At 42.7% G+C, this 115,343-nt stretch carries 107 protein-coding genes, 2 tRNA genes, 3 rRNA genes, 6 pseudogenes and 1 riboswitch (1 of these 119 running past the window's edge); of the genes and pseudogenes, 55 read left to right on the top strand and 63 right to left on the bottom strand.

What is annotated here, in order from left to right; translation table 11 throughout:
• Positions 1 to 398: 398 nt before the first annotated feature.
• Positions 399 to 1,466: a zinc-binding metallopeptidase family protein gene (locus I6L24_RS11855; RefSeq protein WP_216986060.1), complete on the top strand. Its 1,068-nt coding sequence runs from the start codon at positions 399 to 401 to the stop codon at positions 1,464 to 1,466.
• A 190-nt stretch (positions 1,467 to 1,656) separates the two neighbouring features.
• Here I6L24_RS11855 and I6L24_RS11860 read toward each other — a convergent pair whose 3' ends face one another.
• The gene (locus I6L24_RS11860; RefSeq protein WP_216986627.1) at positions 1,657 to 2,832 is read right to left on the bottom strand and encodes a thiolase family protein; all 1,176 of its coding nucleotides are present in this window, start codon (positions 2,830 to 2,832) and stop codon (positions 1,657 to 1,659) included.
• A gap of 77 nt (positions 2,833 to 2,909) precedes the next feature.
• Positions 2,910 to 4,691, bottom strand: a complete 1,782-nt coding sequence (locus I6L24_RS11865) for an acyl-CoA dehydrogenase C-terminal domain-containing protein (RefSeq protein ID WP_216986061.1) — start codon at positions 4,689 to 4,691, stop codon at positions 2,910 to 2,912.
• A 499-nt stretch (positions 4,692 to 5,190) separates the two neighbouring features.
• On the opposite strand from I6L24_RS11865, the pseudogene I6L24_RS11870 reads away from it, so the two are divergent.
• From I6L24_RS11870 to I6L24_RS11885, 4 genes and pseudogenes are all read left to right on the top strand, one after another.
• Positions 5,191 to 5,448, top strand: a pseudogene (locus I6L24_RS11870) (TetR/AcrR family transcriptional regulator); the annotation flags it as partial.
• A gap of 60 nt (positions 5,449 to 5,508) precedes the next feature.
• Positions 5,509 to 5,964, top strand: a complete 456-nt coding sequence (locus I6L24_RS11875) for a helix-turn-helix domain-containing protein (protein WP_004647755.1) — start codon at positions 5,509 to 5,511, stop codon at positions 5,962 to 5,964.
• 16 nt (positions 5,965 to 5,980) lie between these two features.
• Positions 5,981 to 6,520 (top strand): IS630 family transposase, encoded by a 540-nt coding sequence (locus I6L24_RS11880; RefSeq protein WP_236769088.1) that lies wholly within the window; start codon positions 5,981 to 5,983, stop codon positions 6,518 to 6,520.
• A pseudogene (locus tag I6L24_RS11885) lies at positions 6,520 to 6,876 on the top strand (TetR/AcrR family transcriptional regulator); the annotation flags it as partial. The gene I6L24_RS11880 and the pseudogene I6L24_RS11885, both read left to right, overlap by 1 nt.
• Before the next feature lie 93 nt (positions 6,877 to 6,969).
• Here I6L24_RS11885 and I6L24_RS11890 read toward each other — a convergent pair.
• The 4 genes from I6L24_RS11890 to cysK form a co-directional block, all read right to left on the bottom strand.
• Complete coding sequence (locus I6L24_RS11890; protein ID WP_004647056.1) at positions 6,970 to 7,164, bottom strand: heavy-metal-associated domain-containing protein; 195 nt, start codon at positions 7,162 to 7,164, stop codon at positions 6,970 to 6,972.
• A 49-nt stretch (positions 7,165 to 7,213) separates the two neighbouring features.
• Positions 7,214 to 7,621: a Cu(I)-responsive transcriptional regulator gene (gene cueR, locus I6L24_RS11895; protein ID WP_026055776.1), complete on the bottom strand. Its 408-nt coding sequence runs from the start codon at positions 7,619 to 7,621 to the stop codon at positions 7,214 to 7,216.
• Positions 7,621 to 10,320, bottom strand: coding sequence for a heavy metal translocating P-type ATPase (locus tag I6L24_RS11900; protein ID WP_216986628.1), 2,700 nt, complete (start codon positions 10,318 to 10,320; stop codon positions 7,621 to 7,623). Before I6L24_RS11900 ends, cueR begins: the two co-directional genes overlap by 1 nt.
• Positions 10,321 to 10,505: 185 nt before the next feature.
• A complete protein-coding gene (gene cysK, locus I6L24_RS11905; RefSeq protein WP_005262834.1) occupies positions 10,506 to 11,504 on the bottom strand; it encodes a cysteine synthase A in 999 nt (332 codons plus the stop codon).
• Positions 11,505 to 11,785: 281 nt separating this feature from the next.
• Here cysK and I6L24_RS11910 point away from each other — a divergent pair, with 281 nt between their 5' ends.
• The 10 genes from I6L24_RS11910 to I6L24_RS11955 all read left to right on the top strand — a co-directional run bounded on the left by I6L24_RS11910 (position 11,786) and on the right by I6L24_RS11955 (position 23,732).
• Entirely contained in the window at positions 11,786 to 12,103 is a 318-nt protein-coding gene (locus I6L24_RS11910) for an ArsR/SmtB family transcription factor (RefSeq protein ID WP_004280410.1), read from the top strand.
• Positions 12,104 to 12,319: 216 nt separating this feature from the next.
• Complete coding sequence (locus tag I6L24_RS11915) at positions 12,320 to 14,068, top strand: SulP family inorganic anion transporter (protein ID WP_216986062.1); 1,749 nt, start codon at positions 12,320 to 12,322, stop codon at positions 14,066 to 14,068.
• Positions 14,069 to 14,395: 327 nt separating this feature from the next.
• Positions 14,396 to 15,592, top strand: coding sequence for a serine/threonine transporter SstT (gene sstT / locus I6L24_RS11920; RefSeq protein ID WP_216986063.1), 1,197 nt, complete (start codon positions 14,396 to 14,398; stop codon positions 15,590 to 15,592).
• 42 nt (positions 15,593 to 15,634) lie between these two features.
• On the top strand, positions 15,635 to 16,300 hold the full coding sequence (locus I6L24_RS11925) for a YoaK family protein (protein ID WP_216986064.1): 666 nt from the start codon (positions 15,635 to 15,637) through the stop codon (positions 16,298 to 16,300).
• A gap of 24 nt (positions 16,301 to 16,324) precedes the next feature.
• Positions 16,325 to 16,861 (top strand): DUF2058 domain-containing protein, encoded by a 537-nt coding sequence (locus I6L24_RS11930; protein ID WP_216986065.1) that lies wholly within the window; start codon positions 16,325 to 16,327, stop codon positions 16,859 to 16,861.
• A 165-nt stretch (positions 16,862 to 17,026) separates the two neighbouring features.
• A complete protein-coding gene (locus tag I6L24_RS11935; protein WP_005266301.1) occupies positions 17,027 to 18,301 on the top strand; it encodes a mechanosensitive ion channel family protein in 1,275 nt (424 codons plus the stop codon).
• Between the two features lie 226 nt (positions 18,302 to 18,527).
• A complete protein-coding gene (locus tag I6L24_RS11940; RefSeq protein ID WP_216986066.1) occupies positions 18,528 to 20,381 on the top strand; it encodes an ABC transporter ATP-binding protein in 1,854 nt (617 codons plus the stop codon).
• Positions 20,382 to 20,830: 449 nt separating this feature from the next.
• On the top strand, positions 20,831 to 21,859 hold the full coding sequence (locus I6L24_RS11945) for an AraC family transcriptional regulator (protein ID WP_004280421.1): 1,029 nt from the start codon (positions 20,831 to 20,833) through the stop codon (positions 21,857 to 21,859).
• Positions 21,860 to 21,941: 82 nt separating this feature from the next.
• Entirely contained in the window at positions 21,942 to 22,316 is a 375-nt protein-coding gene (gene gcvH / locus I6L24_RS11950; RefSeq protein WP_004280423.1) for a glycine cleavage system protein GcvH, read from the top strand.
• 240 nt (positions 22,317 to 22,556) lie between these two features.
• Positions 22,557 to 23,732 carry an MFS transporter gene (locus tag I6L24_RS11955; RefSeq protein ID WP_216986067.1) on the top strand — a complete coding sequence of 392 codons (1,176 nt, stop codon included), beginning with the start codon at positions 22,557 to 22,559 and terminating at the stop codon, positions 23,730 to 23,732.
• 81 nt (positions 23,733 to 23,813) lie between these two features.
• On the opposite strand, the gene I6L24_RS11960 is transcribed toward I6L24_RS11955, so the two are convergent.
• Positions 23,814 to 25,010 (bottom strand): PilT/PilU family type 4a pilus ATPase, encoded by a 1,197-nt coding sequence (locus I6L24_RS11960; protein WP_216986068.1) that lies wholly within the window; start codon positions 25,008 to 25,010, stop codon positions 23,814 to 23,816.
• A 530-nt stretch (positions 25,011 to 25,540) separates the two neighbouring features.
• On the opposite strand from I6L24_RS11960, the gene I6L24_RS11965 reads away from it, so the two are divergent.
• From I6L24_RS11965 to I6L24_RS16605, 3 genes are all read left to right on the top strand, one after another.
• A protein-coding gene (locus tag I6L24_RS11965; protein WP_228733318.1) for an IS5 family transposase occupies positions 25,541 to 26,292 on the top strand; the annotation gives its coding sequence in 2 pieces (ribosomal slippage) (positions 25,541 to 25,775 and positions 25,775 to 26,292; 753 coding nt in all).
• 162 nt (positions 26,293 to 26,454) lie between these two features.
• Positions 26,455 to 27,603 (top strand): acyltransferase family protein, encoded by a 1,149-nt coding sequence (locus I6L24_RS16600; RefSeq protein ID WP_228733319.1) that lies wholly within the window; start codon positions 26,455 to 26,457, stop codon positions 27,601 to 27,603.
• Positions 27,564 to 28,394, top strand: a complete 831-nt coding sequence (locus tag I6L24_RS16605; protein WP_228733320.1) for an SGNH hydrolase domain-containing protein — start codon at positions 27,564 to 27,566, stop codon at positions 28,392 to 28,394. Before I6L24_RS16600 ends, I6L24_RS16605 begins: the two co-directional genes overlap by 40 nt.
• A 79-nt stretch (positions 28,395 to 28,473) precedes the next feature.
• On the opposite strand, the pseudogene I6L24_RS11975 reads toward I6L24_RS16605, so the two are convergent.
• From I6L24_RS11975 to I6L24_RS11990, 4 genes and pseudogenes are all read right to left on the bottom strand, one after another.
• Positions 28,474 to 29,136: pseudogene (locus I6L24_RS11975) on the bottom strand (ATPase, T2SS/T4P/T4SS family); the annotation flags it as partial.
• Positions 29,137 to 29,382: 246 nt separating this feature from the next.
• A complete protein-coding gene (locus I6L24_RS11980; RefSeq protein WP_216986069.1) occupies positions 29,383 to 30,432 on the bottom strand; it encodes a 3-deoxy-7-phosphoheptulonate synthase in 1,050 nt (349 codons plus the stop codon).
• A 521-nt stretch (positions 30,433 to 30,953) separates the two neighbouring features.
• Positions 30,954 to 31,484, bottom strand: a complete 531-nt coding sequence (locus I6L24_RS11985; RefSeq protein WP_005246167.1) for a hypothetical protein — start codon at positions 31,482 to 31,484, stop codon at positions 30,954 to 30,956.
• 208 nt (positions 31,485 to 31,692) lie between these two features.
• A complete protein-coding gene (locus I6L24_RS11990) occupies positions 31,693 to 32,805 on the bottom strand; it encodes an S-(hydroxymethyl)glutathione dehydrogenase/class III alcohol dehydrogenase (RefSeq protein WP_216986070.1) in 1,113 nt (370 codons plus the stop codon).
• A 121-nt stretch (positions 32,806 to 32,926) separates the two neighbouring features.
• On the opposite strand from I6L24_RS11990, the gene I6L24_RS11995 reads away from it, so the two are divergent.
• The 3 genes and pseudogenes from I6L24_RS11995 to I6L24_RS12005 all read left to right on the top strand — a co-directional run bounded on the left by I6L24_RS11995 (position 32,927) and on the right by I6L24_RS12005 (position 35,727).
• A complete protein-coding gene (locus I6L24_RS11995; protein WP_216986071.1) occupies positions 32,927 to 34,483 on the top strand; it encodes a phospholipase D family protein in 1,557 nt (518 codons plus the stop codon).
• A gap of 168 nt (positions 34,484 to 34,651) precedes the next feature.
• The gene (locus I6L24_RS12000; RefSeq protein WP_216986072.1) at positions 34,652 to 35,089 is read left to right on the top strand and encodes a hypothetical protein; all 438 of its coding nucleotides are present in this window, start codon (positions 34,652 to 34,654) and stop codon (positions 35,087 to 35,089) included.
• Between the two features lie 161 nt (positions 35,090 to 35,250).
• A pseudogene (locus I6L24_RS12005) lies at positions 35,251 to 35,727 on the top strand (pyridoxamine 5'-phosphate oxidase family protein).
• A 95-nt stretch (positions 35,728 to 35,822) separates the two neighbouring features.
• Here I6L24_RS12005 and I6L24_RS12010 read toward each other — a convergent pair.
• The 7 genes from I6L24_RS12010 to I6L24_RS12040 all read right to left on the bottom strand — a co-directional run bounded on the left by I6L24_RS12010 (position 35,823) and on the right by I6L24_RS12040 (position 42,730).
• Positions 35,823 to 36,407, bottom strand: coding sequence for a uracil-DNA glycosylase family protein (locus I6L24_RS12010; RefSeq protein WP_216986073.1), 585 nt, complete (start codon positions 36,405 to 36,407; stop codon positions 35,823 to 35,825).
• A 32-nt stretch (positions 36,408 to 36,439) separates the two neighbouring features.
• Positions 36,440 to 37,150: an SGNH/GDSL hydrolase family protein gene (locus I6L24_RS12015; RefSeq protein ID WP_004280437.1), complete on the bottom strand. Its 711-nt coding sequence runs from the start codon at positions 37,148 to 37,150 to the stop codon at positions 36,440 to 36,442.
• A 217-nt stretch (positions 37,151 to 37,367) separates the two neighbouring features.
• Entirely contained in the window at positions 37,368 to 38,426 is a 1,059-nt protein-coding gene (locus I6L24_RS12020) for a fatty acid desaturase (RefSeq protein ID WP_004280438.1), read from the bottom strand.
• A 409-nt stretch (positions 38,427 to 38,835) separates the two neighbouring features.
• A complete protein-coding gene (locus tag I6L24_RS12025; RefSeq protein WP_004280440.1) occupies positions 38,836 to 39,579 on the bottom strand; it encodes an SDR family oxidoreductase in 744 nt (247 codons plus the stop codon).
• Between the two features lie 40 nt (positions 39,580 to 39,619).
• Positions 39,620 to 40,318, bottom strand: a complete 699-nt coding sequence (locus tag I6L24_RS12030) for a histidine phosphatase family protein (protein ID WP_216986074.1) — start codon at positions 40,316 to 40,318, stop codon at positions 39,620 to 39,622.
• A complete protein-coding gene (locus I6L24_RS12035) occupies positions 40,315 to 41,436 on the bottom strand; it encodes a phosphotransferase family protein (protein WP_216986075.1) in 1,122 nt (373 codons plus the stop codon). The genes I6L24_RS12030 and I6L24_RS12035 overlap by 4 nt, the downstream gene beginning before the upstream one ends.
• Positions 41,437 to 41,488: 52 nt before the next feature.
• Positions 41,489 to 42,730: an acyl-CoA dehydrogenase family protein gene (locus I6L24_RS12040; protein WP_216986076.1), complete on the bottom strand. Its 1,242-nt coding sequence runs from the start codon at positions 42,728 to 42,730 to the stop codon at positions 41,489 to 41,491.
• Positions 42,731 to 42,824: 94 nt separating this feature from the next.
• On the opposite strand from I6L24_RS12040, the gene I6L24_RS12045 reads away from it, so the two are divergent.
• Both I6L24_RS12045 and I6L24_RS12050 read left to right on the top strand, forming a co-directional pair.
• A complete protein-coding gene (locus tag I6L24_RS12045; RefSeq protein WP_216986077.1) occupies positions 42,825 to 43,742 on the top strand; it encodes a LysR family transcriptional regulator in 918 nt (305 codons plus the stop codon).
• 168 nt (positions 43,743 to 43,910) lie between these two features.
• Positions 43,911 to 44,522, top strand: coding sequence for a thermonuclease family protein (locus I6L24_RS12050; protein WP_180181314.1), 612 nt, complete (start codon positions 43,911 to 43,913; stop codon positions 44,520 to 44,522).
• A gap of 87 nt (positions 44,523 to 44,609) precedes the next feature.
• Here the strand turns inward: I6L24_RS12050 and I6L24_RS12055 are convergent, their stop codons facing one another.
• Genes I6L24_RS12055 through I6L24_RS12065 form a run of 3 tightly spaced genes read right to left on the bottom strand, consistent with a single transcriptional unit; the run spans position 44,610 to position 47,173 of the window.
• The gene (locus I6L24_RS12055) at positions 44,610 to 44,717 is read right to left on the bottom strand and encodes a hypothetical protein (protein ID WP_004647088.1); all 108 of its coding nucleotides are present in this window, start codon (positions 44,715 to 44,717) and stop codon (positions 44,610 to 44,612) included.
• Positions 44,718 to 44,726: 9 nt separating this feature from the next.
• Positions 44,727 to 45,731, bottom strand: a complete 1,005-nt coding sequence (gene cydB / locus I6L24_RS12060) for a cytochrome d ubiquinol oxidase subunit II (RefSeq protein ID WP_004647089.1) — start codon at positions 45,729 to 45,731, stop codon at positions 44,727 to 44,729.
• Positions 45,728 to 47,173, bottom strand: coding sequence for a cytochrome ubiquinol oxidase subunit I (locus tag I6L24_RS12065; protein WP_004280451.1), 1,446 nt, complete (start codon positions 47,171 to 47,173; stop codon positions 45,728 to 45,730). Before I6L24_RS12065 ends, cydB (I6L24_RS12060) begins: the two co-directional genes overlap by 4 nt.
• Before the next feature lie 265 nt (positions 47,174 to 47,438).
• Between I6L24_RS12065 and I6L24_RS12070 the strand changes: the two genes are divergently transcribed.
• Positions 47,439 to 47,882, top strand: a complete 444-nt coding sequence (locus I6L24_RS12070; RefSeq protein WP_216986078.1) for a MarR family winged helix-turn-helix transcriptional regulator — start codon at positions 47,439 to 47,441, stop codon at positions 47,880 to 47,882.
• Positions 47,879 to 49,081: an MFS transporter gene (locus tag I6L24_RS12075; RefSeq protein WP_216986079.1), complete on the top strand. Its 1,203-nt coding sequence runs from the start codon at positions 47,879 to 47,881 to the stop codon at positions 49,079 to 49,081. Before I6L24_RS12070 ends, I6L24_RS12075 begins: the two co-directional genes overlap by 4 nt.
• A gap of 6 nt (positions 49,082 to 49,087) precedes the next feature.
• Here the strand turns inward: I6L24_RS12075 and I6L24_RS12080 are convergent, their stop codons facing one another.
• Positions 49,088 to 50,068 carry a GlxA family transcriptional regulator gene (locus I6L24_RS12080; protein WP_216986080.1) on the bottom strand — a complete coding sequence of 327 codons (981 nt, stop codon included), beginning with the start codon at positions 50,066 to 50,068 and terminating at the stop codon, positions 49,088 to 49,090.
• Positions 50,069 to 50,182: 114 nt separating this feature from the next.
• On the opposite strand from I6L24_RS12080, the gene I6L24_RS12085 reads away from it, so the two are divergent.
• A complete protein-coding gene (locus I6L24_RS12085) occupies positions 50,183 to 51,970 on the top strand; it encodes an acyl-CoA dehydrogenase (protein ID WP_216986081.1) in 1,788 nt (595 codons plus the stop codon).
• A 361-nt stretch (positions 51,971 to 52,331) separates the two neighbouring features.
• On the opposite strand, the gene I6L24_RS12090 is transcribed toward I6L24_RS12085, so the two are convergent.
• Positions 52,332 to 53,546 carry an alkane 1-monooxygenase gene (locus I6L24_RS12090; protein ID WP_216986082.1) on the bottom strand — a complete coding sequence of 405 codons (1,215 nt, stop codon included), beginning with the start codon at positions 53,544 to 53,546 and terminating at the stop codon, positions 52,332 to 52,334.
• Between the two features lie 187 nt (positions 53,547 to 53,733).
• Between I6L24_RS12090 and I6L24_RS12095 the strand changes: the two genes are divergently transcribed.
• Positions 53,734 to 54,684, top strand: a complete 951-nt coding sequence (locus tag I6L24_RS12095) for an AraC family transcriptional regulator (RefSeq protein ID WP_216986083.1) — start codon at positions 53,734 to 53,736, stop codon at positions 54,682 to 54,684.
• 2 nt (positions 54,685 to 54,686) lie between these two features.
• Here the strand turns inward: I6L24_RS12095 and lpxB are convergent, their stop codons facing one another.
• Positions 54,687 to 55,859, bottom strand: coding sequence for a lipid-A-disaccharide synthase (gene lpxB / locus I6L24_RS12100; protein ID WP_216986084.1), 1,173 nt, complete (start codon positions 55,857 to 55,859; stop codon positions 54,687 to 54,689).
• A 387-nt stretch (positions 55,860 to 56,246) separates the two neighbouring features.
• Between lpxB and I6L24_RS12105 the strand changes: the two genes are divergently transcribed.
• The 3 genes from I6L24_RS12105 to I6L24_RS12115 all read left to right on the top strand — a co-directional run bounded on the left by I6L24_RS12105 (position 56,247) and on the right by I6L24_RS12115 (position 58,945).
• Positions 56,247 to 57,137 (top strand): sulfite exporter TauE/SafE family protein, encoded by an 891-nt coding sequence (locus tag I6L24_RS12105; protein WP_004280461.1) that lies wholly within the window; start codon positions 56,247 to 56,249, stop codon positions 57,135 to 57,137.
• 127 nt (positions 57,138 to 57,264) lie between these two features.
• Positions 57,265 to 58,356 carry a 3-deoxy-7-phosphoheptulonate synthase gene (locus I6L24_RS12110; RefSeq protein ID WP_216986085.1) on the top strand — a complete coding sequence of 364 codons (1,092 nt, stop codon included), beginning with the start codon at positions 57,265 to 57,267 and terminating at the stop codon, positions 58,354 to 58,356.
• 64 nt (positions 58,357 to 58,420) lie between these two features.
• The gene (locus I6L24_RS12115; protein WP_216986086.1) at positions 58,421 to 58,945 is read left to right on the top strand and encodes a phosphatase domain-containing putative toxin; all 525 of its coding nucleotides are present in this window, start codon (positions 58,421 to 58,423) and stop codon (positions 58,943 to 58,945) included.
• 2 nt (positions 58,946 to 58,947) lie between these two features.
• Here the strand turns inward: I6L24_RS12115 and ispF are convergent, their stop codons facing one another.
• The gene (gene ispF, locus I6L24_RS12120) at positions 58,948 to 59,436 is read right to left on the bottom strand and encodes a 2-C-methyl-D-erythritol 2,4-cyclodiphosphate synthase (protein ID WP_216986087.1); all 489 of its coding nucleotides are present in this window, start codon (positions 59,434 to 59,436) and stop codon (positions 58,948 to 58,950) included.
• A 100-nt stretch (positions 59,437 to 59,536) separates the two neighbouring features.
• Between ispF and I6L24_RS12125 the strand changes: the two genes are divergently transcribed.
• Positions 59,537 to 60,190 (top strand): A1S_1983 family putative colistin resistance protein, encoded by a 654-nt coding sequence (locus tag I6L24_RS12125; protein ID WP_216986088.1) that lies wholly within the window; start codon positions 59,537 to 59,539, stop codon positions 60,188 to 60,190.
• An 82-nt stretch (positions 60,191 to 60,272) separates the two neighbouring features.
• Here I6L24_RS12125 and I6L24_RS12130 read toward each other — a convergent pair whose 3' ends face one another.
• The 6 genes from I6L24_RS12130 to I6L24_RS12155 form a co-directional block, all read right to left on the bottom strand.
• On the bottom strand, positions 60,273 to 61,517 hold the full coding sequence (locus I6L24_RS12130; protein WP_216986089.1) for a D-amino acid dehydrogenase: 1,245 nt from the start codon (positions 61,515 to 61,517) through the stop codon (positions 60,273 to 60,275).
• A 135-nt stretch (positions 61,518 to 61,652) separates the two neighbouring features.
• A riboswitch (glycine riboswitch) is annotated at positions 61,653 to 61,740 on the bottom strand.
• A gap of 300 nt (positions 61,741 to 62,040) precedes the next feature.
• The gene (locus I6L24_RS12135; RefSeq protein ID WP_216986090.1) at positions 62,041 to 62,949 is read right to left on the bottom strand and encodes an AEC family transporter; all 909 of its coding nucleotides are present in this window, start codon (positions 62,947 to 62,949) and stop codon (positions 62,041 to 62,043) included.
• Positions 62,950 to 63,074: 125 nt separating this feature from the next.
• Positions 63,075 to 63,596, bottom strand: a complete 522-nt coding sequence (locus I6L24_RS12140) for a GNAT family N-acetyltransferase (RefSeq protein ID WP_216986091.1) — start codon at positions 63,594 to 63,596, stop codon at positions 63,075 to 63,077.
• 67 nt (positions 63,597 to 63,663) lie between these two features.
• Positions 63,664 to 64,758 (bottom strand): chorismate synthase, encoded by a 1,095-nt coding sequence (gene aroC, locus I6L24_RS12145; protein ID WP_004280471.1) that lies wholly within the window; start codon positions 64,756 to 64,758, stop codon positions 63,664 to 63,666.
• 13 nt (positions 64,759 to 64,771) lie between these two features.
• A complete protein-coding gene (gene prmB, locus I6L24_RS12150; protein ID WP_044108320.1) occupies positions 64,772 to 65,782 on the bottom strand; it encodes a 50S ribosomal protein L3 N(5)-glutamine methyltransferase in 1,011 nt (336 codons plus the stop codon).
• A 204-nt stretch (positions 65,783 to 65,986) separates the two neighbouring features.
• Positions 65,987 to 66,373 carry a lysozyme inhibitor LprI family protein gene (locus I6L24_RS12155; RefSeq protein ID WP_216986092.1) on the bottom strand — a complete coding sequence of 129 codons (387 nt, stop codon included), beginning with the start codon at positions 66,371 to 66,373 and terminating at the stop codon, positions 65,987 to 65,989.
• A gap of 200 nt (positions 66,374 to 66,573) precedes the next feature.
• Here I6L24_RS12155 and I6L24_RS12160 point away from each other — a divergent pair, with 200 nt between their 5' ends.
• The 8 genes and pseudogenes from I6L24_RS12160 to I6L24_RS12195 all read left to right on the top strand — a co-directional run bounded on the left by I6L24_RS12160 (position 66,574) and on the right by I6L24_RS12195 (position 73,575).
• Positions 66,574 to 66,882 carry a hypothetical protein gene (locus tag I6L24_RS12160; RefSeq protein ID WP_085064442.1) on the top strand — a complete coding sequence of 103 codons (309 nt, stop codon included), beginning with the start codon at positions 66,574 to 66,576 and terminating at the stop codon, positions 66,880 to 66,882.
• A gap of 160 nt (positions 66,883 to 67,042) precedes the next feature.
• On the top strand, positions 67,043 to 68,419 hold the full coding sequence (locus I6L24_RS12165) for an ABC1 kinase family protein (protein ID WP_216986093.1): 1,377 nt from the start codon (positions 67,043 to 67,045) through the stop codon (positions 68,417 to 68,419).
• Positions 68,420 to 68,655: 236 nt separating this feature from the next.
• Positions 68,656 to 69,549: pseudogene (locus tag I6L24_RS12170) on the top strand (acyl-CoA dehydrogenase family protein); the annotation flags it as partial.
• Between the two features lie 58 nt (positions 69,550 to 69,607).
• On the top strand, positions 69,608 to 70,633 hold the full coding sequence (locus I6L24_RS12175; RefSeq protein WP_010326927.1) for an IS30-like element ISAba125 family transposase: 1,026 nt from the start codon (positions 69,608 to 69,610) through the stop codon (positions 70,631 to 70,633).
• Positions 70,634 to 70,642: 9 nt separating this feature from the next.
• Positions 70,643 to 71,041 (top strand): annotated as a pseudogene (locus I6L24_RS12180) (acyl-CoA dehydrogenase family protein); the annotation flags it as partial.
• A 23-nt stretch (positions 71,042 to 71,064) separates the two neighbouring features.
• Positions 71,065 to 72,264 (top strand): acyl-CoA dehydrogenase family protein, encoded by a 1,200-nt coding sequence (locus I6L24_RS12185; RefSeq protein WP_216986629.1) that lies wholly within the window; start codon positions 71,065 to 71,067, stop codon positions 72,262 to 72,264.
• Between the two features lie 113 nt (positions 72,265 to 72,377).
• Positions 72,378 to 72,869: a GNAT family N-acetyltransferase gene (locus I6L24_RS12190; RefSeq protein WP_216986094.1), complete on the top strand. Its 492-nt coding sequence runs from the start codon at positions 72,378 to 72,380 to the stop codon at positions 72,867 to 72,869.
• 124 nt (positions 72,870 to 72,993) lie between these two features.
• Positions 72,994 to 73,575, top strand: a complete 582-nt coding sequence (locus tag I6L24_RS12195; protein WP_004731225.1) for a lytic transglycosylase domain-containing protein — start codon at positions 72,994 to 72,996, stop codon at positions 73,573 to 73,575.
• 399 nt (positions 73,576 to 73,974) lie between these two features.
• Here I6L24_RS12195 and rrf read toward each other — a convergent pair.
• The 9 genes from rrf to ftsY form a co-directional block, all read right to left on the bottom strand.
• Positions 73,975 to 74,089 (bottom strand): 5S ribosomal RNA (rrf, locus tag I6L24_RS12200).
• A 255-nt stretch (positions 74,090 to 74,344) separates the two neighbouring features.
• A 23S ribosomal RNA gene (locus I6L24_RS12205) occupies positions 74,345 to 77,239 on the bottom strand.
• A 445-nt stretch (positions 77,240 to 77,684) separates the two neighbouring features.
• Positions 77,685 to 77,760, bottom strand: a tRNA-Ala gene (locus I6L24_RS12210).
• A 48-nt stretch (positions 77,761 to 77,808) separates the two neighbouring features.
• Positions 77,809 to 77,885: transfer RNA gene (locus I6L24_RS12215), tRNA-Ile, on the bottom strand.
• Positions 77,886 to 77,945: 60 nt separating this feature from the next.
• Positions 77,946 to 79,483: ribosomal RNA gene (locus I6L24_RS12220) — 16S ribosomal RNA — on the bottom strand.
• The 16S, 23S and 5S rRNA genes sit together here with 2 tRNA genes alongside, the layout of an rRNA operon.
• 470 nt (positions 79,484 to 79,953) lie before the next feature.
• On the bottom strand, positions 79,954 to 80,568 hold the full coding sequence (locus tag I6L24_RS12225; RefSeq protein WP_004731226.1) for a DUF2057 family protein: 615 nt from the start codon (positions 80,566 to 80,568) through the stop codon (positions 79,954 to 79,956).
• Between the two features lie 203 nt (positions 80,569 to 80,771).
• Positions 80,772 to 81,365, bottom strand: coding sequence for a nitroreductase family protein (locus I6L24_RS12230; protein ID WP_004731228.1), 594 nt, complete (start codon positions 81,363 to 81,365; stop codon positions 80,772 to 80,774).
• Positions 81,366 to 81,561: 196 nt separating this feature from the next.
• Entirely contained in the window at positions 81,562 to 82,251 is a 690-nt protein-coding gene (locus I6L24_RS12235; protein ID WP_216986095.1) for a nitroreductase family protein, read from the bottom strand.
• A gap of 177 nt (positions 82,252 to 82,428) precedes the next feature.
• On the bottom strand, positions 82,429 to 83,532 hold the full coding sequence (gene ftsY / locus I6L24_RS12240; protein WP_085064684.1) for a signal recognition particle-docking protein FtsY: 1,104 nt from the start codon (positions 83,530 to 83,532) through the stop codon (positions 82,429 to 82,431).
• A gap of 177 nt (positions 83,533 to 83,709) precedes the next feature.
• Here ftsY and I6L24_RS12245 point away from each other — a divergent pair, with 177 nt between their 5' ends.
• Both I6L24_RS12245 and I6L24_RS12250 read left to right on the top strand, forming a co-directional pair.
• Entirely contained in the window at positions 83,710 to 85,116 is a 1,407-nt protein-coding gene (locus I6L24_RS12245; protein ID WP_216986096.1) for a M16 family metallopeptidase, read from the top strand.
• Positions 85,116 to 86,690, top strand: coding sequence for a M16 family metallopeptidase (locus I6L24_RS12250; RefSeq protein ID WP_216986097.1), 1,575 nt, complete (start codon positions 85,116 to 85,118; stop codon positions 86,688 to 86,690). The genes I6L24_RS12245 and I6L24_RS12250 overlap by 1 nt, the downstream gene beginning before the upstream one ends.
• On the opposite strand, the gene I6L24_RS12255 is transcribed toward I6L24_RS12250, so the two are convergent.
• Entirely contained in the window at positions 86,614 to 86,937 is a 324-nt protein-coding gene (locus tag I6L24_RS12255) for a hypothetical protein (protein WP_004731236.1), read from the bottom strand. The two genes, I6L24_RS12250 and I6L24_RS12255, sit on opposite strands and share 77 nt — an antisense overlap.
• A gap of 98 nt (positions 86,938 to 87,035) precedes the next feature.
• Positions 87,036 to 87,395, bottom strand: coding sequence for a hypothetical protein (locus tag I6L24_RS12260; protein WP_004278683.1), 360 nt, complete (start codon positions 87,393 to 87,395; stop codon positions 87,036 to 87,038).
• A 224-nt stretch (positions 87,396 to 87,619) separates the two neighbouring features.
• On the opposite strand from I6L24_RS12260, the gene I6L24_RS12265 reads away from it, so the two are divergent.
• From I6L24_RS12265 to I6L24_RS12275, 3 genes are all read left to right on the top strand, one after another.
• The gene (locus tag I6L24_RS12265; protein WP_004278686.1) at positions 87,620 to 87,853 is read left to right on the top strand and encodes an SEL1-like repeat protein; all 234 of its coding nucleotides are present in this window, start codon (positions 87,620 to 87,622) and stop codon (positions 87,851 to 87,853) included.
• Between the two features lie 152 nt (positions 87,854 to 88,005).
• Positions 88,006 to 88,386: a DUF2750 domain-containing protein gene (locus I6L24_RS12270; protein WP_004278687.1), complete on the top strand. Its 381-nt coding sequence runs from the start codon at positions 88,006 to 88,008 to the stop codon at positions 88,384 to 88,386.
• A gap of 104 nt (positions 88,387 to 88,490) precedes the next feature.
• Positions 88,491 to 88,922, top strand: coding sequence for a CBS domain-containing protein (locus tag I6L24_RS12275; protein ID WP_004278688.1), 432 nt, complete (start codon positions 88,491 to 88,493; stop codon positions 88,920 to 88,922).
• A gap of 130 nt (positions 88,923 to 89,052) precedes the next feature.
• Here the strand turns inward: I6L24_RS12275 and trpB are convergent, their stop codons facing one another.
• The 9 genes from trpB to I6L24_RS12320 form a co-directional block, all read right to left on the bottom strand.
• Positions 89,053 to 90,261: a tryptophan synthase subunit beta gene (trpB, locus tag I6L24_RS12280; protein WP_216986098.1), complete on the bottom strand. Its 1,209-nt coding sequence runs from the start codon at positions 90,259 to 90,261 to the stop codon at positions 89,053 to 89,055.
• Between the two features lie 107 nt (positions 90,262 to 90,368).
• A complete protein-coding gene (locus I6L24_RS12285; RefSeq protein ID WP_216986099.1) occupies positions 90,369 to 91,556 on the bottom strand; it encodes a vWA domain-containing protein in 1,188 nt (395 codons plus the stop codon).
• 13 nt (positions 91,557 to 91,569) lie between these two features.
• Positions 91,570 to 92,421: an AAA family ATPase gene (locus tag I6L24_RS12290; protein WP_004278691.1), complete on the bottom strand. Its 852-nt coding sequence runs from the start codon at positions 92,419 to 92,421 to the stop codon at positions 91,570 to 91,572.
• A 20-nt stretch (positions 92,422 to 92,441) separates the two neighbouring features.
• Positions 92,442 to 92,825 (bottom strand): hypothetical protein, encoded by a 384-nt coding sequence (locus I6L24_RS12295; protein WP_005106668.1) that lies wholly within the window; start codon positions 92,823 to 92,825, stop codon positions 92,442 to 92,444.
• 21 nt (positions 92,826 to 92,846) lie between these two features.
• Entirely contained in the window at positions 92,847 to 93,152 is a 306-nt protein-coding gene (locus tag I6L24_RS12300; protein ID WP_004278695.1) for a YcgL domain-containing protein, read from the bottom strand.
• Between the two features lie 130 nt (positions 93,153 to 93,282).
• Positions 93,283 to 94,425, bottom strand: coding sequence for a ribonuclease D (locus tag I6L24_RS12305; RefSeq protein ID WP_005247206.1), 1,143 nt, complete (start codon positions 94,423 to 94,425; stop codon positions 93,283 to 93,285).
• Positions 94,426 to 94,603: 178 nt separating this feature from the next.
• Positions 94,604 to 95,200 carry a recombination mediator RecR gene (gene recR / locus I6L24_RS12310; protein WP_005100074.1) on the bottom strand — a complete coding sequence of 199 codons (597 nt, stop codon included), beginning with the start codon at positions 95,198 to 95,200 and terminating at the stop codon, positions 94,604 to 94,606.
• Positions 95,201 to 95,213: 13 nt separating this feature from the next.
• The gene (locus I6L24_RS12315; RefSeq protein WP_004278699.1) at positions 95,214 to 95,543 is read right to left on the bottom strand and encodes a YbaB/EbfC family nucleoid-associated protein; all 330 of its coding nucleotides are present in this window, start codon (positions 95,541 to 95,543) and stop codon (positions 95,214 to 95,216) included.
• A gap of 28 nt (positions 95,544 to 95,571) precedes the next feature.
• Positions 95,572 to 96,759, bottom strand: coding sequence for an O-succinylhomoserine sulfhydrylase (locus tag I6L24_RS12320; protein ID WP_191112109.1), 1,188 nt, complete (start codon positions 96,757 to 96,759; stop codon positions 95,572 to 95,574).
• Between the two features lie 142 nt (positions 96,760 to 96,901).
• Here I6L24_RS12320 and I6L24_RS12325 point away from each other — a divergent pair, with 142 nt between their 5' ends.
• From I6L24_RS12325 to I6L24_RS12345, 5 genes are all read left to right on the top strand, one after another.
• Positions 96,902 to 97,999 (top strand): alpha/beta fold hydrolase, encoded by a 1,098-nt coding sequence (locus I6L24_RS12325; RefSeq protein ID WP_216986100.1) that lies wholly within the window; start codon positions 96,902 to 96,904, stop codon positions 97,997 to 97,999.
• Between the two features lie 61 nt (positions 98,000 to 98,060).
• Complete coding sequence (locus tag I6L24_RS12330) at positions 98,061 to 98,933, top strand: NAD(P)-dependent oxidoreductase (RefSeq protein ID WP_216986101.1); 873 nt, start codon at positions 98,061 to 98,063, stop codon at positions 98,931 to 98,933.
• Positions 98,934 to 99,019: 86 nt separating this feature from the next.
• Positions 99,020 to 99,289 (top strand): YARHG domain-containing protein, encoded by a 270-nt coding sequence (locus tag I6L24_RS12335; protein WP_004278704.1) that lies wholly within the window; start codon positions 99,020 to 99,022, stop codon positions 99,287 to 99,289.
• Positions 99,290 to 99,320: 31 nt separating this feature from the next.
• Positions 99,321 to 99,734 carry an HIT family protein gene (locus I6L24_RS12340; RefSeq protein ID WP_004278705.1) on the top strand — a complete coding sequence of 138 codons (414 nt, stop codon included), beginning with the start codon at positions 99,321 to 99,323 and terminating at the stop codon, positions 99,732 to 99,734.
• Between the two features lie 344 nt (positions 99,735 to 100,078).
• On the top strand, positions 100,079 to 101,131 hold the full coding sequence (locus I6L24_RS12345) for a porin (protein ID WP_216986102.1): 1,053 nt from the start codon (positions 100,079 to 100,081) through the stop codon (positions 101,129 to 101,131).
• A gap of 147 nt (positions 101,132 to 101,278) precedes the next feature.
• Here the strand turns inward: I6L24_RS12345 and I6L24_RS12350 are convergent, their stop codons facing one another.
• On the bottom strand, positions 101,279 to 101,749 hold the full coding sequence (locus I6L24_RS12350; RefSeq protein WP_004809604.1) for an IS5/IS1182 family transposase: 471 nt from the start codon (positions 101,747 to 101,749) through the stop codon (positions 101,279 to 101,281).
• Entirely contained in the window at positions 101,697 to 102,092 is a 396-nt protein-coding gene (locus I6L24_RS12355) for a transposase family protein (protein ID WP_008306679.1), read from the bottom strand. Before I6L24_RS12355 ends, I6L24_RS12350 begins: the two co-directional genes overlap by 53 nt.
• A 393-nt stretch (positions 102,093 to 102,485) precedes the next feature.
• On the opposite strand from I6L24_RS12355, the gene cydP reads away from it, so the two are divergent.
• From cydP to I6L24_RS12380, 5 genes are read left to right on the top strand one after another with little or no spacing between them, the layout of a single operon-like run.
• Entirely contained in the window at positions 102,486 to 102,677 is a 192-nt protein-coding gene (gene cydP / locus I6L24_RS12360) for a cytochrome oxidase putative small subunit CydP (protein WP_004645265.1), read from the top strand.
• Entirely contained in the window at positions 102,677 to 104,263 is a 1,587-nt protein-coding gene (locus tag I6L24_RS12365; protein WP_005252053.1) for a cytochrome ubiquinol oxidase subunit I, read from the top strand. Before cydP ends, I6L24_RS12365 begins: the two co-directional genes overlap by 1 nt.
• Positions 104,260 to 105,405, top strand: a complete 1,146-nt coding sequence (gene cydB, locus I6L24_RS12370) for a cytochrome d ubiquinol oxidase subunit II (protein ID WP_216986103.1) — start codon at positions 104,260 to 104,262, stop codon at positions 105,403 to 105,405. The genes I6L24_RS12365 and cydB (I6L24_RS12370) overlap by 4 nt, the downstream gene beginning before the upstream one ends.
• A 25-nt stretch (positions 105,406 to 105,430) precedes the next feature.
• The gene (gene cydX, locus I6L24_RS12375; RefSeq protein WP_216986104.1) at positions 105,431 to 105,532 is read left to right on the top strand and encodes a cytochrome bd-I oxidase subunit CydX; all 102 of its coding nucleotides are present in this window, start codon (positions 105,431 to 105,433) and stop codon (positions 105,530 to 105,532) included.
• A 3-nt stretch (positions 105,533 to 105,535) separates the two neighbouring features.
• Entirely contained in the window at positions 105,536 to 105,838 is a 303-nt protein-coding gene (locus I6L24_RS12380) for a cyd operon YbgE family protein (RefSeq protein WP_071852073.1), read from the top strand.
• Between the two features lie 21 nt (positions 105,839 to 105,859).
• On the opposite strand, the gene I6L24_RS12385 is transcribed toward I6L24_RS12380, so the two are convergent.
• The 7 genes from I6L24_RS12385 to I6L24_RS12415 form a co-directional block, all read right to left on the bottom strand.
• The gene (locus I6L24_RS12385) at positions 105,860 to 106,528 is read right to left on the bottom strand and encodes a DUF6988 family protein (protein ID WP_216986105.1); all 669 of its coding nucleotides are present in this window, start codon (positions 106,526 to 106,528) and stop codon (positions 105,860 to 105,862) included.
• A 90-nt stretch (positions 106,529 to 106,618) separates the two neighbouring features.
• A complete protein-coding gene (rodA, locus tag I6L24_RS12390; RefSeq protein ID WP_216986106.1) occupies positions 106,619 to 107,758 on the bottom strand; it encodes a rod shape-determining protein RodA in 1,140 nt (379 codons plus the stop codon).
• A 112-nt stretch (positions 107,759 to 107,870) separates the two neighbouring features.
• On the bottom strand, positions 107,871 to 108,584 hold the full coding sequence (gene ispD, locus I6L24_RS12395; protein WP_216986107.1) for a 2-C-methyl-D-erythritol 4-phosphate cytidylyltransferase: 714 nt from the start codon (positions 108,582 to 108,584) through the stop codon (positions 107,871 to 107,873).
• Positions 108,553 to 108,945, bottom strand: coding sequence for a septum formation initiator family protein (locus tag I6L24_RS12400; RefSeq protein WP_004645271.1), 393 nt, complete (start codon positions 108,943 to 108,945; stop codon positions 108,553 to 108,555). The genes ispD and I6L24_RS12400 overlap by 32 nt, the downstream gene beginning before the upstream one ends.
• A gap of 7 nt (positions 108,946 to 108,952) precedes the next feature.
• A complete protein-coding gene (gene eno / locus I6L24_RS12405) occupies positions 108,953 to 110,242 on the bottom strand; it encodes a phosphopyruvate hydratase (protein ID WP_004278719.1) in 1,290 nt (429 codons plus the stop codon).
• A gap of 59 nt (positions 110,243 to 110,301) precedes the next feature.
• Complete coding sequence (kdsA, locus tag I6L24_RS12410; RefSeq protein WP_216986108.1) at positions 110,302 to 111,159, bottom strand: 3-deoxy-8-phosphooctulonate synthase; 858 nt, start codon at positions 111,157 to 111,159, stop codon at positions 110,302 to 110,304.
• Positions 111,160 to 111,191: 32 nt separating this feature from the next.
• Positions 111,192 to 112,832, bottom strand: a complete 1,641-nt coding sequence (locus I6L24_RS12415; protein WP_004645272.1) for a CTP synthase — start codon at positions 112,830 to 112,832, stop codon at positions 111,192 to 111,194.
• Between the two features lie 225 nt (positions 112,833 to 113,057).
• On the opposite strand from I6L24_RS12415, the gene I6L24_RS12420 reads away from it, so the two are divergent.
• A complete protein-coding gene (locus I6L24_RS12420) occupies positions 113,058 to 113,480 on the top strand; it encodes a hypothetical protein (RefSeq protein ID WP_373683213.1) in 423 nt (140 codons plus the stop codon).
• Between the two features lie 56 nt (positions 113,481 to 113,536).
• Here I6L24_RS12420 and I6L24_RS12425 read toward each other — a convergent pair whose 3' ends face one another.
• The 3 genes from I6L24_RS12425 to I6L24_RS12435 form a co-directional block, all read right to left on the bottom strand.
• Positions 113,537 to 114,649: a YheT family hydrolase gene (locus I6L24_RS12425; RefSeq protein ID WP_216986109.1), complete on the bottom strand. Its 1,113-nt coding sequence runs from the start codon at positions 114,647 to 114,649 to the stop codon at positions 113,537 to 113,539.
• Positions 114,650 to 114,719: 70 nt separating this feature from the next.
• Positions 114,720 to 115,130: a nuclear transport factor 2 family protein gene (locus tag I6L24_RS12430; protein ID WP_216986110.1), complete on the bottom strand. Its 411-nt coding sequence runs from the start codon at positions 115,128 to 115,130 to the stop codon at positions 114,720 to 114,722.
• Between the two features lie 187 nt (positions 115,131 to 115,317).
• Positions 115,318 to 115,343 carry the 3' portion of an NADPH-dependent 2,4-dienoyl-CoA reductase gene (locus tag I6L24_RS12435; RefSeq protein WP_216986111.1) on the bottom strand. 1,999 nt of this gene lie beyond the right edge of the window, so only the last 26 of its 2,025 coding nucleotides appear in the window; its start codon lies off the right edge, out of view; the stop codon is at positions 115,318 to 115,320.

Genomic DNA, 115,343 nt, shown 5'->3' on the forward strand with positions numbered 1-115,343 from the left:
CATAAAGATCTATAGGATCTAAATTTTTTAGTAACTCCTTTTCCCACTCATCAATATCTGTCCTTTCTTTAATTTCAGAAATATATTTTTTTTAATTGAATGATAACATTGCTAAATGAATTACTAAGAAATGAAAAAGCCATACTAAACCAATTTTTATAATTAAATAATGGTAATTTTCTTATAAATCAAAAACTAAAGCAATATCAATAATCATTAAACTATCTTTGATGGGATATTCATTCACACCTTTTTTACAATTCATCCATATAGAATTTTCAATGAAATTTTTATGATGTTTCTTTATCAGGAAGAAATTTAGGTAGGCATTCTGAACCTTTTTTCGTGTTCATCATCGATAAACATTTTAGGTCGTTCGCTTCCCTACAGGGAGTTTAATGAAACATTTTGAATGTGCCGTCTGCAAGCAACAGCTGTTTTTTTACAAATCAGTTTGTGATCACTGTCTGTCACCGATCGGTTATATCGCTTCGGAAAAAGAGCTATGCGCATTCGAAAAACAGAGTGCTGAGCGATGGGTGCCAATCGCCAAAAACTACCAACATGCCAGTTATAAACCCTGTCAAAATTATGTAAATTATCAGGTATGCAACTGGATGATCCCCAGCGATGAAGACGAGGAATTTTGTGAATCCTGTCAGCTTACCCATGTCATTCCTGATCTGGAAAATCCCGAGAACCTGATTTACTGGTTTCGACTGGAAGAAGCCAAACGCCGTTTCCTGTATTTGGCCCAGCGCATGAACATGATGCCACGCCCTAAAAAGTCTGAAGATGATCCATTTGGTCTGCGATTTGATTTTCTCCTGCCCCAAGAAGATAAGCCTGTTTTAATTGGTCATGCTAATGGTGTCATTACCCTAAATGCAATTGAAGCTGATGTTGTTTATCGTGAAACTACACGTGTAAATATGGGTGAAAACTACCGGACTTTATTGGGTCATTTTCGTCATGAAAGTGGCCATTATTATTTTGCGCTCATGCAACATATGCATCCGGAATTGCTAGATGAATTCCGTCAGTATTTTGGCGATGAGCGGCAGGATTATGGCAAGGCACTTGAACGCCATTATAATGAAGGCGCGCCAATCAACTGGCAGGAAAAGTACATCAGTGCTTATGCTACCGCCCATCCCTGGGAAGACTGGGCAGAAACCTGGGCGCACTATCTGCATATGATGGAAACACTGGAAACTGCCTACTATGGTGGTATGCGTGTTGAAGGAAATGGCAGCTATCTGGCCAGCATGGATTTTAAAGAATGCCCGATTGGTGGACAGGATTTTGAACATATTCTGGAAAACTGGGTTACCTTGACCTTTAATCTGAATGCCTTAAACCGTTGTATGGGCCTGGAAGATGCCTACCCGTTCAAGCTGAGCGAAGCGGTTAAAGACAAGTTACGATTTATTCACCGGCATGTGCTGGAAAAAGTTTTTAAATAATTTAAAAAGTAATTTTTATAGTAAAACCAGTGATGGAATGGGATCAGCAAAGTCTGAAAATATGGATTTTATTGTGTATTTTAAAAATTAATATGATTTAAAGAATCCCTGCTCCTGGCGAACCAAGAGCAGCAACTTTTGAATGAATCAGTATTTAGTTCGCTAACTGAATATACGATTTAGGATGGGCTTAAACCAGTTCCACAGCAATCGCAGTCGCTTCCCCACCACCGATACATAAGGATGCAATACCTTTCTTACCGCCAGTACGTTTTAAGGCATGAATCAAGGTCACAATAATACGGGAACCAGAAGAACCCAATGGATGACCAAGTGCACAAGCACCGCCATTAATGTTTACTTTTGCTGGATCAAGTTTAAAACCATCAATGGCTAACATAGTCACCATGGCGAACGCTTCGTTGATTTCCCAAAGATCGACATCCTGAGCATCCCAACCCGTTTTTTTCAGGACTTTTTCAATCGCACCAACTGGTGCAATGGTAAATTCTGAAGGATGCTGTGAATGGCTGGCATAGGCCAGAATATTAGCTAGCGGTTTTAAATTACGCTGTGCAGCAATTTCGCTCGAGGTGATCACCAGTGCTGAAGCACCATCCGAAATTGAACTGGCATTTGCCGCAGTAATGGTTCCGTCTTTTTTGAACGCTGGACGCAGAGTTGGAATTTTGTCTGCTTTGGCATTTAAAGGCTGTTCATCCTGCTCTACTATCACATCACCTTTACGGCTGCTGACAGTGACCGGCACGATTTCATCTTTAAAGAAGCCTTGCTGGACGGCGGTCACGGCTTTATTTAATGAGCCAATCGCATAGTCATCCTGCTGCTCACGCGTATAGCCTTTTTTATCCGCCATTTCCTGAGCCAAAATTCCCATCGACAGACCTGTTTCAGCATCTTCCAGACCTTCCTGGAACATGTGATCAATGACTTTGCCATGTCCCATGCGGAAACCGGCACGTGCCTTGTCCATTAAATAGGGTGCGTTTGACATCGACTCCATCCCGCCTGCAACCACAATCTCTGCTGAACCGGCCTTGATCGCATCTGCTGCCTGCATCACGGCTTTCATGCCTGAACCACAAATTTTATTGATGGTGGTCGCACCAGTTGAATCCGGTAGACCTGCCTGACGCATGGCCTGACGTGCCGGACCCTGTTTTAAACCGGCTGGCAGTACGCAGCCCATGATCACTTCATCAATATCATTGGCCGCCAATCCTGCACGTGCCACCACTTCTTTAATTGCCACAGCACCCAAATCTGGCGCGGTACAGCTTGACAATGAACCTTGAAAACCGCCCATCGCGGTACGTACTGCATCTACAATTACGATCATTTTAATTTCATCCTTTTTCATCATTGTTATCAACTCTACATAGCCAAAGCGCTGTAGGGCTGGTCCTTCGCAATCATTGCGGGTTAAGCCTGTGCGGTAAAATAGTCTTCAGGCAACTGCATGACCAGTTCCGCACCGGCCTGAATACGCTGGATTCGTGCACTCAAATCCGGAAGTACTTTGGCAACATAGTAGTTGGCCAGTACCAGTTTGTTCTGGAAGTAACTATCGTCTTTGGCTGCGGCGGCTTTGCTAATCCGCGCATACATATAGACAAAGCTGAACAGCCCAACCGCATGTAAATAATCGACAGCAATCGAATTAGCAAAATCAGGGTTCAGCTTAGACTGCTCGACGATGAATCTGGTGATGTCTTCGAGTTGCTGACAGGTCTCTAATGTCACCGTTTTAATCGTCAATGAATCATCTAGACTTTGTGCAAATTCACGGATTTCAGCAATATATTCCGCGATATAAGAACCATTACATTTGGTGGTTTTACGCCCAATCAGGTCAATCGCCTGCACGCCATTGGTGCCTTCATAAATCTGTGAAATACGCAGGTCACGAATACACTGTTCCATGCCCCATTCACGGATATAGCCATGACCACCGAAGCACATTTGTGCTTCCAGTGCAGAATCCAGTGCCTTGTCGGTTAAGTAAGCTTTGGCGATTGGCGTCAACAAGGCCACACGGTCAGTCGCTTTACGCACGGCTTCAGGGTTGGTTGAGTATTTGGTAATATCCAGTTGTTGACCCACATACACTGCAAACGCACGCGAAGCTTCATTGTTGGCTCGTACATTGAGCAGCATACGGCGTACATCGCCATGCACCAGAATCGAATCGGCTGATTTTTCTGGAGATTTTGCACCAGTTGATGCACGGCCCTGTAAACGATCCGTCGCATATTGTGCTGCATTCTGGTAGGAAAATTCTGTTGCACCGATGCCCTGAATCCCCATAGATAAACGTTCGTAGTTCATCATCACGAACATGCCGGCCAGACCTTCATTTTCATTACCAACCATATAGCCCTTGGCGCCGTCAAAGTTCATGACACAGGTCGCCGAGCCTTTAATTCCCATTTTATGTTCGATCGAACCGGCAGCTACTGTATTACGCTCACCCAGTGAACCATCGGCATTGATCAGGAATTTCGGCACAATAAATAATGAAATACCACGTGAACCTGCTGGTGCATTCGGAGTTTTTGCCAGCACCAGATGAATGATATTTTCACTCAGATCATGCTCACCGCTGGTAATAAAAATTTTGGTACCGGTAATATTGTACGAACCATCTTCATTCGGTTCAGCTTTGGTCTTGATAATGCCAAGATCTGTGCCGGAATGTGGTTCAGTCAGACACATGGTGCCCGACCATTCACCCGTATAGAATTTTGGTAAATAAGTTTCTTTCTGTTCCTGTGAGGCGCGGTCATTGATGGCCATACCTGCACCCACAGTGAGTAGTGGATAAAGCATAAAAGATGGATTGGTGCTCCAGATCATTTCATCCGCCAGAACCGTGAGCATCTTCGGCATGTTTTGTCCGCCCCATTCTTCAGGAGCACCCAAGCCTACCCAGCCACCTTCGGCAAACTGTTTAAAGGCTTCCTTGAAACCAGCCGGCGTAGTCACCTCACCGTTTTTAAACTGAGCACCACCTTCTTCATCAGCAGGACGATTCAGGTCAAGAATAACATTCTTGGAAAATTTGGCCATCTCTTCCAGAATTGCATTTGCCGTCGCCATATCTAAATGTGCAAGATTTTCATTACCTTGCCAAAATTGTTCCGCTTGGAATACATCATTTAAAATAAATTCCATGTCTTTTAGCGGCGCATTATAAATCGGCATTTTTAAATTCCTTAAAGGGTGATACTCAATCCTGTTGCTAAATATTTTCTAATTTTCATTAGAATACAAACAAGCCATTTTAAAATTGTGATATCCAATTCTTGCAGTATTAAATCTATATCTAGATTCATAAAGTTGCCTTAAAAATCACGTCTTCATGTTCAGTATGAGTGACTGAATATGCCAGCTTAATATTGATCTACTTTCCGTACTAAACCCTGATAAATATGAGCTTAAAACAGTCGAAGGATTTAGCTTCGTGCGCTGAAACAATAAAATAATTATACTGAAAATGGAATTTTATTTAGCAAAGTTGATCTCTAGGGTTCAGTTTTCTTGACAATATTTCTGGCTGCTCAGCATCGCTATTTTTATTTGTCAGCAGTTGCTGCATAAATATACAAAATGAGATAAATATCACGACCTTAGTTTTATAGCCATCGCGTGCAAAATTGCATATTCTTGAAAGGTTCTTTTTCGAAAAGTATGGACCAAGAAGATGACGACTGTAAGACAGCAGAACTTCCTTCTTCGTAAAGAGAAGATCCTCAGCATGGCGGAAAGCCTGCTACTGGATAATAATCAGGACATTACCCTGAGTGAGCTGGCCAGTGAACTGGACATCGCAAAAGGAACCATCTACAAACATTTTAAAAGCAAGAACCAGTTATATTTAGAACTGATTATTCTGAATGAAAAAAGAATTCTAGAAATATCAAAAAAGCATAATAACGATATTAAAAGTTATGTTTCACAATAAGTTGACAAAAATAACTAATGATGCGAAAAGGTTTTTTTAGTTAACAGATGTTCACACATGCCTAGAATTGTTTCTGTACCACTTAGTTTAGAACAGCGAGAACGACTCATTTTTCTGGTCAAGCATGCAAAACATTGGCGTGAAAGGCAACGTGCCCAAACTATTCTCTGGCTTTCCGAAGGTAAAAGTGTTGCGGAAGTTGCCACTCTACAAGAACGTATCCCAGAAACCATAAGGCTACAACGCCGACGTTGGGAATTGTATGAGTTTGAATCGATTAAAGAAGGTCATCGCTCAGGTCGACCCAATACATTGATCTCAGACTATCAGGCGAAAATCCTAGATTGGGTCAATACAAGTCCACTCAATGCAGAACAAATCCGAGTCAAACTACATGAAGAATACGAAGTGTCCGTGTCTGTTGAAACCATTCGTAAGTTTTTACGTGATTCAGGTATGGTCTTCAAGCGTACCCGTCATAGCTTGAAAAAAAAGAGATCCGATTGCATTTGAACAAGCAACACAGCAGATTGAAGAATTACGAGAGCAAGCGGCACGTGGTGAAATTATATTAGGTTATGTTGATGAAACAGGATTTTCATCTACACCTGATAACCGCTATGCGTGGACAAAGATAGGTGATGTTCATGCGGTTGATGCAATAAGATTAAAACGAGTTAATGTCATGGGGTGTTTGCTTTCAACGGGGAAACTGGTGACAAGCTGTTTACAAGAGTCAGTGAAAAGCACTTGGTTTTATGCCTATTTAACTGGAATAGCTCAACAAGTAAAACAGATGTATAACCTTCCATTGGTTCTTATTGTTGATAATGCCTCGATTCATAGAAGTAAAAAGATGGCTGATTACAGAGAGCTACTTAAAACTAACTTTTCGACGAATCTGTATTTTATTCCAGCTTATAGCCCTGAGTTAAATCGAATCGAGATGGTATGGAAGCAGATGAAATATTATTGGCGAGATTTTCAAGTCATGACAGCTGACAAAATAGAGCAATGGGTGGAGAAAGTATCAAACCAATTCGGAAAAGAATACATGTTTACTTTTTAATGACAACTTATATGCTCTATCACATGCTCAATTCAAACCGAACCATCCTGTTTCATGTCATTGAAGAGCGTTTAACCAATAACGAAAAAAATCTGAAAGAGTTATTTCAGGAGCTTTATCGGATTCGTGAAGAACGGATTATCCGGATTAAAGACATCACCCATGATTATCTGGTGGCTTTAGAAAGTGCCATGTCGATTCGCGATTATTTGTCTTATATCTGGACAGTCACCTATGGCGCTTCGCTGTTATTAAATTCGACCAATTACCAAAAAGCGATTGGATCACGCGAACGTTTGATTAAGCTGTATATTAATCAGGCGCTGATGACGCCAGATAAAATCTCATCGGTATGATCACTAGAATAAAAAATGCCTGATTCAATCAGGCATTTTTTATTTGGCTGTATGAGTGCATAAGATCACTTTCGCAATCTAACTCGACAATGATCAGGCTGCCACAGGCGGGAAACCATCTTCGGTTAAAGCTGCCACAATCTCAGACTCATTGACTGTCGATTCAACTTCAACTAGCTTAGTCGCCACATCAATATTCACAGTGGCATTTTCATCCAGATCTTTAATCGTAGCCGTGACACTGCGCGCGCAGCCACCACAAGTCATATTTTCAATACGGAATTTCATGTTTAGCTCCATAGGATCGGTTTAAAAATTGATGTGAATACAGCGCATGTCAGTGCTGTTCAGTTCCGACACCCTGTTCAATCTGTTTTAAAATCTGGCAATCAGACTGTTCATTGCCGGCACACTGCTCAACCGATTGCTGTAAAATTAATAGCATATGCTGCATATCGGCAATTTTCTGTTGTAAAAACTGGATATGTTTTTGTGCCAGCTGTTTGACCTCACTACTCTGGCGTGAGCTGTTCAGCCACAGGCCGAGTAACTCTTTCATCTGCTCTGAAGAAAATCCAAGTTCACGTGCATGCTGAATAAAACTTAATGTTTTAATGTCCGCATCACTATAAATCCGATAACCTGTATCACTGCGTTTCGGAGCCGGCAACAAGCCGATTTCTTCATAATATCGGATCATTTTTGCAGAGATGCCGGACCGTTTTGCGGCCTGACCAATATTCATCATACTAACTCCTTAAACTGCACCGGTTGATAAGCTTTTAATCTCAAGGCATTACTAACCACAAACACAGAGGATAGTGCCATCGCGCCTGCGGCAAACATTGGTGATAACAGAATGCCCCAAAACGGATACAGTACACCTGCGGCAATCGGAATTAAGGCAATATTATAGACAAAGGCCCAGAACAGGTTCTGCCGGATATTGCGCATAGTGGCCTGACTCAAGCCGATGCCTGTAGCCACATGCTGTAAATTGCCTGACATCAATACGACATCGGCTGCTTCAATCGCGACATCAGTGCCGGTACCAATCGCCATGCCAACATCGGCCTGTGCCAATGCCGGAGCATCATTGATTCCGTCCCCGACAAAAGTGAGCACACCGTATTGCTGCTGGAGTTGACGTACTGCATCGACTTTTTCATGTGGCAAAACTTGCGCAATCACCTGATCAATTTTCAGCTGTCTGGCAATGGCCTGCGCGGTATGCTGGTGATCCCCGGTAATCATTGCCACTTTGAGGCCTTGGTCATGTAAGGCCTGAATCGCGCTATAAGTAGTCGGTTTAATCGGGTCAGCGACAGCAATAATCGCAGCCAGCTTTTGATTAATCGCCACATATAAAGGACTGCGGCCTTGATCACCGAGCTTTTGTGCAGTGGCTCTAAACAGATTGACATTTAGACCCAAGTCTTGCATCAGACGTTCTGCACCGATATGCAATTGCTGCCCAGCAACCTTTGCTTTGACCCCTGCACCCGTAATTGAATCAAAATCCGTCACTTCACTCAGTTCCAGTTCTTGCTCACGGGCAGCCTGAACAATGGCGTGGGCAATCGGATGTTCAGATTTAGCCTCCACCGAAGCCACTAGCTGCAATACAGTCTGCTGATTAAAATCTGCCGTAACTTCAAAGTCGGTCAGCAGCGGTTTTCCTTCAGTTAAGGTTCCAGTTTTATCCAAAGCGACAACTTTAGTTTGTTGCAGTAACTGTAAAGCTTCACCCTTACGAAATAGCACGCCCAGTTCTGCTGCACGGCCAGTTCCGACCATAATCGAGGTAGGGGTCGCCAGTCCCATTGCACATGGACAGGCAATAATCAGTACGGCGACTGCATTTACCAAGGCGTAGGTCAGATTCGGCTCAGGCCCAAACAGGAACCAGACCATAAAGGTCAAGGCCGCCAATGCCATAACAGCCGGCACAAACCATAAAGTCACTTTATCGACCACGGCCTGAATTGGCAGTTTTGAGCCTTGTGCCTGTTCCACCATCTGAATAATCTGCGCCAGTACCGAATCCTGACCGACCGCAGTAGCCTTGATTTGCAAGGTTCCGTTCTGGTTTACCGTACCGCCGACCACCTGATCGCCAGCCTGTTTGGCCACAGGTAAAGGCTCACCGCTAATCATCGCTTCATCAATATAACTTTGCCCGGCAACCACTTCACCATCGACGGCGACTTTTTCACCCGGACGGATTTCAATCAGCATGCCTTGTTGTACATCGGCAATTGCCAGATCAATCCAGTGATCATTCTGTTGTACTCGAGCTGTTTTCGGTTGCAAGCCGACCAGATACTGAATCGCTTCCGAGGTTTTACCTTTGGCTTTGGCTTCCAGATAACGCCCCAGTAAAATCAGCGCGACAATAACGGCGGCCGCTTCAAAGTACACATGTACGGTGGACTGGGGTAACAACTGCGGAAAAAAGGTCGCAATACAGGAAAAGCCATAGGCGGCAATGGTCCCAACGGCCACCAGCGAGTTCATATCTGGTGCCAGACGCAATAAAGCTGGAATACCATGCTGATAAAAACGCCGCCCCGGAATAATCAGCACCAAAGTGGTCAGCACAAACTGCAGATACCAGCTGTTCTGGGTTCCCAGCGTATGGGAAATAAAATGATGAAACGCCGGAATCAGGTGCGAGCCCATTTCCAGAATAAATACAGGCGCTGTCAGAATGACTGCAAGCCATAAATCGCGTTTCAGCTGTGCCGTTTCATTGGCTTTCTTTTCCTGAAAAGCAACATGATTCTCTGCTGAGAGATCGGTACCGGATTTTAGGGTGGCTTTATAACCGGCTTTCTCCACAGCAGCAATCAAGGCCGGAAGCTGGGCATGCGAAGCTTTCAACCAGGCAGTTTCGGTGGCTAGATTGACCTGTGCTTCGCTGACACCTTCTACTTTCAATAAAGCTTTTTCAACCCGTGCCACACATGAAGCGCAAGTCATACCTTCAATTGCCAACTCAATCCGATTGCTCTGAATATCAAAACCGGCTTTTTGCACTGCCTGAGTTAGTTTGGACAATGGTACAGAGTTGATCGCACTCACATGCGCCTTTTCAGTGGCCAGATTCACTTGTGCATCCAGCACGCCTTCCACTTTTTTTAGGGCTTTTTCTACGCGAGCCACACAGGATGCACAGGTCATGCCTTCAATATTTAAATCAAACTGTTGCGTCGGTACATCAAAACCGGATTTTTCAATTGCTTGAACCAGCGCAGCGGCAGCAATTGGCTGCTGGCTTTTAATAAAAGCTTTTTCAGTCGATAGATTGACAGATGCCTCGACCACGCCTTCAATTTTTTTCAAGGCTTTTTCTACCCGAGCTACACAGGAGGCGCAGGTCATACCGCCAATCTGCACCTGCTGTTCATATAAGCGGTTGCTATCTTGTTCTGCCATGCCCATCTCCATGCTTCAACTCACTGTTGAGCTTATAGCTTAAACATTCCCATCATGGTAAGGTCAAGTCTTTCATCTGACTATTTTAAAAATAATGCAGCGTCCTGCTGCGATTTAAAACCACCCAATAAAAAGCCCGAAGATGACTTCGGGCTTGTATGGCAGTATTTAAAATATAAAATGCATCAATGTTATTCGGCAGAAATATCTTCAAATAAGATCGAAGACAGGTAACGTTCACCACCGTCTGGCAAAATCACCACAATATTTTTACCGGCATTTTCAGGGCGAGCCGCCAATTGTGCCGCTGCTGCCATAGCCGCGCCACTTGAAATGCCGACCAGGATACCTTCCTGAGCTGCCGTTTTACGTGCCCACTCGACTGCATCTGTGCTATTAATGGCAATCACTTCATCAACGAGGTCTAGGTCCAGATTGCCCGGAATGAAGTTGGCACCAATCCCCTGAATTTTGTGTGGTCCAGGTGTAATGTCTTCACCGCGTTTGGCCTGACCAATAATCGCAGACTCAGCGGGTTCCACCGCCACTGAATATAAAGGCTTATTTTTTACTTTTTCAAAGTAACGTGAAATACCGGTAATAGTTCCACCCGTTCCGACACCTGCGACCAGAATATCGACATTGCCCGCAGTCGCTTCCCAGATTTCTGGGCCTGTAGTTTCTTCATGAATTTTAGGATTGGCCGGATTTTCAAACTGTTGTGGCAGGTAGTATAGTTCAGGATTTTCATTGACTAGACGTTGTGCTTCTTCAATCGCGCCCTTCATGCCTTTGGCCGGATCAGTCAAAACCAGATTGGCACCCAATGCTTTCACCACCTTACGGCGTTCGATACTCATACTTGAAGGCATGGTCAAAGTAATGTCATAACCTTTGGCTGCCGCAACAAAAGCCAATGCAATACCGGTATTGCCGCTGGTTGGCTCGACAATATGCATGCCGGGTTTGAGCTTGCCAGATTTTTCTGCATCGTTAATTAATGCTGCACCAATACGACATTTGACTGAAAAGGCCGGATTACGGCTTTCAATTTTCGCAAGTACAGTGGCTGGACCGGAAATCACACGATTAATACGAACAAGCGGTGTATTTCCAATCGCGTCTGCATTATTACTATAAACCGCTATACCTAAATTATTCGGTGTTGGAAAAGCTGAATCTGTACTCATGATGATATCCCTAATGTTATTGGTTCAAGTCGCTTAAACATCATACAAGCATTTTTTTGCTTTGTAGATGTTTGATGAAACTTGCACTTCATTGCACGAATGTGAACTAAAATACTTTCTACACTATGCAATAAATTTATCTTATCTATCAATATTTAAAATATAATTTTAATTGATAATTCAATTCATTAAAAACCATAAAACTTAACTGTTTTTAGCAAGGTATTACGGGCTAAGACCCGTATAATTAGCGGGCTGTAACTTTATAATGGACATATTGAATGAAAACCGATTTTGAAATCACGACTATGCGCGATTCAGCAGAACAGGTCGTCGGCATTTTAAAATCTCTGGCCAATACCGACCGTCTTCTTATTTTATGTCATCTGTCTCAAGCGGAACTGAATGTTTCAGAAATTGAGGAAATAACTGAGATTAAACAGCCGACACTTTCCCAACAGCTCATGATGTTGCGCAAAAGCGATGTGGTAGATACCCGGCGCGACGGCAAACAGATTTATTATTCAATTAAAGATCAAAATTTGATTGTGGTCTTAAATACCCTTTATCAATTGTATTGTGGCAATCCAGCTAAATAAAGAATCTTTCTTTTTTCAGTGATCAAGATAAGTTTCTTTAAACTCTTATTGAGGTCGTTCTACACCACTAAGATCACGATCATAGAGTTTTTTAAATGATCTGCGACTGACCCAGATGTTTCATTTTAAACATGATTCATCAAGAATCTAGATCAGCTAAGACTTCTTAGCAGAATTTGTGCATAATATATCTATATTTGTGATTTAGACCTTTTTATGCAAAATTCCAAGTCTAAACTTCTGCATAGACTGCCTGCCTGGGCATGGTTAAGCCACTACACGCCGGTCAAATTTAAGTCTGATGTGCTGGCTGCCCTGATTGTGGTGGCGATGCTGGTGCCTCAAGGGATGGCCTATGCCATGCTGGCAGGATTGCCGCCGATCATGGGCTTATATGCCAGCATCCTGCCGATGATCATTTATGCCCTGCTCGGTGGGAGTTCGACTTTATCGATTGGCCCCGTGGCCATCATTTCCATGATGACTTTTGCTACGCTCAATCCACTTTTTGAAGTCGGCTCACCGGTCTATATCGAAGCTGCGACCCTATTGGCACTGATGGTCGGCATTATTTCCCTGCTTTTGGGATTATTTCGTTTTGGTTTTATGATCCAGTTGATTAGTCATCCGGTGATCCAAAGCTTTATTATTGCCTCTGCCTTATTGATTGCTTTTGGACAGTTAAAGTTTTTGGTCGATCTTCCCTTAAAAGCCAATAACATTCCGGAGTTCGCCAGCAGTCTGCTGCAATATTTCCCGCTACTGCACGTGCCGAGCCTGATTTTCGGCCTGCTCTCTATCGGTCTACTGATCTATCTGCCCCAGTTATTAAAATCTCAGGCTGTACAAAGCCGGATCGGCTCTACAGATTTTTTAGTCCGTGCGGTGCCCCTGATTCTGGTGTGTCTCGGCATTGCAGCAATTGTATTTCTGGATTTAAAGCTTCAGGGCATTAAAACGGTCGGTGCAATCCCATCCGGTTTCCCGCCCTTGTCCTTTCCTCACTGGAACTGGGAACTGGTCATGACCTTGTTACCGGGTGCCAGCATGATCGCCATGATCAGCTTTGTGGAATCCTTGTCGATTGCTCAAGCGACAGCCTTACAGCAACGCAGTCATTTAAACAGTAATCAGGAGCTGATCGCACTCGGTCTGGCCAATATCAGTGCAGGCGTGAGTTCAGCTTTTCCTGTCACGGGCAGCCTGTCACGGACTGTAGTAAACGCCGATGCCGGTGCCAAATCACCTATGGCCGGTGTTTTATCCTCGATTCTGATTATTTTCGTGAGTCTGTTCTTTACCGGATTTTTTGAAGATCTGCCGCTGACCATTCTGGCCGCGACGATTATTGTTTCCATCTGGAAGCTGGTTAATCTCCAGCCATTTTTTGATGCCTGGCGCTATTCCAAGGCAGATGGCCTTGCCATGTGGATTACTTTTCTGGGCGTGGTCCTGATTGATATTTCCACCGGTTTGATTATTGGAATCGTCTCGACCTTTGTGCTGATGTTATGGCGAATCAGCCGTCCGCATATTGCAGTTGTCGGTCTGGTCGAAGGAACCCAGCATTTTCGTAATATTCAGCGGCATCAGGTCAGTACCTCCGACCGGGTGCTGTCACTACGGATTGATGAGAATCTGACGTTTCTGAATGCCAATAGCTTCAAAGGTTATCTGATCAATGAGATCAGCCTGAATGACCAGCTACAACATGTGATTATCAACTGTTCCAGCATCAGTGCGATTGATCTGAGTGCCCTGGAAATGCTGGAAGATTTAAATGCGGAACTGGCCAAACTGGATATTCGTCTGCATTTTGCCGAAGTCAAAGGTCCGGTCATAGACAAGCTGCAAGCTTCTAAATTGATGACGCATTTGAGCGGGCGCATTTATCTGACCCATTTTCAGGCGATTCAGGACCTGGCGCCAGAGATCTTTGAGCAGCATAAAGATTATACAATTTAAGACAGCAGATACTTGAACTTATGGCCGGAAATTCCAACCTGTCATAAGTTCTAACTTCTTAAATTTTCAAATATAATTTGAATTTATCTATTTAACTTTGATATTTATTTCATGAATACAATTTTAAAAGTGGTGATTTATTCATCATTTTAAGAAGTTTTTCTTCAATATAAGCAATGTTTTAAAGCAATTAATTTTAGAATAAATCAATAATATCAATATCTTGGTTTTTATATAAAAATATATTTTAAGCCTTGTTTAAATTAAGTATAAAATAGCGCAACTTTTTCCCAAATTTAGCCCTCGTAATTTTCACAAGGCAACCTTATGTTTTCTGCCCTTATGCGCATGAGCTTAGTCTCTCGAATCATCATCGCCATTATTTTAGGTGTGGGTGTGGCTGTGGTATTTCCCGAAGCTACTCCCTCATTAAGCCTATTGGGCGACCTGTTTATTAAAGCCTTGAAGTCTGTTGCACCGATTCTGGTTTTCATTTTAGTGTTAGCTTCTATCGCGAATTTTAAGGTGGGTCAATCCAACACCCCCATCAAACCGATTATGATCATGTATGCAGTGGGTATGTTCCTTGCTGCACTGAGCGCCGTGGTTGCGAGTATCTTATTTCCAAGTACGCTGTTTCTGGATATCGCTGCACAAGCTGACTTACAGCCACCTGGCAGTCTGGTAGAAATCCTGAAGAATTTACTGCTCAGTTTTGTTACCAATCCGGTCGTTGCGATTGCTGAAGCAAACTTTATTGGTATTCTGGCTTGGGCAGTGGCCTTGGGTATTGCCTTCCGTCATGCATCTGATAGTACCAAAACGCTTTTAAATGATGCGGCCTTTGCAGTGAACTATGTGATTCGTTTAGTGATCAGCTTTGCACCTGTGGGTATTTTTGGTCTGGTTGCGGTGACTTTTGCTGAATCTGGTCTGGACACGCTGACCAGTTACGTACATTTACTTGCTGTGTTGCTCGGAACGATGGTTTTCGTTGCACTGGTAATTAATCCGCTTCTGGTTGCCTTAATGACACGCAACAACCCGTATCCACTGGTATTCACTTGCTTGCGCGAAAGTGGCATTACCGCTTTCTTTACCCGTAGTTCGGCAGCCAATATTCCAGTCAATCTGGACTTGGCAAAACGTCTGGGCGTCAAGGAATCAACTTCAAGTATCGCAATTCCTTTGGGTGCTACGATCAACATGGCAGGTGCTTCTGTGACCATTACTGTATTGTCATTGGCGGCTGTAAATACTTTGGGGATTAGCGTCGATTTCAGCACTATGCTCATTCTTTCTGTGGTGGCAACCGTTTCGGCATGTGGCGCTTCAGGTGTTGCAGGCGGTTCATTACTATTGATTCCAGTTGCATGTGGCCTGTTTGGTATTTCTTCGGATATCGCCATGCAAGTGGTCGCCATTGGTATGGTCATCAGCGTATTGCAGGATTCTACTGAAACCGCGCTAAACTCATCGACTGATGTTTTATTTACTGCAGCAGTAGACCGCGCATCAAATTGATTTTATATTGATTAATCAATATGTTTAGCCAATGATGTTGTTATGCCATTACAGCGTTTACCTACCTGGGTACAATTAGGGGCGTTTTTTCTTGCGGTCAATGCCGGCATGATTAACGTCTTGGGTCTGGTGACGGTACTGCACCAGTCTGTTTCACATATGACCGGCAATGTCAGCATGCTGGCTATGGCCCTGCTGAACTGGCAACCAGAACAGATGTTGTATCTCTTTTTGGTCACACTCTGCTATGTCATTGGTTCATCCTATAGCGGGCTCATTCTTGGAAATAGTCACTTTCGCCTGGGGCAGCTTTATGGTTACCCTTTAAGCCTGGTGGCTATTTTTATTTTGATCTGCTGGTTATTATTGCCCTATTTCCCGCGCTACGCCTTGTTATGGGCCTGTGTTGCCATGGGTGTGCAAAATGCCATGGTTAGCCACTATAAAGGTGCCATCATTCGCACCACGCATTTATCTGGCGTACTGACCGACCTCGGCTTGGCAATGGGTTACCGTTTGCGCGGTTTAGAGGTAGAATCACGGCGCGTGGTTCTGCATCTGCTTATTTTGCTCGGTTTTTTAAGCGGTGGCATTCTTGCCAGCTGGCTATATCCTTATTTAAAATTAAATGCATTCCTGATCCCGGCAGTACTGAGTCTGGTTCTCAGTCTCATCTATTGGGTGATTTATTTACGTTATCGACATTAACACGACTAATATCTGGACATTCTCATGGTTAAAAATGCATTGCAGGCACAATTGTTAAAGGCAGGATTGGTCGATAATAAAAAAGCCAAAAAACTGTCTAAACAGGCTGTGCATGAAAAACGCACCGGTGACAGCACTGAGGCTCAAATCAAGGCCAAGATTGAACAAGACAAACAGCAAAAAATGGCCAAAGACCAGGCCATTGAGCAAGAGAAAAAAGCCCAGTTGCAGGAAAAAGAGCTGAAAGCTGCAATTATGCAAATGATCAATCAGCACAAAATCCGTGATACTGATGGCGATGCGGTGTATCAGTTTATTGATGACAGTAAAATCAAGAAAGTCTATTTAAATCAGCAAATCTATAATGCGCTGGTGGCAGGCAGTCTGGTGATTGCCCGTGAAAATGACAGCTATGCTTTCTTGCCTAAAGCTCTGGCAGATCGTATCAATGCGAAAATGCAGGGCTTTATTATTGTGAATAATTCAGAGAAAAATGAAGAAACCACCGATGAAGAAGATCCATATGCTGCTTATGTTATTCCTGATGATTTGATGTGGTAAGCATCGCGATATCATTACTGAAATCTTGAAGATCAGAAACCGGCGAATTCGCCGGTTTTTTAGTTGTAGGCACTTTTATTGAACGATTTGCACCAATAGATATGTTTTAAAAAGTTATCCAATATTAAAAAATCTGATCCAAACCTATAAACTTGATCTAAATTTTTGATTGAAGAGAAAGATCGTTTGGAACAGTTTAATTTTATTCGGAATATTCAAGAATGGGCAAATCAGTACCCATGGCTGGAAATGCTATCTTCACTGAGTATTGTGATTTTACTGGCGATTCTTGCCAATCTATTTGCCAAACAGATTGTGGTACGCGGAATACGTCAACTGATTTCCAGAATGCCTTTTGCCAATAATCAGATTTTTGCTGAGCATAGCGTGATTCGCCGGATTGCCAATATTGTTCCGGCAGTAGTGATCATGAACGGGATTACCACAGTACCGCATTTATCTGACAAGGTTGAGTCCTTTGTGCAAATGGGGGCACAGGCTTTTATTTTCCTGACGATTGCCTTAGCTCTTGGTGAATTACTGAATATTTTTAACCTGGTCTATCAGCGTAATCCCAAGTCACGTAACAAACCGATTAAAGGTTATTTGCAGCTGGTCAAGCTGATTATCTTTATTGTCTGTGGCCTGATGATTCTCGGCACTTTCCTGAAAAAGGATGTCTTTACCTTGCTGGCTGGCTTCGGTGCCATGGCCGCGGTGTTGATGCTGGTCTTTCAAAATACCATTTTGTCGCTGGTGGCGTCGGTTCAGATTTCATCCTATGACATGGTGCGTATTGGCGACTGGATCGAAATGCCCTCGCTGAACGCGGATGGCGATGTCATTGATATGTCATTACATACCATTACGGTACAGAACTTTGATAAAACAGTGACCACGATTCCGACCAATAAACTGGTGACGGATACCTTTAAAAACTGGCGTGGTATGCAGGAAGCCGGTGCGCGCCGGATCAAGCGCTCGATTCATATTGATCAAAGCAGCGTACATTTTATGTCGGCTGAAGAACAGAATAAGCTGAAAAATTTTATTTTGCTGGATCAATACCTGAATACCAAATCAGAGGAACTGGAACAATTTAACCTGCAACTGAGCCATCATTCGCAATATAACCAGCGCCGTCTTACCAATTTAGGAACCTTTCGTGCTTATGTAGAGTTTTATCTGCAACAGCATTCGGGCATTAGTAAAAATCATTCCCTGATGGTGCGCCAATTGCAGCCAACCAGTGAGGGTTTACCGCTAGAGATTTATGCCTTTACCAATACCACCGCCTGGGTGGAGTATGAAAATATCCAGTCGGATATCATGGATCATCTGCTGGCGATTATTCCGGAATTTGGTTTAAAGGTGTATCAAGCGCCTTCAGGTCTTGATTTAAAGGAAGCATTTACTCAACCGTCTTCCATTATTACTTAAACACAAGTCATCCAATCTCAAGCCTGAAATGCTGCTGCATTTCAGGCTTTTTTATTTCATCATCTGTTTAAATCCTGACTGGCATAAATCTGGCTTTAGTTTAATTTTTATAATCTAAGTTTTAATTGAGTGAATCATTTTGTGGCAATTTCACCCAATTACGGGCTTAAAAAAACAGAATCCTTTATAATTCCCGAAAAGCAAAATGCATGATAAGAGTACGATAATGTTTCGATGGCTTGAAAGACTGGTTGACCCCTATCCCACCAAAAACCTAAATCAACCTTTACCGACCAAGTTTTTTCCATTTGTCTGGCAGGCAGCCTATGGCGTCCGCCGTTATTTACTGATTCTGGTGCTGTGTACCGCCGGTGCTGCCAGCTTCGAAGCTTTTCTGTATTCAAAAATTGGTGAGCTGGTGAACTGGCTCAGTAAAAGCCAGCCCGATACTTTTCTGGAACAGCATGCCAGTAATTTAACCTTACTGAGTATTGTTCTTCTGGCCAATATTTTTTTCGCCAGCGCCCAATCCCTGATCAAGCATCAGATTCTGTATAGCAACTTTCCCATGCGTTTACGCTGGCGCTTTCATAATCTGCTGATGAAACAAAGCCTGGATTTTTTCCACAATGATTTTGCCGGACGATTATCGGCCAAAGTCATGCAAACCGCTCTGGCAGTACGCGAATTCTGGGTGATTCTGGGTGACATGCTGGCTTATGTGCTGATTTATTTCATCACCATCAATATTGTTTTGGGTGCAATTTCACCCTTGCTGATCATTCCATTGATGGTCTGGCTAGCCTTGTTCATCTGTGCAGCTTGTTACTTTATTCCTCGTTTGAGCAAAATTTCCAATGCTCAGGCAGATGCCCGTGCGGTCATGACCGGGCGTATCACAGATGCCTATACCAATATCCAGACCGTGAAGCTGTTTGCCCATGCTGGTCGTGAAAGCCAGTATGCCAAAACTTCGATGCAGGAATTTATGGTAACGGTATATAAACAGATGCGTCTGGGTGCGCAATACGAAATCAGTATTTTACTGCTGAGTGTAGTGTTATATGGCGGCGTACTGGGTACCGCGATCTGGTTGTGGATGGAAGGACAGGCCGAGCTGGGCATTATTGCCGCAACTACGGCAATGGTGCTGAAACTGAACAGTATTGCCGAATTTATGATGTGGCAGACCTCTGCCCTGTTTGAAAATGTCGGTACCATTCAGGATGGTATGAAAACTTTAGGCCGAAAAATTGCCATTGAAGATAAACCGGGTGCCAAAGAGCTACAGCTCAATCATGGTGAAATCAAATTCGAAAATGTCAGCTTTGCCTATAATGATAAAAACGTGATTGATCAGTTTAATCTGACCATTCGCCCAGGCGAAAAGATTGGTATTGTCGGCCGTTCAGGTGCCGGGAAATCTACCTTGATTCAACTGTTGCTGCATTTTTATCATATCAATCAGGGTCGTATCTTAATCGATGGTCAGGATATTGATGAGGTCACTCAGGACAGTTTGCGCAAGAACATTGCATTAGTGACTCAAGATACCTCGCTGCTACATCGCACGGTCGCGGAAAACATTAAATATGGTCGTCCGGATGCGACTGATGAAGAGATGTTTGAAGCTGTGCGTAAAGCCAAAGCGGAAGAGTTTATTCCCAATCTGACGGATTTGCGTGGCAAAAAAGGCTATGAAGCCTATGTCGGTGAACGTGGCGTGAAACTTTCCGGCGGACAGCGTCAGCGAATTGCAATTGCACGTGTATTCCTGAAAGATGCGCCGATTCTGATTCTGGATGAAGCCACCAGTGCGCTGGATTCTGAAGTCGAAGCCGCTATTCAAAACAGTCTGGACGACTTGATGCAAGGTAAAACCGTGATTGCCATTGCGCATCGCCTGTCTACCATTGCCCAGATGGATCGTCTGATTGTGCTGGATCAAGGTCGAATTGCCGAGCAAGGCACGCATGATGAACTGGTGGCATTAAATGGCATCTATGCCCAGCTTTGGCAGCGTCAAACTGGTGGCATGCTGATTCAGCAACAGGTCAAAGCATCAAAAGATCATGAATAATATGATCTGTAGAAGATTTCAAAACTTCTGATCATTTGCTCGTCCTTAATATTGAACAGGTCTGGAAAAAGGAAAACTTTGCCAGACCTCTCTTTTTAAAATTTTCTCTACAGATGAACAGCAAGTTGCCATCTATCTGGTATTTTAATGAAATGACATAACTCTCTAGTTCTGAAAGCTCTCTGAAGAAGTCCTATTCAATGCTTAAGCAATTTCCTTGTCCTTAGTCAGCCAATGCAGAGATGTGTCCGGTTCAATAAAATAATTTTAATTTCATCAATAAAATTATGTGGTTTAAATTGATTTTAATGCTGAATTCAGGCTAATCTGCCAGTGGCAGAGTCACAATCGCCAAAATTTTGTCCAACAATTTTAATGAAAAATTTGGCGGCTTCATGCCAATATCTATTTATAAATAAAAAAATTTGAATGAGTGCAACGGATCGCGCATGAAAACAATTGCTCCACGCCAAGACCAAGGAATTCCAGGTGTTTACGGTCTCCTGCTTCTCGATGTCATTTCCCGCTGGGGTTATAACAATGAATCGCTTTTCCAACCTTTTAGCCTGACCAGTGAACAGTTGGCAGATCCTGATTTTCGTATTCCAACCCCTGTTGCCAACGAACTGGTCAAATATGCCCTGAAACTGACCGGAGAGCCGACCTTGGGTTATCATCTCGGCACACAGATGCGGATCTCGATTCATGGCTTTATTGGCTATGCGATTATGACGGCGAATAATATTACCGATGCGCTGGTACTGGCGAACCGATTTATTCAACTTCGTTTACCCTTCCTGCAACTGTTTTTCTCGACTTTTGGTGCTAAAGCCACGGTACAGCTGCAAACCGATATTCAGCTTGAACCGCTGCGCACCGAAATTTCCATTGCCTTGATGATTGGTCTGATCAGTATGGCCAAAGCCATTACAGGCGTTACCGATGCCACGGGAGAAATCGACTTCGATTTTAAGAAGCCGGAAGGTTTTGAACGCTTTATGGCGAAGTTTCCAACGCATCAGTTCCGTTTTGAACAACCGCATTTAATTCTGAGCTTTGATAAAAGTTACCTGATGAATAAGCTGGTGCACGCCGATCCGATTGCCAGCCAGATTGCGATTAACCAGTGTGAAACGGAACTTTCTGCCTTGGGCGAACGGCATCGGATTGCGATGCGCGTCCGAGATATCTTGACCCATGCCGAGCAGCATTATCTGAGTATTGAAAGTGTGGCAGATCGCTTACACATGTCTGACCGCACCTTAAAACGTCAACTCGCCGCCGAAGGCACCTCCTTTTCTACCCTAGTCGATGAAGTTCGTTACCGGCATGCCACCTCATTATTGTCCCGGACAGATTTCACTCTGGAACAGATTGCCGATGAACTGGGTTATAGTGATGTCGCCAATTTTAGCCGGGCGTTTAAACGCTGGAGTGGCCGCAGCCCGAGCAACTGGCGCAAAGATCCTTATTTATAAAGGAGCATAAGCCTTTTGTTTTTCTTAAAAAGAATGTATAAAACATGTCAAAAATGATCTTAAGATTTTTAAGGAGTTATCAATGAATCATCCTGCAGAATTAAAGTACGCAAGTACACATGAATGGGTCCGCATTGAGGGTGATCTTGTTGTGACCGGTATTTCCGATCATGCACAGGATGCGTTAGGCGATTTGGTCTATGTCGAAGCACCAGATCTTGATTCACATATCACTGCGGGCGAACAAGCTGGCGTGGTTGAATCAGTAAAAACAGCTTCTGATATTCATGCGCCGGTGTCTGGTGTGGTAGTTGAAATCAATCCTGATCTTGAAGATGATCCTGATTTCATTAATGACGACCCATATGGCAAAGGCTGGATTTATAAAATCAAGCCAGACAATATGGCAGATGTCGAAAAGCTGCTTTCCAATACAGAATATGAAGCTGGCCTCTAAACTGGTCTAAGATTCAGATAATCAGCCTCCGGGCTGATTTTTTTATTAAAGATTAATCGTTGTATTTCCCAGTTCAAATTAAATTTCATGCATTTATCATGAAATATCATTGTATTTTTCACTTATTTTTCCTAAAGTCTTGCTCATATCCATTTCGCTCCTGAATAGGTCGCGCTTATTTATAACAATAATTTCCCATGCTGAGCCCAGCGTCTTACAGCATATCATTTTAGGAAAATCATGAACGCCAATGCAGCGCCATTATGGACCAAGTCATTTGTGCTTTGTCTGGCCAACAACCTGTTTTTATTTATTTTCTATTTTGCGCAAACCACAATTTTGCCGATTTATATCTTAAAAGAATTAGGCGGCAACCTGACCCAGGCGGGGCTGGCCATGACTTTGTTTATGGTCTCTGCCATTGCAATGCGACCTTTTAGCGGTTTAATTATCGAAAAATTTGGGGTACGTAGAACCCTGATTATTTCAGAAGTGTTTTTTAGCCTGTTTTCACTTACTTATCTGCTGGCAGATCAGCTCACGATTCTGTTTATCATCCGTTTCTTCCATGGCATCTGGTTCAGTATATTGACTACAGTTTGCGTGCCTGTGGTGAACCAATTTATTCCGGAGCAGCGTAAAGGCGAAGGCATGGGCTATTTTGTCATGTCGGTAAATCTGGGGATTGTCTTGGGTCCTTTAATTGGTCTGAGCCTGATGGAATACTGGTCTTATTTTCAGGTCAGTACGCTATTGATCGCCTTAGTTTTTATCGGATTTGCCTTCTGCTTTTTAATTCCGGTAAAAGAGCCTGAAAAAATCATCAAAAATACTAACAAGAAAACCTCGCTTGAGCTGACAGATTTTGTGGAAAAGAAAGTGCTGCCTGTCGCGGTACTGGCCATGCTGATTTCTTTTTCTTATGCCAGCATCATGTCTTTTATTGCACCATATGCAGCCAGCAAGGATTTAATGGCCTATGCCGGCTTATTTTTTGTGATTTTCGCCATTTCCATGATGAGCCTCCGTCCGATCACCGGGAAAATTTATGATCGTAAAGGTCCACAATATGTGATTTATCCGGCGTTGCTGGCCTTTAGTCTGGGCCTGTTTTTACTTAGCCAGATTCAGACCTTATGGGGATTCATGCTGGCTGCGGTCATGGTTGGCGTGGGTTTTGGTAGTGTACAACCATGTATTCAAACCTTGGCGATTCAGGGTGCACCCAAGCATCGAATTGGCTATGCAACTTCAACTTTTTATACTTTTTATGATCTGGGGATTGCCATTGGTTCACTGCTGATTGGTGCCATCATTGCAGCTTACAGTTATCAGTTTGCTTTTATGCTATGCGGTATTTTAACCTTAAGCAGTATTATTTATTTTAAGCTGGTGGTGCAACGTAAAACCGTCTAGTTTTATGGATTGAATCGAATAATAAATAAGATCAATAAAAAACAGGCAGAAAATTCTGCCTGTGATTTTTTGAGCAAATATTTATTCTGACACCGAAGTATTCTCTGCTTGTTTCTCTTCCGCTTTTGGCTCTTGCATCATGGTGAATTGGGTTGCCTCTGTGGCTACGGTAGTGTCCTGTCGGTTACTTTTCAGCTTGATTTGTAAGCGCAGTTCATTGGTCGAATCGGCATTGCGCAAGGCTTCTTCATAAGAAATTTCACCCTGGTTATACAGGTCAAATAAGGCCTGGTCAAAGGTCTGCATGCCCAGTTCACGGGATTTAGCCATAATGGCTTTCAGCTCATGAAACTCGCCTTTCAGGATCAGGTCGGAAATCAAAGGCGTATTCAGCATGATTTCAATCGCTGCCCGACGGCCTTTACCATCTTGAGTCCGAATCAGACGCTGTGAAATAATTGCCTTCATATTTGAAGACAAATCCATCAATAACTGATTCCGGCGTTCTTCAGGGAAGAAGTTGATAATCCGATCCAAAGTCTGGTTGGCATTATTGGAATGCAGAGTTCCCAAACACAAATGGCCAGTTTCCGCAAAAGCAATCGCATGTTCCATAGTTTCAGTATCGCGAATTTCCCCGATCAGAATTACATCCGGAGCCTGACGCAAGGTATTTTTCAGTGCATTATGCCAAGAATGGCAGTCCACTCCGACTTCACGATGAGTAATCATGGATTTTTTATGTTTATGCACATATTCAACCGGGTCTTCTACGGTAATGATATGCCCGGCCGAATTTTCATTACGGTAGTCAATCATCGCCGCGAGTGAAGTTGATTTACCTGAACCCGTTCCACCGACCACCAGCACCAGTCCGCGTTTTTCCATAATCACATGTTTCAGCGATTCCGGTAATTTCAGTTTCTGGAAGTTTGGAATTTCTGCAGTAATGGTACGAATTACCATGCCGACATTGAGTTGTTGCTGGAACACATTGACCCGGAAACGGGAAACACCTGGCACGGTGATGGCAAAATTGCACTCGAGTTCAGTTTCAAATTCTTTACGCTGTTTATCATTCATCAAGCTGTAGGCAAACAGCTTGGTTTTTTCAGCCGTGAGTTCCTGCTGTCCAAAAGGTTTCATTAAGCCCTGATGTTTAATACTAGGTGGAAAATCAGCCGTAATAAATAAATCTGAACCGCCATATTCCACCACCTTAGTCAGCATGTGATGCATGAATTTTTTTGCTTCGTCCAACAATTCTGCCGTGAACATCTTTTCCCCCGGAAATGCACAACGGCACAAATCTCAATCTTAGATTTATGCCAAAATATTTTGATTTCATTGTGCAGCGTTTTTTTTAAAGCCTCAAACATATTTGATTTATAAAGAAAATATTTTAAATTTTTTATGTGATTTACTTCAATAAAAATGAAATTAACCTGCAATATGTACGCTTTTTTAAAGCAACTCTGCTCAAAAAGAAGATTGTCATTTAAATGGTAAAACTCTATCAGACGACTCATAATTTGTCTTTTACGACATATAGAGTGTTATTTTTTTCCTTATGATTACCAACTTCCCTATTTTTTATGTACCAATTTCGGTTCTACCACATGTAATAATGACTTATGAAAAATAGGACAATATTTATAAAAGTTGAACAAAACCGTGGAATTTTGCTCAAATAATAGGCGTGTAACTTCATAAATTATTAAAAAAAGCCTAGGGGGTGTCCTCATTTGAAGAATTGGTTTTAAATACTTAAAATCCTCCTTTGAGTTATTTTTATTTCTATATTTTCAATGGCACGTACTCTTCTTACCGATGATATCTGGCAGCAAATTCAAGATACTATGCGATTACATGGTTGCTACCGTTCAAAGAATAGTAGAAATATCATGGAAGCGATCTTATGGAAACTGCGTACAGGCGCCACATGGCGTGATATTCCTCAAGAATTTTGTCCTTGGCAAACTGCTTATAATCGTTTTAATCGTTGGGCAAGCAAGGGATTGTGGAATAAATTTTTTTTAGATTACGAGGCGTCTTGGATCAAGAATGGGTATTCATTGACGGAAGCTACATACGCGTGCATCAACATGCAAGTGGAGCTCGGAATGGTTTCGAAAGAGCAATTGGACAATCACGTGGTGGACGAACAACAAAAATACATCTTGCAACCGACGCGAATGGATTACCGATTGATTTTAAAATCACTGGGGGTGGCGTCCACGACAGTCAAGTTGCAAAACAACTGATTGATACTGTAGGCGAGGCAACTTATCTCATTGCTGATAAGGGGTATGATGCTGAGCACATTAGAATATATGCCCAGAACAAGGATATGATTCCCATCATTCCAATGAGATCAAATAGTAAAAGATCGAATAAGGAGTTTGATAAATATCTATATAAATTAAGACATTTAGTTGAAAATGTGTTTGCGAGATTGAAGCATTTCCGAGCGATTGCAACCCGATTTGATAAGCTTGCACGAAATTACCAGTCTATGATTTACATTGCTTGCATGTTTATTTGGTGTAAAGCCAAATGAGGACACGCCCTAATTCAGCTAAGTTAGGCTTTTTATTTTACTATAAGAATATGATTTATATAAAATAAAATAGAGAATTTCGTATAAGGTGTATTATGTTAATTTTAGGAATTCTTTAAATTAATCATTAATTCTGACTTATATTTCATTTAGTTATAGAATGTGCCAATTTATAACTTAACTACTTTTTTCATGCAATTTAGATACGATATAAACGGACTACGAGCAATCGCTGTTCTTGCTGTTGTCATTTTTCACTTTAATCCACAATGGTTACCAGGTGGATTTGCTGGGGTTGATGTTTTCTTTGTCATTTCTGGTTTCTTAATGACATCGATTATTTTTGGTGGTGTAGAAAAGAATATTTTTAAGTTATTCAAATTTTACAATGCTCGAGCAAATCGAATTATCCCTGTATTAGCTGCTATGTCAGCTGTTTTACTTGTATTTGGTTGGTTCTATTTAACCCCAATTGATTATCGTGATCTAGGACGTCAAGTTGAGAAAAGCTCCTTATTTATCTCAAATCTTTTATTTGCAAAAGGTGGTGGTTATTTCGATACAGCAGAACATACAAAATGGCTATTACACACATGGTCTTTATCTGTTGAATGGCAATTCTATATCTTCTTTCCTATTTTCATTGTTATTCTAAAACAATATTTAAGTTTCAAAAACCTAAAACGTGTTGTTATAGGATTATTTCTAGCGAGTTTTATTTACTGTATTTATACAACTTACAAAGACAGCAAAACTGCTTATTTCTTACTGACAAGCCGAGCTTGGGAAATGTTACTCGGTGGATTAGCTTTCCTATATCCCTGGTCACTTAAAAATAAGATCACAAAAATTACAGTTCAATCCTTAGGTATTGTTCTTATTGTTACGTCTTATTTCTTTATGTCAAAAGATACATTGTGGCCAGGTTATATGGCACTAATACCTGTGTTTGGTGCATATTTAATTATTATAAGTAATTATCAAAATAATTTTGTTATCAATAATCCTATTTTTAGCTATATCGGTAAATGGTCTTACTCCATTTATGTATGGCACTGGCCTTTAGTAGTTTTAGGATTCTACTTTACATTTAAAAACTGGTGGATGTATGGCATTCCACTTTCTCTCTTACTTGGATTCTTAAGTTATCAATTTATTGAAAAGATCAATTTCCCAAGATATTCGTCATGGAAAGAGATATATAAAGTTAAACCGTTTTATATATTTTTAGTCATTTTAGTCTGTGGTTATACTATAAAAAAACTGATGGAATGGAATTTCGTGTTTCAGAAAAAATTACCACCATTTTAAATGAGGCTAACAACGATTTTCCTCAAAGATGCGAGTCCGTATTCGCTTCTGAAAAATTTGAAACATGCATAATTGGAAATAAAGACAATATTAAAGCTATTATTCTTGGGGATAGTCATGCAGATGCTATTGCATCATCTATAACTAGTATTTTGAATTTAAGTAAAGATGGAGTCATATATGCTGCTAGATCTGGCTGCCCTTATATCTTAAATGCAAGCTTCAATGAAGATATTTCATTTTGTACTAAAATAAATGAAGATCGTCATCAATATTTGAAGCAACATAAAAATACTCCTATTTTCATTGTAAATAGATACTTAGAAAGAATGGAAGGCGAAAATAATATTGATAGAGCGAATTCACAAATCATTTATTTTAGTGATAAAAAAAGCACAAAGAAGGAAAAATACCTTGAATTTCAAGATAATTTTGAAAAATCAATTTGTGATATCTCTCCAAATTCACCAGTCTATATAGTTTCTACAATTCCAGAAATGGGGATTAATATTCCTCCTTTAATGGCTAAACAAATTATGAAATATGGAAAATTCGAAGAAAATGGAATTTCCTATACAAAATATAAAGAACGATCTGACAGAATTAACAATATATTAGCATCCACTGCAGAACAATGTAGGGCTACATTCCTAGATGTTTCAAAAGTATTATGCAATAAAAACGTATGTATTTCAGAATATAGAGGACGACCAATTTATCGTGATGGGGATCATTTAAGTGAGTATGGTAATAAACTTTTAAAGCCTATATTTAAGGGAATATTTGAGTAATATACTTATTAGATAAAGTATCCATATTTCTTTCTCTAAGAAACATGGATACTTTTTTTATTTAACATAAAATCTCTTAACTGTCTGTATCATGAATTTCACCGATCACAATCACATCGGGTGCCTGCCGCCTAGTATTGATAAGCGCGTTATGCCAGGAAATACAATCCACCCCGATCTCTCGCTGGGTAATCATCGATTTTTTATGCTGATAGACATATTCCACCGGATCTTCAATAGTAATAATATGTCCTTCGGTATGGGTATTACGATAATCAATCATGGCAACCAGTGTCGTAGATTTTCCAACACCCGTTGCCCCCACCACCAAGATCAGTCCACGTTTTTCCATAATGACCTGCTGCAATGAACTCGGCAAGCCTAACTGCTGAAAGCTCGGAATGTCTGTGGTAATGGCCCGAATGACCATACCGACATTGTGCTGTTGCTGGAATACATTCACCCGAAAACGCGAAACACCCGGCACGCTAATGCCAAAATTACATTCCATGACCGATTCAAATTCCTGAATTTGTCGCTCGTTCATTAAGGCATACGCAAATAAGCGGGTCTTATCCGGCGTGAGTTTCTGCTGACCAAAGGGCTTCATCAGGCCCTGTCGTTTAATACTGGGTGGGAAATCTGCAGTAATAAAAAGGTCTGAACCATTATATTCAACCATCTTGGTCAGCATATGGTGCATAAATTTACGTGCTTCATCGAGCAATTCGGTTGTATACATATCGAGATTCCTGAGATCATGACTGGTCAGCCGTGTAGAATCAGCTGAAGCAAGACCTCTAATAAATTATTGTTATTGTTTATTTTTTAATTTAATTATTTTTTATTCAATTTATAAAATCGTTCTAATCATTATTTTTATTTTCAAACGCCGTGATGAGCTAGTTTAAGCATCTGGGAGATGCGCTGATCGGCTTCATCCGATTCTGTCTTTCCCCAATCAATTGAGGAAAGACATCATTCAGTTTTAAGCACTACGCTTCAAACCTTCGAGCCGTAGTGAGTCAGTCATATTTAACAATAGTTGTTCGGTTTTTGTCCAGCCCAGACATCCATCAGTTACAGACTGACCATAAGTCATTTGCTCAGAAATTTTCTGGTTGCCGTCAACAAGATGACTTTCTAGCATTACGCCACGAACATTGGTCTGTAAGCGTTCTGCCACGATCTGCTCCAATACTTCAGGCTGCAGCATCGGATTTTTTGAGCTATTGCCATGATTACAGTCAATCACCAATGCCGGTAAGTCGATCTGATGTTTGGCCCGGATTTTCTCAATTTCTGACAATTGGTAATTTGGTCCGCTATTCGAGCCACGTAAAATCAAATGTGCTTTAGGATTACCTTGCGAGTGTAAAATGCATGGTAAACCAGACTGGCTCATCCCCAGGAATTGATGAGGATGAGAGGCAGACTGAATGGCATCTAATGCAATCTGGATCGAACCGTCAGTACCATTTTTGAAACCGATGCTGTACGGCATATGGCTGGAAATTTCGCGATGAATTTGCGATTCGCTGGTACGTGCGCCAATCGCACCCCAAGCTAATAAGTCATCGAAATAAGCAGTTGCCATCGGGCTAAGAATTTCAGAGGCAATGGGCAGACCCATTTCAATGATTTTTAGGTATAAGTCACGAGATTTTTCCAAGCCCAATTGCATATTGGATGAACCATCCAGATTTGGATCGTAAAGGAAACCTTTCCAGCCTACGGTAGTCCGCGGTTTTTCGATATAAGCACGCATCACCAGGAAAATCTGATCAGATAGCTGTGACTGAAGCTGTTTTAATTTTTCTGCATAGTCTAGCGCCGAAGCTTCATCATGAATGGAACATGGGCCGGTGACCACCATCAAACGATGATCCTTGCCTTCTAATATATTTTGAATGATTTGACGATGTTCAGCGACTTGGCTGGCCAATTGCGGAGACAGTGGCAATTGCTGCTTAAGCTGCTGAGGTAAAATTAAAATGCTTTCAGCATGATGTTGTTGTGATGTATTTGGGGTATTCATGACTTTAATCCTGGGACTGGCAATCAGTCCAAACTTTTATTTGAGCGTTATGGGTCTAATCGAAAGTGTTGTAAGTGTCATTAGCTGACTAAAATAAGACCAATAAAAGTTGTTAAAGTATGAATAGTTAAAGTTTGTCATGGCTGTCTCCAAAATATTTTAAAAAATGAAAGGCATAAAAAAACCTGATCAGGGTTGCCGATCAGGTATAAACTGGTGGGCAACCTTTTCATTGCCCAAACGCATTCAGGCAATTAGCTAAACTGCCAGAAATAAAAATATGCGTTTGAAATGATAGGTTGCTTTAACATGTTATGTCTTTCATAAAATGTGATTCTGAAATTAAAATACGCGCTCTGTGATCATTTGACAAGCATTAAATATAAAAAAATATTTATTAACTTTTCTACTTTTATTTATCGATCAATCAAACCGTGATATGTATCACTAAAATTAGTAAAACCCACAAACCTATTGCGGGTTTTACCAAAGAAACTTCAGTTTAATCCAAAGATTAAAAATTAACGTGAAACACGATTCCAGGCATCACGCACTGCAAATTTAGCCTGTTCCCAGTTTAAACGTGATTCGCCTTTTATTTGTTCCCATTTCAGTCTCAAATCAGGTTCTACGTCTTCAAAACGGGTATGGGCATCATAGCTGCCACGGTTTTCATAACCGACTCGATAGGCCGTATCATAATCACGGTCATAATCCAGATCGCTATAGGTAGTACGGGCATCTGAATAGTATGGCGTATTAATCGAATTATCACGCCAGTAAGCCTGTTCTTCAGTTGGATTTATAGCTTCGCCTACACCTTTACCTGCCAGACCGCCAACGACCGCACCAACAACACCACCGACAGCGACACCCACCGGACCGCCTGCAGCACCAATAGCTGCACCTGCTGCTGCGCCACCTGCAGCACCGACACCTGTACCTACAGGATGTGCGCCAGGTTCACCAGTAATTGGATCAGCATTTAAATCATCGCGGACATCTTTAGGCGCATTCTTAATTACATCACGATCAAAATTATCATTCGACATAGAGCTTATCCTTATTCTTTAAAATGGTTTTAGCACGTATTTTCATACGTCCTATTTAATATAAGCATCTGGTATGTAATGACATTAGCAGGCGTGTGTTGTTTCAGTGACTCTCTGTGAGGCTTTCATGCACTAATGTATCCTGAATCAAGTGAAAGCCGCATAAAAAAGACCGGTTTAATACCGGTCTTTTTTAGATTAAAACAGCTTAGTCAAAATGAATGACTGTACGGATCGACTTGCCTTCATGCATTAGGTCAAAAGCTTCATTGATCTGACCTAATGGCATGGTATGAGTCACAAAAGGTTCCAGCTGAATTTCACCTTTCATGGATTGCTCTACCATTCCCGGTAATTGTGAACGACCTTTCACCCCACCAAAAGCAGTACCCATCCATTTACGACCTGTAACTAACTGGAATGGACGGGTTGAAATTTCTTTACCAGCGCCCGCAACACCAATAATCACTGACTGACCCCAGCCACGATGCGCACATTCTAGTGCTGAACGCATTACATCTACATTACCGATACATTCGAATGAATGGTCTACCCCCCAACCAGTCATTTCGACAATCACTTGCTGAATCGGCTGATCATAGTCTTTTGGATTCAGGAAATCTGTCGCACCAAACTGTTTCGCCAGTTCAAATTTATCCGGATTGGTATCAATCACAATGATACGGCCGGCTTTGGCCTGACGTGCGCCTTGTACTACAGCAAGACCGATACCACCTAAACCAAATACTGCAACACTGTCACCTTCCTGAACTTTAGCGGTGTTATGTACTGCACCAATACCGGTAGTCACACCACAGCCCAGCAGGCAAACATGCTCATGGTTGGCTTCAGGATTAATTTTTGCCAGAGAAACTTCAGCAACCACGGTATATTCTGAAAAAGTTGAACAACCCATATAGTGATAGATCGGCTCGCCATTATAAGAGAAACGGGTCGTACCATCTGGCATGACACCTTTACCTTGCGTCGCCCGTACAGCAACACACAGGTTGGTCTTGCCTGATTTACAGAACAAGCATTCGCCACACTCAGCAGTATAAAGCGGAATCACGTGATCGCCCGGTTTCAGGCTGGTGACACCTTCACCGACTTCAACGACCACACCCGCACCTTCATGACCCAAGATTGCAGGAAATACACCTTCAGGATCTTCACCAGACAAGGTAAATGCATCGGTATGACACACGCCTGTATGGCTAATTTTTACCAGTACTTCACCTGCTTTTGGTGGAGCAACATCCACTTCTACAATTTCTAATGGCTGGCCTGGACCAAATGCAACTGCTGCACGTGATTTCATGTAAAACTGTCCTTTTTTTGCTGATTTACAGATGACTAACAGTAACCTCTTTCTATTCGCAGATTCAACTATTAACATCACAAGATAAGGAATAAAAGATCCTATAATTAATGGAACATCAATGACTAAACCTTCGCCTTTTGTATGTTTGAGCATTTTTACTTTTAGCATCATGCTTTCTGGCTGTGAACCGGCTCCCAACACTGCTGAAGAAGCGAAAATCACGCCGCTTCGACCGGCGCACTGGATCGACAATCAACTTTCAAAACAGCAGATCAATAGCGGTAAAACGGCTTTCTTGCCGCTCTATGATGGCTTTATGAGTATGGCAGCGCGTCTGCACCTGATTAACAAGGCCAAATATCATCTGGATCTACAGTATTACATCTGGAAGGATGATTATATTGGCAATATGATCTTGTCCCAGCTCTTAAAAGCTGCCGATCGCGGTGTCAAAGTGCGTGTCCAGATTGACGATCAAAATGGCACCCAGCTCGATGATAAGCTTCTTGCTCTAAGCCAACATCCAAATTTTGAAGTTCGGATTTTTAATCCCTATAAATTTCGTCATTTACGTGCGCTGGATTATGGCTTCCGGATGAAAAAGGTCAATCATCGTATGCACAATAAACTGATCATTGCAGACGGAACTGCAGCCGTGACCGGCGGCCGCAATATCAGCAGTGAATACTTTGATGCCAGTGAAGATTTTCAATTCACCGATGTGGATATATTCTTCGCGGGTCAAAGCGTAACAGATGCCAATCAAACTTTTATTAACTTCTGGAATGATGATCTGAGTTATGACGTTCGACAGGTGCTGAATGATGCCGGCCATCCTGAAATGCTTAAAAGGCTCAGAACTGAATTTGCACGTGAAGATGTCGATGAAACTGAACTCAAACGCCGGGTGGGCATTGCCGAGAAACAAGTCGAACAACACTTAAAAAAACAACCCATTCACTGGGCGCCGGCTTATTTTGTCGCGGATAGTCCCGCAAAAGCCCGTCCTCATGCCAAAAATGGCGATTATATTTATACCCATATGCTCGAATTGATGGGTGAGCCGAAAAAACATCTGGAACTGGTGTCCTCATATTTTATTCCCACGCAAAAAGGGGCCGACTATTTAACCCGTCGTGCGCAACAGGGGGTGAAAATCAGAATCCTGACCAACTCTTTTCAGGCCAATGATGTGGCCGCAGTGCATGCCTATTATCAGCAATATCGTCAGCAATTATTGAAAAGTGGCATCGAACTCTGGGAATTTAAACCCTACATTGTCCGGCCGGAACGCACCTGGTATGAAATTATGACCGGTGACATCATCCCGGCTAAAAACAAAAACAGCTCCAGTTTGCATGCCAAATTCTTTGATCTGGATGGTATGGTGTTTGTGGGTTCATTTAATTTTGATCCGCGTTCAGCCTATCTGAATACCGAAGTCGGTCTGGTCATTGAATCGGAAGATTTTCAGAAGGAAATCACCAGTGCGATGGATCAGTACTTACCACGCGTGGCTTATCAGCTTAAACTGAATGAAAAAAATGAAATGATTTGGCTGGAACATCAAAAAGATGGCCGTAGTATTCAGCATTTACATGATCCGGAAACTACAAAATTCCAGCGTTTTATGATGAATCTGGTGACGAAATTTCCCGGTGAATGGTTAATGTAATGACATTAGAATGACCTCACAATTACGACGACATGAAAAGCCTGTATTTTGAGAATGACCGCTTAAATTAACTTAGTCCAATCATCGTTTAAAGGGTTTTACAGTCTATTGCGCTTACTTTAGAATTACATTTTTCTCGTATTTTGCGATTGTTCGCCCTCCACTCCCATGCAATTTTTTGATCTAAGCCGTCAGTTTAAGTTCAGTGATATTCTGACGCCTGTAAAAACCCTCCATGATTTATCCCAGCAAGAATGGTATTTGGCCAAAATTCGGGTGGAACATGACTGTCTGTCCGACTCCGATACGGTCGAGGGACAGGTGGTTTTGAAATCCAGTGAAAATATTCAGCTCGAACTGGAATGGCTGATTCAGGATAGCGGTTATGAATTACAGGTTTTATTTAAAGGTGTAGAAACTAAAGCCACTGATGAGACCGGCATTATGTTGAAAGGTGCACAACTGGTCGATGAGCAGCAGCAAGTACTCTCTGCCCAAGCGTTGAGTTTATGGATTGATGGCACTCTTTTGCCGATGTTGCCTGAGATCCGTCAGGAAATTAAAGCACGTTTAAATTTGTGGGATTATGTCGAATACGATGGCTAATCGCCGAGTTTTGCATTTTTTTAAAGAGCCCATGTGGCTCTTTTTTATAATCTAAATAATGATTTAGATTGATTAAACTGCCCTATCTTCAATTTTTTCAGGCAATGTCAAGCTAAATAAGTTGTTATAAAATTTATAAAAAATAAAAAGAGAATCAAGACATGATTTCTGATAATGAATGGCAACAGATTCGCCAGGTGGTCGCTGATGCACAACGGGCTGCCATGCACTGCTCTATTGCAACGGTCAACTCTAAAGGTTTTCCTAGCATTACTCCGATCGGAACCGTATTCCTCAACAAAAAGACCAGTACGGGTTTCTTTTTTGATACTTATTCCACTACTTTTTCTGAAAATTTACAGCATCAGCCGATGGCCTGCATATAGGCTGTGAACAGTAGCAAACTGTTTTGGTTTCATGCGTTGCTTAAAGGTAAATTTAAGCGTTATCCAGGAGTACGCTTATATGCAGAAATTGGTCCTTTACGTCCGGCCTTGCCTGAGGAAGTACAACAAGTGGAGTCGCGTATTCGAGCTTTAAAATGGACCAAAGGTAGCCAGCTAATCTGGTCCAGCTTTCATTATGTCCGGGAGATTAAGATCAATAGCTATCGCTGGGTCGAATATCCAAATATGTGAATAAATGAAGCTACCAACTTACAAATAGTAAGTTTATTTCTTATTTATAGCCTAAAACCTATTTAATCATTTTTATCAGATTATTGGATTAAATATTAAACCAGACCCACATGCTCAAACATTGTCCGGTAACTTTCAGCTTTTTTCTCTAGAGAAACCGGATATGCTCGAGAAGATGAAGGTATGCGATATAAATACAGATCACGTCCGACAAAATGGGCCTCGCTAGGCTGACCAATACTCGGCTTTAAAGTCCCTTCAGGCATAGACAGCATCATGGTGTCTGTGGCCTTGTCGCCTGTGGTCATAATATGATTGCACTGCGGCATTTGGCTGAGTAGTTGCTCAATATTGGTAGGTACTACAATTTCCAAAAATTTGTCTGAAGCATTGCCCTTTAAACGCCGGATCTGATAGCCACTATCAAAAATCGCAATCCCCGTTTCTGTTAAAAACTCCCGGATCAATTGTTCCTGAAATTTTTTATTGGGTAGATCTAAAAAGTAATCTTTATTTTCAAAGAAAATCAGTCCAAAAATCCGCCACATATCATTCTGATAATTCGGATAATAAAAGTTCATTTTCCAGCGTGTGGCAGGTGGCGGAAAACTACCCAACATCAGTAATTTGGCATTGGGCGGTAAAAATGGCGGTAGCGGATGCGTTTCAATATCAGACATAGAATTAACTAAATTGAGAGATTTCAACTATTTTAGAAGGTCTTCCGAATCTTGCCAGCTACTTCTTGTCCCCAAAGTGTATAAACTTCCTTACTCGGATGAAAACCATCTGCAGCCATTTGTAAATTCATGGCACGATACTTCTCAATATCGTATTCAATCCATTGCATATTCACTTGCTGATTCACAAAATTTTCTAGTTGCTGGTTCATCTGTTTAGCATACTGGCCAAATAGCCAGGCTAAAGGATTCGGTAGCGCCGGAAACATATTCATTGGCGGCACACCGGCAGCAATGATCAGTTTCGGACTAAATTTTTGCTGAATTTTACTATAAAGCTGTTCCTGTTTCTGAATCCAAACCTCGACAGGTATCAGTTTGGTCACATCATTGACGCCAACCGACGTGACGATTACATCATAGTGCTGGACTTCTATTTGGTCCAAAGCATGAATTACTTTTGAGCTGGTATCGCCTGTTTTGGCCTGTAATTTCCAGTCAATTTCAAAGTCATCTTTCAGTTCATGCAGAATTGCACCCAGTAATGCGTCATCCTGATGTTCTACTCCTACACCTGCTGCTGCCGAATCCCCTAAAATCAGCAGAGACAGTTTGTTGCCGGTTCCGGTTTGACCTTCACGTGCACCTTCAGGTTCCGGCAGTCTTAGGGTATTTTTCTTGACACGATTACCCTGAATGACAAGTGCAGGAATCAAGGCAATGGTGGCGGCTTTCAGCAACATAGCGGGCTAATTTATATAGGGATATACTTAATTTTACCTGAGTTTATTCTTTTGAACTATTTCCTCAACAGTCATTTTAAATGAATGTTCACCTAAATTTAACTAAGATAGGATTCTTGCAAAATACAGGCTTATACATCTTGCCATTGGGTAAAACATCAAGGATAAATATAAAAAAATCCCGCTTAAAAACGGGATTTCTTATGGAAATTAAAGCTTAGATTTTATAGTCATTCCAGCGATTCATACGCTTAAAAGTTCCCACATCATTAAAACGCACGCCCACTTCTTTCATTACTTTATGCGCCGTTTTGGACGTCAGTTGACGGATATAAAATGGCTCTTTGACCACAAAATGATGAATCGCATGGGTCGAACCAAAATTACAGCAGAATAACTGGAACGGAACCATCCACCATGGATTGAGCACTTGGGTTTGTTTGATCACATCACGTGGATCAATATCGCCATAGTAATGCATATTTGAGCTGACAAACTGCAAGCTAAAAGAACGGATAAAGTTCGGAATCACCCAGATGACTGCCAGCAGATTTACAATCGGCATCGCGTCGACAATGCCTTGCGACCAGAGCATCTCATAACCGAATAGCGGTGAAACTGCATTTAAACCATGAAAGACCACAAACAGGTAGCACAATCCATAGTAAATAATGCTGAGAGGTAAAAAGCCAAATAGCTGAGAAATCATGGCAATTTTACGTTCTTTTTCAGGCTGTTTTTCCAGAAAAAGATGAATCATTTTAATCATCTGAAATGGACGCAGATACACTGACATCAACTGGTCACTAATCACCAGAATTCGGCGAATGCCCCAAGGCATACCATTACTGATGCCACGTTCTTCCAGGTCATGTTCAGTGCCTGAATATTTATGATGATGCAAATGTAAACGACGACGTGCCCACGGACTGATGGTGTTTGGACGTGCCAACCAGACCAGTGCCAGCATCAGATGATGTGCCCAAGGTGTTTTTTTGAAATACATATAATGAATCAGGTCATGTTCCAATTCATGGGTCAATGACGCAAAAATCGCAATCAAGGGAATGGTAAACCATGCTGAGAGATAACCTGTTCCATATGCTACCGCGCATGCAATCATGCCTGCCCAGGCAAAGCCTAAAATACTCGCACCTATAAAGTTCTGATGTTTGAGTATGGGATAACGAGCACGCACCTCTTCCCCGGCCTGGGTAACGATACTTCTGACCTTGGAGATTCGCTGCTGGTCAGTCATATCCGCAGATGTAGACATATGGACAACCTTTAATTTCTGAACGGTTGTACATTAAAGGAAATTCTAAAAAAGAGAAGTTATCTTTCCACTTTTAGAGTGAGTATGTCTAAGTTTTGGACAGTTTGGAAAAGTTCTTAAAATTGGCGAAAATTAGGAAAAGTAAAAGATGGTCTTTCTCATGAAACGAAAATTTAAAAGTAATTGATTTAATTGCAAATTCATCAATAAAATAAAAATATAATTTTTGATAATTTAAAACTTTATTTTAATAATCAATATATTAGGATTTATAAAATTTCGCTTTTTTGTAAATTCAAGCTATACATTTTTTAGAAAAAAATACTGATTCAGAAATTTTTCTCAGTTTGTCATAAAAAATAAAAAGAGAAGCGCTCTAGCTTCTCTTTTTATAGATCTAAGAGCGCTTTTAACCTAACTTGTTCACCAGTTTAAGTGGTAATACTTTCATGGCTAGACCGAGTGGCAACCAAGGCCATTTCGGCACATAAGCCTTAACTGGTGCTTTTTCAATTTCTGCTGCCAATAAACGCGAACCAGTTTTTTCATCTACTTCAAAAGGTAGCTTTTTTGCCCCTTCATTAATTTCAGTACGAATATATCCTGGGAAAATGGTGGTCACTTTTATTGGCGTATCGATCAATTCAGCTCGAATGCCTTCCGCTAAATGAGCCACGCCGGCCTTACTTGCACCATAAGCCGTTAAATGTTTTGGCATACCGCGCATTGCACTCATAGATGAAATCATCACCAGATGGCCAGAGTTTTGTGCACGGAAGATTTCAACTGCAGCTTCACATTGTGCTAATGCCGAAATAAAGTTGGTTTCAACCGTGGCTTTATTGATAGCAAAATTACCTTTACCAATCCGGCGGCCCTCACCGACACCAGCATTCACAATAACTCGGTCAATGGTGCCAAAGTCTTCTTTAAAAGCACGAAACACTTCAAACACTTGATCGTAATCGGTGACATCTAGTGTTTTGGCAATGACTTTGATGCCATATTGGCTTTCCAGTTCCTGCTTTAAGATTTCCAGACGCTCCAAACGACGTGCACAAATCGCCAGGTTATAGCCTTTTTTCGCAAATTCACGTGCCATACCGGCGCCGATCCCTGAACTTGCACCGGTAATTAAAATTGTTTTAGCCATGTATTTACCCTATTCCTTTATTTTTCTAGCGTATTAGGTTTTAAATCCAGGTCAATAAGTCTGGACGCTGTGCTTTAATAAAATGATGTTCATTTAAACTGAGTAGGTGCGGTTCATTACCCACCAGACGTAGTGTCGTGATACTGGTATTGGTAATCGCCCAGTTCAGAGCAAAGGTTTTCTCCGGACTAAGGCCCAAAATTTTGCCTACAGCCACAGAAATCACCCCACCTGAGGTATAAACTACTGCATAGCGTGGTCGGCTTTTGGACAACTGGTCACACAGATTTTCTAAGCCGCTTTCCACGCGTGCTTTGAAACTTGGCCAAGATTCATCATATTCATGGTGATAATCATCGCCAGTCCAGCGTGCAATTGCACCGCTAAAAATCTTGCTCAGATAATCCCGTGGATTTTCATGTTCTGATACATCCTGTTTCAGCAATTCAGGCTGATTAAAGCGCGGCTCATAACGGGCGAATACCTGCTGATGATTAAATTCATTCCAGGCACTATCGGTCAGAATCTCACTTTCCGGAAAACATTTGTTCAGTGATAATTGCGCTGTCTGTTGATGGCGTTGCATGGAACCAGCCACCACATAAGGCGCTTCTTTCAGGATTTCGTCAAAATAGCGACCCAAAAGCTTTGCCTGTAACTCGCCGTTGGGCGAAAGTTGATCGTAACTTTCTGCGCCAAAAGAGGCCTGGCCATGCCGGATCAAGTAAATGGTTGTCATTTTGGCATTATCTCTTTAAATTTAAGCACATACTTTTGTGCAATCTCATTGGCTTCCAGTTTTTGCTTGCCAATCAGTTTTAAGGCACGAATATGCAAGGCATGAATCACCACCCAAAAATCCTTGAACGCTGGATTATTAGTCTGTTTATGGTAATAACGATAATAGATCTGCTGGGCAATCACCGCGAGACGGAAAATTCCGAACACCTCATAAAACGCCCAGTTTTCCGGTTGCAGGCCGGTTTTTCCCAAGTAGTAATCCACCACTTCTTTACGGGTAAACATACCTTTTAGATTGGTCGGCTGGCGGCGTGTTGCCTTAAAGATGGCATTGTCAGTATCTTCCACCCAATAGGCTAAAGCAGAACCTAGGTCCATGAGCGGATCGCCGAGTGTCGCCATTTCCCAGTCCAGTACGCCAATCACTTCAGTCGGATTTTCCGGATTTAAGATGACATTATCAAAACGCCAGTCATTATGAATCACACAGGTTTTAGAATCTGAAGGAATATTATCTTTAAGCCAGTTGCGCACATATTTAAACGATGGAACATTTAAAGTTTTAGCCTTTTCATAACGTACATCCCAGCCTTCGACCTGGCGGCGACAATAGCCTTCACCCTTACCGAGATTTTCAAGTTCAGTTCCTTGATAAGGCACCTGATGCAATTCGATCAGTTTATCAATCACATTGATACATAAAGTCCGGATATCGGATTCAGTAAGCTGCAGCTCAGCTGGCATTTTGGCGCGAGGAATAATTCCTTCAAGCCGTTTCATCACATAGAAATCACAACCAATCACTGATTCATCCTGACAAAGCGCGACCATTTCAGGCACCACCGGATAATGCTCAGACAAGGCTTTTTGTACATGATATTCACGTGCCATATCATGGGCTGATTTGGCTTTGGTACCTTGCGGCGGACGACGTAAAATTAGATCGGCATTGGTATACTGTAAACGGTAGGTCCAGTTTGAAGCTCCGCCTGAATATTGGGTCACTTGCACAGGGCCTTCAACATTCACATTTTGCTGAATTAGCCAATTGGTGATGGCTTGTACATCCAGTTCTTCACCTTGACGAACTGCTCCACCTACATCAATAACCGCCATAATTTTTCCTTAAAATTTTTTAATACATTGCAATTTTCTAGTTAAAGCCAGCTTATTTTTTGCGACGAGTACTGTAGCCACGTTTTGCCAGTTCCAGTTTGGCAATCATGCCCTTATGCACTTCATCCGGGCCATCAGCCAAACGCAAGGCACGTGCCTGAGCAAAGAATCCAGTCAGTGGCGTATCACGAGAGACTCCGGCACCGCCGTGGATCTGAATCGCCATATCGACAACTTTTTCCAATACACTTGGCGCAACGACTTTAATTGCAGAAATTTCAGTCAGTGCCGCCATATTCCCTAAAGTATCCATTTTATAGGCGGCATACAAGGTCAAAAGGCGTGCCTGATCAATCGCAACCCGTGCTTCCGCGACACGCTCCAGGTTGCCACCGAGTTTTAAAATCTCTTTGCCAAATGCTGTCCGGCTCATACCACGGTCAATCATCAACTCTAAGGATTTTTCAGCCGCGCCAATACAGCGCATGCAATGATGAATACGACCTGGTCCTAAACGACCTTGAGCAATTTCAAAGCCCTGACCGGCACCGCCAATAAAATTCGAAACAGGGACACGGACATTTTCAAAGCTGACTTCGCCGTGGCCATGCGGAGCATCGTAGTCACCAAACACTGGCAGCATACGTTCAATTTTTACCCCTGCGGTATCTACCGGAACTAGAACCATCGAATGCTGATGATGACGGTCTTTTGTTTCATCTGGAGTATGTGCCATAAAAATAATGATTTTGGCGTTAGGATCGCCCAGACCTGATGACCACCATTTACGGCCATTCAAAACAATCTCATTACCTTCCACCATCGCCGTTGCCTGCATATTGGTGGCATCACTGGATGCAACTGCAGGTTCAGTCATACAAAAGACTGAACGGATTTTTCCTTCTAAAAGTGGCATCAGCCATTCTTGTTTTTGTTCTTCAGAACCATAACGCCACAATACCTCCATATTGCCGCTATCTGGCGCATTACAGTTAAATACGACTGGTGCAATCAGGCTACGACCTGAAAGTTCGGCAATATGTGCATATTCCTGAACTGATAAACCTTGGCCACGTTCAGGACAAGGGAGAAACATATTCCAGAGGCCAGCTGCCTTGGCTTTGGCTTTTAAGCTTTCCAGTTCTGCTGGCCATTGCCATTTGGTCCAGTCACCGCCTTGATTCAACTCATGAACCTGCTGCCAGAAATCAGCTTCAACTGGTTCAATTTCCTCAGCAATAAATTTTTTGGTTCTATTTAAATAATCTTGTGCACGTGCTGAAAGCTCAAACATCTCTTTATCCCTCTAAATATTCTAATTCATACGCTTTACAACACCTTAACCCAAAACCTATTATGAATAAAATGATTTTACTCCATACATTATTATGCATAGCATTCATTCTAAAACAGTCATGGACCTGCGAAATTTTCATCGTATCGACATTAACCTTTATCCGCTTTTTATGGCAATTTATGAGCAGAACAGTATTTCTAAAGCTGCACAGATTTTATCAGTTAGCCAGTCTGCTGCCAGTCATGCTTTACAACGTTTAAGACAGCATTTACAGGATGATTTATTTGTACGTACTGGCAGCAAAATGCAACCTACGCCGTTTGCGGAACAGATCTATCCTGAGCTGAAGAATGCACTTTTTGCGATTCAAAATATTTCAATACAGCATCAGCACTTCAGACCGGAAATGATTCAGAGTTTGAAAATTGCCGTACATGATGAAATTGAGCCAATGATCTTTCCCAGACTGGTTCAGCACTTTCAACAACTCAATCTGGAAATTCAACTTAGCAGCATGAAGCTGGACCGTAAAAATATAGCAGCAGACCTCGCCTCTCAACAGGTCGATTTTGTCATAGATCTGGAACAAAACATTGCTGAAAAAATCCAGTTTGAGCGTCTGGTTCAAGATGAATTTGTAGTGTGTACACAATTAACAGAAATGAATGAGCAGATTTATCTTGCCTCACCTCATATTGGCGTGTCATCACGCCGTACTGGCGTTTTAGTTGAGGATATTTATTTAAGCCGTAAACAATATTCACGACAGATTTTTTTACGCTGTCAGCATTACTCAACTGCTCTGCAAATTTTGGAACAACAAAAGACAGCTATGCTGACTATTCCTAAAAATGTATTGGTACATTTACAATTGGCTACCAGTCTAAATATTTTTGAAGTCCCTGTGGAACTGCCGAAAATTAATATGGGGATATATTGGCATAAGGATTTGCACGAGAATAAGAGACATCAATTTTTGAGAGCTGAAATTTATAAAATTTTTAATTAAGCTATTTATAAAGAAATTTAAATTGCTTAGGCTATTTTATATATAAGTTTAGATGGTTGCAGATTCATCTTTTCGCCAGAAAAATATACTTAGGCTATTTTAGCTGGTACAAAACTAAACACTGAGTGATTAGCTTTTAAGCCGTAGATCTACTGGCTTTGCTCTAAAATGGCTCGACTTTTAGCTGTGATTTTACAGCTGGTTTTGCTGATTTGGATCTTGCCTTTGTTAAATCTCTCCATCACCTGGCAAATTGTGCTGGGCCTCGTACTGCTGTGTTTTTCTTATTATCTGCTGCATAAAATTACAGTTTATTTAAAAGATGTTTTCCGCCCCTTTAAGAAAGGCAAAAAATACTGGTGCCGTGTAAAAGCCGTAAGTGATGGTGATACCCTCACCTGCTACCGTTTTAATATTCGTCGCTCTGAGACCAAATTGCGCTTTGCTTTTGTCGATGCCCCTGAATCATCACAAGCCTATGGCAAGGAATCGCAACGTTTGGTCAAAAGCATGGTGAATAATAAAATGGTTCGGGTCAAGATTACCGACATTGACCGTTATGGCCGCTGTGTGGGTGTCGTCTATCGCTATCGCAAAAATATCAATGAAGAGATTGTCAAACGTGGTGCAGCGTGGGTCTATGAAGAATATATCAAGGACAAAACCCATTTACGCTATATGATGGAACTGCAAAATAAAGCCAAGAAACAGAAAAAAGGCCTTTGGAAAAGTAGCCGTCCTGTACGTCCAAGTGTTTATCGTAAACAGGTAAAATCGTAAATTTGGTTTTATCAAAGATAAATGGCAAATAATAAAAAGTGATCAGGACATTCAGATCACTTTTTTCATTTTTTTAGTTTTACTAATTTAATAAGCCAAATGCACCAGAAAGCGGAATGCGCCAGCAATCAGGGCCAGCGTTAAAAATCCTGCCAGCCATAATCCTACAAACCATAATGCCTGTTTGCCTTTCATGACCACTCCTTAATGATAGCCATCATCGCCGACCCTGACCTTATGCCGGAATACCCAATAGGACATACCGGTATAAATCACAATAATTGGAATCAGGATCAAGGCGCCAATCAAGGCAAATAGCTGGCTATTTTCATGCGCTGCTGCCTGCCAGATAGTCACGCTTGGCGGAATAATATATGGCCATAGACTTATCAAGAATCCGGTATAGGCAAGGAAAACCAGAACAAGCATATAGGTAAATGGGCCTAATTCACTGCGTCTTTTACAGGCACGCAAAGCCAGCCAGGTAAATAGCAGAACCAGAACTGGAACTGGCATAAAATAGGTAAATTGTGGCTGACTAAACCAGCGTTCAGCAATCTGAGGATGAGTCAACGGCGTATAAATACTGACAGCACCCAATATGATCAGCAAGGCAATAATCAGCTTAGGCATCAGTTTAAACATTCGATCCTGCAAGTCATCTCCGGTTTTATAGATGAGCCAGCCACAGCCTAATGCCGCATAGAGCACCACCACACTGATTCCGGTGAAAATACTGAATGGAGTGAGCCAGTCCAGACCACCCCCAACATAGACACCATTTCGGGTTTCAATGCCCTGAATATAGGCGCCTAAAATCATGCCTTGCAGGAAACTGGTGATCGCAGAACCACCGATAAAGGCTTTATCCCACCAATGCTTACTGCGGTTTGCCTTGAAGCGGAACTCAAAAGCCACGCCGCGGAAAATCAAGGCAATCACCATCAGAATAATTGGCATATACAGTGCCGAGAGTACGGTCGAGTAAGCAAGTGGGAAAGCTGCAAATAACCCTGCACCACCCAGTACCATCCAGGTTTCATTGCCATCCCAGACCGGAGCCACGGTATTCATCATGACATCACGTTCATCCTGATGCGGAAAGAAAGGAAACAAGATGCCGATGCCCAGATCGAAACCATCGAGAATGGTATAAATCAATACACCCAAACCAATAATCACAATCCAGATTAATGATAAATCAATCATTTTTTGTCCTCCTGATCCGGTTGTTCAGGAACTTCTTCGATACGTTCGCGAATACTACTTAATGGTCGACGCGAGGCCTGAACCACATCGCTATCTGATTCATGATCTGGTCGGGTATGAATAAAATCCGGGCCTTTGTGCATCAGGCGCAACATGTAGTAAATCCCGATACCAAATACCACACAGTAGACAACTACAAAAATAATCAGGGTCAGCCCCACCTGTTCAGCGGAAACCGGAGACAATGCATCCTTGGTTCGCATGATGCCGTAGACTACCCAAGGCTGACGGCCGACTTCTGTGGTAAACCATCCCGCAAGCATGGCAATAAATCCGGAAGGTCCCATAATCAGGGCAAATCGGTGCAATGCACGGGACTCATAAAAGCGACCACGGGTACGTGCCCACGCTCCCCATAACGCCAGTAACAGCATCAATACGCCGAGTCCGACCATAATCCGGAAGCTCCAGAACACCACCAGCGAATTCGGCCGGTCTTCAGGCGCAAAGTCTTTAAGTCCTGTAACCTTTCCATCCATCGAGTGGGTTAGAATCAGGCTACCCAAGTTGGGAATTGCGACTGCATATTTGGTTTCTTCGGCCTCCATATCTGGAATACCAAAGAGATATAAGGGCATGCCTTCGTCATGATTGGTTTCCCAGTGCCCTTCCATGGCTGCAAGTTTGGCTGGCTGATGTTCAAGGGTATTAATACCGTGCATATCACCGACGATGACCTGTAAGGGCGCGAGTACCAGAAGCAGCCACATCGCCATGGAAAATGAAGTCTTGACCAGTGCATCACGACGGCCTTTGATGAGGTGCCATGCGGCTGTAGCAGCGACCAGTAAGGCGGAAACCAGAAAGGCAGCCATGGCCATATGGGCCAGACGATAAGGGAAAGATGGGTTAAACACGATAGCAAGCCAGTCTTGCGGAACAATCAGGCCATTTTCAATCGCAAAGCCTTGTGGGGTCTGCATCCAGCTATTGGACGATAGAATCCAGAACATGGAAATACAGGTGCCTATCGCAACCATCAAGGTCGAGAAAAAGTGCGCCTTTGGTCCCACTCGCCCCCAGCCAAATAACATGATGCCCAGAAAGCCCGCTTCCAGAAAGAAAGCGGTGAGTACTTCATAGGCCAATAAAGGTCCAGTCACGCTGCCTGCCACCCGGGAAAACTCACTCCAGTTGGTTCCAAACTGGTAGCTCATGACCACACCAGAGACGACACCCATCCCGAATGCCACAGCGAAAATTTTCACCCAGAATTTGAATAGATCCTGAAAAATCGGATTTTGGGTTTTGAGCCAGCGCCATTCCAGAATGGCCAGAAAGCTGGCCAAGCCAATAGAAATTGCCGGAAAAATGATATGAAAAGATACAGTAAAGGCGAACTGTATTCGTGCTAACTCTAATGCAGTTAAACCCAGAGTCATAAGCTTCACCTATGCATTGTTATTTGGCATCTTTGCCCTTCAATTTTTAAGTCATGAATTTTTCTAGTGACATGGCTAGCTTAGGCGTGGCTGTTATAAAAAGTATGTAGTCTTTTGTTGATTATTTTTTAATCAGGTTAAACTATGTAACTCTTGCTGATAAAGAAAATATTACTCTGAATAATTTTTAAAACTCTCCTCTTGAGCTTTAGATAAAACAGGCGTAAATTAGGCCTAAATTTAGTTACCCAGGTTAACTAACCATATGTTTTCCGAATCTCCCCGACTTCGTACGCTGTTATTACGCTGCGCACGACTGATGAGCGATGAGATCAATACGATCTTGTTGTCATCTCAATTAAATTATTCCTTATGGCAGGTGTTATACGTCATCCAGTCAAAGCAACAATGCACGCTGGCAGATATTTCCAGTTATCTCAATGTATCCAAGCCCGGTATTACTAAGCGGATTCAGCAACTGGTTGAACTCGATCTGATTGCCCAACTCGAAACTGAAGACAAACGTCAAAAGCTGTTCAAGTTGAGTGAGCAAGGAATTGAGACCTTTGCGATGTGTTCCAAACAGATCGATACATTTGAAGATCAGTTGCTTGAGCACGTTGAATCAGATGATCTTGAAGGCAGTAAAAATACCTTGATGCAACTCATTCAGCAGTTATATCCCTCATCTCAGGACAGACCTCAATGAGCCAAGAACAAGAAGCGCCTTTATGGACGCCCAATTTTATCCTGATCAGTCTGGTGAATTTCCAGCTGGTTCTGGTGTTCTACTTACTGGTGATTGTGATTGTCGGCTACTCAGTGGCTGAGCTAGGGGCTTCGACTGCACAAGCCGGTCTGGTATCAGGTCTGTTTATTGTCGGCACCCTATTCGGACGCTTATTGATCGGAAAATTACTGAATCGTCTGGGTTTGAAAAATACGCTTGTCATTGGCCTGACTGGCTTTCTGCTCTTTTCCGGACTGTATATGATTCCGGCCAAGCTGGAAGTTTTATTGGGTATCCGCCTAATACACGGTTTTATGATGGGTATGGCTTCTACTGTACTGGGTACAGTGATTGCACAGACCATTCCTGCCACACGGCGTGGTGAAGGAATTGGATATTTCAGCATGAGCAGCACCCTTGGCACAGCGATTGGTCCCTTTGCCGGAATCTGGCTGATGACAAATTTTAATTATCAGGTAATTTTCATCTTTACCAGTATCGTTGCGCTCAGCTGCCTGATTTGTGGCTTGTTCATCCAGCCACCACGCCTTAAGGCAGGTCATTCGTCAGCAGATTCTACTTCGCAAAGCACCAGTAAACTGGCCCAGTATATTGAACCGAATGCCCTACCGATTGCACTGATTGTACTGCTGGTGGCTACTTCTTATTCAGGTGTACTGTCCTTTATTCATTTTTATGCCAAAGACATTAATCTGGTCGAAGCAGCATCATTCTTTTTCTTAATGTATGCCTTTGCCATTTTGCTTTCGCGTCCTTTTACCGGCCCGCTCATGGATCGTAAAGGCGAAAATATCATTATCTATCCTGCCATTGTGATTATGGCACTGGGGATATTGCTACTCAGTCAGGCGCAAAACTCTGTGATGTTACTTGCCAGTGCTGCCTTGCTTGGTTTTGGTTTTGGTAATATCCAGTCGGTGTGTCAAACCATTGCGGTGAAAAGTACGACATTGCAGCGTATGGGACTCGCAACCTCAACCTTCTTTATTGCCCTGGATGCCGGTCTTGGTTTTGGCCCTTATTTCCTGGGTATGCTGCTGGATCAGATCGGTTATCGCCAGCTTTATCTGTTCTCGGCGCTGCTCACCCTGAGCTGCCTGGTCTGGTATTACCTTCTGCATGGCCGTAAAGCAGGAAAAGTACAGCCTTCTCATTAAAAGCTTTTAAAAGCGCCGGCTAAACCGGCGCCGGTATTCCAACGGCGTCAGACCGGTTTTTTTATGAAATAAACGGCGGAATGAACTTGGATCCTGATAGCCGACATTTTGCATGATCACATCCACAGCTTGATCGGTTTCTTCCAGTCGTTTACGGGCAGCTTCAATTCGGATCGCTTGTAGATATTGATTGGGCGGTATGTCTAAGGCTTGTTTAAAGCGTCGAATCAGGGTTCGGCCAGTCACATTAAACTGCTCTGCCAGCTGGTTCAAACTAAAATCTTCATGAAAATGCTGCTCTAGCCAGTTCTGGATTTTTTGTACCAGTTCATCATGGTGCGGCTGGCCAATATTCAGCAATGAATAAGACAACTGGCTATCACGGCGGTAATCAATTACGAAAGATTTAGCCGATTGCATGGCCACCTCAAAGCCATACAAGCGCTCAATCAGATGCAAACCCAAGTCAAACCAGGCCAGGCCTCCACCCGCGCAATAGATATTCTGATCCCGGCTAATCATCAGATCGGCATTCAGTTTCACCTTAGGATAGCGTGAACGAAACACTTCCTGAAAACCCCAATGCGTTGTTGCAACTCGGTCATCTAAAATGCCTGCTTCTGCCAGAAAAAAATTCCCCGTACAGTTTCCTGCAATTAAAGTCGCCTCTGCATGTGCAGATTTTAAAAAATGAATCAGTTCTGGATTCTGTTGCAATACATCCTGAATCGGTGCAGCGATGGTCGGTACCACCAGAATATCTGCAGTTTGAATCTCTTGATAAGAAAAATGTGCCTGCAACTGCAGCCCATTGATACACCGAATCGGATGTCCCTCCGGACTGGCGATACTCACCTTAAACAGGCGCTGTACGTCCTGCTGCTGGATCCGGTTCCAGCTTACGCCAGCCATGGTAAATAAATCGACCACACCCGTAATGGCCGAAGCCAGAGCCCCATGAAAGCCTAAAATCACCACCTGTTGCATACTTTACTAATTGTCACTTTTCACCCGATTCATGTCATTATTGACAATCCTCCTCAATAAAAGCAACTGCTAGTCTTAATGCTATCTTAAGAATTGCACATTCAGGATAGTACCGTGACCCAACTGATTAATAATAAAGATCTGCATTTCCAGCTTTATGACGTATTCAAACTTGAAGCGCTGACTAAACTGCAACGCTATCAGGATCATGACAAAAATACTTTCGACAGTATTCTGGAAACGGCAAAAGGTATCGCGACTGATTATTTTGCGCCGCATAATGCCAAAGCTGATCAACAAGAACCGAACTTTGATGGCAAACAGGTCAAAACCATTGATGAAGTGAAGACAGCCTGGCAACAGTTTGCCGATGCCGGCCTGCTTTGCGCCCAGCATGATTATGCAGATGGTGGCATGCAACTGCCCACTTTGGTGAATATGGCCTGCAATGCGTATTTCATGTCGGCCAATCCGTCCACCGTGGCTTATTCTTTTCTAACGGCCGCTGCGGCGAACCTGATACAGGCTTTTGCCTCCCCAAAACAAAAGCAAATATTCCTACCGCATATGTTGAGTGGCCGCTTTGCTGGCACCATGGCCATGACAGAGCCGAATGTAGGTTCCTCTTTGGGCGATCTGACCACTAAAGCCATTCCTCAGGCAGATGGAATTTATAAAATTAAAGGCCAGAAAATGTTTATTTCGGGTGGCGATCAGGACATTAGCGAAAATATTGTGCATCTGGTCTTGGCGCGGATTCAGGATGCGCCGCAAGGCGTGAAAGGAATTTCCCTGTTTATCGTACCAAAATTCAAAACCAACGAGGATGGTTCACTCGGTGAAGCTAATGATGTACAGCTGGCTGGCTTACTGCACAAAATGGGCTATCGAGGTACTACATCTACAGTTTTAAGCTTTGGAGAAAATGATAATTGCTTAGGCTATTTAATTGGTGAACCCGGTCATGGCTTAAAATATATGTTCAAGATGATGAATGAAGCACGTGTGGGTGTCGGTCTGGGCGCAGCCATGATTGGTTATCGTGGCTATCTGGAATCTCTGGATTATGCTAAAAACCGTCCGCAAGGCCGGCCAGTTCATGAAAAAACACCTGACTCGAAACCAGTAAATATCATTGAACATACCGATGTCAAACGCATGCTACTGGCGCAAAAGTCATATGTAGAAGGTTCGCTGGCACTTTGCTTATTTGCAGCCCGATTAATTGATGAACTTCAGGCAGCTCAAGATGAAGATAGTGCAATTCTGCTTGATCTCATCACCCCGGTGGTCAAATCTTTCCCTTCTGCCTATGGTCCGAAAGCCAATGATCTGGCTATTCAGGTCCTGGGCGGCGCGGGTTATACTCGTGAATATCCGGTGGAGCAATGTTATCGTGATAACCGGCTCAATCCGATTCATGAAGGAACTTACGGCATTCAATCTCTGGATCTGCTGGGACGTAAACTCTGGCAGCATAATGGCAAAGGGCTCAATCTGCTCATGCAGCGCATCCAGAAGACCTTGTCAGAGATTCATGAACCTAAGATAGTGGAACTCGCAAAGATCTATAAACAGCATCTTGCCACTGTGCAAAAGACTACACAGATTTTAGGCCAGGCCTTGCATCAAGGCAAAGTCAGCGAAGCTTTGGCCAATTCAGGCCTGTATCTGGATATGATGGGTAAGACCATCCTAGCCTGGCTATGGCTGGAAATGGCGAATCAGGCTCAACTCAAGTTTGGCACATCTTCGCAGGCAGAAGATCAGACTTTTCTGGCAGGGAAAATTCAGGCAGCTCAATATTTTATTCGCTGGGAACTCCCTGAAATTGAACATCAGGCCAAATTACTGATGCATCTGGATGATACTTGCCTGAATATGCAAGCCGACTGGTTCTAGACAGAATTTATCAAAAAATGCGCCTGTATTAGGTAATGCCAGTCACTTACAAAATTGACTGGCATTTTCTTTTTTAAATTCATGGCTGTATTTGATATGTAGAAAAGTCATCCGCAACTGTTTGAGGCCGGACTACATTAAAAAATGATTGTTTCTGCGATAAATTTGTTAGTTGATAGGGGCTGACGAGTTTTGCGGATGAAAAATGCCTTTGGTTACTTTGGGCGAAACCAAAGTAACAAATGAGCTGCAAAATTTTGATTTAAAACAATAAGGCTCCGCTAAAAATTAAGGAGTTTATTTCTAAACTCCTTAACTGATCAGCATTATCTGTATTAGGCGCATTTTATTTTTTGAATCATCAAGCTGCGGATTCTTGCACATCAAACTTTTTAAAAAGTTTGGCACGTTTGGAAGGCAAAATGTTAGCTTTCGTCAGATCGCCCTGATAATGCTGATATACCCGCTGATCCATGATTTTGTACCATAAAGGTGGAATCAAGGCTGGAATCAGCATGGTTGCATAACCGCTCGGTAATTCTGGCGCTTCATCAAAATGCCGCAATGCCTGAAATGGCCGGCTTGGAAAGGCATGATGGTCAGAATGGCGCTGTAACTGGTATAAAAACAGATTGGTCACGATATTGTTGTTATTCCAGCTATGTTCCGGCAAGGTTCGCTCATAACTGCCATCCGCTTTCTGTCCGCGTTTCAGTCCATAGTGCTCGATATAATTCACAATCTCAAACAGGCTGACGCCATAAAATGCCTGTGTCAGTGTATAAGGAATAATTTTCTTGCCATACGCCTTTAGCATCAAGGCATGATAGCCGGCACTCATGGCCCAACCATGAAACAGCTCATTTTCCTGATTAAAGAATTTCAGTCCCTTACGCTCGAGCCGTCTTTTTTCAATCTGGATTGCAGATTTTAATCCGCCTATTACGGTACGTGGCCAGAAACGGTAAAAAGATTCACCCATTTTTGAAGATGCCGGATCTTCTGGTGTCGCCACCCGTTTATGGTGTCCATAAGGATGTTCGATCCGGAAATGGTTATAGCCCAAAGGCATCAGGCTGGCATGAGACCAGTAATGGTCTCTTTTCTGAGGGCGATGGCTCAGCTCATGTGCAGTATTCACGCCGATTCCATTAATCGCCCCCATAGATACGCCAAGTAGCACCTGATCGATCAGAGAAACATTTGGGCGGGATACGATATAGCCTGCAAAAGCATTGGCAGCCATTTGCAATGGGATAAACATCTTCACGATCCGATCATAATAAGGATCTTTGACCAGAGCCTGAATCTGCTCATCATTTGGATTATTGGCATCATCACCAATTAAAGCATCTAATGTTGGGATAATCCCATGTAATAATAAAGGCCCACCCATCGCAAAGACTTTTTTAGTGGCTTTGGGACCAAAATGATAGCCAGCCAGAATTCCCATTCCGATCACAGGCAGACCTGGGCTGAGCAACCAGCCAAAACGTTTTTTATCCAGCTTGACACCTTTTAGTGCCGACGCTTCCTGCGTAAACTGCGCTTTCTGGATTTGTGCAGGGGCATTCATTGCGACCTTCCTTTTTTATGTTACTCTGCACTTATAGTTGAATATTTCAGCAGCAGCGAACAGTATTCAACGTCCAGAAAAGCTATGTCAGCGTCTTTGGCACATGCTGCCAAATTCTGGCCTATAAGCACAAATTTAAAATACTTATAGTCAATTAAATGAAATAAAATAGAAGAATAGAGTTAGCATGGATGCTTTAAGTAAAATTTTTGATGATATTCATCTGGAAAAATCGGAATATCTTTATCTGAATGTATTTCATCCAGGCGGCTTTGACTATCAGCATGAGCCTTTTATGCTGGCCTATATCCTGTTACAGGGACAGGCGCAATTAAAGTTCATAAATGGTGATCGGCTGGAGCTGCAGCAAGGTGATCTGGTGCTATTACCTGCAGGTTCTGCCCATCATGTTTCCTGCCCAGACAATGCCGATTTTTCTGAGCACCATGCGATTAATCCTTATTTTCAGAGCAATGTACAGCAATGTATTGATCTCAATCGGGAAAATTCGGCGGAGCATAGTTTCATACTGGCTATTCGTTTTAGCTTGGATATCCAGATGGCCAAACCTCTTTTGAGTACATTACCTAAATACCTGCATATTCAACATATTCTGGGTGATACCGCACCGGAATGGTTACAGGTCGGCTTGCAATTTCTTGCACTGGAAACCCAGCAGCTTCGTCCCGGACGTGACAAAATTCTGGATCATCTGGTCAGTATTTTACTGATTGAATGCGTGCGAGATTATATTTTAAACCTGGAAAATGCCTCGAGCTGGCTGAATGCTCTTTCGCATCCGGAACTATCCAATGCACTGGCAGCGATTCATGGCAAACCTGAACAATTCTGGACTGTAGAAAGTCTGGCCGAACAATGTCATATGTCACGTTCCAAATTCGCCCAGTTATTTACCCAGATTGTCGGTGAACCGCCCCTTGCCTATCTGCAACAGCACCGCCTGCGTCTGGCAGCGCAATATTTGAGAAATAGTGGATTTGGTATCCAGCAGATCGCTTATCTGGTTGGTTATTCATCCGAGACGGCGTTTAGTCAAAGTTTTAAAAAACAGTTTGAACAGACGCCGACCCAATACCGGCTGAATTGTCAGAAGAACCAGTCTTTATTACCAGACTAAAATTACTGGACTAATGCCAATACTGCTGTGACCGGATCTTCGCTATTGCCAGAAAGTAGCTGCTTGTGCATGGTGATATGCTGCATAACCTGAATCTGCGCTGCTTCAATATCCATCAGTTTTTCAATTTCAGCTGCCAGATTTTCAGGTGTAGCAGCGGATTGGATGAGTTCTTGAATCACTTTTTTGCCAGCAATTATATTTGGTAATGAAAAATATGGGATTTTTACCAGTAATTTGGCAATTCGATAGGTCAGCCAGTGCAATTTATAAAAAGTCACCATCGGACGGTGCAGCAACATCGCTTCAAGCGTTGCAGTTCCAGACGCCAGTGCAATAATATTGGATGCATTCATGACCTGACGGCCAATTTTGGATTCAGCGCTGGTATTTTCCATCAAGCGAATTTGGGGTTTTAAGCTCTCAGGATAAGTGGCCAGTAAACTTTCGATTTGCTGCTTGCGTGCATCATTAATCGCAGGAATCAGAAAGGTATAATCCGGATATTTGTGATGCAGAATATTAGCTGCATCCAGAACCAAAGGTCCCAAACGCTCAATCTCGCCACGGCGGCTTCCCGGTAATAATGCAATATATTTCTGATGTGGATCGAGGCCTAATTCTGTCTGAGCCTCCAGAATTGGATTTTCAAGCGGCAATTGGCTAGCGAGCGGATGTCCGACAAAAGCTGCAGGAACATCCCATTTTTTAAAGAACGCTTTTTCAAATGGAAACAGGCACAGCACCAGATCAATACTGGCTTTAATGCCATGTATACGGCCTTGACGCCATGCCCAGACCGAAGGACTGACGTATTGCACGGTTTTAATCGGTAACTGTTTTTGTTTAATGGTTTTTGACAAACGCAGGTTAAAATCAGGCGCATCAATCCCGATAAAAATATCGACCGGATCTTTAGTCCAGGTTTCCACCAGACCATCCCGCACAGCAAACAGTTTTTTAATATCTTTTAAAACTTCGACAATGCCCATCACCGATAAAATATCCATCGGATAATAGCTTTTAAAGCCTTCAGCGATCATTTGTGGCCCACCGATACCTTCAAATTCAGCATCAATGCCTTGCTCACTAAAACGGCGAATCAATTTTGCGCCAAGCGTATCTCCAGAAACTTCACCGACCACGATTCCAATTTTAAGTTTTCGATTTAGCAAGTGGGTTTCCTCTCAGATCCGCATGGAAATTTATTGAATCGGGATTCTAACATAATCCTATGGCTATTCCGGAAGAAGCTTAAGTATCTTCTAATTTTAAGAAACCCACCGTTTAGAATAACTTAGTCAATAAGGGAGCTTGCATAAAAAGAATTAAATCGACATTTACAGGTACATTCAATTAGACAGAAATGGGGCAAATCGGACAGTTAAAATCAATCATTATATTCGCACTTTATACATAACCCAGTGAATAAACATGAAAGATCACCTAATATTCTTCACCTAGCTTTATCTTTTTTATGCATAAGTAAATCAATAATCAAGACAACGACTTATATCCAAAAGTCATAAGATATGCTCGTTTTTTGATTTTGGCATATATGCATGTTTGGTCCGATTGAATTTATTTTAGCAGGCGTTCTGGTAGGTTTTTGTGTAGGTGTCACCGGTGTCGGTGGCGGTTCATTAATGACGCCAATTCTTATCAGTTTATTCCGGATTGAACCGCATATCGCGATTGGTACTGACCTGCTCTATGCCGCGATTTCTAAATTCTGTGGCTCGTTTGTGCATGCCAAGAAAATGAATATTGTCTGGCCGATTGTGATCTGGCTGGCCGTTGGCAGTATTCCCGCATCTTTTGCAACGCATTGGGTACTCGAGAACTATCTGAGCCAATCGACGCATTACAAAGCCGTCCTGACCATGGTCTTGGGCTTTATGCTGACTATTACCGGCTTATCCATTCTGTTTCGCACCCAGATCGAAAATCTTTTTAATAAATACAGAAAACAAGAACTACCGGATATGACGCAGGATCTGGAAAAAGTGAAGCTGCAAGCCAAAGAAAAGCGCGTTGCTATCATCATCATGGGCATTATCTTGGGCATATTTGTCACGCTATCTTCAGTGGGTGCCGGTGCATTTGGTATCATGGCACTTGTAGTGATGTTCCCGAATCTGCCGATGATTCGTATTATTGGCTCTGACGTGGTGCACGCGGTATTACTGACACTGGTCGCAGGTCTAGGTCATATGTCTTCAGGCAACGTCGATTTCATGCTGCTCATGTGGTTATTGGTGGGGTCTATTCCGGCGATTATTGTCGGCACTTTACTCAGCTCACGTATGCCGGAAAAACTGATCCGCAAAATTTTAGGTATTACCCTATTTGCGCTGGGCGTGAATTTCATGATTAATCCTGTGAAATCAAAACCGGCTCAACCTGCTGAAACAGCAATGATAATTGTGAATCAAAATTCCCCGTCCGTTTAAGTTAACTATCCGATTCATCACTTTTTTTTCAAAGAAGTATTCATCTTTTTTATAACAAAGTGACGCATCATTCATGTTATATTCGGGCTATTAAACAACCTTTTGTATGATCGAACCAGTGACGGCAATGAATACACAACAGTCAAATCCTATTTCAGCATCAGATATTGATGACGTGAATATCCACAGCATGATTCCTCTTGTAACCCCTGCTGAGCTTAAAGCAGAGTTACCGTTGACTGAAACTGCTTATCAAACCGTACTGCATGGTCGTGAAACGATTCGTAAAATTCTGGATGGTGAAGACAAACGCCTGTTCGTTGTAATTGGCCCTTGTTCTATTCACGATCCAGAGGCGGCGCATGAATATGCTGAGCGCTTAAAAGTGCTGAGCGAAAAAGTTAAAGACAGCTTATATATCGTGATGCGGGTTTATTTTGAAAAACCACGTACTACCGTAGGTTGGAAAGGTCTGATCAATGACCCAGACATGAATGATTCATTCAATATTGAAAAAGGTCTGCGTATCGGTCGCAAGCTATTACTTGAACTGAATGAAATGGGCTTGCCATGTGCCACTGAAGCACTTGATCCAAACTCGCCACAGTATTACCAAGACCTGATTTCATGGTCAGCAATTGGTGCACGTACCACAGAAAGCCAGACCCATCGTGAAATGTCTTCTGGTCTTTCTTCACCAGTCGGCTTTAAAAATGGTACTGATGGCGGTTTAACGGTCGCGACCAATGCGATGCAATCTGTGAAACATGGTCACAGCTTCCTCGGTCTGAATGATCAGGGTCAGGTGGCTGTGATTCGCACTTCAGGCAATCCTTATGCTCACGTGGTACTGCGTGGCGGTAATGGCAAACCGAACTACGATGCAGGCTCGGTTGCCGATGCAGAAGCTGCTCTAGTCAAGGCCAAAGTCAGCACCAAGATCATGATTGATGCCAGCCACGCCAACTCTAACAAAGACCCGTACCTGCAACCACTTGTACTTAAAAACATTTCCGAACAAATTCTTGATGGAAACAAGTCAATTGTTGGTATTATGGTAGAAAGTCATCTTAAGGGTGGTCGTCAGGACATTCCGGCGAACCTGAATGATATGGAATACGGTCAATCCGTTACGGATGGCTGTATCGACTGGGAAACGACTGAAAAAGTTTTACTCGACATGCATGAGGCATTGAAAGACATTTTACCTAATCGTTAAATGATCTGACCAACGCCATCGCCAAGATGGCGTTTGCATTTCTAGAACAAGGAAAATTTATCTGATGAATGATATTGAAACGGCATTAAGCCAGATTGAGAATTTTCAGTTCATACACGAACATCTGTTTAGCTCCGGTCAACCGACCACTACCCAATTACAGCTGATGAAAGAATACGGTGTATCTACAGTCATCAATGTGGCGTTGACCGATAGCGAACAGTATCAGCCGCATGAAGATAAAATTTGCCTTGAGCTGGGACTGAACTATATTCAGGTTCCGATTTCCTGGGAAACCCCTTCAGACAATCAATGCCTGCTGGTACTGGACCTGATCGATCATCTGGTAAAAGAGCAAATGGTCTGGGTACATTGTTCGCAAAACTACCATGTCAGCTGTCTGATGTACTTATATCGTCAGTACTATATGGATATCGATATGCCTACAGCACAAGAACACTTGCATCAGATCTGGGAACCAAATGAAACCTGGACCGGTTTAATGCATGCGGTTGCCCTACAGCTACAAGGTCGTAAAGCAACGCAGGAACTGGAACTTTCCCTGATTAATCCAAATTATTTTGCCTGATTTTATTTACTGTGGCTCAACAGCACGGTTGCCATGGACATAATGCCTTCCTGACGACCGGTAAAACCTAACTGTTCAGTGGTGGTGGCTTTAATACTGATTTGAGTCACATCAACATCCAAGACATCTGCAATACTTTGACGCATCGCCAGATTGTGCTTAGCCAGTTTTGGACGTTCACAGGCCACGGTAATATCGGCATTATTCAGGTGATAACCACGATCCAGAATTAGCTGATAAACATGCTTGAGTAGTACCCGGCTATCTGCACCTTTAAACCCAGGATCTGTATCTGGGAAATGCTGGCCAATATCTCCAAGCGCCAATGCACCCAACAAAGCATCACAGAGTGCATGCAGAACCACATCACCATCCGAATGTGCTTTCAGACCGTGAGTATGCGGAATTTGAATGCCTGCCAGAGTGACAAAATCACCTTCTTCAAATGCATGCACATCCAGACCCTGGCCAATACGAATTTGTGCAATCACCTTATACATCCTTTAGAAATAGCCCATTGAAATCTTGTACACTTGCTTTCTATTTCGCTATAGTTAGACCAAGCGTAACACAGTGAAAGTATAAGCGATCATGCTACTGAAAACTGATATAAATATGTTGAAAATAATTGGCCTGATGCTCGTTCTGGGGATGATTTCTACGGGTAGCTCAGCGATCACACTAAACTGTAGCGATGACAGCAAAAAAAAGGCTGCCATGAATAAAGTCTGCTCAGCATCGCTGGCTGAATCTCGTGAAAAACTCACAGACCAATACTTTACTGCTTTTCTGATTACTGATGCACCTGTGCGTTTATTGCAAGATAGCCAACAATTATGGGCCACGCGTTTACAGCAGTGCAAAACGCTAGACTGTTTTAAACAGCAATTCGAATGGCGTTTAGATGATTTAAATGTCTATATTTCGCTGAATCAAAGTCTGACCCAGCATTATATTAAGTTTGAACAGGGGCAAATTGCCAAGCAGCCCGTGCATCTCAAGATTCATCAACTGACCAAAGACCGGATCAAGATTGAAGGCCTAGCGTATCGTAATCCGAATAACCGGACCGAGAAGCAGATCATTCCTTTTTTAGCCTATACTACGCCTCAGACAAAAAACCAGATCACCGATAATGAAAATGACTGCCGCTATGAGTTTAACTATAGTAAAGCCATTTTAGCGGTCAGTAGCCAGCAAAAAGGCTGTGAACGTTTTACCGGTATTTATCGACTATATGATTGATTTAGTTTCAAAATATTATAATTTATTGTCATATAAAATGAGATTTTTGGTGTAAAAAATAGCCCGCAAGCGGGCTATCAATTTAAGCAGGATAGTATTGCGCAATTTCCTGACTGATCATTGCGGCCGTTGCAGCTGATAAAGTCCAGCCCAGATGACCATGTCCGGTATTGTAAAAGACTCGCTCATGTTTGCCACGACGTACCACAGGCATCATATTTGGCATCATGGGGCGTAAGCCTGCCCAAGGCAAGACATGCTCAGTACACAGATCAAAATTACGATTGGTCCAGTCAATTAAAGGTTGAATCCGGTCAGCTCGAATATCCCGGTTATAGCCATTAAACTCGGCTGTTCCTGCAACACGCAAACGATCCTTGCCTAGACGTGACAAGACAATTTTGGCGCTTTCATCCAGCAAACTGACCCAAGGTGCGTTGTTCTGGCTCTGCTCATCATTGAGTTGCACGGTAATCGAGTAGCCTTTGACTGGATAAACATTGACACGTTCACCAAGAATCTCAGCCAGTTGATAACTGCCAACACCTGCACAGATCACAATGGCATTTGCATTAATTTCTAGAACATCCTCTGGAGAGGAATGGACATTTTCAGTACTGGGTTTGCATTTAACCCGAATATTTTGAGCCTGATGATCAATAGCGAAAACATCTTGACCAAACTCAAATTTCACGCCTTTTTGCATACAGGCTTTGGCCAGAACGGTACTAAATTTATGAATATCCCCGGTGGCATCGCTCTGGCAGTAAAATCCTGCGTAATAATCGCCCGTTAATGCGGGTTCGATCTGTTTGATTTCTGCATTAGAAATTGCGTTGCGCTCCAGACCACCGCTACACAACAGATCATTCACTTTGATCGCAACATCATAATCCGTCTTGTTATGATAAAAATGTAAAATGCCGCGTTTTTCCAGATCGAAATCAATATTTTCTGTTTCGGCAATTTCAAATAAGCGTGCTCTTGCCAGTAAAGCCAGCCGTACCGTTTCTCGGGTATTGGCTTCATAATGTTTGATATTGCCCAGAAATTCCATGAGCCAGCTGTATTTATGTATACTGAAAGAAGGATTGAGCAAAAGTGGTGCGGTTTTTTGTGACATCCATTTGATGCCTTTGAGTACCGTGGCTTTCTGGTTCCATACTTCGGCATTACAGGCAGAAAGCTGGCCGCCATTGGCAAAGGATGTTTCCATTGCCGGATATAGATGCCGATCAACCACGGTCACTTGATAGCCTGATAATGCCAGCTCATAAGCTGTGGTTACTCCAGTAATCCCGGCCCCAATCACCACGACATGACGCATAGACACCTCCTTGATTGTATTGATGTCTTTTCCCATCTGTCATGTGTACCTGAGAGCTTCGGTAGATACATTGCACATCAATGCGGCCACCTTCCCCTTCGGTGAGTGATTCAACACTTCTCTCCAGAGTCTTTATCCATTATCACAGTCCTTTTGCCTGAGAGTTTCCTGGGACCTTGCTCCTTCGGCGAATGCAGAAGCATTTCTCTCCTGCAATAATGTTTTATTATCATGAGCAATTTATATACCATTTTTAGGAGAAACACAGTTTTTATTTATGTTAATTCACGTGAATTTATCCATGATTCTTTTTTTTAATTAACAGTATACATGTGTGATAGAGGATATTGCCTAGATATTAAATTTTTAGATTTTGCTGCCGTAAGTAAAACGAGTAAGTTCTACCCTTTATAAAATTCCAGAACTTATTTAATTTTGGCGCTTAAATAAAATTTAACCTTTTTTTTGCTTAGGCTATTTTAATAATTCAAAATGTAGAGTTTTCCTTATCCATTTTAGAATTTTAGATAATCCAAGAAAGCATCAGTACTAAGCTTCCTGCTGCGACCACTGTTTGTACACTGATAATACTAGCCATTAACTCACTATCGCCACCATACACCCGGGTTAAGACATACGAAGCTGAGGCGGTAGGAAGTGCAAAGAACAAGACCAATACCTGAGTAGTTAATGCATCAATCTGGAAAATTTTACACACTAAAAATGCAATCAGCGGCATTCCGAACAGGCGACCAAAGGTTATCAGGCTGAGTGGTAGAACGTCACGCTGAAAACCCTGAAACTGTAAGGCTGCTCCCACACACATCAAACCGAGCGGCAAACTGCACAGTGCAATCTGTTTAAGGAACTGCTCTGCTCCAGTCCAGAGTGACAAACCAGAAAGATTAAATAAACCACCCACAATACAGCCTAGAATTAACGGATTTTTAGACAAATCGAGGATGATTTTTTTCAGCTGCATATCGTGACTACAGGTAAATGCCAGCACTGACAAGATATTTACCAAAGGAATACACAGCACCATGATCACAGCGAAGATGGTCATGCCCTGCTGATGGAATAAGGTACTGACTGCTGCAAGTCCGATATAAGTATTAAAGCGCAGCAAGCCCTGAACATAGACGCCGAATCGCGCATAAGAGATCTGGTAAATATGACGCAAAATATACAGTGCAATACTGACCACAACCATGATACTAAATACGACCAGCACTACATCCTGAATGACATCTAGTTGAATCTTGGCTGTGGCCAGATTTAAAAACAGCATCACCGGAAACAGTGTATAATAATTTAACTTTTCTGCACCTCGCCAAAAATCTTCACTCAACCATTGCCTGTGCTTAAGCAGATAGCCAAAGCTGATCAGTCCGATGAGAGGAAATAAAGAAGTTAAAATAATATGCAGCATATGACATCCTGGTCTGTTTTCTGCCTAATCTTAAGTCACTTAGACTGAACAGAAAACTTAGCATGTTCAGGAGCTTTCCCACTACTCAATTTAAGCAGTAAAAAGCTTGAATTTTCATCAACTAATCATATTGATTTGCTGATTTTTCCTAAGATTAGCAAATGTAACGGAATCAACGGCTCTCCGACATTTTGATCCAGTGGATATGCTTTAATCTTTTCAGTCAGCTGATAGCCACGGCGCTGATAATATGCCAGCAGTTCAGTACGGACATTTAATACTGACATCTGAATCACTTTCTTCTTAAATATTTCGAAAATATGGGATTCGGCGAAGTCCAATAATTGCTTGCCATAACCCGAGTTTTGCTCAGCAGGTGCAACAGCAAAGCTTCCAATCTCTGCTATCTGCTGTCCTAGGCTCACGCCAATACAACCAAGAAGCTTATTTTCAATTTCCAGCACAAAGAGCTGAAAATTTTCTAAATTGAGCAATTCATATAACTGTTGTTCTTGAATACGATCACCCTGGATCATTCCTGCTTCAGTCGTCCATCCACCCAGAGTACGATAAGCTGTATTCATCAGTATGGTAAGTTGCTGAATATCAGCCTTGTTTGCCAATCGTATATTTTTATAGTGATTCATTTTATAAATAAAAAAAGTCAGACCGGAGTCTGACTTTAAAACAATTTCACTTTAAAGTTAAAGCAAATTATTTAGGTTCAATCGGTGCAAATGGCGCAACTACATCGGCATTTTGCGCACGGTGACGCATGAAGTGATCCATAAGAACAATCGCCAGCATCGCTTCAGCAATCGGCGTTGCACGCACACCCACACAAGGATCATGACGGCCTTTAGTCAGTACGTCCGTATCTTCACGCTCAATATTAATGGTTTTACCCGGCGTGGTGATAGATGCCGTCGGCTTCAAGGCAATTGCGACACGAATGTCCTGACCGCTAGAAATACCACCTAGAATACCGCCAGCATGATTGGCCAGGAAGCCTTCTGTGGTGAGTTCATCACGGCTTTCATGACCAAACTGTTCAGCAACGCCAAAACCATCACCGATTTCTACACCTTTAACGGCATTAATCGACATCATGGCATGCGCGATGTCAGCATCCAGACGATCAAAGACTGGCTCGCCCCAACCCACTGGCACTTTAGATGCAATGATCTCGAGTTTAGCGCCACAACTGGTGCCTTGCTCACGCAAAGACGTCACCAGCGCTTCAAAACGTGGTACTGCATCCACATCGCCACAGAAAAACGGATTATTTGGAACTTCATTCCAGTCCAGTTTCTCTGCTTTTTCAGTACCAATTTGAGTCACATGGCCACGAATCTCAATACCAAATTTCTCAAAAAGGAATTTCTTAGCAATTGCACCCGCTGCGACACGCATTGCCGTTTCACGGGCACTTGAACGGCCACCACCGCGGTAATCACGGAAACCATACTTTTGGGTATAGGTATAGTCGGCATGACCCGGACGGAAAGTCTGCGCGATATTGCCGTAGTCTTTCGATTTTTGATCCGTATTACGAATTAACAAACCAATTGAAGTACCAGTCGTTTTACCCTCAAACACACCGGAAATAATTTCTACTTCATCGGGTTCTTTACGCTGGGTTGCAAATTTCGATGTACCCGGCTTACGGCGGTCCAGATCTTTTTGCAAATCAGCTTCAGTCAGCTCAATGCCGGGTGGAACCCCATCGATGATGGCCATCAAGCCAACACCGTGAGATTCACCACAAGTCGTTACACGGAACAGTTGCCCTATACTATTACCTGCCATGTCAAACGACTCCTTATGCTTGAATAGACTGAATGAATAAATCACGGTAGGTACGGCATTGCTCTGCAGTTAATGCAAAGATACCAGTGCCACCTTTCTGGAATTGTAACCAGTAGAAATCAACCGAATTGAAGTTTTGGCGCATTGCCCATTCTGAGTTACCCACTTCGATCACGATCAGGCCATTCTCAGTCAGATAATCTGCAGCTTGAGCCAGCATTTTACGTACTAGATCCAGACCATCCTGACCTGCAGCAAGCGCAAGTTCAGGCTCATGATGGAATTCTTCAGGCAAATCAGCCATATCTTCCGCATCGACATACGGCGGATTAGATACGATTAAATCGTATTGATTTTCGGCTGGAATTTTTTCAAACAAATCCGATTCAAGCAATGCGATCTGATATTGCTTGTCATGATGCTCAGTATTGATTTGCGCAACTTCTAAGGCTTCTTTGGAAATATCAGTCGCATCCACTTCCGCTTCAGGGAAAGCATAAGCCAAGGCAATCGCGATACAGCCTGAACCGGTACACATATCTAGAATACGTTGAGGCGTCTTTGGATTCGGGTTTTCCGGCAAGTTATTGACTGCCTCACCCATTTGACCATGTTCACCCAGGCAATACGGGGCAAAACGGTTTTGAATCAGTTCAGCAATCGGTGAACGAGGGATTAGCACGCGCTCATCAACGTAATAAGGTTTACCGTCGAAGTAAGCCAGGTTCAATAAATATGAAGTTGGAACTTTTTCATTAATACGGCGTTCCAGCAGACTTAAAAATTCGGCTTTTTCACTTGGTAATAATTTGGCATCTAGAATTTCAGCGTCCGCTTTCCATTCTAGTGACAGGGTTTGCAGCACTAACGCTGAACTTTCAGCAAAATAATCTTCTGTGCCTTGGCCCAAATGTGCATCGTATTGACGTAATGCTGTCACACCAAAACGAATAAAATCACGAATGGTGGTTAAATTTTCAGCGGCTTCCTGCATGTGTTCAGGGCTAATAGTCGGTCGATCCACTTAAGGTGTCTCCAAGGTCATTTTTTTAAACGCCTTATGATACCTTGTTTTGCCTGCTTTTATAATGCTAAAAGCATGAAAAACACGAATTCTCTACGCCCACAAAAATTATAAAATTCCTGTTTTTGTGAGCGATTACGCAGATAAATGTTTATTTTATTCAGAGATGTTTGTGTTAAATGTCGATGCTAATGCTATGAAGATTTATCGAAACCCGGATGCATAAGAACGGGATTGATAAAGATTGGCTTGATCCATAATCAAAGCCAACATACATTGACCTTGCTGCTGCTTGGCATATTTTCCTGACATTCTAAAATTACATTGCTGGGCCAGTTTACGCTCCCACAATATATGCTGACTGCGAATGGCAGCGGTCTGGTTCGGATTCAATTTAAGATAAGTTTTATAGTTTTTCTTCAGACGTTTATTGTGAACTTTCAGCTCTTTTTCCAGGCATTTTTCCGCTTTAGGTGTATTACCATAACTAAAATTCATGCATTGTGTATATTCCTTGGAATACCCAATAGCAGCCTGTGTCTGAACCGCAGTACCCGCAAAAATTGCAACTAAAAACCATGCAAGACGCATAACTTCCCCTTGACCGAAACCGGTACAATCCCAATAAATGTTTAACAATCAATATTGTTTAAATTATCCACTGATATTAACGCAGTCCGGACAAAAATCCTATGCCTTTCTCGGACTGAAAGATTAAACAGTTGCACAATTGAAAATTGGCACATGACCCACATATAATCCGCATTCAATCTTCAAATGAGCCCAGATCTATGAGCTATAAGCACAATAATCTTATGGCGATGCGCCAGAATTACTGGAATGATCAAGCCTCCAGTCAGGTGCAGCAAGAAAAGGTATTTTTGCAGTCGACCTTAATGCAGCATGGCGTATTTACCGATGCGACACTGGAAGATGCCAAATATCTGTTTTTTGGCTTGCCAAGTATTGTGATTGTAAAAGGCTATGCTTTGGGCTTTATGCATGACAGCGTACAGCGCCTGATTCATCAACATATTCAAACAAATAAACAACAGTTACAGCAACGATCTGAATTAAAAATCCAATTTCAAATGGCATAATGCCCTGTCTAAACTGATACAAGTTGGTGAATAAATGAAAGCTTGCCTAGCTTTTACTATAAATTCAGCGGCTTAAACTTTTTTAATACGTGCAGAAACGCTACTATCCCTTACAATGATTTATTCTGCTTCATGCTGATGATGAAAGGATCGAGTTTACATGTCAGATCAGAACGATAAGCTTAAACAACTGAAAACCTCCTCTATGGATCGACGCTTATCGATCGCGAAGGCATCCTTGCTAGCAGGCACGCGTTGGGCGGCTTCTAGTGCAAGCTCCATGTTCTCGAGCGAAGAAGAAAAAGAAAAGAAACGTAAAAAAGCCATGAAAGAACAGGCCGATTATCTAGTAGCAGAAATTGGTAAGCTGAAAGGGTCTATCGTTAAAATTGGCCAGATGATGGCGCTGTACGGTGAGCATTTTCTGCCAGAAGAAGTCACTCAGGCTCTAAATACCCTGAACAATCAGACGGTGGCATTGGCATGGCCAGCCATCAAGACCCAGTTACAGCAACAACTCGGTTCAAAACTCGACGATCTCACCATTGATCATGAACCTTTGGGCACAGCTTCTTTGGCACAGGTACATCGTGCCACCCGAAAATCTGACGGCATGGAACTGGTGTTAAAAATTCAGTATCCGGGTGTAGCAGAAGCGATTGATTCGGATATGAGCCTGTTTAAAAACATGCTGAAATTGACTCGTATCGTGCCGCAGACCCGCGAATTCGACCAATGGTTCGATGAAGTCCGTGAGATGATGCACCGTGAAGTAAATTATCAGATTGAAGCAGATACCACGCGTCGTTTCGCTGCACGTTTAAAAGATGACCCGCGCTATATCGTACCAACGATTATTAATGAATATTGCTCAGATCGTGTGCTGTGCATGACCTTTGAACGTGGTGTGCCGATCAACAGCCCGGTGATGTTGTCCCTGCCCCAAGAACGCCGCAACCAGTTAGGTGAAGCGTCTCTGGAAATTGCAGTGCGTGAAATCTTCGAATGGGGCGAGATGCAAACAGATCCGAACTTTGGTAATTATCTGGTTCGTCTGGGCAATGGTGCTGATGTGCATGACAAGATTGTTCTGCTCGACTTTGGCGCAATCCGTCAGTTTGACCAGCATTTGCTCAGTGTTGCGCGCAACCTGATTCAGGCAGGCTATCATCATGACTCGGATATGATGGTCAAGGCCATGACCGGCTATGAATTTTTTGATTCAATTCCGCAAAGCATCAAACCGGATATGGCCAAGGTCTTCTTATTAGCTACTGAAGCGTTTAGTTCACCGCTAAATAATCAAGAATTGCCAGCTGGCATCATGGATGAACATAATCGCTATGACTGGAAAAAAAGTCAGCTGCATAGCCGTGTGATGCAACAGGCGTCGAGATCTATGGCTTCACGTTATTTCAGTGTTCCACCCAAAGAATTTATGTTTATTAGCCGTAAATTTATTGGTGCTTACACCTTTATGACCGTGATTGATGCCAAAACCAATGTGCGTGCCATGATTAAACATCATCTCTCTTAAAATAAAACCTGCATCAAAAAGACCCGGATGATTTTGTCATTCGGGTCAATTTTTATCCAAAATGGATTTTTTGTATTTTTATCTTTCTTTTTAATTTTCATTGATTTATTCGTTCCTTTCTTCAATCCCAAAAACCTAAAAATTGTCAATCATTCATGTCAGGGATGACATAGTTTTATCTCTGAGTGCATGTCAGTATTAAAAAATAACGTGACAACACCTTTAGGATAATCAGAATGAATAATATGGTGAATAAAGCCCAAGGATTTGGCTTGTCCATACTGACCAAAATCGCGGGCAGCGAAGTATTAGATCAATTAAAACTGCGTAAATTTGTAGAAAAATCGCTTTATCAAAGTTCAAAAGCAGGATTCAAAACCCTGAGTCAAACTCAGAAAATCCTGAAATCTGGCCAGAAGATTCAAAAACAGCGTCTGCCGCATCAGTCTAAATCCTTATTTGATCTGAATCTGACTCAAGAACAGCAAATGACCTGTAATGCCATGCAGCAATTTGCCCAAGAGGTGCTGTATCCCTTAGCGCATAATGCAGATCAGCATGAATTATTCCCCCATGAACTCTGGCAATACAGCACTGATTTAGGTTTGAATTTCTATGCCCTGCCTGAAGCATTGGGGGGCGTTGCATCAGAACAGAATATTGTCAGCAATATTTTAATCGCTCAACATTTGGCTCAGGGTGATTTCAGTCTGACGGCTGGCTTACTTTCGACTTTTAGTGTCATTAACGCCATTACCCGCTGGGGCTCAGAGCAGATTCAGTCAGAATATCTGGGCGCTTTCGCAGAAAATCCTGAATTAAAGGCTACCTTTGCGGTGCAGGAAGAAACAGCAGCGTTTAACCCGGAGCAACTTAAAACTAAAGCTGTTGCACATCAGGGATATTATCTGATTCGGGGTCAAAAGACCTTGGTGCTCTTGGGAGAAAGTGCCGATCTATACCTGGTCAGTGCTGATCTAGATGGCAGAGCTGAGGTCTTTGTGGTGCAACGCGATAGTACCGTCACTGCGAAAAAATCGCCGGCTATGGGATTAAAAGCTACTGAAACCGTTACGCTCAAATTTGAAAATACTCCGGCATATCGTCTGGGAGATGTGGATTTTGATTATACGGGGCAGAGTAAAACTTGAAGTGCGACATAAACCACCTAATTAATTTAAAGGGTTTATGGAGTATATAAAATTGTCATACCATCATCTTAACTTTGAAGATCGTACTGCATTAATGCTTGAGTCAAGAAAAGAAGGCTTTTCAGCCAGAAAATTTGCTGAACTTATTAAAAGACATCCTAGTACGATCTATCGTGAGCTTAAAAGAAATAGCATCAATGACGTTTATCAAGCTCGATATGCTTCTGATAACACTTTTGCTAGACGTAGACGTGGTCACAGAAAACTCAAAATCGATTCAATCCTCTGGAAATTTATTGTTGAAGCGATCCGTTGTTTATGGTCTCCTCAGCAAATAGCAAAGCGTTTAAAGACATTTCCTGATTTGGATCAAACAATGAATGTAAGCCATACAACGATTTATTCAACGATACGAGCATTACCCAAGGGTGAGTTGAAAAAAGACTTATTATCCTGTCTACGTCATGAAAATAAAAAGCGAAAAGCTAACGGTGAACCTAAAAAAGATTCTATATTACAGGATATTAAAACTATTCATGAGCGCCCAGCCGAAGTTCAAGAAAGAAAAATACCGGGTCATTGGGAAGCTGATTTAATTAAAGGTAAAGACAATAAAAGTTCGATAGCAACACTTATTGAACGAAATACACGGCTCTGTATCTTGGCAACATTACCTGATGCAAAGGCAGAATCAGTGCGCAAGGCTTTAACTGAAGCTCTGAAATATTTACCTGCAGAACTGCGTAAAACGTTGACCTATGACCGTGGACGCGAGATGGCAGAACATAAAATACTTGAAGAAGATTTAGGCATAGATGTATATTTCTGTGACCCACATTCACCCTGGCAAAAAGGCACATGCGAAAATATGAATGGTTTAATTAGGCAATATTTACCTAAAGGGATTGATTTAAATCAGGCAGATCAGCATTATTTAAATCAAGTTGCCATGTCACTGAATACTCGTCCTAGAAAAGCGTTAGATTGGCTTACACCATTAGAGAAATTTGCTCAGCTTGTTGATTATCATAAGACTTTTCAAACTGTCGCACCTCATGTTTGAATTCGCCCGGCTTTTATTGATCTGGGTAATTTAATGTGGTGTGCGATGGCGGTGGGCACCTGTGAAGCAGTCAAAAAATACTGTGTGCAATATGCCAATGAACGTATCGCTTTTGGTGAACCGATTTCCCATCGTCAGAGTGTCGCCTTTATGATTGCCGATATGACCATTGAAATTGACGCGATGCAAATGCTGATCCTGAATGCCGCGAGTCTGGCTGAATCTAGTCAAACTTTTCATCGTGAAGCCTATTTGGCACGCTTACTCTGTGCAGAAAAATCCATGAAAATAGGCACCGATGGTGTACAGATTTTCGGTGGTCATGGTTTTACCAAAGAACATCCGGTCGAACGCTGGTATAGAGATCTTAGATCTACTGCCATTCTCCATTCTGGCTTGCATGCCTGATCAAAACATAAAGAAGAACAATGATGAATCTACAAACTCCAAAAAAATTTAAGCTTTTGATTGATCAAGCACATGAAGTTGCCCTCAATGTTTTGCGTCCGATTTCACGTAAATATGATAAGGCTGAACATGCTTATCCGATAGAACTAGACATGCTCGCTTCTGTCGTGGATGGCATGAACCAAGGTAGTGAAGGCATGAATGCAGGTGCAGCAGTCAATAAACGTGGCGATGCAGATACGACTAATAAAAATGGCATTAATATGTCTACCGCCCTGAGCATTATTGAAATGTGTTATGGCGATACTGGCTTATTACTCTCGATGCCACGCCAAGGATTAGGAAATTCAGCCATTGCAGCTGTTGCCAATGATGAGCAATTGCACCGTTTTCATGGAACTTGGGCAGCCATGGCGATTACCGAGTCAGGTTGTGGTTCAGATTCCGCTGCGATTCGTACTACTGCGATCAAAGACGGTGATGACTATATTCTGAATGGTGAGAAGATTTTTGTAACCTCCGGAGATCGTGCTGATGCAGTGGTCGTTTGGGCAACTTTGGATAAAAAACTGGGACGATCAGCCATTAAATCATTTGTGGTGACCAAAGGTACTCCAGGAATGAAGGTGGAACGACTGGAACATAAATTAGGGATTAAATCATCCGATACTGCCACGATTAGCTTTATCAACTGTCGAGTACCTGCAGCAAACTTGCTCGGCCATGCAGAAATCGATATTGCTAAAGGCTTTGCTGGCGTGATGGAAACCTTTGATAATACTCGCCCGCTGGTTGCAGCCATGGCAATTGGTTGTGCGAAAGCCTCGCTGGAACGCATCAAGGAGATTTTTAAGGAGCAGCTGGACTCTACTTATGCCACACCGTATTTACAAAGCTCTAATATCGCAGCACAAATCTATCGTATGGAAGCTGAATGGGAAGCAGCACGCTTGCTGATGCTGAAAGCTGCCTGGATGGCCGATAATCGCAAACCAAATTCACGTGAAGCCTCTATTGCCAAAGCCAAGGCCGGTCGGATCGGTAATGAAATCACCTTAAAATGTGTCGAACTGGCAGCAGCCATTGGTTATAACGAAACTGAACTTTTGGAAAAATGGGCGCGTGATTCCAAGATTTTGGATATCTTTGAAGGCACCCAGCAAATTCAGAAACTCATTATTGCCCGTCGGGAGTTGGGAAAATCATCAAGCGAATTAAAATAATGATTGCTCATTAAATAGCGAATTAAACTTACATGAGTTAATTAAACGATGGATTTTTTAAGGATTTAAGGTTATAAAAATTCATCGTTTTTTTAAAATAAAATCAGTTCTATATGTACTCTATTCGTCCTATTCAGCCTGAAGATAATGCCCAAATTGCAAGCATTATTCGTCGTGTTTCCCAAGAGTTTGGACTGGCAGCAGAATCTGGTTTCGCAGTAGGCGATTCTATTCTAGATGAGCTATATCAAGTTTATCAACAAACAAAATCAGCTTACTGGGTTATTGTGGATCAACAAAATAAAATTTACGGTGGTGGTGGAATTGCACCCTTAAAAGGCGATGCAAATATTTTAGAAATTCAGAAAATGTATTTTTTACCTGAGATCCGTCAGCAAGGTTTTGCCAAGAAAATTTTAGAATTATCCTTTGAATTTGCACAGGCTCATCAGATTAAGTCAGTCTATCTAGAAACAACTAAAGTGCTTTGGCAAGCGGTGAAACTCTATGAAAAATTAGGTTTTCAGCATCTTGATTATCCTGAAGGCAATACCGGACATAGTGATGCCTGTGAAATCTGGATGCTGAAAACTCTTTCAACTTAGAGGTTTTTTAGTAGATAGATAAAGTTTGTATAGTAATAAAGTGCTTTCATCAGCAGCAAGCTTGACTCTTGTATATAGGCTGCCTAACATCGAAATACGTTTATTCAGGCATGGAATTCACAGTTTGTTTGTTTCTCATTTATTCAATCCAATTAAATCTAAACGTTCACTATTTCATTCTCAATCTTTTAAATTTTCCTCTATTTTATTGAGCACTTTTCTTTTTGCGGGTTGTTCATCCTTGGGCGGAGGCTCGGTAGAAAAACGCGCAGCTAAGCTGTCTAAAGGCATTCAAACTGCTTATTCCACCCCATCCAGTACAGCTAATCGTGTTTCACCTTTAATTGTTCAACATGCACAAAATCAGGGTGTAGATCCGCTTCTAGTGGCGGCTGTGATTCGTCAGGAATCTACTTATCGTAGCCAAGCAACTTCGCCAGCAGGTGCGGTAGGCTTGATGCAAGTGATTCCGAGATATTGGCAACAAACTTGTCCAGGTGATTTATACAATGAAAGCAGTAATATCCAATGTGGTACATATATTCTTTCTAAATATAATCAATCATCCGGTGACTGGAAGAAAGCGCTTGCCTATTATAATGTAGGTCCGTCAGGTTATGAAAATAATCGTAAAATGCGTAAACAAGGTAAACGTTATGCCAACCAAGTAAAACAGCATAAAAAAATGCTAAAAGACTCTCTCTAATGACTGAATAAAGAGAATTAATTTAACCATACTTAGGCTATTTTATTTAATATTTGGTAAATAGTAATCGCTAATTGTGTCCATTAAAGTTTTTACCATGAAAGTATACCTACAACCTATTAATCTCAGCCATGATATATATATTCAGCTAAAATAGTCTGCAATAAAAAACCAGCGATTCGCTGGTTTTTTATTTTGTAAGGTTTATAAGATCAGCTTGTAAACTCTTATAGCGCTAGTTTTACAGAGATCCCAATAGGTCAAACAAATTAACAGGAATTCTCTGTCTCAGAAGAATCTGATCAACTTTGAGATATAGATATGTTAAATATCTTATCTAAAATTCCACGCACAAAAAAATCCCCCTCTGCCTTAGCGGAGGGGGTGTTTTGAATAATGAGCTGGCGATGACTTACTCTCACATGGGTAACCCCACACTACCATCAGCGCTAAGAGGTTTCACTTCTGAGTTCGGGAAGGGATCAGGTGGTTCACTCTTGCTATGGTCGCCAGCACAACTGTTTATGACTTTGCATTTGGTCTTATTTAGATGCCAATGCTTGGTCAAATAGAATTCATTAACAGGTATATCTGAGTTGTGAGTGTAACATAAAGCGTAGCTTTATGCCTTGCACTCAGGCAAACGCTTTCGCGTTTGCTTATTCTTCGTTCATCTTTAGCGTTCACTAAATCAAGCTGTTTTGCTTAATATCGAATCAATTGATCCTCACTTCTTTCGAAGTTCGTACAACAACTGTTTGGGTGTTGTATAGTCAAGCCTCACGAGCAATTAGTATTGGTCAGCTTCACATATCACTATGCTTCCACATCCAACCTATCAACGTCGTAGTCTTCAACGGCTCTTTAGGAGACATAAAGTCTCGGGGAAATCTTATCTTGAGGTAGGCTTCCCGCTTAGATGCTTTCAGCGGTTATCCCTTCCGAACATAGCTACCCGGCGATGCCACTGGCGTGACAACCGGTACACCAGAGGTTCGTCCACTCTGGTCCTCTCGTACTAGGAGCAGATCCTCTCAAATTTCCAACGCCCACGGTAGATAGGGACCGAACTGTCTCACGACGTTCTAAACCCAGCTCGCGTACCTCTTTAAATGGCGAACAGCCATACCCTTGGGACCTGCTTCAGCCCCAGGATGAGATGAGCCGACATCGAGGTGCCAAACACCGCCGTCGATATGAACTCTTGGGCGGTATCAGCCTGTTATCCCCAGAGTACCTTTTATCCGTTGAGCGATGGCCCTTCCATACAGAACCACCGGATCACTAAGACCTACTTTCGTACCTGCTCGACTTGTGGGTCTCGCAGTTAAGCGCGCTTTTGCCTTTATACTCTACGCGTGATTTCCGACCACGCTGAGCGCACCTTCGTACTCCTCCGTTACTCTTTAGGAGGAGACCGCCCCAGTCAAACTACCCACCAGACATGGTCCTCGTCCCGGATAACGGGACAGAGTTAGAACCTCAATATTACCAGGGTGGTATTTCAAGGACGGCTCCATCGCAACTAGCGTCGCGACTTCAAAGCCTCCCACCTATCCTACACAAGTAAGATCAAAGTTCAATGTCAAGCTGCAGTAAAGGTTCACGGGGTCTTTCCGTCTAGCCGCGGGTACACCGCATCTTCACGGCGAATTCGATTTCACTGAGTCTCTGCTGGAGACAGCGCCCCCATCATTATGCCATTCGTGCAGGTCGGAACTTACCCGACAAGGAATTTCGCTACCTTAGGACCGTTATAGTTACGGCCGCCGTTTACTGGGGCTTCGATCAAGAGCTTCGCTTACGCTAACCCCATCAATTAACCTTCCAGCACCGGGCAGGCATCACACCCTATACGTCCACTTTCGTGTTTGCAGAGTGCTATGTTTTTAATAAACAGTTGCAGGGGCCTGGTTTCTGAGGCTGTCGGCCGCTCAAGGAGCAAGTCCTATCACAGACAACAGCGTACCTTCTCCCGAAGTTACGGTACCATTTTGCCTAGTTCCTTCAGCAGAGTTCTCTCAAGCGCTTTGGTCTACTCGACCTGACCACCTGTGTCGGTTTCGGGTACGATTCCTGTGTAACTGAAGCTTAGAGACTTTTCCTGGAAGCATGGTATCAGCCACTTCACTGTACAAGTACAGCTTGCTATCAGTTCTCAGCATAGAGTACCCCGGATTTGCCTAAGATACATGCCTACAACCTTCCACCTGGACAACCAACGCCAGGCTGACTTAACCTTCTCCGTCCTCTCATCGCATTACACAGAAGTATTGGAATATTAACCAATTTCCCATCGACTACGCCTCTCGGCCTCGCCTTAGGGGTCGACTCACCCAGCCCCGATTAACGTTGGACTGGAACCCTTGGTCTTTCAGCGTGCGAGTTTTTCACTCGCATTGTCGTTACTCACGTCAGCATTCGCACTTCTGATACCTCCAGCAGACTTCTCAATCCACCTTCATCGGCTTACAGAACGCTCCCCTACCACGCATAATAAATTATGCATCCGCAGCTTCGGCATATAGTTTTAGCCCCGTTACATCTTCCGCGCAGGCCGACTCGACTAGTGAGCTATTACGCTTTCTTTAAAGGGTGGCTGCTTCTAAGCCAACCTCCTAGCTGTCTATGCCTTCCCACATCGTTTCCCACTTAACTATAATTTTGGGGCCTTAGCTGGCGGTCTGGATTGTTTTCCTCTTGACTACGGACGTTAGCACCCGCAGTCTGTCTCCCGGATAGTACTCATTGGTATTCGGAGTTTGCATCGGTTTGGTAAGTCGGGATGACCCCCTAGCCGAAACAGTGCTCTACCCCCAATGGTATTCGTCCGAGGCGCTACCTAAATAGCTTTCGGGGAGAACCAGCTATCACCAAGTTTGATTAGCCTTTCACCCCTATCCACAAGTCATCCCCTGGCTTTTCAACGACAGTGGGTTCGGTCCTCCAGTTAGTGTTACCCAACCTTCAACCTGCTCATGGATAGATCACCTGGTTTCGGGTCTATACCCAGCAACTAAACGCCCTATTAAGACTCGGTTTCCCTACGGCTCCCCTATTCGGTTAACCTTGCTACTGAATATAAGTCGCTGACCCATTATACAAAAGGTACGCAGTCACCGGACTAAGCCGGCTCCCACTGCTTGTATGCATGCGGTTTCAGGATCTATTTCACTCCCCTCACAGGGGTTCTTTTCGCCTTTCCCTCACGGTACTGGTTCACTATCGGTCAGTCAGGAGTATTTAGCCTTGGAGGATGGTCCCCCCATATTCAGACAAGGTTTCACGTGCCTCGCCCTACTCGACATCATCATATAAGCCCTTTCGTGTACAGGACTATCACCGTCTACGGTCGCACTTCCCAGAGCGTTCCACTAGAACTTATATGACTTAATGGGCTCTTCCCCTTTCGCTCGCCGCTACTGAGGGAATCTCAATTGATTTCTTTTCCTAAGGGTACTGAGATGTTTCACTTCCCCTCGTTCGCCTTGCAACACTATGTATTCATGTTGCAATACCTACCTTATGGTAAGTGGGTTTCCCCATTCAGACATCTCCGGATCACAGGATATTTGCCGCCTCCCCGGAGCTTTTCGCAGGCTATCACGTCTTTCTTCGCCTCTGACTGCCAAGGCATCCACCACATGCACTTAATTACTTGACTATACAACCCCAAACAGTCGTTTATCCTTACAAGTGGGATAAGCAACAGATCGTGTCTTTCAACACTCTCATACAGTTGGCGTTTCGTAGATTTAACTACAGTACAGCTTCAATTAGATTCATATACCAAAACGCTTGATTCAGTTAATTTCGCTAGAACTCATTTCTTGTAGTTGCCTACTTGAAACGAGTTTGAACAAATTATTTCAACTCAAATATATTCTGTTAATGATTTTTCCAGCCTTCGTCAGGTCAGGAAACTGTGATAAATCACAGAGATTATCAAGTGCGCGTATCATAACGCTTGTACTTGCTAATCTCTAGGATCTAAGCACTTGATCGCTTAGGAACTAAACAACTTCATCACTGTATGCTTACATACTGCGCGAAGCGTAGCTTCTTGCTTAAATTTCAAGTAAAAGCAGTGCTTTTATGATCTTGAAATTTGGTGGAGACTAGGAGAGTCGAACTCCTGACCTCCTGCGTGCAAAGCAGGCGCTCTACCAACTAAGCTAAGTCCCCAGCTTATCAATAAGTCAATGTTTCTGATTTTCCGTACTTCGTCAGTAGTGGTGGGTCTGACAAGACTTGAACTTGTGACCCCACGCTTATCAAGCGTGTGCTCTAACCAACTGAGCTACAGACCCTCAGATACATCGTATGAAGAACAACTTGTTGTGGATTCTTACCAATCGTCAATCTTTCGTTAAGGAGGTGATCCAGCCGCAGGTTCCCCTACGGCTACCTTGTTACGACTTCACCCCAGTCATCTGCCACACCGTGGTAAGCGTCCCCCCTAAGGTTAGACTACCTACTTCTGGTGCAACAAACTCCCATGGTGTGACGGGCGGTGTGTACAAGGCCCGGGAACGTATTCACCGCGGCATTCTGATCCGCGATTACTAGCGATTCCGACTTCATGGAGTCGAGTTGCAGACTCCAATCCGGACTACGATCGGCTTTTTGAGATTAGCATCCTCTCGCGAGGTAGCAACCCTTTGTACCGACCATTGTAGCACGTGTGTAGCCCTGGTCGTAAGGGCCATGATGACTTGACGTCGTCCCCGCCTTCCTCCAGTTTGTCACTGGCAGTATCCTTAAAGTTCCCGGCTTAACCCGCTGGCAAATAAGGAAAAGGGTTGCGCTCGTTGCGGGACTTAACCCAACATCTCACGACACGAGCTGACGACAGCCATGCAGCACCTGTATGTAAGTTCCCGAAGGCACCAATCCATCTCTGGAAAGTTCTTACTATGTCAAGACCAGGTAAGGTTCTTCGCGTTGCATCGAATTAAACCACATGCTCCACCGCTTGTGCGGGCCCCCGTCAATTCATTTGAGTTTTAGTCTTGCGACCGTACTCCCCAGGCGGTCTACTTATCGCGTTAGCTGCGCCACTAAAGCCTCAAAGGCCCCAACGGCTAGTAGACATCGTTTACGGCATGGACTACCAGGGTATCTAATCCTGTTTGCTCCCCATGCTTTCGCACCTCAGTGTCAGTATTAGGCCAGATGGCTGCCTTCGCCATCGGTATTCCTCCAGATCTCTACGCATTTCACCGCTACACCTGGAATTCTACCATCCTCTCCCATACTCTAGCCAACCAGTATCGAATGCAATTCCCAAGTTAAGCTCGGGGATTTCACATTTGACTTAATTGGCCACCTACGCGCGCTTTACGCCCAGTAAATCCGATTAACGCTTGCACCCTCTGTATTACCGCGGCTGCTGGCACAGAGTTAGCCGGTGCTTATTCTGCGAGTAACGTCCACTATCCAAGAGTATTAATCTCGGTAGCCTCCTCCTCGCTTAAAGTGCTTTACAACCAAAAGGCCTTCTTCACACACGCGGCATGGCTGGATCAGGGTTCCCCCCATTGTCCAATATTCCCCACTGCTGCCTCCCGTAGGAGTCTGGGCCGTGTCTCAGTCCCAGTGTGGCGGATCATCCTCTCAGACCCGCTACAGATCGTCGCCTTGGTAGGCCTTTACCCCACCAACTAGCTAATCCGACTTAGGCTCATCTATTAGCGCAAGGCCCGAAGGTCCCCTGCTTTCTCCCGTAGGACGTATGCGGTATTAGCATCCCTTTCGAGATGTTGTCCCCCACTAATAGGCAGATTCCTAAGCATTACTCACCCGTCCGCCGCTAGGTCAAGTAGCAAGCTACTCTTCCCCGCTCGACTTGCATGTGTTAAGCCTGCCGCCAGCGTTCAATCTGAGCCATGATCAAACTCTTCAGTTTAAAATCAGTAGTACCTTTAAAGGGTACCAATCTTGGCTCATCAATTTTCTGACAAATATTTCTCAAATAAACTTCGAGTAATTTCTACCATCAATCAATGAAAATAATTTCGATCGATCAACCAGTAAAAATCCACACAAGTTGTTCTTCATAATCTCTTAATGATCTTCTTAAAACCTCGTCAGTTTCAAGCTCCAACCCAATTATTTAACGTTTCGTTTCATGCATTGCGTTGGTGTGCTGCGTATTCTATACAGTTTCAAAACGAGCGCAAGGGATTTTCTTAAAAATATCCAAAAAAACCAACCATACGTTTATTTTTTAATCTAAAAAGCTATTTTTAACACTTTTTTTGCGTTTTTCTAGCTAATTCCGCATGAAAAGTTTAAGCAAATGTTAATTTTCCAGCCCTCATCTCATAAAAAAAGATCACCCTAATGGTGATCTTTTTGATTCTTCATCAAAATATTTTAATTTGCCTGCTCAGCCAGCCAAGTCATAAATTTTTGACGCTCAGCTTTAGAAGCCTTTTGCCATAATTGAATCAGCTGCTGATCATTCTGGTCTGCTGACTGAGTATATACAGCTGCCGGTTGATGAACTGGTGTCGCAACTTGAGTCGTCATATCTAATTTTTTAGTCAACACGCGATTTCCAAACCATGGTTTCGCTGCATCTTTAGCGCCCGTCTGCTGGACTAGGAGCTGATTTTTTGCATCATATAGCCCAATAATGGGCTGATTTTTATATTTTTGCGCTGCATCAAAATCTTTAGGCGCCTGAATGAGTGCTAAACGATAAGTTTCGCCATCTTTAAGGCTTGGTGTTTTTACCGTAACCACACCTGACTTTAAAATGTCATGTGAATTATCTGAATGCTGGAAAAATTCGTTATAGCGCACACTGATCGCATTTATACCTGCATCCAAGCTATAAGTCTGATTAGAACGCAATAGACCCGAGTTCACCTCCTGATCATTTACAGCAATAATTTTTATTTCTTCAGGTACTGTTACGGTCACTGCCGAAAAAACTGATGTGCTAAACAGAAACACTGCTGCAGTTGCCGCAATACGTAAACCCATATCCTTTACTCATTTTTGGTTGTTTATTAAAAATTAGCTGCACTATGCCGCGCTTAAATGACAATCTTATGACATAAGCTAGAGCGATACAGCCTGTGTTTTTAGCATTTATTTGCTAGAGATATCACATCATATCCAAATCCAACTCTAAGACATAAAAAAAGAAGCATCAAAGTGCTTCTTTTTTTATAATCTAAAATCATTTATGCAAAAGTCTTAAAGCGCTCTGCATCATCCATAAAGGTTTTTTCACCTGCAGGTGCTTCAATTGACCCAAATACCAGTTGAGCGCGAAGCTTCCAGTGAGATGGAATCTCGAAAGTTTGTGCGACTTCTTCATCAATAATTGGATTGTAGTGCTGCAATGAAGCACCGATATTTTTTTCTGCCAAAGCGGTCCAGGTTGCAAACTGTGCAATAGCGGAAGAATGCTCAGACCAGACCGGGAAGTTATCGGCATAGAGTGCAAACTGCTCCTGCATCGACTTCACCACATTCTGATCTTCATAAAACAATGCGGTACCATAACCCGCAGCAAAAGCATTGATCTTGCTATTAGTTGATTCAAATGCATCTGCTGAAACCAGGTCACGTAAAGTTTCACGTACAATATGCCAGAAAGTATCATGTGATTGACCAAATAAAATCACCACACGCGAGGTTTGCGAGTTAAAAGATGACGGACTGTGCTTCACCGCATCTTTAATGATTTTCTCAATTTCTGCTTGATCCAGATCTACATTTTTTCCAATTGAATAAATGCTACGGCGTTGTTTGATTTGATCTAAAAATGCCATGAACCCACCTCTGTATATTTTGATTATTTGAAAATCGATAAAGTTATATTACGTGCTTTAAGCACCCAAGACAGGTGCATTTCGATAACAATGTGTTTTATTTATAGAACAATCAGATTTAGATCTGGGTAGCGTATTTGTATCTGATTTTATCCGCAGCTTCCATGCTGTCACATATAAAGTTCTCTATAAACTTTTAATTAAATACTTTGAAACGGTGCTGATCCGGCTTTTGTAATTTTTCTTCTACTGTTTGTTCAATTGATCCAAAGCAAAGTTGGGCTCGCAACAACCAGTTCTTTTCAATTTCAAAATGCTCAGCGACCCTTTCATCAATCAGTGGATTGTAGTGCTGTAAGGATGCCCCTAAGCCAGAATCTGTCAGCGTCGTCCACACAGCAAATTGCGCCATACCGGAAGTTTGTTCCGACCATGCTGGAAAATCTTCACTATTTAATGGCATTTTCTTTTGTAATTGTTGAATCACGGCTTGATCTTCATAAAACAAAACCGTGCCATAGGCAGCAGCACATTGATTCAACTTGATTTCCATTCCTTCGTAAATAGATGCCGGCATATGCTGACGCTGTACCTGTTTCACAATTTCCCAGAATTGATGATGAGAATCTGCGAATAACACCACAATGCGCGTAGTTTGAGAATCATAAGCCGAAGGACAACTCCGCACTGCTTCCTGAATGATTTCGCCAAGATAAGCCTGACTAGAATGTACCCGCTTACCGAGTTGATCGATACTACGGCGCTTTTTCAATTGATCGACAAAAGTCAATTCTAAATCATCATTCAGTTTATTTTTTCTTGAAAATTTAAAATCCTTGGTTATATCGCTTGTTAATACCTGACCAATCTTATTTAGCAATGCCATTTTCTATCCCACAAAAAACAAGCCAAATCAGCTTAGAGAATCCCCTACAATTATAAGGCCTTTATTAAGATAGGCAGATTTAGTGGTGGTTTTACTGTCGGTTTTTACAACACTCGAACTGGCTAAAAACAATAAACTCCGCACTTGGCGGAGTTTATGTGAAGCATTGCGCATTATTTATTTTTCAGTTTCAAATAATGCAGCAACAAAAGATTTGGCAGAGAATGGACGCAAGTCATCAATTTTTTCACCGACACCAATAAAGCGAATCGGCACATGAGTACGACTGGCGATATTAAACAGTACACCACCTTTGGCAGTCCCATCAAGTTTGGTAATAGTTAAGCCCGTCAAGCCTACCGCCTCATCAAACATCTCGACCTGATTAATGGCATTCTGGCCAGTACCGGCATCGACCACCAACATCACTTCATGCGGTGCAGTGGCATCAATTTTCTGCATCACACGTTTTACTTTAGTCAATTCCTGCATCAAATGACCTTTGTTATGCAAACGGCCCGCTGTGTCTGCAATCAATACATCCACGCCTTTGGCACGCGCACTTTCAAAAGCATCGAAAATCACTGAAGCTGAGTCAGCACCATGACCCTGAGCAACAACCGCAATATTATTACGCTCACCCCAGATCTGGAGCTGTTCAGTTGCAGCCGCACGGAAAGTATCGCCTGCTGCCAGCATGACAGTCTTACCTTCACCTTGTAAGCGTTTGGCCAGTTTGCCAATCGTGGTGGTTTTACCGACACCGTTTACACCCACCACCAGAATCACATAAGGCGATTTATTCGGATCAATATGCAGCGGTTTTACCCGTGGTGCCAATAAAGCCACCAGTTCTTCCTGAAGTGCTTTATAGAGTGAATGCGAGTAGATCAAATCACCACGTGCTGTACGTTCAGTCAGGTTAGCGATAATGGTCTTGGTTGCTTCCACGCCAATATCTGCCACCAGAAGCTGCTCTTCGACTTCTTCTAATAATTCATCATCAATTTCTTTACCACCGATCAGGATATTCACCATCCCATCGGCAAGGTTTTTACGGGTTTTGGTTAAACCCACTTTCATACGGCTAAAGAAGCCACCTTTCGCAGCAGAATCTTCATTTTCAGTTTCTGTGGTAACAGGTGCAGAAACTACAGCTGTTTCGCTTGGCGTTTCTACGATAGGCACATTGACCGCAGGTAAGCTCGGTAATGTGACATCATCATCTCCGATATCAGCATCAATCAAAAATTTGTTTTGCCCATTAGATTGCTGTTGCATGCCGAATCCTTGAAAAGCATTGCGTTAAAAACCCAGATTCTACCATAACTTGCCTGCTTTGCAGCTAGCAATGGAAATGCTGGACAAACATACCAAAAAGCTACAGCTCTCGGTTGCTTTCAAGCACACATTTATTAAAAATAACTCTAAATACAAATGCCTATTTCAGGAGATCTAGTGTTCATCACCTTTTTGACTATCTCCTCTTTCTCGCAAATGATCAAACAGACGCTTTATCCACTCAGCGCTGTCTTACTCAGTCTGACTTTTAGTACGGCTCAGGCACAAACCCGAAGCGAATTATCACGGACTACTTTTGAAACCACTTTAAGTAACGGTTTAAAAGTCATTATTCGGGAAGACCATCGTGCGCCCATGGTAATGACACAAATCTGGTACAAAGTCGGCAGCAGCGATGAATCTGGAAATATTCTGGGGGTATCACATGCGCTTGAACATATGATGTTTAAAGGTACTCACAAAGTTCCAAATGACGAATTTACCCGCCTGAGCCGGATTTATGGCGGCAGTATCAATGCAGCCACCTTCACCAATTACACCAATTATTATCAGCTTTATCCTAAGGCCTATTTTCCTATGGCCTTGGAACTCGAGTCTGACCGTATGAGCAATTTATTGCTACGGCAGCAGGACTTCGAACCAGAAATTAAAGTCGTCATGGAAGAACGGCGCCAGCGTACCGATGACAATCCGCGGGCGCAAGCCTTTGAACGGTTTAAATGGATCAGTTATCCGACCAGCCACTACCGTCAGCCGGTGATTGGACACATGAAAACTCTGAATAATATTCAGTTGAATGATGTCAAAAAATGGTATCGGGATTGGTACAGTCCGAATAATGCCATTCTGGTGATTGTTGGAAATGTAGAATCTGAAGCTGCTTTGGCTCAGGTACAAAAATATTTTGCTGACATTCCCGCACGCCCAACCCCAGCACGCAATGATGTACTGGAGTTTGAGCGTTTGGGTTATCGCCATATGGAAATCAATAGCAATATTCAGGTGCCCAATCTGTACATGACCTGGAATGTAAAATCCCTTGGCACTGCCAAAAACCCCCAAGATGCTTATGCCTTGACCATTATTCGCAGTCTTTTGGACAGTGGCATTTCTTCGCGCCTGCAAGACCGATTGGTACGTGATCGTAAAATTCTGACCTCTGTCAGCGTTTCTTATGATCCCTATAATCGCGGCGACAGCCTGTTTGGTATTTCTGCCTTACCTGCGCCGGGCATCTCTTTGCAAGAAGCACAACAAGCAATTCAGGATGAAGTGGATTTACTTAAAACTACAGCGATGACCCAACAGGAAGTGGATCGTATCAGTACCCGCTTTATTTCCAATTTGATCTATAGCCAGGATGATATTGCCGGACAAGCCAAAATGATTGGAAATCTAGAGGTCAATGGCTTGAGTTATCGCCTGATGGATGAATTACCGAAACACTTTGAAAGTGTCAGCGTTCAGGATATCCAGCGTGTCGCAAACGCCTATTTTGTACGTGAAAATCTCAGCACGCTTTATCTCTCTCCTGAACAAAACACCCAGCAACGGGGATTATAATGCTTCAACTTCGTTCATTTTTGCTTATTTCAATTTTAAGTCTTAGCTCGGCTACCCATGCAGAAAACTATCTGGATCCCCAGCCTAACCAAAATGATAATCCGAGTCAGTTACAGTCTATCCCTTTGCTGCAAAGCTTAAAAAATATTAATCAGCAACGGGATTTTCAGGCGCCTTATATTCATGATCTAAATAATCGCTACAAAGTACGCACGCTGTTTGTTGAAACGCAAGATCTTCCCATGGTAGATATCCAGCTGACCTTTAATGCCGGTTCGGCCCGTGATCAGGAAATTGCCAAAGGCCTATATGGTCTATCCAATATGGCAGCCAAGTTGATGCGTGAAGGAACCGACAAATATAGCGCCAATCAGGTGGCGGAAGTTTTTGACCAAACCGGAGCACAATTCAGCGTACAAGCCTATCGGGATATGTTTGTGGTTCGTCTGCGTACGCTTTCAGACCCGGAAAAACTGGAACCCGCATTGGGCATGCTGATGGAGGTTCTCAAGAATGCATCATTTAAACCATCCAGCATTAATCTGGCTTTAAGCAATACCCAAGTGGGACAAAAACAGCTGCAGGAAAACCCAAGCCGACTGATGGATATCCGTTTTTATCGTGCCCTATATGGTCAGCACCCTTATGCAGAACCAATCAGCGGCACCCAAGGCAGCACCAAGAAAATTAACGCAGAATTATTAAAAAAATTCCGTGATCAGTTTCTGGTGGCGCAAAATATGAATATTGCCATTACGGGTAAACTCAGCCCGAAACAGGCACTGGAACTATCTGAACGAATTGCCGGCAATTTACCGCAAGGGCAAAAAGCAGAGGCATTGCCACAGCCTGAAATCCAATCTGGTTTTGAAGTAGTACATCTACCCTATAACTCGTCTCAGGCGCATGTCACTTTTGGGCATTTAGGCCCAACCCGCTTTACTGAAGATAAACTGGCTTTAGAGGTCGCCAATCGCATGTTTGGCGGTAGCGGATTTAATGCGGTATTGATGCAGGAACTGCGGGTGAAACGTGGTTTTACTTATGGCGCTTATAGTTCGTTGAGCTTTAGTCAGGCACCGGGCGTATTCAGCTTTAAGTATTCCACGCGTCAGGATCAACTGCTAGATAGCATTCAGGTCGCACATCAAGCATTTATCAACTTTGTCAGTCAACCTATTGATACTCAGCGTCTGGAAGAAACCAAAGCAGGCATGTTACGTGCTTTTCCTAATAATTACAGCAGTAATGCCACCATTAATGCCCAGCTAGGCAATATGGGCTTCTATAGTGAGCAAAGTAATTATCTATCCAGTTATCCAGATCGGCTGGCTAAAATCACAGCGGCAGATGTACAAAATGCAGTGCGCAAGCATTTTCATCCTGATCGCTTAACCCTGGTCGTTGTCAATAAAGAACTGGATCAAAATGCTTTGAAAATGCGTTTGGAACAGAATTTAATGGATGCCAATTATTACTTACCAACAAATCCTATGCCTAAGGCATCTCCACAGAGACCGGCGGAAGCTGACGTGCCCGAAGCGATTCCTGCTGATAAGCCTGCATCAATTTAAGGTACTGCCCACGACGGATATGCTGCTGCTCTAACAAGGCGAGTGCCATATCTTGGGTTTGGGGAAGGTTTTGCTGTTTAGACAGTTGTTGAATCTGGGTGACTTGGGAAAGGCTAAGCGGACGATATAAAGCAAATGCGGCTAAAAGTAGAATGACCGCAATAATAAAAATAACCACACTGTTATAAATCTGTTCCAGTTTGATTCTGCTGAAAAATTGGCTTAGTTTTTCTGTATCTATAGACATACACTACCTCAGGTTAGAGGTAGTGTATGGTCGCAGTTACATAAGTTCAAGTCAGCGCACTGAATATTCACAAGAGCTGAATCCTGCTATTTTGGGCATTAATTCATTATTCTAGTAATAATTGTTGAATACAGCACCAATGCAACAACAAGTAATACTAGTGCAATTGCAAATTTACTTAAACCGGCTTCTGCTTCAGGCGGATGTAAGCGATCCTCATCTGCAATGCGGACCAGCTCACCATTATAGAGTTTATAAAACTGCTCACGCTGGTTTTCGTCCAGCGCCCGGGTAAAGTCGTAGACTTCTTTACGTTGTGCCAGCCCATAATCGCCTAGATGGGTATATTTACTAAATATAGCTTGATCGAGTTTTTTACGATGCAAATCGGCAAGTTCCATAATTTGACCTGCAGTCGGAGGCATATCAAATTTCACACCATCTAAAGTTCTTGTCATCATGGCCTTCTCCTTATTGTTTGCTATCGATTTACAATGTAGCTTAATAATATTTATAGTTGTGTATAGTTTAATCAGTTAAACTATAACTGAAGTAAACAAATAAAATCGAATAGTTGACTTTTCCATTATTTTGTAATATTAGTTTAACAATACTAATTTATATTTGTATTTAGACTAAATAGTCTATCCTGTAATCATAATTAAAATTAAGGAGTTTTTATATGATACAACAACTCTCTCAACACGATCTGGAACATCTGTACGCAGATGCCGTGAATACCATTCAATCGCAAATGAACTTTGCTGATGCGGTAAAACAGCTTGAAGAAGCCGCTCGTGCAGGCCATGGTAAAGCAGCGCTCTTTTTAGCAGAACTTTATTATCAAGGTTTCCGTGTAGAACGAGATTCACTCAAAGCCCAGTACTGGCAAAACATGGCCACCATGCAAGCATAAAGAAACGTCACCTAGGTGGCGTTTTTTTTCAGCCCTTTTTTCAATAAATAGCAATCAATACATATTTTCTTACGAATCCTTGCAAAGCTGAAACAGTAATTTCATATAAAGTTCCTAGAATAGAGCCTGAACTCCAATAGCACTTTATTCTAATGAAACCACGAAAAATTATTCAAATTGATCCGATCTGCAAAAACTTTCTGTTAAAGATCACGATGCTTAAATCTTTGATGAATTGTGGCGAGCTATGGGGCGCATATCACCAAGGCTGGGCGATGATGCGTGACCAGGAAGATTGTATCTTTCCATTCTGGCTCAATCCGCTGGATGCTAAAAATTATGCCCAGCAACATTGGCCGGATTACATTCCACGTAAAATCAATTCTGAAGATTTTGAAAATGCGTTATTGCCGACCCTGTCGCGACTGAATGTTACGCCAGCGCTGTTCAACACCAATGGAACCAAACTCAAACTGACTGCTGCACAGATGCGTCATCTGTTTTTTTCGCAACAAAGACTGCACATTGCTTAAATAACATGCTATTTATAAAGACTAAAACCTAAACACTTAGAGATGTTCAGGTTGAATACATACTCTAGGATTAATAATAAATTGACCAATAAGGATGATTAAGCATGACCAATGTGGCACAGGTGCTCAGTGAAAAAATGCATCAAGCTATTTATACCATCCGTCCAGATTCTACTGTTTTAGAAGCCATCACCTTGATGGCGGATAAAGGAATCGGGGCGCTTGTGGTAACCCATGAAGACAATGTGGTGGGGATTTTGTCAGAGCGGGATTACACGCGTAAGATCGCCCTGATGCAAAGAACCTCATTCGACACCACTGTTAATGAGATCATGACCTCTAAAGTGATTACCGTAAATACAGCTACTAGCGTAGAAGACTGTTTATCTCTGATGACTGAACGCCACCTACGCCACTTACCCGTGGTCGAACATGAAAAACTGATCGGTCTGATTTCAATTGGGGATTTGGTCAAGGCCGCCATGGATGACCAACGTAAATTGATTGAACAGTTACAGCAATATATCTCAGGTTAAAACATCATCTAGCTTTCTCTAAGGCATTTGAAGATCACTTAAGTGACACCAAGATAAAGTTTTATATCTGATGCATAAAAAATCCCGGTACGTGTATCGGGATTTTTTTATATGAACATTCTGAATAAAATCAGTTTAGACCTAATTTTTCTGCGACGTAATCTGTGTCTTTATCACCACGACCCGATAAGTTCACCACAATCTTGGTATCTTTTGGCAATTTACCCGCTTCACGAATGGCCCAAGCCACCGCATGCGAACTTTCTAGTGCAGGAACAATTCCTTCTACACGTGAAAGGGTCATGAATGCATCCAGACATTCCTGATCGGTTGCAGTCGTATACTCAACCCGACCCAAATCTTTAAGCAAGCTATGCTGCGGCCCCACACCCGGATAATCCAGACCAGAAGCAATTGAATGCACTGGCAATGGCTCGCCTTGTTCATCTTCAAGCACATAACAGGCCATCCCATGTAACTGGCTCGGTTTACCTAAAGTCAATGTTGCTGAGTGCTTGTCAGTATCCAGACCATGACCTGCCGGCTCAACGCCTACCAGTTTCACATCTGGTTCATTTAAAAATGCAGTGAATGCGCCCACTGCATTAGAACCGCCACCGACACAGGCAACGACATAATCAGGATTTGCACCAAAACGTTCATTGGCCTGAACTTTAATTTCATCACCAATAATCGACTGAAAATCACGAACCATCATCGGAAATGGATGCGGTCCAACCACCGAACCGATAGCATAGATGTAATTTTTCGGATCTTTCAAATATTCTTCAAAAGCACTGTCGACTGCATCTTTGAGTGTGGCTGTACCGCGAGTCACAGAAATCAGCTTGGCACCCAGAATTTTCATCTTGACGACGTTTGGATGCTCTTTTTCGATATCCACCTGCCCCATATGAATTTCACACGGAATACCCACCAAGGCACATGCAGTTGCCAAAGCAACACCATGCTGGCCGGCACCAGTTTCTGCGATGACTTTGGTCTTGCCCATATATTTGGCCAGTAGTGCTTCACCTAGGCAATGATTAATCTTGTGCGCGCCAGTATGGTTCAGATCTTCACGTTTCAAATAAATCTGGGCTCCACCGAGCTGTTCAGAAAGACGTTTGGCATGAAATAGTGGACTTGGACGACCGACATAATGAGCAAATAGGTCTTTCAATTCATTCTGAAATTCTTCAGTCTGACGAATTTCCTGATAGGCCACATTAATATCATCCATGGCCTGTTTCAGATCGGGTGGAATAAACTGACCGCCATATTGACCAAAAAAACCCTCTTCATTTGGTAACGCAATACCATTAATTTGATGAGCCATAATGATGCCTGAAATTTTAAATAAGAGATAATGAGTGACTTTATACTAGAATAATTTGTTTGAAATCACTAATAACTCTAACTAAAGTCACTTATAGATAAATGGAATTAACGCGCCAGATATTTGGTCATGTCTTCAATGCCTTTCAGCGTCATTGGAAACATATGATTTTCAAATATCTGCTGGATCAGACCAATGGTATGGGTGTAATGCCAGTATTTTTCTTCTTCCGGATTCAGCCAGGCAGTTTTATCAAAATGCTGACGCAGACGCTGTAACCAGACCTGTCCAGCTTCATCATTCATATATTCAACCGAACCACCGACAGAATTCAGCTCATACGGCGCCATACTGGCATCTCCGACCACAATCACGCGGTAATCACGGCCATAGGTATTGAACAAATCCCAGGTATTGATGCGTGAACTGGAACGACGGACATTGTCTTTCCAGACATAGTCATACAGACAGTTATGGAAATAAAAATATTCCAGGGTTTTGAATTCGGTTTTCGCAGCACTGAACAACTTTTCACACTGGGCAATATGCGCATCCATCGAACCACCGACATCGAACAGCATTAAAACTTTGATGCGGTTACGACGCTCCGGTACCAATTGTACATCCAGAATGCCCTGCTTGGCCGTTTCACGAATCGTCCCGTCAATATCCAGTTCTTCAGCAGCACCCTGACGGGCAAATTTTCGTAGACGGCGCAATGCCATCTGCATCTGGCGGCTACCCAAAATCTGTTCATCGTCCAGATTTCGATATTGGCGCTGTTCCCAGACTTTCACCGCAGAACGCTTACGCCCCGGCCCGCCAATACGCACACCTTCAGGATGATCGCCATAGGCACCAAAGGGTGAAGTGCCACCGGTACCCATCATCTTGTTGCCACCCTGATGTTTTTTATGCTGTTCGCGCAGACGCTCTTCCAGCATTTTCATCAGTTCTTCCAGCGATCCGGCTTTTTTCAGCTCTTCGCGCTGCTCCGGGGTCAGATGCTTCTCGAGTAATTCGAGATCGAACCAGTCTTTGGGCAGCTTATGCACCTGATTCAGCAGCTCATCCAGATCAAAGGTCGCGATACCATCAAAATAGTCTTTCATAGCACGATCGAACTTATCGAAATAGCGCTCGTCCTTGACCATGACGGTTTTGGCCAGCTGATAGAATTCATCCTGATCGGCAAACACCAGACCTGCAGCAACCGCCTGATTCAGGTCAATCAGCTCACGAGTCGATACCGGCACGCCGTATTTGCGTAAGGTATAAAACAGTCGCACAAACATGCGTGTTTCTCCCTTAACGACGTGACATAAATGCTAGACGTTCGAGCAACTGCACATCTTGCTCATTCTTGATTAATGCGCCGTACAGGGGCGGAATTGCTTTGGATTTATCAGTATTGCGCAGAATATCTTCCGGCATGTCGTCAGCCATAAGCAGGCTGAGCCAGTCGATCAGTTCAGAAGTTGAAGGTGGTTTTTTTAAACCCGGAATCTGACGTAATTTAAAGAAGACTTGCAAAGCCTCATTGACCAATGTGGTCGAGATATTGGCAAAATGCACATCGATGATTTCACGCATGGTGGCTTCATCCGGGAATTCGATGTAATGGAAGAAGCAACGACGCAGGAAAGCATCTGGCAATTCTTTTTCATTATTTGAGGTAATGATCACGATTGGGCGCTGAGTTGCCGTAATGGTTTCGCCAGTCTCGTACACATAGAACGACATTTTATCGAGTTCATGCAGCAAGTCATTTGGAAACTCGATGTCTGCCTTATCAATTTCATCAATCAACAGGACACAGCGCTCTTCACTGGTAAACGCTTCCCATAATTTACCCGGCTTGATGTAGTTCTTGATGTCATAGACACGGTCATCACCCAACTGACTATCGCGCAAGCGGGATACGGCATCGTATTCATACAGGCCTTGTTGTGCTTTGGTAGTGGACTTGATGTGCCAGGTGATCAGCTTCAAACCCAGACTTTCTGCAACTTGCTCGGCCAGCAAAGTCTTACCTGTACCCGGCTCACCTTTGACCAGCAATGGTTTTTGCAAACTGCGTGCAGCTTTCACCGCAAGTTTTAAACTGTCAGTCGCAATGTACTGATCGGTACCTGAAAATTGTTGAATATCAGCAGACATGATTGAACCTTATTTTTTACTTACAGCGGTGAACTTTTCTCGTGAACACGAATATTACTTTTGTTCGACACATAGGTCGACCAGCAATAGCCAATCACAGATCCAATCCCAATAACAAATAAAATAAGTGACGCATTAATCCAAACCAGGGACTGCTCTTTGGTCAGCACCCCAAATAACAGACCGAAGATCGCGGGTGCAATGGATGCATTCGCCCCCTCGGATACCGTCGGTGTTAGCAGAATGGCAAAGGCTACAATCCACAAAAAACCGCCCATGGGTTTAGGCAGACGCTTGGTCACGCCATACCAGCACCATAAAGCAATCAGGCTGCCGAGCAGATAAACTGCAACGGCAATGCTCTGTTCAGGAATTGAGTCTAATACAGCCACATAACCATTCATTTCACAACTCCTGAATTAACATTAAGCACCGCGTAAACCTTCTGGTGCCACAGCGTTTGGATCAATCAAGCCTTCTGGCGGCATTTGCAGGAAGAAACCGCGGGTTTCAATAGAATCCATGACATGCAAGACATTGGCACGTGCCAGTTTACGGGATTCGCTTAATTCAAGATGCATGACAAAAGTCGCACGTCCAAATGCTGCCTGTACTGCTTCAGTCAATACGCTTAAAGGTTCGAATGTTTCAGCTTCGCTTTCATTCGCAGGACGCGCCACATACAGATACATTTCACTTTTTTTGCTGGATTTGTAGATAGACACTTGCATATTTCAAACGACTTTTCTGGAAAAACAACCGCAAGGATACATCAAAAAAAAGACAGAAACATTAGCCACGTCTCATGCATCAGTCGTGATTTTGTATAATTGCTTTTTCTTTAACCAATCCTGTAGCCAATCACTCGCTGACTTTCATCTGGGTAGACAGATAAGATTCATCCTGATGCAATACCTGAATCAGTGGCTGAGTCAATAACTCATAGCGCCAGCCAAGCAGATAATCCGGCAGATCCTGCTCGTCCTTATGAAAGACCACATGTTGATACAAGGCATTCAGCCATTTCTTACGCATCAGGACTTCTTTAGGAATTGAGGTTTCATTGACGACATTCTGAATAATTGAGTCAATTTTTTCGCCAATATCTTTGGAAGAATGGCGAATTGGACGTGCCAGACGTAAAGGCCAATTTGCCGGCTCCGGCAGGAATTTCAGTAAATCTAAAATCGTTTTACCATGCTCACGAACCACATTCGAACGAATGTCTTTCACATGACTCAGCTGGAAATTATTGCGCGGGAATTTTTCCACCAGATCAATCATGCTGGCATTTTTCAAAATGAAACTGCGTGGCTGATTCAGTGCTTTGGCAATCTGATCACGCCAAACCATTAATTGCTGCAATTGCATCAGCTGACGGCGTGAATGCCGGTAATTGCCGACATCCTGATACAACAAGGCAGTTGGGGTATCTTCGCCAATTTCCTGAGTCAGAAAACGGCAATCTTGCAAGGCAAAATCCAGCAGATCTTTCGACTCCAGATCCCGTTTGATTTTCTCTGACAGTTGCACCAGATAATGCACATCATTGGCAGCATAGAGCAACTGTTCGGAACTGAGTGGACGCGCCAGCCAGTCAGAACGGGTCTGGTCTTTTTCGATATCGACTTCCAACATCTGCTTCAGCGCATTTTGATAGCTGACTTGCAGACCATGCCCCAAAAATGACATGCCGACCTGGGTATCAAACACATTACTCAGCGATTTCTTCTGGGTATAGTGATAGATCAGATCGATATCTTCACTACAGGCATGAAAAATATTCTGCTGTGCGTTAAAAATTTTATTAAGGAACTCAGTCAGATCTAGCGTGGTTCCATCCAACAAATAGACCTTATTGTCTACGTTAATCTGAAAAACACCCAGCTTAGGCCATAAGGTATCAACCTTGATAAACTCGGTATCCAGCCCATACACTGAATTCTGATCCATCAGCTTCAGTACATGAGTTAAGTCGTTTTGATGTTGAATAAATTGAAACATAGAACTGAGTCTAAGATTAGATTCTCGATAGATCCATATTAACTGATCTATAGAATTTTTGTATAAAAAATAACGTCAATTCTGCCCTATTTCCTAAAAAATGGCGCTTACTTATCAGGATTTATATTCTAATTAATATCTTTTTTATATTAAAACTAACAAGATATTTAAGCTTAGCTTACTTCATGCGCATCCGGTTATGTACTGCCTGACTCAAGGTATGACTGTCGACATATTCCAGCTCACCACCTTGTGGTACGCCCTGGGCAATTCGGGTCATCTGGATCGGCAAATGCTTACTGGCCTCAACCAGATAATGCGCCGTAGCCTGACCTTCTACCGTGGCATTGGTTGCCAGAATCACTTCTTTCACCTGACCATTGGCCAAACGATGCAATAAGTACGGAATACCGATTTCTTCGGGACCAATACCATCCAGTGGCGATAAATGTCCGCCCAATACATGATATTTACCTCTGAAACTACCACTTTGCTCAATCGCCATGACATCTGCAGGTGATTCCACTACACAGAGCAGTTCATCATCACGATCCAGAGAGCTGCAAATATTGCAGACTTCGTCTTCGGTCAGAGAATGACAGACTGAACATTCATGAATGTGATTGGTTGCCTCAGTCAGCGCATGTGCCAGACCAATAGCACCCTCACGATTTTTCATGATCATATGCAATGCCATACGTTGAGCCGATTTCGGCCCAACGCTTGGCAAAATGCGTAATGCTTGAACGAGTTGATCAAAACGATCACTAAACATTGCGCATTCTTCCTTAGAACATACCTGCAAGACCAGGCGGCAAACCCATGCCTGAGTTTGCTGCTTTCATTCTTTCGTCAGATACCACTTCTGCCTGACGTGCTGCATCATTCATTGCAGCTGCAATCAGGTCTTCAATCATGTCTGGATCATCCTGAAGTAATTCAGGATTGATTTCGATACGTTTCACCACGTTACGGCAAGTCATGGTTACTTTCACTAGACCACCACCCGCCTCGGCATGCACTTCAGTTTGCGCAAGCTCTTCTTTGGCTTTTTTTACGTTATTTTCAACTTCTTTCTGCATGCGCTGAGCTTGCTGCATCAACATGTTAATGTTCATAAATATCTCCGAACATAAATTTATAAAATTAAATCAGGTCTAAACCGCGACGAATATCCTGGATAATATCACCAATCTCTTCCAAACCAACAGATACGCGAATTAAACCTTCACGAATACCAGCGGCTTCTTTGGCTTCAGGCGACAATTTACCGTGTGTCGTGGTCGCCGGATGGGTAATAGTCGATTTTACATCGCCCAGATTGCCGGTAATCGAGATAAACTGGGTATTGTCAATGACAGTCCACGCTTCCTCACGGCCACCTTTGACTTCAAAAGACACAATACCGCCAAAACCGCTCTGCTGTTTTGCTGCCAGTTCATGACCGACATGCTCAGGCAGGCCCGCATAATATACTTTTTCTACTTTTGGATGCTGATTCAAAAATTCAGCCAGTTGCTGAGCATTTGCTGAATGTTCACGCATACGCAAACGTAGTGTCTCCAAGCCTTTCAGGAAGACCCAAGCATTGAATGGGCTCATTGACGGGCCTGTGGTACGCACGTAGCCGAAGATTTCTTCTAGTAACTTGTGATTACCTACGACAGCACCACCCAAGGCGCGGCCCTGACCATCCAGATATTTAGTCGCAGAATACACTACCAGGTCTGCACCAAATTTGATTGGTTGTTGTAACACTGGTGTACAGAAGCTGTTATCAATCGCCAGTAAAGCATCATTGGCATGCGCAATATCAGCGAGTCCCTGTATATCGGCTACTTCCGCTAAAGGATTCGATGGAGATTCAACAAAGAGAATTTTTGTTTCAGGCTTGATGGCATTTTTCCATGCATCAAGATCGGTCAAATCAACGAAATCAACGCTGACGCCAAATTTTGCGACATATTTTTCAAACATGGAAACCGTAGAACCGAAGACTGCACGTGAACAAATCACATGATCGCCTGCTTTTAAAAAAGCCATCATCACTGCCATAATGGCTGCCATACCCGAACTGGTGGCGACGGCGCGTTCTGCACCTTCAAGTGCAGCCAGACGCTTTTCAAACATGGCAACGGTCGGATTGGTAAAGCGAGAATAGATATTGCCCGGTTCCTGGCCTGAGAATTTGGCTGCGGCTTCTGCAGCATTTTCATAAACAAAGGACGATGTTAGAAAAATCGGTTCGCCATGCTCACCTTCAAAAGTGCGGGTATGACCGGTACGAATGGCTAAAGTTTCTAATTGGTAAGAAATATCGTCTTGCTGGCTCATCGCTTTACCTCAGCCCTCAGGCTGCCTTTTGTAAAAATTTGCCAACATTTTGAGCGCCTAAGCTATTTCAGGTCAAGGCATAATAAGCGATTATTGCTTAGACTTCGATCAATCCTCCCGCGGATACGGATATTTTATTTACATGATTCAGTTAAAACAAAACTTTCAGCGCCAGCAAAAAAAATTGAAACACCTCAGCACCCGGGTGTTTAATGCCTCCTCACTGATCCTGTCGCAAAAAAACCCTTTTGAATATATTGCCGGCACCGAGTTTTGCAAGATTCGTTATTACGCTTCACCTGAGAAAAAATATAAGGAGCCTCTGGTTTTCATCGCACCGTTAGCCATTAATATGGATATCTATGATCTGTATCCTTATCGCTCTCTGGTCAAGCATTTTCAGCATAGCGGTTTTGATGTCTATCTGGTGGAATGGAAACGCTTTAACTTTAAGCACCGTCACCTGAATTTTTTATCTTTTATCGATGCAGCCATTCCTCAATCCATTGAAACCATCTGCAAGCATTCAGGCAGTCAGTTCATTTCCTTACACGGCTGGAGTATGGCTGGGGTGTTTGTCACGCTCTATACAGCCCTGCATTCGCCTGAACATGTCAAGAATCTGATCGTGGTGGGCAGTCCTATCGACAGTTATGCGTCAGGACGTGTCGGTAAACTTTTTTCTACGACCAATAAACTGATCTCTAAAAACAAAAATCTGCAACAGGCCATTCATCAAGGACTGATTCCAAAGCAATATATTCATACGCCGGGTATTGTAAATGCCTTGGGCTTTAAATTACTCGATCCGATTGGCTGGCTCAAAAGCCAGAAACAGTTTCTGTTAAATCTGGATCATGTCGAAGATGTCTATGAACACGCCACCATGGGGAATTTCCTGAACAAGATGATTGATTATCCAGGTGGGATTAATCAGGACATGGTGCTGCATTTATGGCTGCAAAATCCTTTAAAACAGGGTTCTATCACTTTGAATGGTCGTATCATTGATCTTAAAAATATCAGTTGCTCCCTATTGGTGGGTGCAGGTCAAACCGATCAGATTGTCACAGAACAGTCAGCTAAGCCTTTGATGGAATTGACAAGTAGCCAGGATAAGACGTTTACTCTTATACCGGGTGGTCATCTTGGACTCATGTCGAACCAGAAAACAGCAAATACATTCTGGCCAAAAATGACGACCTGGCTGATGCAGCGCTCTACACGTCTTGATGCTTAGTGTAGATTCCCCGCACCAGAAAAAATATTAAATAGATTTAAACATATTCAGAGGGTACAGCATGATTCAGTCAGTGGCATTTATCGGCTTAGGTGCAATGGGTTTTCGTATGGCAGCACATTTACCCAAGCATTTTGATACGGTCTACGTCTGGAACCGCAGCTTTAACAAGGCAGAGCAACATGCTGCTGAATATGGCACCCAGGCCGTAACCTTGGAACAGGCCGCACAGGCAGATGTGATTTTTTCCTGCCTGCCCACCAGTGCCGATGTAGAACAACTTCTGGAAAATTTACCGCTTAAATCCGGTTCAGTCTGGGTCGACTGCACCAGTGGTGTACCAGATTCTGCTCAAAAACTGGCAGCACAACTGGCTGAACAGGGGGTAATCTTTCTGGATGCACCGGTCAGTGGCCAAACCGTTGGTGCTGAAAATGGTACTTTAACCGTGATGGTAGGCGGTAATGTGCAGGGTTATGAAAAAGCCCTTCCTGCGATGCAGGCTTTTGGCAAGCTGATCAAGCATGTCGGTGAATCTGGCGCGGGTTTTGCAGTGAAGGCCGTAAATAATATGTTAATGGCTGTAAACCTGTGTGCCGTCGCAGAAGGCTTTACTACACTGAAAGCGCATGGGGTAAACCTTCATGAAGCGCTGGATTGTATTAATGCTTCAAGTGGTAAAAGTATGGTGACTGAAACCGTATTACCACAGCGTATTTTAAATCGCAGTTTTCCTGTAACCTTTGCCCTGCCACTCTTGGCCAAAGATACAGGTATCGCAATCGACCTTGCGCGTGAAGCCAAACTTTCTGCGCCTGTGCTCTCGTTGACCCAGAATCTGATTCAGGCGGCCAGCGATCTGTCGGATAAAAACAGTGATTTTTCCAGTGCTGTGAAAATGTATGAATCATGGAGTAATATTACCATCGAGTAATATCTCGCCATTGAATAATGATAACGAAACCTCATATTGTGACTAGTAGGCAGGCACATATAGTGGATAACCCAGAGGAAACTCTCATGAAGAAATTTTCTGTTGCAGCATTGATTGGCTTTGCAACTTTGTTCGGGGCTTCAACATCGGTTCTTGCATCTGAACAAGAGTGCAAAAAATTAAAAAATGATCATGACGTGATTTATGCGTCTAAAGGTTTCTGTTTCAAAGATCCTGAAGCAAAAGCCAAGTTTGGTAATGACAATTGCTATACAACCAAGCCAAAATTCTCGGAAAAAGAGCAACAACGTCTTGACGCGATCAAAGATCGTCAGAAAGAATTGAACTGTAAATAATTCAGTTTAATGACGCTCAAGGAATATACTTATGACTTATGATGATCAGAATATTTTTGCACGAATTCTACGCGGTGAACTTCCTGCGATAAAAGTGTATGAAGACGACCAGGTTCTTGCATTTATGGACATCATGCCTCAGGCAGAAGGTCATACTCTGGTGGTTCCGAAAACTCCGGCGATCACTTTACTGGATCTACCACCTGAAGCTGCAGCCTATACGATTCAGATCGTACAGAAAGTTGCAAAAGCCATTGAAAAAGGTTTAGGTGTGGACGGTATCGTGCTGATGCAATTATCAGGGGCAGCAGCGGGTCAGACCGTACCACACGTACATTTCCATCTGGTTCCTACCTCTTTGCACAATCTGGGCAAACATGCAGCACAAATGGGCGACCAGGAAAAAATTAAAGCGCTGGCTGAGAAAATTAAAGCTGCCCTTTAAGCTATTCTTAATACCTAAAAATGGAGCCTCGGCTCCATTTTTTATGTCTAATGTATTTCACTCTTGATTAAGCCAATAAAATATCAGTAAAAGTCACCTAGCCTATTTTTAAGTTTTGCAGCAAACACCGAGCTTAGCTGTATTTGCATCAATCCTGCTTACCCCAATCATAATCCTATAAAAAATAAGACAATGATTGTCTTTAATATTTCTGAAATATTTCCTTAATCATATTGACTTATTTGTAATGAATACTTGGCACCAATAGAGCAGTAGATGTTTCAAAACAATACTGAAACTTGTTTTTAAGACGATGAATAAAAAAGTCTTTATTGGAGCAACACATGAAAAAAACGTTATCTGCATTAGCAATCGGGGCAACAATTTTAACACCAGTGATGGCAGCTGCTGCTGATGTTAAAGTGTATGGTCGTGCACACGTTTCTTTAGATTATCTGGATGATGGCCAGGATTATAACGAAGTAGGTCTTTCTTCAAACTCTTCACGCCTAGGCTTTAAAGCTGAACAAAAACTAGAAAATGGTATGACTGTATTTGGTCAAATCGAACAGGAAATTAACTTTGCAAGTGGTTCTGCAAATGATGATGTTGAATTTGCAACTCGCGATACTTTTGTTGGTTTAAAAGGTGATTTTGGTCAAGCGCGTATCGGCCGTTTTGACAGCCCATTCAAAGTAGCACGTGGCCCGGTCAACTTCTTTGGTGATATGGTCGGTGACGTTCGTAACGTTACGCGTGTAGGCAACCTGCGTTTTGATGAACGTAATGCCAATACCATTGAATATAAATCACCAAAATTTGGTGGCGGTTTCAACGTATTAGGTGCGATGTCACTACATGAAACAAATAGCCCGGATGCCACTAAAGATGGCGCTAAAGACAAAGATAAAGCTTACGACCTCGCTTTAACCTATAAAGAAGGTAAAGTTGATTTCGCTGCTGCCTATGAACACTATGAAGAAGAAGCTGCCCGTGGTGAGCGCGACGGTTTCCGTATCGCAGGTGCTTACAAAATCACACCTGAATTCAACTTGGGTGGTTTATACCAATTCCTTCAACACGATAATTCTGAAGCAAACCCAGATGCACAAGTGTTTGGTGTAGCCGGTGAATATAAATTTGCACCAAAAACCTCATTCCGTGGTGAAGTATTCCACCGCGATGTCGATGCTGATGATGCAAATGCAACTTTACTGGCAATCGGACTTGAGCACCGTTTAGATCCAACAGTCCGCGTTTATGGCAACATAGCAACTGTACTAAATGATGAAAACTCAAACCTTACCCCTTGGGCACAAGGTCGTACCAATGCCGTAGGTGGCGCACGCGGTGAAGATAGCTTAGGTCTTTCCCTAGGCATGCGTTACGACTTCTAAGTCCAGTCCCCCTCACAAAGCTTAAAAAGAACATGTTTCCAGCATGTTCTTTTTTTGGCGTGTTTTTTATCAATATAAAATGATGAGAAAGATTACGATACTGATATTCAACCCTTATAAAACCAACCAATAGACCTCTTTCATAAATCATTTTTTGCTCAGTTCCAAGTTGTAGATTCCAGCGATTAAATTGAATCTCAAACCAAGCCTTTTACCTCTATTTCGATAACGCTCAGCAAGGATTTTGAAGGTTTTCAGGCTGCCAAATACATGCTCAATTCCGATTCTTCTTTTATTGATTTCTTGATTATAGATTTTCAATTCAGGATCCAATTTACAGTGTCTTTTGGCTTTTAATGGCAACAGGCTATTCGGATACAACACATAAATCCCCTGATAGCCTTTATCTGCAAGGATAAAAGCCCCAAAAGGAATCTGGTTTAAATTGCGTTTGAACAACTCGAAATCATGCACTGCACCGCGACTGGTACATAAACTCAGAATTTGCTGAGTTTTGTAGTGAATCATGGCCTGTACTTTAAAGGTATGGGTCTTTTTCTTGCCGCTATAGCTTTTCTTCTGTTTTTTTAGGCCTTTGGATTGGAATTTCCGTGGCATCCACGATCACAACATTCCAGTCGATGCCTTCGCCCTCGGGTAAATCTTTGGGTAAATTAAACAGATTGGACCGAATCAGGCAGTCTTCAACATGACGGACAATTCTTGAGGCTGTGGGCTCTGAAACCCCGTAACTCGTCGCAACGTGAAATAAGGTTCGGTATTCCCGCCAATAGCTCAGACAGAGCAGAACCTGATCCTCCAGGCTTAACTTGGGCGGTCTGCCTTTGGCAGAGACATGCTTCTGCAATTGCTCAACCATCAAATAGAAAGTTGACCATGAGATGCCTGTGTATCGCTTGAACTGAGGATCAGAGAGCTTGTTTGAATCGATGTATTTCATCCGCAGATTATGCACGAATGCTAAGAAATCCGGAGTGCAAATATTAACCAAAAAGAAGATCGTTTTTTGATTTATGAAAGAGATCTAATTTAGTTTGATTAATTTTATTCTTTATTTTAAAACCAAGCATTTTAATCAGATTAAAAAATATTAATCCAACTAAAATAATCTACATTCTAATATAGAAATATAAGCATTTTAGTCGGATTTAAAAACCAATAAAATTACATAAAATAATAAAAAATATTTAGAATAAATTTTAACTCATATAAATATATATTTATTATTTTCAGATACTTGTAAATATATATTTATTTAAACTGTATCGTCTATTTATTTTTTAGTTACAATAGATTAATAATATACAACAAGTCATATAACAGGCTTAGTCGAATGAGCTTAGTTCCCAAAAATCTAAACCAGAGAGTGGTTAGAGAAATAACCGCCATTTTAATTATCAAGGTTATTTTACTGATGATAATTAAAAATATCTGGTTTGATGCGCCTACGATTCCTAAAAATTTTGATAACCAAGTCGCCGAGCGTATCGCCGGCAATCCTTCCCAAATCCAGGAGACACGTTGATGATTTCTGAAAGCGTGGTCGATCTCTCGCGGTTCCAGTTCGCCATGACCGCGATGTATCACTTTATTTTTGTTCCACTAACGCTAGGTCTGGCATTTCTGCTTGCCATTATGGAAACCACCTATGTGATTTCCGGCAAAGAAATCTATAAAGACATGACCAAGTTCTGGGGAAAACTGTTTGGTATTAACTTTGCCTTAGGGGTAACCACAGGCCTGACCATGGAATTCCAGTTCGGAACCAACTGGGCGTATTACTCGCATTATGTCGGTGATATTTTTGGTGCACCGCTGGCGATTGAAGGTTTGATGGCCTTCTTCCTTGAATCGACGTTTATTGGCTTGTTCTTCTTTGGTTGGGATCGTCTTTCCAAAGTGCAACATCTGGCCGTAACCTGGCTGGTAGCTTTAGGCTCGAACATGTCCGCACTCTGGATTCTGGTCGCCAATGGCTGGATGCAAAACCCGGTCGGTTCGGCATTTAACTATGAAACCATGCGTATGGAAATGGTGGACTTTGCTGCACTGATCTTTAACCCGGTCGCTCAGGTTAAATTTGTGCATACCGTATCTGCGGGTTATGTCACAGGTGCCATCTTCGTACTGGCTATTTCAAGTTACTACATGCTGAAAAAACGTGACCTACCTTTTGCACGCCGTTCTTTTGCCATTGCAGCCATCTTCGGGCTTGCTTCTACACTTTCAGTGATTTTACTGGGTGATGAATCAGGTTATGAGCTGGGCGATGTACAAAAAACTAAACTAGCAGCAATTGAAGCCGAATGGGATACTCACCCTGCGCCTGCGCCATTTACTTTGTTTGGTATCCCGAATAAGGAAACCATGACTACAGATTATGCAGTGAAAATTCCTTATGTGATGGGTCTGATTGCTACACGCTCTACGACTGAACAAGTCACAGGTATTAAAGACCTGCTGGTTCAGCATGAAGCACGTATCCGCAATGGTATGGTGGCATATTCGCAACTGGAAAAATTACGTGCTGGTGATCAGTCTCCAGAACTGAAAACTGCTTTTGAAGAAAGCCAAAAAGACTTAGGCTACGGTCTGCTACTGAAGAAATACACGCCAAATGTCGTTGATGCCTCTGATGAGCAAATCAAAGCAGCTGCTAAAGACACTATTCCACACGTACCAAGCCTGTTCTGGGCCTTCCGTGCCATGGTGGCTTCCGGCTTCCTGATGTTGCTTTTATTTGCACTGGCAACTTTTGCGGTAGCCAAACGTAATGCAGAAAACAAACCATGGTTATTGAAATTTGCTTTATTTGCACTGCCTTTACCTTGGGTTGCTGCGCAAACCGGCTGGTATGTAGCAGAAGTAGGTCGTCAACCTTGGACTATTGGTGAGGTATTACCGACGCATCTTTCAGCATCAAGCTTAAGCACAGGTGATGTCTGGGGTTCAATCCTTGCATTGGCAGCGTTCTATACCGTGTTACTGATTATTGAGATGTATCTGATGATCAAGTTCTCACGTCTTGGCCCAAGCTCACTGCATACCGGTAAATATCATTTTGAAAAGCTTGCAGCTGCAGAAAAGGCAAATGGGGAGACTCAAGCATGATCGAATATGAATTATTAAAAATCATTTGGTGGGTGCTGGTCGGCGTATTGCTGATTGGCTTTGCCCTCACCGATGGCTTCGATATGGGCTCTATGGCAATCATGCCATTTGTGGGCAAAAATGATAGCGAGCGCCGTGCAGCGATCAATACCATTGCGCCGCACTGGGACGGTAATCAGGTCTGGTTTATTACTGCCGGCGGTGCGTTATTCGCTGCCTGGCCAATGGTCTATGCAACAGCCTTCTCTGGCATGTACTGGGCACTGTTGCTGGTCCTGTTTGCCCTATTCCTGCGTCCAGTCGGTTTTGACTATCGCTCAAAACTGGAAAATACCAAATGGCGTAATTCATGGGATTGGGGGCTAGCCATTGGTGGTGCAGTGCCTGCATTGGTCTTCGGTGTAGCATTCGGCAACATGTTCCTCGGTGTACCATTTACTTTAGATGAAACTGTACGTTCTACTTATACTGGCAGCTTCTTTGCCCTGCTCAATCCGTTTGCGATTGTATGCGGTCTGGTCAGTTTATCGATGCTATGTGCACATGGTGGTGCATGGTTAATGCTGCGTACAGATGGTGACCTACGCCAACGTTCTGCCAAAGCAACACAAATCATGGGTCTGGTTTATCTGGTTACCTTCCTGGCTGCAGGCGCTTGGCTGTACTTCGGTGGTATTCAAGGCTATACCCTGGTTACACCTTTTGATACCAATGGTGTTGCCAACCCGCTCGCCAAAGAAGTGATGACCAATGCCAATCCAGGCTGGATGAATAACTACTCGACGTACCCAATCACAATGGCTGCTCCAATTGCCGGCATTTTGGGTGGCTTGATCATTGTCTTGGCAGCAGGTAAAAACAAAGCAGGCCTGAGCTTCCTGGGTTCATCTCTGGCTGTCATCGGTGCAATTCTAACTGCTGGTTTTGCCCTGTTCCCTTTCCTGATGCCTTCAAGCATTAATCCTGTTGCAAGTCTGACCATGTGGGATGCGGTATCTAGTAGAAATACTCTGACTGTAATGACCGTTGCTGCCTGTATCTTTGTTCCACTGATCCTGATCTATACCACTTGGTGTTATTACAAGATGTGGGGCGTGATTACCAACAAACACATTGAAGATAATTCACATAGCCTGTACTAAGGCTATGTCTTAAGGAGAGACAACTATGTGGTATTTTGCCTGGATTCTGGGTGTACTGATGGTATGTTTTGCCAGTGTGATTGCTGCCATTTACATGGAACAACACCAAGACCTGGATGAGGAATAAAACATGACCGAAGCTGCGCTTGAGAAAACCGTTGTAGACAAGAAACCAAACAAATTTGCGATGATGATTTCCTGCCTCCTGGCTTTTCCTCTCGCAGCCGTGTTATTGGTTCATCCTTCCGCAATGCTGGATGCCAATGGTGAATATAGCCATAGTGCCATGATGTATATCATGATTGGTATTTCTGGAGGCTTTGTCCATGGTGTGGGCTTTGTGCCGCGCCACTGGTTCTGGAAATGGCTATTTAGTCCATTTTTAACTTGGCCTTTAATGATCTGGGGCTATTACACCTGGTTTCTCAGTTAAAGTATTAAATTAAAAAAGCCCTCATTTGAGGGCTTTTTTATATCGTTTATCGATTTCTGCTTTTTGTTCTACTGTTATATCACTCTGCATTTGGAAACAATTTCTATATTGAGCATGAATATGATGAAGATACTTCTCTTTACCCGCATGTCTTAACAATATTTGTGCAGCCATCGTAATAAATCCATTTACTTGTTTAATAATCACAAGCCTTTGCTCATCAGCTAATCCTGCTCTTTTTTGAATTAATGAATTTCGTCCTGTATGAACAATAGAATGCAAATGTTTTAATGAGTAAAATTTAAACTCTTTAAACATCTCTACTATATGAGCTATCTCTAAAACATTCTCTAATTTCATTATCATTTCTACTGCTGTGGGGATTTTAATATTCTTTAAAAGGTCATCTGCATTATTTAATTCAAACTTTTGTATTTCTTGATTTGAGGCAACCATAAGTAACCAGTAAGCTCTAACGACTGCCTCAAACTGAATTCTAAATAAGGCAAGCGCAGATATATCTCTTTTCATTTCAAGTAAACTGAGAATAGCCACACCATGCTCAATCGACAATTCACAGCATTGATAAACTATCTCAAGCCGAGGCCCACCCTCCAAAAATATTGAATTACTTAATTCACTCCCCAGCTCTTCCAACATTTTTTCTGATTCACGAAAAATATTACTCAAACTTAACTTCCTTTTTTATACTTAATAGAGGTTTATGTTTTTTATTAGGAATAATAAAAAAGCCGGAACCAGTCCGACTTTTAGAATAATTTATCGATGGGTATGAATTGACATCACAATGCCCATCCCAGCCAGCATGGAAATCACCGCCGTTCCGCCATAGCTCATCAGCGGCAATGGATCTCCGGTCACAGGTAAAATCCCGCTCACCATGCCGGAGTTTAAAAATACAAAGAAGAAGAAAGTCAGCCCCATGGCTCCAGCATATAAACGGCCAAAGTTATGAAAGCTGTTTAAACCAATCATCAGACAGCGAATAATAATGGCAGTGAATAAACTAAACAGTAGGAAAACACCGATAAAACCGAATTCTTCGGCATAAGTCGACATAATAAAGTCAGTATGATGTTCAGGAAGATAACCTAAATGTGATTGGGTACCTTCAGTATAGCCTTTACCCGTGGAACCACCTGAACCAATGGCAATTTTGGACTGGATAATATTCCAGCCTGCACCCAAGGCATCCGACTCCGGATCAAATAGCGTAGTAATACGCTTTTTTTGATACTCTTGTAATACAAACATCCATGCAGCCGGAGCTGCCACGGCTACTGCAGCGGCTGCACCACCAATCAGACGCCACGACATCCCACTTAAAAATAGAACAAAAATACCGGGAATCACCAAGCCAATGTTCAAGTCAGGCTGAAGCGCCACCAAAACAAATGGTACGCCCAATAAAATCAGAGCCCCCACAATATGCAAAAATTTGGGAGGAAACGGCTTACGTGCAAAATACCATGCCATCATCAAAGGCATCGCAAATTTCATCACCTCACTCGGTTGCATGCTTCCTACCCCCGGCAAGGTAATCCAGCGGGTTGCACCCAAGCGTTTTTCACCAATCACAAAGACCAGAAGCAGCATGAAGATCCCGAAGGCATACAGGTATGGACTAATCGCCTGATAAACTTTCGGTGGAATCTGCGCACAGATAAACAGCAGCACAAAACCAATTCCAAAACTGATGGCCTGACGCATCACCATGCCAGAGTCTTCAGAGGTCGCGCTATACACCACCATTAAACCCAGAATTGCATTGAGAACCAGAAAGCATAATAACCATGGATCAAGGTGCAACTTGGTCCATCGAGATGAATCTTGCGGATTAATACTACGTCCATCACGCAAAGAGTGACGTAAAAACCGATACTGCTGTGAAGGTATCATTGGCCAAAAGGTGAAAAAGAATGATGGCAAAATTATAAGTGAAAGCTATAGCGAATAGATCGCTATAGCCAGATTTATTCTGCTTTTATTTAAATATTATTTGAATATATTTTTAAGCCTGAGCCTGTAAAATCAGCCTGGCCAGTTCCAGATCGTCCGGATAGGTAATTTTAATATTATCGGAACGCCCTTGTACTACACTCACCTGTTCGCCGATATGTTCCAGCGCACTGGCTTCATCAGTAATCGTAGCACCATCTTGCAAAGCCTGCTCAATCGCCCGTTTCAACACACCTAGCTTGGCCATTTGTGGTGTTTGTGCCTGCCATAGCATTGAGCGATCCACTGTTTCCTCAATATCAAAATTGCTTACTACACGCTTAAGTGTATCTCTTACTGGAATCGCCAGAATCGCAGCCTGATCATTTGTAATCGCCGTATTGACTAACTGTTGCAGACAATCCAGACCGACACAGGGACGCGCCGCGTCATGTACCAGCACCCACTCATCTTCAGAAGCGATTTGAGATAAATACGTGAGTGCATTTAACACGGAATTCACCCGCTCGGCACCGCCCAGACAGAAATGGGCTTTCTCTTGACTGGAAAATGGCAGCATTTTTGCGACATTATCCTGTACACCAATCGCCAGGACATAACCCGTCAAAGGCAGTTGATTCAGACGAGCCACCGTATGTTCAAGAACAGTTCGCTCTTGAATCATCTGATATTGTTTCAGTTCTGTTTTGGAGAAACGGCTACCGGAACCTGCAGCTGGAAGAATGACCCAAAGTTTAGGGTGTGGTTGGTGCTTCAGCTGACTCATTGGTTCGCAGGTCTACTTTAGAATTAGGATTAAGATAGATCGGTTTATATTGAGTACTGATCGTGCTCATTTGAATAAAAGTTTCGCGTGGCTTAATCAGACCAAGATCTAAACGCGCATGTTCTTCGATGGCTTCAATACCATTCTTCAAATCATAAACTTCTGCTGCCAGAACGCGATTACGCTCTTTTAGCTCATCATTCAATTCCATCTGTTGCTGGATTTTCTGGGTCAGTTGCTGATGATCATGATAACCACCTTCACCAAACCAGTATAAATATTGAAACCCTGCGATCAAAATGATCGCAAGGCCCAACAGTACTTTACTCGCAGTCGAGTCGAATACATTTAACATTGACATAAGTCGCTTAGTTCAAACCTTTGAACTCAGCTTTACCGCGATATGCAGCATTAGTCAATTCTTCAATACGAAGTAATTGATTATATTTCGCTACACGGTCAGAACGGCAAAGTGAACCAGTCTTGATTTGACCCGCTGCTGTACCTACTGCAAGATCAGCAATCGTTGAATCTTCAGTTTCACCTGAACGGTGTGAAATTACAGTAGAGTAACCATTTTCTTTCGCAAGATAGATGGCATCTAAAGTTTCAGTCAAGGTACCGATCTGGTTATATTTAATCAGAATCGAGTTACCCACTTTTTCGTTGATACCACGTTGCAGGATTTTCGGATTCGTTACGAACAAGTCATCGCCTACCAACTGGATCTTGTCGCCAAGAATAGAAGTCAGGTAAGACCAGCCTTCCCAGTCAGATTCGTCCAGACCATCTTCAATCGAGATAATTGGGTACTGGTTTACAAGACCTGCTAAATAGTCAGAGAACTGGTTGCTTGTGAACGCTTTGTTGCCTTCACCTGCAAGAATGTACTGACCGTTTTTGTAGAATTCTGAAGATGCACAATCCAGCGCAAGCATGATGTCAGAACCTGCTTTGTAGCCAGTTTGACCAATTGCTTCAAGAATAACCGTAATTGCTTCTTCGTTTGAACGTAAGTTCGGTGCAAAACCGCCTTCATCACCTACCGCAGTGTTTAAACCTTTTTTGTTTAAAACTGATTTAAGTGAATGGAAAATTTCAGCACCGGCACGTAGCGCTTCAGAGAATGAAGTGAAGCCTACTGGCTCAATCATAAACTCTTGAATATCGACGTTGTTGTCTGCATGTGAACCACCATTGATGATGTTCATCATTGGTACAGGCATAGTTAAAATCGTTTGACCACGAAGATCTGCGATGTATTGGAAAAGAGGAATTTTCTTTTCTTCAGCAGCAGCGCGAGCAGCAGCCAAAGACACTGCCAAAGTTGCGTTTGCACCTAGTTTTTCTTTGTTTTCAGTACCGTCAAGCGCGATCATCGTGTTATCGATGTCTTTTTGTTCGAATACTGATTTACCGACCAAAGCGTCACGGATTAACGTATTGACGTTATTTACCGCAGTTTTAACGCCTTTACCTAAGTAACGCGCTTTATCGCCATCACGAAGTTCTAAAGCTTCACGAGAACCAGTTGAAGCACCAGATGGTGCACATGCACGGCCAACTACGCCAGATGCTAAGATTACGTCTGCTTCGATGGTAGGGTTACCACGAGAGTCCAAAATTTCACGTGCACGAATGTCAACGATTTGGCTCATGAACTATTCCTCAGTTGATTAATATGAGCTGCCTATACGGCAGCGCAAGAGTGATAAACTCAGTGTGTATCTAACTTTTCGAAACCTTTAACCAAGGTATCCAATTCTTTTAGCTGTTCCAGGAAAGGCTCAAGCTGAGACATGCGCAGCGCACATGGACCATCACACTTGGCTTTTTCCGGATCTGGATGTGCTTCCAGGAACAAGCCTGCAAGACCCGTTGCCATACCCGCACGTGCAAGCGTTGTAATTTGCGCACGACGACCACCGGCAGAATCTGCACGGCCGCCTGGGGTTTGTAAGGCATGGGTCACATCAAAGAAAACCGGGACATTCATTTCTTTCATGATGTCGAAGCCCAGCATGTCTACAACCAGATTGTTATAGCCAAATGCCGAACCGCGTTCACAAATGATCAGCTTGTCATTTCCGGCTTCCAGACACTTATGCAAAATATGACGCATTTCGTGTGGAGCCAGGAACTGGGCTTTTTTGATATTGATGATGGCATCCGTTTTTGCCATTGCTTCCACAAGATCCGTCTGACGGCTTAAGAAAGCTGGCAATTGAATAATGTCTGCCACTTCTGCAACAGGAGCCGCTTGGTACGGCTCATGCACATCGGTGATGATCGGTACATTAAAGTGTTTTTTAATGTCAGCTAACCACTCGAGACCTTTTTCCAGGCCAGGCCCACGGAAAGAGTTCAGGCTTGAACGGTTGGCTTTATCAAAGCTGGCTTTGAACACATAAGGAATGCCCAAACGTGTGCAGATATCGACATAAGTCTCTGCGATTTCAAAAGCCAGGTCTTTAGATTCAAGTACATTCATTCCGCCGAATAATACAAATGGCAAATGATTTGCCATTTGTATATCGCCCAAACGTACAATTTCTTGTGGTTTTAATTGCGACATTTAAACTTCCCTAGTTGTGTCCTACGCACCGATTATTTGGTTTTTTGGTACTGCTTTTTCGCAGCATCAATGAAACCGGCAAATAATGGGTGACCATCACGTGGCGAGCTGGTAAATTCCGGGTGGAATTGTACTGCAATAAACCAAGGATGTGCAGGAATTTCAACAGTTTCTACCAGATGCTGTACCGGAGAATAACCAGAAATCTTCATGCCTTTTTCTTCCAGCACTGGGATATAACGGTTGTTCATCTCGTAACGGTGACGGTGACGCTCGATGATTTCTTCAGAACCATAAACTTCTGCAGTTTTAGTCCCTGCAACCAGTTCAGATTTTTGCGCGCCTAAACGCATCGTGCCACCCAGATCAGAATCAGCAGAACGTTGCTGAACTTCACCACGCTCATCTAACCATTCAGTAATTAAACCAATCAATGGAGATTTGGTTGAACGGTTAAATTCAGTCGAGGTCGCGTCTGCAATATCAGCAACATTACGTGCGTATTCGATCACAGCCAACTGCATACCCAAGCAAATACCGAGGAACGGCACACCGTTCTCACGTGCGAATTGAATCGCCTTCATTTTGCCTTCAGTACCGCGCTCACCGAAACCGCCAGGAACCAGAATCGCATCAGCATCTTTCAATACTTCTGCTACATCTTGGCTTTCAAGCTCTTCAGCGTTTACGTAGTCAATCTGAACTTTCACACGGTTTTGAATACCCGCATGTAGAAGTGCTTCGTTGACAGACTTGTATGCATCTGGAAGTTCAACGTATTTACCGACCATTGCAACACGTACGGTGTATTCAGGGTTCAGCAGTGCTTCTACAACGTTATCCCAATCTGTTAAGTCAGCTTCAGGAAGATCGTTATAACCAAAACGTTCACAGATTAAATCGTCAACATTTTGTTCGTAGAATGTACGTGGAATCTGGTAGATCGAACGTGCATCTTTACATACCACAACGGCACGTGCTTCAACGTTAGTAAATAATGCAATCTTACGCGTCGTATCTGCATCTACATCGTATTCTGTACGGCAGATGAGAATGTCTGGCTGAATACCAATCGACAGGAGTTCTTTAACAGAGTGCTGTGTTGGTTTGGTTTTTAATTCTGCTGCAGACTTAATGTATGGGAGTAACGTTAAGTGCATTAACATGGTACGTTTATGACCAAGCTCTACCATCAACTGACGTACAGATTCCATGAATGGGAGAGATTCAATGTCACCTACAGTACCGCCGATCTCTACGATCGCAACGTCATAACCTTCGCCTGCACGAAGTACACGCTCTTTGATATTGTCAGTAATGTGTGGAATAACTTGCACAGTACCACCCAGGTAGTCGCCACGGCGTTCTTTATTTAGAACATCCTGGTAAACACGGCCTGATGTGAAGTTATTCAATTTGGTCATTTTCGCACGACGCAAGAAACGTTCGTAGTAACCCAAGTCTAAGTCTGTTTCAGCACCATCTTCTGTAACAAAAACTTCACCATGCTGGAATGGGCTCATTGTCCCTGGATCGACATTAATGTATGGATCCATTTTTACCATGGTCACTTTTAAACCACGAGCTTCTAAAAGTGCAGCAACAGAAGCAGCTGAAATACCTTTACCTAGTGATGAAACTACACCACCAGTAACGAAAATAAAATGGGTCATTGGGTTTCTCGTACAATCGAGCCTAAATCGGCCTGCAATGTTGCGCAATTTTACTTTACCTTGTACCTAGAAAGCAAAGTCAATCCGCATCAATTCAAAGAACAATAAACAATTGACTATTCTAACAGCAATTCCTATAAAAAATTACAGTAAGTTCATATGATTTCTATCTTGCATTTTGCTGCTATAATAGTGTATCCCCTCCACACTTTTATGTTTGATGCAATGATGATGAAGAAACTTTTAATCTCCACCCTAATCCTGACTGGCCTGACATTAACTGCGTGTGTAAAAAAAGAAGCACCAAAAGAAGAAGAGCAAGTAGAAGTTACTCCAGCATCTGAAATCTCGACTCCAGAACCAACGCAATTTGAACCGCTTGAACCTGTAGAGCCAGCGGCAATTGAAGAGGAAGTAGCGCCAACGGTTGAAATTCAACGTGAGCAAACTGAAAACACCACGACTGAAATCCGTCGTGAAATCAAAAAACCAGAAACTACTGAGCCGGCACCAGTGCCTGAAACCCGCGAAGAACCTGCGTCAAAGCCTGCTGAGACCACACCTAAAACCAATTCAAATCCAGAAAACAAGTCTGAGGATGATGCGGTTGCTGACGCGATTGCCGCAGCGATGCCAGCACTTGACTAATTACAGGATCATTCATCAAAAAACCCAGCAGATGCTGGGTTTTTTATTAGAACTTTTTAAGCAGATACTGTTGCCGGTGCACGAGATAAGTGAATCAAATAGTCTGCCATTAGTCGGGTAGCCCAAGATTCGGTTTGCATCAAGCCCTGATAAAAGCCGCAATGACTGCCTTTTTTGGTGGTAATCACCATAATATTAGACATCGCCCGAATTTTTTCTTTATAAGGTTCTAAATTTCGGATGTGACACACCGGATCATCCTCCGCATTTAGAATCATCAGCGGAATTTTGATACTTTCAAACACATAAATCGGATTGGTTGCCTGGGTATAACTGGCATAATCCGTAAATCCAGCCAGTTCAAAATAGAGTTTTTCAAATTCGGACAGATCTTTAACGTCTAATAACTGTTTCCAGCTTGGGCAGACCTGCCAGGTTTCTTGATAAGGATGAATAAAGCGCTTAATCAGTTTTTTGGCCATGACTTTACTGTAAAACGGATGCACATTGGCAAAACCGGTTTCAGTGTTATAGCCAGGACATAAAGCAAAAGCTGCTTTGAGTGGGGTTTGTTCACCCTCTTCACCCAGATAACGCACCAACAATCCCGTACCCGCAGAAGAGCCAACTCCATAGAGATCGGACTGAGGAAATCTGTCCTGTATATACAAGAGTTGTTCACGCAGATCCTGAGTTGAACCAAACAGGTTCATTTTAGGCACAGGCATGGGTAAGTCTGCATGACCACGGCGTAAACACAATGCCACACGCCAACCGGTATGTTTATGCAGATCGCGAACCAGTTCACGCATCGATTCAGGAGAACCGGTAATAGTATGGAGTAAGACAATGGTTGGCGTACTTGCCGGAAGATCCAGCCCATACCAGGCAATACCGGTAATTCCGCCATCTGACATTTTCAGCTGTTCAAGCGCATCGTATTTCAGCTTAATGGTACGTTTTTTAATTAAATCAAAATACAGAATATGTGCGTGTGCATTGGCTAACCACGGCGTAGGACGATATTTTTGTTGCAGCTGCGGTAAGCGCTCAATGAGTCCTGAAAATACACCATTCGGATGGTAATACAGGGTCGGTTCGTCTGCTCCGCTGAAACGATCCAGATATTCACTGGAAAGCTGACCCAATTTTTTAAGCAACATTTTCATCTGTCATCCCCCTCTAGTTGTACTAGCTGTGATTTACAAATTTCATGCCGACTTGAATCAATAGTTAGAATTAAGTTTTAGCTTGGAATGATTGCATCCGCTGGCCCATCTGTACAGCCAAGGCTTCAAGTCCGGACTTAGGTCGGATCATGACTTCAAAATCAATCATCTGACCCTTTTCATTAAACTGAATCATGTCAACTCCCTTTAGTTTTTTATCGCCCACATTGGCAGAAAACTCAAGTACGACATTGTTACCATCTTCACTTATAAATTCACGGTGATAAGTGAAGTTTTCAAAGACTTGAATGACATTGGTCAAAATAAAAAATACCATCTGTTTTCCAGGATAAGGCTGAAACGCTACGGGTGAACGAAATACCACTTCTTCAGCAAGTAGTTCATTCAAGATCGACATATCACGGGTTTCTAGCATTTCATGCCAGCGTACAATGGATTTTCTGGTATTTTCGATGGTCATTTTGGATTCCTTCTTTTTTGATATTTTTTAATAAAAGCTTAAATACTTCTTTCTTTTAATTGAAAGAATTCCCCCTTTTATTAAAGGTGAGAAGTACTGCTTCGCAAGGGGGGATTCTTTCTTACAAATCCTCTCCCTAACCCTCTCCTTTAATAAAGGAGAGGGGAAAAAGCAGGTTTTAATATTTTCAGATCACCGCCGCCAATTCAGCAC

It is taken from the genome of Acinetobacter lwoffii (genome assembly GCF_019048525.1).
Lineage (GTDB): Bacteria > Pseudomonadota > Gammaproteobacteria > Pseudomonadales > Moraxellaceae > Acinetobacter > Acinetobacter lwoffii_K.

Bases quoted from the DNA above. Each gene is read 5' to 3' on its own strand.
- I6L24_RS12135 (WP_216986090.1), bottom strand. From the start codon at position 62,949: ATGCTGCATATTATTTTAACTTCTTTATTTCCTCTCATCGGACTGATC.
- I6L24_RS12325 (WP_216986100.1), top strand. From the start codon at position 96,902: ATGATTCAGTTAAAACAAAACTTTCAGCGCCAGCAAAAAAAATTGAAA.
- I6L24_RS12045 (WP_216986077.1), top strand. From the start codon at position 42,825: ATGCATAGCATTCATTCTAAAACAGTCATGGACCTGCGAAATTTTCAT.
- cydB (WP_004647089.1), bottom strand. From the start codon at position 45,731: ATGATTGATTTATCATTAATCTGGATTGTGATTATTGGTTTGGGTGTA.
- I6L24_RS12295 (WP_005106668.1), bottom strand. From the start codon at position 92,825: ATGAATGGTTATGTGGCTGTATTAGACTCAATTCCTGAACAGAGCATT.
- I6L24_RS12095 (WP_216986083.1), top strand. From the start codon at position 53,734: ATGGATGCTTTAAGTAAAATTTTTGATGATATTCATCTGGAAAAATCG.
- I6L24_RS12040 (WP_216986076.1), bottom strand. From the start codon at position 42,730: ATGTTTGAGCTTTCAGCACGTGCACAAGATTATTTAAATAGAACCAAA.
- I6L24_RS11890 (WP_004647056.1), bottom strand. From the start codon at position 7,164: ATGAAATTCCGTATTGAAAATATGACTTGTGGTGGCTGCGCGCGCAGT.
- kdsA (WP_216986108.1), bottom strand. From the start codon at position 111,159: ATGTCGCAATTAAAACCACAAGAAATTGTACGTTTGGGCGATATACAA.
- I6L24_RS12065 (WP_004280451.1), bottom strand. From the start codon at position 47,173: ATGACTCTGGGTTTAACTGCATTAGAGTTAGCACGAATACAGTTCGCC.
- I6L24_RS11990 (WP_216986070.1), bottom strand. From the start codon at position 32,805: ATGAAATCACGTGCAGCAGTTGCATTTGGTCCAGGCCAGCCATTAGAA.
- I6L24_RS11955 (WP_216986067.1), top strand. From the start codon at position 22,557: ATGAACGCCAATGCAGCGCCATTATGGACCAAGTCATTTGTGCTTTGT.
- I6L24_RS11930 (WP_216986065.1), top strand. From the start codon at position 16,325: ATGGTTAAAAATGCATTGCAGGCACAATTGTTAAAGGCAGGATTGGTC.
- I6L24_RS12300 (WP_004278695.1), bottom strand. From the start codon at position 93,152: ATGCAAGTGTCTATCTACAAATCCAGCAAAAAAAGTGAAATGTATCTG.
- cydB (WP_216986103.1), top strand. From the start codon at position 104,260: ATGATCGAATATGAATTATTAAAAATCATTTGGTGGGTGCTGGTCGGC.
- I6L24_RS12415 (WP_004645272.1), bottom strand. From the start codon at position 112,832: ATGACCCATTTTATTTTCGTTACTGGTGGTGTAGTTTCATCACTAGGT.
- I6L24_RS12165 (WP_216986093.1), top strand. From the start codon at position 67,043: ATGTCAGATCAGAACGATAAGCTTAAACAACTGAAAACCTCCTCTATG.
- I6L24_RS12125 (WP_216986088.1), top strand. From the start codon at position 59,537: ATGCTACTGAAAACTGATATAAATATGTTGAAAATAATTGGCCTGATG.
- I6L24_RS12115 (WP_216986086.1), top strand. From the start codon at position 58,421: ATGAATGATATTGAAACGGCATTAAGCCAGATTGAGAATTTTCAGTTC.
- I6L24_RS12330 (WP_216986101.1), top strand. From the start codon at position 98,061: ATGATTCAGTCAGTGGCATTTATCGGCTTAGGTGCAATGGGTTTTCGT.
- I6L24_RS12020 (WP_004280438.1), bottom strand. From the start codon at position 38,426: ATGTCTACATCTGCGGATATGACTGACCAGCAGCGAATCTCCAAGGTC.
- I6L24_RS12050 (WP_180181314.1), top strand. From the start codon at position 43,911: ATGGCTCGACTTTTAGCTGTGATTTTACAGCTGGTTTTGCTGATTTGG.
- I6L24_RS12080 (WP_216986080.1), bottom strand. From the start codon at position 50,068: ATGCAACAGGTGGTGATTTTAGGCTTTCATGGGGCTCTGGCTTCGGCC.
- I6L24_RS12175 (WP_010326927.1), top strand. From the start codon at position 69,608: ATGGAGTATATAAAATTGTCATACCATCATCTTAACTTTGAAGATCGT.
- I6L24_RS12025 (WP_004280440.1), bottom strand. From the start codon at position 39,579: ATGGCTAAAACAATTTTAATTACCGGTGCAAGTTCAGGGATCGGCGCC.
- I6L24_RS12270 (WP_004278687.1), top strand. From the start codon at position 88,006: ATGAAACCACGAAAAATTATTCAAATTGATCCGATCTGCAAAAACTTT.
- I6L24_RS12140 (WP_216986091.1), bottom strand. From the start codon at position 63,596: ATGAATCACTATAAAAATATACGATTGGCAAACAAGGCTGATATTCAG.
- I6L24_RS12160 (WP_085064442.1), top strand. From the start codon at position 66,574: ATGAGCTATAAGCACAATAATCTTATGGCGATGCGCCAGAATTACTGG.
- cueR (WP_026055776.1), bottom strand. From the start codon at position 7,621: ATGAATATTGGTCAGGCCGCAAAACGGTCCGGCATCTCTGCAAAAATG.
- I6L24_RS12105 (WP_004280461.1), top strand. From the start codon at position 56,247: ATGTTTGGTCCGATTGAATTTATTTTAGCAGGCGTTCTGGTAGGTTTT.
- I6L24_RS11980 (WP_216986069.1), bottom strand. From the start codon at position 30,432: ATGAATACCCCAAATACATCACAACAACATCATGCTGAAAGCATTTTA.
- I6L24_RS12425 (WP_216986109.1), bottom strand. From the start codon at position 114,649: ATGAAAATGTTGCTTAAAAAATTGGGTCAGCTTTCCAGTGAATATCTG.
- I6L24_RS12275 (WP_004278688.1), top strand. From the start codon at position 88,491: ATGACCAATGTGGCACAGGTGCTCAGTGAAAAAATGCATCAAGCTATT.
- I6L24_RS16605 (WP_228733320.1), top strand. From the start codon at position 27,564: ATGGAATTTCGTGTTTCAGAAAAAATTACCACCATTTTAAATGAGGCT.
- recR (WP_005100074.1), bottom strand. From the start codon at position 95,200: ATGTTTAGTGATCGTTTTGATCAACTCGTTCAAGCATTACGCATTTTG.
- I6L24_RS12265 (WP_004278686.1), top strand. From the start codon at position 87,620: ATGATACAACAACTCTCTCAACACGATCTGGAACATCTGTACGCAGAT.
- I6L24_RS12185 (WP_216986629.1), top strand. From the start codon at position 71,065: ATGAATCTACAAACTCCAAAAAAATTTAAGCTTTTGATTGATCAAGCA.
- gcvH (WP_004280423.1), top strand. From the start codon at position 21,942: ATGAATCATCCTGCAGAATTAAAGTACGCAAGTACACATGAATGGGTC.
- cydX (WP_216986104.1), top strand. From the start codon at position 105,431: ATGTGGTATTTTGCCTGGATTCTGGGTGTACTGATGGTATGTTTTGCC.
- I6L24_RS12285 (WP_216986099.1), bottom strand. From the start codon at position 91,556: ATGTTTGTGCGACTGTTTTATACCTTACGCAAATACGGCGTGCCGGTA.
- I6L24_RS11875 (WP_004647755.1), top strand. From the start codon at position 5,509: ATGCCTAGAATTGTTTCTGTACCACTTAGTTTAGAACAGCGAGAACGA.
- I6L24_RS11865 (WP_216986061.1), bottom strand. From the start codon at position 4,691: ATGCCGATTTATAATGCGCCGCTAAAAGACATGGAATTTATTTTAAAT.
- I6L24_RS12380 (WP_071852073.1), top strand. From the start codon at position 105,536: ATGACCGAAGCTGCGCTTGAGAAAACCGTTGTAGACAAGAAACCAAAC.
- I6L24_RS11855 (WP_216986060.1), top strand. From the start codon at position 399: ATGAAACATTTTGAATGTGCCGTCTGCAAGCAACAGCTGTTTTTTTAC.
- cydP (WP_004645265.1), top strand. From the start codon at position 102,486: ATGAGCTTAGTTCCCAAAAATCTAAACCAGAGAGTGGTTAGAGAAATA.
- I6L24_RS12350 (WP_004809604.1), bottom strand. From the start codon at position 101,749: ATGCCACGGAAATTCCAATCCAAAGGCCTAAAAAAACAGAAGAAAAGC.
- I6L24_RS12255 (WP_004731236.1), bottom strand. From the start codon at position 86,937: ATGTCTATAGATACAGAAAAACTAAGCCAATTTTTCAGCAGAATCAAA.
- I6L24_RS12340 (WP_004278705.1), top strand. From the start codon at position 99,321: ATGACTTATGATGATCAGAATATTTTTGCACGAATTCTACGCGGTGAA.
- trpB (WP_216986098.1), bottom strand. From the start codon at position 90,261: ATGGCTCATCAAATTAATGGTATTGCGTTACCAAATGAAGAGGGTTTT.
- ftsY (WP_085064684.1), bottom strand. From the start codon at position 83,532: ATGCAACAGCAATCTAATGGGCAAAACAAATTTTTGATTGATGCTGAT.
- I6L24_RS11985 (WP_005246167.1), bottom strand. From the start codon at position 31,484: ATGTCGAATGATAATTTTGATCGTGATGTAATTAAGAATGCGCCTAAA.
- I6L24_RS12155 (WP_216986092.1), bottom strand. From the start codon at position 66,373: ATGCGTCTTGCATGGTTTTTAGTTGCAATTTTTGCGGGTACTGCGGTT.
- I6L24_RS11900 (WP_216986628.1), bottom strand. From the start codon at position 10,320: ATGGGCATGGCAGAACAAGATAGCAACCGCTTATATGAACAGCAGGTG.
- I6L24_RS12015 (WP_004280437.1), bottom strand. From the start codon at position 37,150: ATGTTGCTGAAAGCCGCCACCATTGCCTTGATTCCTGCACTTGTCATT.
- I6L24_RS12315 (WP_004278699.1), bottom strand. From the start codon at position 95,543: ATGAACATTAACATGTTGATGCAGCAAGCTCAGCGCATGCAGAAAGAA.
- I6L24_RS12320 (WP_191112109.1), bottom strand. From the start codon at position 96,759: ATGAGCCAGCAAGACGATATTTCTTACCAATTAGAAACTTTAGCCATT.
- I6L24_RS12250 (WP_216986097.1), top strand. From the start codon at position 85,116: ATGCTTCAACTTCGTTCATTTTTGCTTATTTCAATTTTAAGTCTTAGC.
- I6L24_RS12035 (WP_216986075.1), bottom strand. From the start codon at position 41,436: ATGGCGGTTATTGATGTAGGTGGAGCAGTTCGTCAAGGTGAAGAACTG.
- I6L24_RS12400 (WP_004645271.1), bottom strand. From the start codon at position 108,945: ATGTCAATGTTAAATGTATTCGACTCGACTGCGAGTAAAGTACTGTTG.
- I6L24_RS11945 (WP_004280421.1), top strand. From the start codon at position 20,831: ATGAAAACAATTGCTCCACGCCAAGACCAAGGAATTCCAGGTGTTTAC.
- I6L24_RS12230 (WP_004731228.1), bottom strand. From the start codon at position 81,365: ATGGCATTTTTAGATCAAATCAAACAACGCCGTAGCATTTATTCAATT.
- I6L24_RS12055 (WP_004647088.1), bottom strand. From the start codon at position 44,717: ATGAAAGGCAAACAGGCATTATGGTTTGTAGGATTATGGCTGGCAGGA.
- I6L24_RS12290 (WP_004278691.1), bottom strand. From the start codon at position 92,421: ATGTCTGCTGATATTCAACAATTTTCAGGTACCGATCAGTACATTGCG.
- I6L24_RS12430 (WP_216986110.1), bottom strand. From the start codon at position 115,130: ATGACCATCGAAAATACCAGAAAATCCATTGTACGCTGGCATGAAATG.
- sstT (WP_216986063.1), top strand. From the start codon at position 14,396: ATGTTTTCTGCCCTTATGCGCATGAGCTTAGTCTCTCGAATCATCATC.
- I6L24_RS12235 (WP_216986095.1), bottom strand. From the start codon at position 82,251: ATGGCATTGCTAAATAAGATTGGTCAGGTATTAACAAGCGATATAACC.
- I6L24_RS12110 (WP_216986085.1), top strand. From the start codon at position 57,265: ATGAATACACAACAGTCAAATCCTATTTCAGCATCAGATATTGATGAC.
- I6L24_RS12075 (WP_216986079.1), top strand. From the start codon at position 47,879: ATGAGCCAAGAACAAGAAGCGCCTTTATGGACGCCCAATTTTATCCTG.
- I6L24_RS12000 (WP_216986072.1), top strand. From the start codon at position 34,652: ATGCAATTTTTTGATCTAAGCCGTCAGTTTAAGTTCAGTGATATTCTG.
- I6L24_RS11925 (WP_216986064.1), top strand. From the start codon at position 15,635: ATGCCATTACAGCGTTTACCTACCTGGGTACAATTAGGGGCGTTTTTT.
- I6L24_RS12420 (WP_373683213.1), top strand. From the start codon at position 113,058: ATGATGATGAAGAAACTTTTAATCTCCACCCTAATCCTGACTGGCCTG.
- I6L24_RS12335 (WP_004278704.1), top strand. From the start codon at position 99,020: ATGAAGAAATTTTCTGTTGCAGCATTGATTGGCTTTGCAACTTTGTTC.
- I6L24_RS12355 (WP_008306679.1), bottom strand. From the start codon at position 102,092: ATGAAATACATCGATTCAAACAAGCTCTCTGATCCTCAGTTCAAGCGA.
- I6L24_RS12090 (WP_216986082.1), bottom strand. From the start codon at position 53,546: ATGAATGCCCCTGCACAAATCCAGAAAGCGCAGTTTACGCAGGAAGCG.
- I6L24_RS12345 (WP_216986102.1), top strand. From the start codon at position 100,079: ATGAAAAAAACGTTATCTGCATTAGCAATCGGGGCAACAATTTTAACA.
- rodA (WP_216986106.1), bottom strand. From the start codon at position 107,758: ATGATACCTTCACAGCAGTATCGGTTTTTACGTCACTCTTTGCGTGAT.
- I6L24_RS12305 (WP_005247206.1), bottom strand. From the start codon at position 94,425: ATGTTTCAATTTATTCAACATCAAAACGACTTAACTCATGTACTGAAG.
- I6L24_RS11910 (WP_004280410.1), top strand. From the start codon at position 11,786: ATGAAAACCGATTTTGAAATCACGACTATGCGCGATTCAGCAGAACAG.
- I6L24_RS11995 (WP_216986071.1), top strand. From the start codon at position 32,927: ATGACTAAACCTTCGCCTTTTGTATGTTTGAGCATTTTTACTTTTAGC.
- I6L24_RS11960 (WP_216986068.1), bottom strand. From the start codon at position 25,010: ATGTTCACGGCAGAATTGTTGGACGAAGCAAAAAAATTCATGCATCAC.
- eno (WP_004278719.1), bottom strand. From the start codon at position 110,242: ATGAGCCAAATCGTTGACATTCGTGCACGTGAAATTTTGGACTCTCGT.
- cysK (WP_005262834.1), bottom strand. From the start codon at position 11,504: ATGAGTACAGATTCAGCTTTTCCAACACCGAATAATTTAGGTATAGCG.
- I6L24_RS12070 (WP_216986078.1), top strand. From the start codon at position 47,439: ATGTTTTCCGAATCTCCCCGACTTCGTACGCTGTTATTACGCTGCGCA.
- I6L24_RS12030 (WP_216986074.1), bottom strand. From the start codon at position 40,318: ATGACAACCATTTACTTGATCCGGCATGGCCAGGCCTCTTTTGGCGCA.
- I6L24_RS12130 (WP_216986089.1), bottom strand. From the start codon at position 61,517: ATGCGTCATGTCGTGGTGATTGGGGCCGGGATTACTGGAGTAACCACA.
- I6L24_RS12260 (WP_004278683.1), bottom strand. From the start codon at position 87,395: ATGACAAGAACTTTAGATGGTGTGAAATTTGATATGCCTCCGACTGCA.
- aroC (WP_004280471.1), bottom strand. From the start codon at position 64,758: ATGGCAGGTAATAGTATAGGGCAACTGTTCCGTGTAACGACTTGTGGT.
- I6L24_RS12010 (WP_216986073.1), bottom strand. From the start codon at position 36,407: ATGTCTGATATTGAAACGCATCCGCTACCGCCATTTTTACCGCCCAAT.
- I6L24_RS12365 (WP_005252053.1), top strand. From the start codon at position 102,677: ATGATTTCTGAAAGCGTGGTCGATCTCTCGCGGTTCCAGTTCGCCATG.
- I6L24_RS11915 (WP_216986062.1), top strand. From the start codon at position 12,320: ATGCAAAATTCCAAGTCTAAACTTCTGCATAGACTGCCTGCCTGGGCA.
- I6L24_RS12190 (WP_216986094.1), top strand. From the start codon at position 72,378: ATGTACTCTATTCGTCCTATTCAGCCTGAAGATAATGCCCAAATTGCA.
- I6L24_RS11940 (WP_216986066.1), top strand. From the start codon at position 18,528: ATGTTTCGATGGCTTGAAAGACTGGTTGACCCCTATCCCACCAAAAAC.
- I6L24_RS12225 (WP_004731226.1), bottom strand. From the start codon at position 80,568: ATGGGTTTACGTATTGCGGCAACTGCAGCAGTGTTTCTGTTTAGCACA.
- ispD (WP_216986107.1), bottom strand. From the start codon at position 108,584: ATGAGTCAGCTGAAGCACCAACCACACCCTAAACTTTGGGTCATTCTT.